This is a genomic window from Prevotella sp. E9-3 (genome assembly GCF_022024015.1).
Lineage (GTDB): Bacteria > Bacteroidota > Bacteroidia > Bacteroidales > Bacteroidaceae > Prevotella.
In genome coordinates, this window is sequence record NZ_CP091786.1 from 1,672,471 (window position 1) to 1,787,813 (window position 115,343).

The 115,343-nt window shown below is 42.1% G+C and carries 93 protein-coding genes and 2 pseudogenes (2 of these 95 only partly in view); 35 read left to right on the forward strand and 60 right to left on the reverse strand.

The genetic code is table 11. From position 1 onward, the window contains the following. The 4 genes and pseudogenes from L6475_RS06090 to L6475_RS06110 all read right to left on the reverse strand — a co-directional run. Window positions 1-1,562 carry the 5' portion of a bifunctional (p)ppGpp synthetase/guanosine-3',5'-bis(diphosphate) 3'-pyrophosphohydrolase gene (locus tag L6475_RS06090; RefSeq protein ID WP_237823606.1) on the reverse strand. The gene continues 730 nt to the left of window position 1, outside the view, so 1,562 of the gene's 2,292 nt are visible here — the first part of the coding sequence; its start codon is at window positions 1,560-1,562; its stop codon lies beyond the left edge, outside the window. 8 nt (window positions 1,563-1,570) lie between these two features. Then, window positions 1,571-2,845: an O-acetylhomoserine aminocarboxypropyltransferase/cysteine synthase family protein gene (locus tag L6475_RS06095; protein ID WP_237823609.1), complete on the reverse strand. Its 1,275-nt coding sequence runs from the start codon at window positions 2,843-2,845 to the stop codon at window positions 1,571-1,573. Window positions 2,846-2,965: 120 nt separating this feature from the next. Beyond that, window positions 2,966-4,015, reverse strand: coding sequence for a family 43 glycosylhydrolase (locus L6475_RS06100; protein WP_237823611.1), 1,050 nt, complete (start codon window positions 4,013-4,015; stop codon window positions 2,966-2,968). 713 nt (window positions 4,016-4,728) lie between these two features. Further along, window positions 4,729-5,064: pseudogene (locus L6475_RS06110) on the reverse strand (cell filamentation protein Fic); the annotation flags it as partial. A gap of 295 nt (window positions 5,065-5,359) precedes the next feature. Between L6475_RS06110 and L6475_RS06115 the strand changes: the two are divergent. Together L6475_RS06115 and L6475_RS06120 are read left to right on the forward strand one after the other, a co-directional pair. After that, entirely contained in the window at window positions 5,360-5,797 is a 438-nt protein-coding gene (locus L6475_RS06115) for a C13 family peptidase (protein WP_237823612.1), read from the forward strand. A 17-nt stretch (window positions 5,798-5,814) separates the two neighbouring features. Continuing rightward, window positions 5,815-7,362, forward strand: a complete 1,548-nt coding sequence (locus L6475_RS06120) for a CotH kinase family protein (protein ID WP_237823614.1) — start codon at window positions 5,815-5,817, stop codon at window positions 7,360-7,362. A gap of 112 nt (window positions 7,363-7,474) precedes the next feature. On the opposite strand, the gene L6475_RS14505 is transcribed toward L6475_RS06120, so the two are convergent. After that, on the reverse strand, window positions 7,475-8,032 hold the full coding sequence (locus tag L6475_RS14505) for a DapH/DapD/GlmU-related protein (RefSeq protein WP_305079895.1): 558 nt from the start codon (window positions 8,030-8,032) through the stop codon (window positions 7,475-7,477). Between the two features lie 409 nt (window positions 8,033-8,441). On the opposite strand from L6475_RS14505, the gene L6475_RS06130 reads away from it, so the two are divergent. Both L6475_RS06130 and rpiB read left to right on the forward strand, forming a co-directional pair. Then, window positions 8,442-8,729, forward strand: coding sequence for an Abi family protein (locus L6475_RS06130; RefSeq protein WP_237823616.1), 288 nt, complete (start codon window positions 8,442-8,444; stop codon window positions 8,727-8,729). A gap of 252 nt (window positions 8,730-8,981) precedes the next feature. Continuing rightward, a complete protein-coding gene (gene rpiB, locus L6475_RS06135; protein ID WP_237823618.1) occupies window positions 8,982-9,422 on the forward strand; it encodes a ribose 5-phosphate isomerase B in 441 nt (146 codons plus the stop codon). Between the two features lie 760 nt (window positions 9,423-10,182). On the opposite strand, the gene L6475_RS06140 is transcribed toward rpiB, so the two are convergent. The 9 genes from L6475_RS06140 to L6475_RS06180 form a co-directional block, all read right to left on the reverse strand. Further along, window positions 10,183-11,415 (reverse strand): nuclear transport factor 2 family protein, encoded by a 1,233-nt coding sequence (locus L6475_RS06140; protein ID WP_237823620.1) that lies wholly within the window; start codon window positions 11,413-11,415, stop codon window positions 10,183-10,185. Between the two features lie 24 nt (window positions 11,416-11,439). Continuing rightward, window positions 11,440-11,733, reverse strand: coding sequence for a helix-turn-helix domain-containing protein (locus L6475_RS06145; RefSeq protein WP_237823622.1), 294 nt, complete (start codon window positions 11,731-11,733; stop codon window positions 11,440-11,442). A gap of 10 nt (window positions 11,734-11,743) precedes the next feature. After that, window positions 11,744-13,363 (reverse strand): RNA-binding domain-containing protein, encoded by a 1,620-nt coding sequence (locus L6475_RS06150; RefSeq protein ID WP_237823625.1) that lies wholly within the window; start codon window positions 13,361-13,363, stop codon window positions 11,744-11,746. Between the two features lie 83 nt (window positions 13,364-13,446). Then, window positions 13,447-13,920 (reverse strand): hypothetical protein, encoded by a 474-nt coding sequence (locus tag L6475_RS06155; protein ID WP_237823629.1) that lies wholly within the window; start codon window positions 13,918-13,920, stop codon window positions 13,447-13,449. Between the two features lie 5 nt (window positions 13,921-13,925). After that, complete coding sequence (locus L6475_RS06160; protein ID WP_237823632.1) at window positions 13,926-14,978, reverse strand: DUF1848 domain-containing protein; 1,053 nt, start codon at window positions 14,976-14,978, stop codon at window positions 13,926-13,928. Further along, window positions 14,968-17,391, reverse strand: a complete 2,424-nt coding sequence (locus L6475_RS06165; protein WP_237823634.1) for a hypothetical protein — start codon at window positions 17,389-17,391, stop codon at window positions 14,968-14,970. Before L6475_RS06165 ends, L6475_RS06160 begins: the two co-directional genes overlap by 11 nt. 12 nt (window positions 17,392-17,403) lie before the next feature. Further along, window positions 17,404-18,435: an ATP-binding domain-containing protein gene (locus L6475_RS06170; RefSeq protein ID WP_103914999.1), complete on the reverse strand. Its 1,032-nt coding sequence runs from the start codon at window positions 18,433-18,435 to the stop codon at window positions 17,404-17,406. A gap of 12 nt (window positions 18,436-18,447) precedes the next feature. After that, window positions 18,448-20,559 carry an NERD domain-containing protein gene (locus L6475_RS06175; protein WP_237823637.1) on the reverse strand — a complete coding sequence of 704 codons (2,112 nt, stop codon included), beginning with the start codon at window positions 20,557-20,559 and terminating at the stop codon, window positions 18,448-18,450. A gap of 58 nt (window positions 20,560-20,617) precedes the next feature. Then, window positions 20,618-21,223 (reverse strand): hypothetical protein, encoded by a 606-nt coding sequence (locus L6475_RS06180; RefSeq protein WP_237823640.1) that lies wholly within the window; start codon window positions 21,221-21,223, stop codon window positions 20,618-20,620. 180 nt (window positions 21,224-21,403) lie between these two features. Between L6475_RS06180 and L6475_RS06185 the strand changes: the two genes are divergently transcribed. The 3 genes from L6475_RS06185 to trpS all read left to right on the forward strand — a co-directional run bounded on the left by L6475_RS06185 (window position 21,404) and on the right by trpS (window position 25,900). Beyond that, window positions 21,404-21,808: a hypothetical protein gene (locus L6475_RS06185; RefSeq protein WP_237823643.1), complete on the forward strand. Its 405-nt coding sequence runs from the start codon at window positions 21,404-21,406 to the stop codon at window positions 21,806-21,808. A gap of 591 nt (window positions 21,809-22,399) precedes the next feature. Beyond that, the gene (locus L6475_RS06190) at window positions 22,400-24,730 is read left to right on the forward strand and encodes a mechanosensitive ion channel family protein (RefSeq protein ID WP_237823646.1); all 2,331 of its coding nucleotides are present in this window, start codon (window positions 22,400-22,402) and stop codon (window positions 24,728-24,730) included. A gap of 78 nt (window positions 24,731-24,808) precedes the next feature. Beyond that, window positions 24,809-25,900 carry a tryptophan--tRNA ligase gene (gene trpS, locus L6475_RS06195; RefSeq protein ID WP_237823649.1) on the forward strand — a complete coding sequence of 364 codons (1,092 nt, stop codon included), beginning with the start codon at window positions 24,809-24,811 and terminating at the stop codon, window positions 25,898-25,900. Here the strand turns inward: trpS and L6475_RS06200 are convergent. From L6475_RS06200 to yidC, 13 genes are all read right to left on the reverse strand, one after another. Further along, window positions 25,863-26,624, reverse strand: a complete 762-nt coding sequence (locus L6475_RS06200) for an ATP-binding protein (RefSeq protein ID WP_237823651.1) — start codon at window positions 26,622-26,624, stop codon at window positions 25,863-25,865. The two genes, trpS and L6475_RS06200, sit on opposite strands and share 38 nt — an antisense overlap. Before the next feature lie 132 nt (window positions 26,625-26,756). Then, the gene (locus L6475_RS06205; RefSeq protein WP_237823653.1) at window positions 26,757-27,059 is read right to left on the reverse strand and encodes an STAS domain-containing protein; all 303 of its coding nucleotides are present in this window, start codon (window positions 27,057-27,059) and stop codon (window positions 26,757-26,759) included. Window positions 27,060-27,071: 12 nt separating this feature from the next. After that, a complete protein-coding gene (locus L6475_RS06210) occupies window positions 27,072-29,306 on the reverse strand; it encodes a SpoIIE family protein phosphatase (RefSeq protein WP_237823655.1) in 2,235 nt (744 codons plus the stop codon). 6 nt (window positions 29,307-29,312) lie between these two features. Then, on the reverse strand, window positions 29,313-30,374 hold the full coding sequence (locus L6475_RS06215; RefSeq protein WP_237823657.1) for a GTP pyrophosphokinase family protein: 1,062 nt from the start codon (window positions 30,372-30,374) through the stop codon (window positions 29,313-29,315). Between the two features lie 5 nt (window positions 30,375-30,379). Next, window positions 30,380-32,065 carry a mechanosensitive ion channel family protein gene (locus L6475_RS06220; RefSeq protein ID WP_237823659.1) on the reverse strand — a complete coding sequence of 562 codons (1,686 nt, stop codon included), beginning with the start codon at window positions 32,063-32,065 and terminating at the stop codon, window positions 30,380-30,382. 252 nt (window positions 32,066-32,317) lie between these two features. Further along, window positions 32,318-34,102: a 30S ribosomal protein S1 gene (rpsA, locus tag L6475_RS06225; protein ID WP_237823660.1), complete on the reverse strand. Its 1,785-nt coding sequence runs from the start codon at window positions 34,100-34,102 to the stop codon at window positions 32,318-32,320. A 394-nt stretch (window positions 34,103-34,496) separates the two neighbouring features. Beyond that, the gene (gene rlmH, locus L6475_RS06230) at window positions 34,497-34,967 is read right to left on the reverse strand and encodes a 23S rRNA (pseudouridine(1915)-N(3))-methyltransferase RlmH (protein WP_237823662.1); all 471 of its coding nucleotides are present in this window, start codon (window positions 34,965-34,967) and stop codon (window positions 34,497-34,499) included. Then, window positions 34,964-35,347, reverse strand: coding sequence for a DUF4491 family protein (locus L6475_RS06235; protein ID WP_237823666.1), 384 nt, complete (start codon window positions 35,345-35,347; stop codon window positions 34,964-34,966). The genes rlmH and L6475_RS06235 overlap by 4 nt, the downstream gene beginning before the upstream one ends. 44 nt (window positions 35,348-35,391) lie before the next feature. After that, window positions 35,392-36,594 carry an aminopeptidase C gene (locus L6475_RS06240; protein ID WP_237823669.1) on the reverse strand — a complete coding sequence of 401 codons (1,203 nt, stop codon included), beginning with the start codon at window positions 36,592-36,594 and terminating at the stop codon, window positions 35,392-35,394. Window positions 36,595-36,619: 25 nt separating this feature from the next. Then, complete coding sequence (locus tag L6475_RS06245) at window positions 36,620-38,029, reverse strand: aminopeptidase P family protein (RefSeq protein WP_237823672.1); 1,410 nt, start codon at window positions 38,027-38,029, stop codon at window positions 36,620-36,622. Between the two features lie 27 nt (window positions 38,030-38,056). Continuing rightward, window positions 38,057-40,285 (reverse strand): alpha/beta fold hydrolase, encoded by a 2,229-nt coding sequence (locus L6475_RS06250; protein ID WP_370641664.1) that lies wholly within the window; start codon window positions 40,283-40,285, stop codon window positions 38,057-38,059. A 30-nt stretch (window positions 40,286-40,315) separates the two neighbouring features. Beyond that, a complete protein-coding gene (locus tag L6475_RS06255; protein WP_237823675.1) occupies window positions 40,316-41,812 on the reverse strand; it encodes a DUF1846 domain-containing protein in 1,497 nt (498 codons plus the stop codon). A gap of 30 nt (window positions 41,813-41,842) precedes the next feature. After that, entirely contained in the window at window positions 41,843-43,726 is a 1,884-nt protein-coding gene (yidC, locus tag L6475_RS06260; RefSeq protein ID WP_237823677.1) for a membrane protein insertase YidC, read from the reverse strand. A gap of 131 nt (window positions 43,727-43,857) precedes the next feature. On the opposite strand from yidC, the gene L6475_RS06265 reads away from it, so the two are divergent. Beyond that, window positions 43,858-45,042, forward strand: a complete 1,185-nt coding sequence (locus L6475_RS06265; RefSeq protein ID WP_237823679.1) for a DUF3078 domain-containing protein — start codon at window positions 43,858-43,860, stop codon at window positions 45,040-45,042. 73 nt (window positions 45,043-45,115) lie between these two features. Here the strand turns inward: L6475_RS06265 and L6475_RS06270 are convergent, their stop codons facing one another. Beyond that, complete coding sequence (locus L6475_RS06270) at window positions 45,116-45,547, reverse strand: hypothetical protein (protein ID WP_237823681.1); 432 nt, start codon at window positions 45,545-45,547, stop codon at window positions 45,116-45,118. 143 nt (window positions 45,548-45,690) lie between these two features. On the opposite strand from L6475_RS06270, the gene L6475_RS06275 reads away from it, so the two are divergent. Further along, entirely contained in the window at window positions 45,691-47,400 is a 1,710-nt protein-coding gene (locus tag L6475_RS06275; protein ID WP_237823683.1) for a glycosyltransferase, read from the forward strand. Between the two features lie 48 nt (window positions 47,401-47,448). Then, on the forward strand, window positions 47,449-50,019 hold the full coding sequence (gene glgP / locus L6475_RS06280) for an alpha-glucan family phosphorylase (RefSeq protein WP_237823685.1): 2,571 nt from the start codon (window positions 47,449-47,451) through the stop codon (window positions 50,017-50,019). 137 nt (window positions 50,020-50,156) lie between these two features. Here glgP and galK read toward each other — a convergent pair whose 3' ends face one another. From galK to uvrB, 8 genes are all read right to left on the reverse strand, one after another. Further along, complete coding sequence (galK, locus tag L6475_RS06285) at window positions 50,157-51,320, reverse strand: galactokinase (protein WP_237824061.1); 1,164 nt, start codon at window positions 51,318-51,320, stop codon at window positions 50,157-50,159. A gap of 94 nt (window positions 51,321-51,414) precedes the next feature. Beyond that, the gene (locus L6475_RS06290) at window positions 51,415-52,692 is read right to left on the reverse strand and encodes an MFS transporter (protein ID WP_237823687.1); all 1,278 of its coding nucleotides are present in this window, start codon (window positions 52,690-52,692) and stop codon (window positions 51,415-51,417) included. Between the two features lie 56 nt (window positions 52,693-52,748). Then, window positions 52,749-53,840: an aldose epimerase family protein gene (locus L6475_RS06295; protein ID WP_237823689.1), complete on the reverse strand. Its 1,092-nt coding sequence runs from the start codon at window positions 53,838-53,840 to the stop codon at window positions 52,749-52,751. A gap of 95 nt (window positions 53,841-53,935) precedes the next feature. Further along, window positions 53,936-55,258 carry a folylpolyglutamate synthase/dihydrofolate synthase family protein gene (locus tag L6475_RS06300; RefSeq protein ID WP_237823692.1) on the reverse strand — a complete coding sequence of 441 codons (1,323 nt, stop codon included), beginning with the start codon at window positions 55,256-55,258 and terminating at the stop codon, window positions 53,936-53,938. Window positions 55,259-55,318: 60 nt separating this feature from the next. Beyond that, on the reverse strand, window positions 55,319-56,482 hold the full coding sequence (gene dnaJ, locus L6475_RS06305) for a molecular chaperone DnaJ (protein ID WP_237823695.1): 1,164 nt from the start codon (window positions 56,480-56,482) through the stop codon (window positions 55,319-55,321). A gap of 3 nt (window positions 56,483-56,485) precedes the next feature. Further along, window positions 56,486-57,076: a nucleotide exchange factor GrpE gene (locus L6475_RS06310; RefSeq protein ID WP_237823697.1), complete on the reverse strand. Its 591-nt coding sequence runs from the start codon at window positions 57,074-57,076 to the stop codon at window positions 56,486-56,488. 48 nt (window positions 57,077-57,124) lie between these two features. Then, a complete protein-coding gene (locus L6475_RS06315) occupies window positions 57,125-58,738 on the reverse strand; it encodes an ABC-F family ATP-binding cassette domain-containing protein (RefSeq protein WP_237823700.1) in 1,614 nt (537 codons plus the stop codon). 476 nt (window positions 58,739-59,214) lie between these two features. Continuing rightward, a complete protein-coding gene (uvrB, locus tag L6475_RS06320; RefSeq protein WP_237823703.1) occupies window positions 59,215-61,239 on the reverse strand; it encodes an excinuclease ABC subunit UvrB in 2,025 nt (674 codons plus the stop codon). Window positions 61,240-61,356: 117 nt separating this feature from the next. Here uvrB and L6475_RS06325 point away from each other — a divergent pair, with 117 nt between their 5' ends. The 9 genes from L6475_RS06325 to L6475_RS06365 all read left to right on the forward strand — a co-directional run bounded on the left by L6475_RS06325 (window position 61,357) and on the right by L6475_RS06365 (window position 68,216). After that, on the forward strand, window positions 61,357-62,184 hold the full coding sequence (locus L6475_RS06325; RefSeq protein ID WP_237823706.1) for an outer membrane protein assembly factor BamD: 828 nt from the start codon (window positions 61,357-61,359) through the stop codon (window positions 62,182-62,184). 74 nt (window positions 62,185-62,258) lie between these two features. Beyond that, entirely contained in the window at window positions 62,259-62,600 is a 342-nt protein-coding gene (locus L6475_RS06330) for a DNA-directed RNA polymerase subunit omega (protein ID WP_237823709.1), read from the forward strand. A 31-nt stretch (window positions 62,601-62,631) separates the two neighbouring features. Further along, window positions 62,632-62,988, forward strand: a complete 357-nt coding sequence (locus L6475_RS06335; protein WP_237823712.1) for a DUF4293 domain-containing protein — start codon at window positions 62,632-62,634, stop codon at window positions 62,986-62,988. A 66-nt stretch (window positions 62,989-63,054) separates the two neighbouring features. Next, the gene (gene yihA, locus L6475_RS06340) at window positions 63,055-63,660 is read left to right on the forward strand and encodes a ribosome biogenesis GTP-binding protein YihA/YsxC (RefSeq protein ID WP_237823715.1); all 606 of its coding nucleotides are present in this window, start codon (window positions 63,055-63,057) and stop codon (window positions 63,658-63,660) included. A 26-nt stretch (window positions 63,661-63,686) separates the two neighbouring features. After that, window positions 63,687-65,489, forward strand: coding sequence for a ribosomal protection-like ABC-F family protein (abc-f, locus tag L6475_RS06345; RefSeq protein ID WP_237823718.1), 1,803 nt, complete (start codon window positions 63,687-63,689; stop codon window positions 65,487-65,489). Window positions 65,490-65,521: 32 nt separating this feature from the next. Then, a complete protein-coding gene (gene recR / locus L6475_RS06350; protein WP_237823721.1) occupies window positions 65,522-66,136 on the forward strand; it encodes a recombination mediator RecR in 615 nt (204 codons plus the stop codon). Between the two features lie 21 nt (window positions 66,137-66,157). Next, the gene (locus tag L6475_RS06355; protein ID WP_237823724.1) at window positions 66,158-66,592 is read left to right on the forward strand and encodes a hypothetical protein; all 435 of its coding nucleotides are present in this window, start codon (window positions 66,158-66,160) and stop codon (window positions 66,590-66,592) included. Then, window positions 66,589-67,713 carry a glycosyltransferase family 2 protein gene (locus L6475_RS06360; RefSeq protein WP_237823727.1) on the forward strand — a complete coding sequence of 375 codons (1,125 nt, stop codon included), beginning with the start codon at window positions 66,589-66,591 and terminating at the stop codon, window positions 67,711-67,713. Before L6475_RS06355 ends, L6475_RS06360 begins: the two co-directional genes overlap by 4 nt. Further along, window positions 67,713-68,216, forward strand: a complete 504-nt coding sequence (locus L6475_RS06365; protein WP_237823730.1) for a GNAT family N-acetyltransferase — start codon at window positions 67,713-67,715, stop codon at window positions 68,214-68,216. Before L6475_RS06360 ends, L6475_RS06365 begins: the two co-directional genes overlap by 1 nt. 38 nt (window positions 68,217-68,254) lie before the next feature. Here the strand turns inward: L6475_RS06365 and L6475_RS06370 are convergent, their stop codons facing one another. Beyond that, complete coding sequence (locus tag L6475_RS06370) at window positions 68,255-70,663, reverse strand: TonB-dependent receptor (RefSeq protein ID WP_237823733.1); 2,409 nt, start codon at window positions 70,661-70,663, stop codon at window positions 68,255-68,257. Between the two features lie 157 nt (window positions 70,664-70,820). Between L6475_RS06370 and leuB the strand changes: the two genes are divergently transcribed. Further along, window positions 70,821-71,882: a 3-isopropylmalate dehydrogenase gene (leuB, locus tag L6475_RS06375; protein ID WP_237823736.1), complete on the forward strand. Its 1,062-nt coding sequence runs from the start codon at window positions 70,821-70,823 to the stop codon at window positions 71,880-71,882. Window positions 71,883-71,904: 22 nt separating this feature from the next. Here leuB and nth read toward each other — a convergent pair whose 3' ends face one another. From nth to purU, 11 genes are all read right to left on the reverse strand, one after another. Next, window positions 71,905-72,543, reverse strand: coding sequence for an endonuclease III (nth, locus tag L6475_RS06380; RefSeq protein ID WP_237823739.1), 639 nt, complete (start codon window positions 72,541-72,543; stop codon window positions 71,905-71,907). Between the two features lie 46 nt (window positions 72,544-72,589). Beyond that, window positions 72,590-74,554 (reverse strand): fructose-1,6-bisphosphatase, encoded by a 1,965-nt coding sequence (locus tag L6475_RS06385; RefSeq protein WP_237823740.1) that lies wholly within the window; start codon window positions 74,552-74,554, stop codon window positions 72,590-72,592. A gap of 24 nt (window positions 74,555-74,578) precedes the next feature. Beyond that, on the reverse strand, window positions 74,579-75,610 hold the full coding sequence (locus tag L6475_RS06390; RefSeq protein ID WP_237823743.1) for a glycosyltransferase: 1,032 nt from the start codon (window positions 75,608-75,610) through the stop codon (window positions 74,579-74,581). Between the two features lie 44 nt (window positions 75,611-75,654). Continuing rightward, the gene (lysA, locus tag L6475_RS06395) at window positions 75,655-76,815 is read right to left on the reverse strand and encodes a diaminopimelate decarboxylase (protein ID WP_237823745.1); all 1,161 of its coding nucleotides are present in this window, start codon (window positions 76,813-76,815) and stop codon (window positions 75,655-75,657) included. Between the two features lie 28 nt (window positions 76,816-76,843). Further along, window positions 76,844-78,163, reverse strand: a complete 1,320-nt coding sequence (locus L6475_RS06400) for an aspartate kinase (RefSeq protein WP_237823747.1) — start codon at window positions 78,161-78,163, stop codon at window positions 76,844-76,846. Between the two features lie 46 nt (window positions 78,164-78,209). Further along, window positions 78,210-78,911 (reverse strand): cell division ATP-binding protein FtsE, encoded by a 702-nt coding sequence (locus L6475_RS06405; RefSeq protein WP_237823749.1) that lies wholly within the window; start codon window positions 78,909-78,911, stop codon window positions 78,210-78,212. Window positions 78,912-78,926: 15 nt separating this feature from the next. Further along, a complete protein-coding gene (hisIE, locus tag L6475_RS06410; protein ID WP_237823751.1) occupies window positions 78,927-79,574 on the reverse strand; it encodes a bifunctional phosphoribosyl-AMP cyclohydrolase/phosphoribosyl-ATP diphosphatase HisIE in 648 nt (215 codons plus the stop codon). Between the two features lie 147 nt (window positions 79,575-79,721). Then, complete coding sequence (gene hisF, locus L6475_RS06415; RefSeq protein WP_237823753.1) at window positions 79,722-80,480, reverse strand: imidazole glycerol phosphate synthase subunit HisF; 759 nt, start codon at window positions 80,478-80,480, stop codon at window positions 79,722-79,724. Further along, window positions 80,459-81,190 (reverse strand): 1-(5-phosphoribosyl)-5-[(5-phosphoribosylamino)methylideneamino]imidazole-4-carboxamide isomerase, encoded by a 732-nt coding sequence (gene hisA, locus L6475_RS06420; RefSeq protein ID WP_237823756.1) that lies wholly within the window; start codon window positions 81,188-81,190, stop codon window positions 80,459-80,461. Before hisA ends, hisF begins: the two co-directional genes overlap by 22 nt. Further along, window positions 81,187-81,774 carry an imidazole glycerol phosphate synthase subunit HisH gene (hisH, locus tag L6475_RS06425; protein ID WP_237823758.1) on the reverse strand — a complete coding sequence of 196 codons (588 nt, stop codon included), beginning with the start codon at window positions 81,772-81,774 and terminating at the stop codon, window positions 81,187-81,189. Before hisH ends, hisA begins: the two co-directional genes overlap by 4 nt. Window positions 81,775-81,782: 8 nt before the next feature. Then, window positions 81,783-82,646, reverse strand: coding sequence for a formyltetrahydrofolate deformylase (gene purU, locus L6475_RS06430; protein ID WP_237823760.1), 864 nt, complete (start codon window positions 82,644-82,646; stop codon window positions 81,783-81,785). A gap of 152 nt (window positions 82,647-82,798) precedes the next feature. Here purU and L6475_RS06435 point away from each other — a divergent pair, with 152 nt between their 5' ends. From L6475_RS06435 to L6475_RS06450, 4 genes are all read left to right on the forward strand, one after another. Then, window positions 82,799-83,227, forward strand: coding sequence for an AraC family transcriptional regulator (locus tag L6475_RS06435; RefSeq protein ID WP_237823762.1), 429 nt, complete (start codon window positions 82,799-82,801; stop codon window positions 83,225-83,227). Between the two features lie 11 nt (window positions 83,228-83,238). Then, window positions 83,239-85,200: a dipeptidyl peptidase 3 gene (locus tag L6475_RS06440; protein WP_237823765.1), complete on the forward strand. Its 1,962-nt coding sequence runs from the start codon at window positions 83,239-83,241 to the stop codon at window positions 85,198-85,200. Window positions 85,201-85,233: 33 nt separating this feature from the next. Continuing rightward, on the forward strand, window positions 85,234-85,857 hold the full coding sequence (locus L6475_RS06445) for a DNA alkylation repair protein (protein WP_237823769.1): 624 nt from the start codon (window positions 85,234-85,236) through the stop codon (window positions 85,855-85,857). 300 nt (window positions 85,858-86,157) lie between these two features. After that, on the forward strand, window positions 86,158-87,000 hold the full coding sequence (locus L6475_RS06450) for a patatin family protein (protein WP_237823771.1): 843 nt from the start codon (window positions 86,158-86,160) through the stop codon (window positions 86,998-87,000). A gap of 51 nt (window positions 87,001-87,051) precedes the next feature. Here L6475_RS06450 and L6475_RS06455 read toward each other — a convergent pair whose 3' ends face one another. Then, the gene (locus tag L6475_RS06455; protein WP_305079896.1) at window positions 87,052-88,548 is read right to left on the reverse strand and encodes a UxaA family hydrolase; all 1,497 of its coding nucleotides are present in this window, start codon (window positions 88,546-88,548) and stop codon (window positions 87,052-87,054) included. A gap of 43 nt (window positions 88,549-88,591) precedes the next feature. Next, the gene (locus tag L6475_RS06460) at window positions 88,592-89,659 is read right to left on the reverse strand and encodes a substrate-binding domain-containing protein (protein ID WP_237823775.1); all 1,068 of its coding nucleotides are present in this window, start codon (window positions 89,657-89,659) and stop codon (window positions 88,592-88,594) included. A 202-nt stretch (window positions 89,660-89,861) separates the two neighbouring features. On the opposite strand from L6475_RS06460, the gene L6475_RS06465 reads away from it, so the two are divergent. The 5 genes from L6475_RS06465 (at window position 89,862) to L6475_RS06485 (ending at window position 96,180) form a co-directional block, all read left to right on the forward strand. Continuing rightward, window positions 89,862-90,884, forward strand: coding sequence for a sugar kinase (locus L6475_RS06465; RefSeq protein ID WP_237823776.1), 1,023 nt, complete (start codon window positions 89,862-89,864; stop codon window positions 90,882-90,884). A 146-nt stretch (window positions 90,885-91,030) separates the two neighbouring features. Further along, window positions 91,031-91,699 carry a bifunctional 4-hydroxy-2-oxoglutarate aldolase/2-dehydro-3-deoxy-phosphogluconate aldolase gene (locus tag L6475_RS06470; RefSeq protein ID WP_237823778.1) on the forward strand — a complete coding sequence of 223 codons (669 nt, stop codon included), beginning with the start codon at window positions 91,031-91,033 and terminating at the stop codon, window positions 91,697-91,699. 55 nt (window positions 91,700-91,754) lie between these two features. Next, complete coding sequence (locus L6475_RS06475) at window positions 91,755-94,862, forward strand: DUF5112 domain-containing protein (RefSeq protein WP_370641665.1); 3,108 nt, start codon at window positions 91,755-91,757, stop codon at window positions 94,860-94,862. After that, window positions 94,844-95,563, forward strand: a complete 720-nt coding sequence (locus L6475_RS06480) for a DUF5932 domain-containing protein (protein WP_237823783.1) — start codon at window positions 94,844-94,846, stop codon at window positions 95,561-95,563. The genes L6475_RS06475 and L6475_RS06480 overlap by 19 nt, the downstream gene beginning before the upstream one ends. 23 nt (window positions 95,564-95,586) lie before the next feature. Next, window positions 95,587-96,180 carry an AbgT family transporter gene (locus tag L6475_RS06485; protein WP_237823786.1) on the forward strand — a complete coding sequence of 198 codons (594 nt, stop codon included), beginning with the start codon at window positions 95,587-95,589 and terminating at the stop codon, window positions 96,178-96,180. Between the two features lie 158 nt (window positions 96,181-96,338). Here the strand turns inward: L6475_RS06485 and prmA are convergent, their stop codons facing one another. Next, window positions 96,339-97,232 carry a 50S ribosomal protein L11 methyltransferase gene (gene prmA, locus L6475_RS06490; RefSeq protein ID WP_237823789.1) on the reverse strand — a complete coding sequence of 298 codons (894 nt, stop codon included), beginning with the start codon at window positions 97,230-97,232 and terminating at the stop codon, window positions 96,339-96,341. 161 nt (window positions 97,233-97,393) lie between these two features. Here prmA and L6475_RS06495 point away from each other — a divergent pair, with 161 nt between their 5' ends. Both L6475_RS06495 and L6475_RS06500 read left to right on the forward strand, forming a co-directional pair. Continuing rightward, entirely contained in the window at window positions 97,394-98,356 is a 963-nt protein-coding gene (locus L6475_RS06495) for a hypothetical protein (protein WP_237823792.1), read from the forward strand. A gap of 39 nt (window positions 98,357-98,395) precedes the next feature. Next, a complete protein-coding gene (locus L6475_RS06500; RefSeq protein ID WP_370641666.1) occupies window positions 98,396-99,967 on the forward strand; it encodes an OmpP1/FadL family transporter in 1,572 nt (523 codons plus the stop codon). Between the two features lie 107 nt (window positions 99,968-100,074). Here the strand turns inward: L6475_RS06500 and L6475_RS06505 are convergent, their stop codons facing one another. Then, entirely contained in the window at window positions 100,075-100,548 is a 474-nt protein-coding gene (locus tag L6475_RS06505) for a cytidine deaminase (protein WP_237823796.1), read from the reverse strand. A gap of 79 nt (window positions 100,549-100,627) precedes the next feature. Here L6475_RS06505 and L6475_RS06510 point away from each other — a divergent pair, with 79 nt between their 5' ends. Continuing rightward, window positions 100,628-101,536: a glucosaminidase domain-containing protein gene (locus tag L6475_RS06510; RefSeq protein WP_237823798.1), complete on the forward strand. Its 909-nt coding sequence runs from the start codon at window positions 100,628-100,630 to the stop codon at window positions 101,534-101,536. A gap of 135 nt (window positions 101,537-101,671) precedes the next feature. On the opposite strand, the gene L6475_RS06515 is transcribed toward L6475_RS06510, so the two are convergent. From L6475_RS06515 to L6475_RS06525, 3 genes are all read right to left on the reverse strand, one after another. After that, window positions 101,672-103,009, reverse strand: a complete 1,338-nt coding sequence (locus tag L6475_RS06515) for an NADP-specific glutamate dehydrogenase (RefSeq protein WP_237823800.1) — start codon at window positions 103,007-103,009, stop codon at window positions 101,672-101,674. 145 nt (window positions 103,010-103,154) lie between these two features. Continuing rightward, entirely contained in the window at window positions 103,155-103,943 is a 789-nt protein-coding gene (locus L6475_RS06520) for an RNA methyltransferase (protein WP_237823802.1), read from the reverse strand. 9 nt (window positions 103,944-103,952) lie between these two features. Continuing rightward, complete coding sequence (locus tag L6475_RS06525) at window positions 103,953-105,596, reverse strand: glycoside hydrolase family 10 protein (RefSeq protein WP_237823804.1); 1,644 nt, start codon at window positions 105,594-105,596, stop codon at window positions 103,953-103,955. 131 nt (window positions 105,597-105,727) lie between these two features. Here L6475_RS06525 and L6475_RS06530 point away from each other — a divergent pair, with 131 nt between their 5' ends. From L6475_RS06530 to nadC, 3 genes are all read left to right on the forward strand, one after another. After that, window positions 105,728-107,194 (forward strand): carbon starvation protein A, encoded by a 1,467-nt coding sequence (locus L6475_RS06530; protein WP_237823806.1) that lies wholly within the window; start codon window positions 105,728-105,730, stop codon window positions 107,192-107,194. Window positions 107,195-107,240: 46 nt separating this feature from the next. After that, window positions 107,241-107,747: an outer membrane beta-barrel protein gene (locus tag L6475_RS06535; protein ID WP_237823808.1), complete on the forward strand. Its 507-nt coding sequence runs from the start codon at window positions 107,241-107,243 to the stop codon at window positions 107,745-107,747. 71 nt (window positions 107,748-107,818) lie between these two features. Beyond that, window positions 107,819-108,667: a carboxylating nicotinate-nucleotide diphosphorylase gene (gene nadC / locus L6475_RS06540; RefSeq protein ID WP_237823811.1), complete on the forward strand. Its 849-nt coding sequence runs from the start codon at window positions 107,819-107,821 to the stop codon at window positions 108,665-108,667. A gap of 411 nt (window positions 108,668-109,078) precedes the next feature. Here the strand turns inward: nadC and L6475_RS06545 are convergent, their stop codons facing one another. The 5 genes and pseudogenes from L6475_RS06545 to lon form a co-directional block, all read right to left on the reverse strand. Then, the gene (locus tag L6475_RS06545; RefSeq protein WP_237823815.1) at window positions 109,079-110,578 is read right to left on the reverse strand and encodes a HAMP domain-containing sensor histidine kinase; all 1,500 of its coding nucleotides are present in this window, start codon (window positions 110,576-110,578) and stop codon (window positions 109,079-109,081) included. Window positions 110,579-110,739: 161 nt separating this feature from the next. Continuing rightward, window positions 110,740-111,903: pseudogene (locus L6475_RS06550) on the reverse strand (DEAD/DEAH box helicase); the annotation flags it as partial. 38 nt (window positions 111,904-111,941) lie between these two features. Beyond that, the gene (locus tag L6475_RS06555) at window positions 111,942-113,072 is read right to left on the reverse strand and encodes an LptF/LptG family permease (protein ID WP_237824063.1); all 1,131 of its coding nucleotides are present in this window, start codon (window positions 113,070-113,072) and stop codon (window positions 111,942-111,944) included. Between the two features lie 87 nt (window positions 113,073-113,159). Then, on the reverse strand, window positions 113,160-114,302 hold the full coding sequence (gene tgt / locus L6475_RS06560) for a tRNA guanosine(34) transglycosylase Tgt (RefSeq protein WP_237823820.1): 1,143 nt from the start codon (window positions 114,300-114,302) through the stop codon (window positions 113,160-113,162). Window positions 114,303-114,341: 39 nt separating this feature from the next. Next, on the reverse strand, window positions 114,342-115,343 hold the 3' portion of the coding sequence (gene lon / locus L6475_RS06565) for an endopeptidase La (RefSeq protein WP_237823822.1). 1,476 nt of this gene lie beyond the right edge of the window; the window shows 1,002 of its 2,478 coding nt (coding positions 1,477-2,478); its start codon lies beyond the right edge, outside the window; its stop codon occupies window positions 114,342-114,344.

Consider the following 115,343-nt stretch of genomic DNA (forward strand, 5'->3'; position numbering starts at 1 on the left):
ACCATCATGGCCTCTTTCTGTTGTGTTTCTTTGAGGGCCAGTCTGATTTTTGCCTTAGCGCGTGGAGTTTTGACTATGTTTAGCCATTCCTGTTTGGGCCTTTGAGTTGACGAGGTCAGAATTTCTACCTGGTCGCCAGAGTGAAGTTCATAGCGGAAGGTAACCACCTTTCCGTTTTCACTTAATGCCGATCGGATGCGGGCACCTGTACAGGCACTTCCCACCTTTGAGTGGATATGATAGGCCATATCGAGCACAGTAGATCCTTTCTGGAAACGCATCAGATCGCCTTTGGGCGTAAACACATACACTTCTTCCTCCTCCAGTTCCATCTTGAACTGGTCCATGGCTTTTAGTCCGTCATCAGCATTTTCCAGCATCTGCCGAATACCTGCAAGCCACTCATCCATGCCGCCACCTTCAGCTTTCACGCCTTTATAGCGCCAGTGAGCTGCCACACCTCGTTCGGCAATCTCGTCCATGCGTTCAGTACGTATCTGAACCTCAACCCATTTCTGTTCAGGTCCTAATACGGTGATATGAAGAGATTCATAGCCGTTTGATTTAGGAACAGAAAGCCAGTCGCGCATGCGCTTGGGGTTAGAGGTGTACATGTCTGTGATGATGGCAAATGTTTGCCAGCAACACTGTTTCTCCATCTCTGGTGGGCAGTCGATGATAATACGTATGGCAAAGAGGTCGTACACTCCCTCAAATGCACACTTTTGTTTTTTCATCTTCTGCCAAATGCTATGAATGGATTTCGTTCTTCCTTTCATGTGGAACTTCAATCCGGCAGCTTTTAGCTTTTCTTCAATAGGGCCGATAAAGTTCTGTATGTAGGCATCGCGTACTTGCTTTGTGGCATTCAGCTTCTCCTTAATATGATAGTATGCATCGTGCTCAAGATACTTTAAGGAGAGGTCTTCAAGTTCGCTCTTCAGTTTGTAAAGACCCAGTTTGTGGGCTAATGGAGCGTAGAGGAATGCAGCTTCCTGACTAACTTCTGTTTTTGCTTCAAGATTTTCTGTGTCGCGTATCTGTCGCATCATGTTCACACGGTCGGCAATCATGATGAGAATGACGCGCATGTCCTCTGCCAGCGACAATAGAAGGTTTCGGAAATTCTCTCCTTGTGAACTTCCAAAAGCCGAACGGTCGCCGTCTGTTAAGGGGTTACGCTGGTAAAGTTCTTGAATACGGCTCAATCCTTGCAAGATGCGAGCAACAGAAGTACCATAGTCATGCTCTACATCTTCTATATTAATAAGATCCTGTTCAATGCTGGGGCGAAGCATGATAGCAATAACTGCTTCACGTTTCAGCCCTATCTCTTCTACAACAAGGATTGCAGTCTGAAGACTTGTGATGATTGGATTTAACCCGAAAACATCGCGACGCACAAAACCTTCATTAATAACCTTAACTAAATGGTGACGAAGTTTCTGTTCGTTTTCGTCTTCACCAGGAAGTGTCGGGCCATTTACAAGGGCTCTCAACTGGTCGTAAAGTTCCAGTGCCTGTTGCCGCTCCTCAGGGGTAAATATTGTTTTGTCTTCCAATTGCTATTTTATATGTTGTCTAATGCCTGCTTCAGGTCATCGATGATGTCTGTTACATCCTCAATACCTACTGACAGGCGAATAAGATCGGGTGCTACTCCTGCTTCGCGTAATTGCTCGTCGGAAAGCTGGCGATGGGTATGACTGGCAGGATGAAGAACACAAGTGCGCGCATCGGCCACATGAGTCACAATTGCTACCAATTTCAGGGAGTCCATGAAACGTACGGCTGTTTCGCGAGTGCCTTTCAATCCGAAGGCTAATACGCCACACGAACCGTTTGGCAAGTATTTCTGAGCCAGTGCATGACTTTCATCACTCTCAAGTCCACTATAGTGTACCCAGGCAACACGCTCGTCTTTACTCAGGAACTCGGCCACTTTTTGAGCATTCTCGCAATGGCGTTGCATACGCAGATGGAGCGTCTCCAATCCCAGGTTCAGAAGAAATGAGTTCTGAGGTGATGGAATGCTTCCTAAGTCGCGCATCAGTTGCGCCACCAGTTTCGTGATGTAAGCCATCTTTCCGAAGGCTTTTGTATAGGTCAATCCGTGATAAGACTCATCAGGAGTAGTAAGTCCAGGATATTTTTCATCCCAATTGAAGTTTCCGCTATCTACTACACAACCGCCAACTTGAGTGGCATGACCGTCCATGTATTTAGTAGTAGAGTGGGTCACGATGTCAGCTCCCCATTCAAATGGTCGGCAGTTGATGGGGGTGGGGAAGGTGTTGTCTATAACAAGGGGTACATTGTGACTGTGGGCAATACGAGCAAATTTCTCAATGTCGAGTACCTTACAGCCAGGGTTTGAGATGGTCTCACCAAACAGGAGTTTTGTATTTGGACGGAAAGCTTTGGAAATTTCCTCTTCCGAAGCCTCCGGGTTTACGAAGGTACATTCAATTCCTAATTTCTTTAGTGTTACACCAAACAGATTGTATGTACCGCCATAAATTTCATTTGATGCCACTACATGGTCGCCTGCTTCACAGATGTTAAACACGGCATAGAAGTTTGCAGCCTGTCCGCTTGAAGTGAGTACAGCACCTACACCACCTTCCAGTGCAGCAATCTTACTGGCTACTGCATCGTTGGTTGGATTTTGCAGACGGGTGTAGAAATAGCCTTCTTTCTTGAGGTCGAAGAGGTCGGCCATTTCCTCAGTGTTGTCATATTTAAAGGTAGTACTCTGATATATTGGTAATACACGAGGTTCACCGTTTTTGGGCTGCCATCCTGCTTGCACACAAAGTGTGTCTCTTTTCAACTTCTTTTCCATGTTAGTTAAATCAGATTTGAAATTCAGAGTGCAAAAGTAAGAAAAAACAAGGGAAATACAAAAGAAAAGGCGGCTTTTCTTTCGTATTTCCTTATGAAAGTGTTATAGGTTAAACAGAAGTTACTCGTTAATTTCCGGCCATTCGTCGTCTGTCCATCTGATAGTACGTTGGATAAGCATTGCTACTCCATTGTGCTTGGCACTATAGCCATGGCAGATAAAGATGTCTTCACCGTCGAACGAATAGGCTGCGCAATGTCCTGCTGCCTCCCATTCGTTTTTGTCTCCTTCCAGGAAGATGGTTCCTCCGCCATTCATCATCTCCTTGCCTTCACGGTCTAAGTACGGACCATCGATATTCTTACTTCTGCCTACAGCTACACGATAGTTGCTTTTAGTTCCACGACAGCAATAGTCCCACGATACGAAGAGGTAATAGTAACCATTATGCTTGAAAATGAACGGTGCTTCAATCGCATTCGTACCGGCAAATTTCGAAGTCGGGTTCTCTTCCTTCGGTTTATGATTGGGAGCATATCGACGAGCTATGGTGCGTATTCCTTTGTTTTTGTCGAGGTGCATGGTGGAGTCGAGTCTGGCTAACTGGATGCCATCCCAGAACGATCCCCACACCATCCAAGGGGTGTCGTTGTCATCAATAACAAAGTTCGGGTCAATGGCATTCCAGTTGTCTCCTGTGTGTTGACCGTTTTTCTCTTTTTTCCAATGGTGTGATGTGACAATACATCCCTCGTCTTTCCACATGCTTGAACGGAGTGATTGACTGCTTAGCAGGCCGATTGCCGAACCGTTTTTGCCAAATGTAGAGCAGCTATAGGCCAGCCACCATTTTCCATGCCAGTTGATAATGTCGGGTGCCCATACGTGGTTAGTGAATCCTGGAACAGAATCGGTTGTCCAACCTGGTATCACGGTCATTACCGGTGTTGGTAGTACTGTCCATACCTTTCTGTCTTTAGAGGTCATTTGTTGAATTCCCCTACCTGTAGAATAAATATAATAGGTGTCATTCTCCTTGGCCATCACTGGATCGTGAACCATTGGATTTTCTGTGGTAAAGGCCTCACGTTGAAAATTTCGACGCTGTCCCTGTGCGACTGTGGTACTCACAATTGTAATCAGCATCGATAGAAATAATGTTCTTTTCATTTTTATAAGTGTTGGTAGTTTAGTTATTCGACTGCAAATTTACAATTAATTCTGCAAATTCTTTCCTTTTTCTCTCGACTTTTCGAAACTTTGGAAGAATTCGCAGGATTTCTTTGTATAAAGGCAGTTCCGAGGATTGAGAAAATTTAGGGTTACGATATAGAGACCGTTCTTGCGTCCCGTTGGTAGCAAGCGGCAAAGCCGAGCGCTAAATTCAATGTTCTGCTATAAATTGCCTAAAAGAGCACCCGACTCAGAACCACCGCCTGTTTCGTGGCTCATCATCGAGTGTAAAGGTACCGCTCGGCTTTGCCGCTTGCCCAAGCAAGAACTTTATTTTGAAATAGCCAAATGCTATTTACAAATTCTAACGTCTGAATTTCAGGCAAGAATCCATAGATTACCTGCTGTTCTTATAACCGATTCATCCAACTCCAGCTTCTATCTCTCTCTGAGCATAGATCACAGCATCACGCTTTACCTCGTCCTCACCCTCAACGGTATCCAGCACCTTGTCCGCCAACCAAATAGTCAGCAGTTCTTTTTCCGTATGCTTTCAGCCTGCTTTGTGGCTTCTTATAGCCTACTCCAAGGCATACTCGTGAGTAAGGCTATAAGCAGCCCTAGAGTATGCCTACATCTTGGGTAGAGCTTGCCAAGTGCTTGCCAAATCCTATTCTTCCTGCTCATAGTAATATGAATAGACAATGCCTTTCCAAGTAGCTGTGCAGATGCTCTGCCAAACAAAACAAAGTATTCCCCTTAGCGATGGTTTTCGTACGAATCTTGCCAGCAAAGTCATATAGCCCACCAAACAGATAGGCATGAATCTGCTGCAGCGCCTTAATAGTGCCCACATCTTTTTCTGCCACCAGATCACTCTCCCACAGCGTGTAGGCCTTCTTCTGGCTCTGTCCGTCTATGGTGTTATCGCTGTAGGTGAACCAATCGAGGAAGTCCATTGCCTGTTGGTTTCGAATGGTCTTAGCAAGCTTATCGACACCCGTCTGGCTGATAACATCGGTCATACGTTTCTTTCCATCAGGAGCAGTCTTTGTCTTATAGCCTTGCTGCTCAGCGGTGTGACAGTGCCTGTCCCCATGACTATAACAAATTACCAAAAATTTGCATCATTATTCACTTATGAGCCCCTTCTTCCTTTTGTCATCTCAAGACAGAAAAACACACTTTTCTGGGGAAATGCTTGTATCATTCAAATAAAGCCTTTATCTTTGTGGCGGAATAATATTACAATGATAATAAAAAAGAATCTATTAACGATGCTGGCCGCCATCCTTTTTTGCGGCTTTACAGTGACATGGTTGAGCGCCTGCTCGAGTGGTGATGATGATAACAAATAAGACGCCTGTGGTATTGCCTGCAGGACAGGGCATGACCGCCGACCTGCTGAAAGAGACGCTGCAATCGATGGCGGATGCCCATCAGTTCCGTCAGATGCTCGTGTGCCTGGAGCCCTGCTATTCGGCTAACATGGGAAAAGCACTTGAGGGCATCCCCGGTGTGCTGGCCATCTGTTCGGCAGGACCTTATGAGCAGTCGTTTGCCGACTCGTGGAGCAACGAACTGGGAGTATGGATGTGTGACCGCTTCACCCGAAACCTCATCGGCCACGCCACCGAATATCCCAACGGCACCTATCGTGACCTCTACCTCTACTGTGCCCAGCACACCCTCGGTTCGCATGTAGGCATCTACAACTACACCTACTTCGGCAACCTCTACACCACCGGCCCGAAAGATTTTTTTGTCAAAAATAAGTGATGATGACCTATCACAATATGAAAGATGTTTTATTAACTATACTGCTGTGCTTATTTGCCATAGAAGTTCCTGCTGACAGCTGGGATGAAGGGAACTTTAAGCCCTATAATACCGATGTCGTGCTAGAGAAGACAAACCTGCCCATCCTGTTCATCAACACCCGCGACGAAGCCGGCCATACCACCGCCATCCATAAAGACTACCAAGTGGCAGTGCGTATGAAGATCATCAACAATGCTGACGGGGTGAACTACGGCGACACAGTGGCACATTCGGGGCAGACCACCGACTATGAGGGATGGGTAGGCATCAAGTACAGAGGTAGCAGCTCATTTTATGACTCCGACAAGAAACCTTATGGTTTCAGAACCTTGAAAACGGCTGACGTGAACGGAAAGAAAGAGAAAGTGAAACTGCTCGGTTTGCCAGAGGACAACAACTGGGTGTTGCTGGCGCCCTATCATGACCGCAGTCTGATCCGCGATCCGCTGGTGTATCAACTCTCACGGCCCTACTTCGAATTCACACCTAAGTGCAAATTCTGCGAGATCATCGTCGACGGCATCTACTATGGTGTCTATATTCTCTGCGAAAAACCCAGCAAGGGCGAGAACCGCTTGAACTTTACTGCTCCAGGCGACAGCGGCGACGAACTGACTGGCGACTATATGGTGGAGATAGACCGTGATAATGAGCCACATTTCGTATTGAAATACAAAATGTACGATCATGATATCTGCGCAAAGTACCACTTCCCTGAGTACGAGGAAATATCAAGTGAACAGATGGCCTATATCAAGCAGCGGTTTGACGAGTTGGAGGATGTGCTCAACAGCGACGGTTTTGCTGACAAGGAGAATGGCTACAGCAAGTATATCGACGTGGAAAACTTCATCAATTACCAGCTGATGACGGAGTTCTGCCAAAACCCTGACGGTTATCGTCTGAGTACCTATATCTATAAACGACGTGACTCTGTGGATCCGCGATTCAAGATAACCCCTTGGGACTACAACATGACCTTCGGCAATAATATCGCAGCAGGAGATTTCCTCTATGAGCAATGGGTATATGAGAAAGGACAGAAAGCGGGGCTGTTAGGCAAGCTGCCTGTGCCTTTCTGGTGGAAACGGCTAACAGAAGACGAAGCCTATTGGAAACGCATGAAGGAGCGATGGGCTGAATTACGAACCAGCACACTGAGCGACCAGCACGTCACTGAAATGATGGACTCTCTGGTCAACGAAGTAACGATTGGAGGTGCCTGTGAGCGCAATTATCAGGCATGGTCCATCTGGGACAAAGAGATTCCCCTGGCTCCCACCACTGCCACAAACTATGATGAGGAAATAGCCCTCATGCGTGAATGGACTAAGAAACAAGTGGCGTGGATTGACGAACAACTGGTTTTCGATCCTACGGGTATCATCTCTATTCAGAAAGTGCCATTCGTCAAGCGTAAAGACAATGATGACTGGTATGATCTTCAAGGTCGTAAGTTCGCCCCCAAACCCACCGCCCGAGGCATATACATACTCCAAGGCAAAAAGGAATTAATCAAATAGCAGGACGACATGGGGCAAGGCTCTGATCGATAAGATGGGAGCCAAGCAACTGAAAGGTCGTCGCCTGACAGTAGTCACTGGGACAGGTACTTGGGTATGATGCCAACAATGGTCAGAGGGTTTTGATGATTTTGGCGGGATTGCCACCGACTACTGCGTTGTCGGGGACATCCTTGGTGACTACGGCACCAGCGGCTACGACGGCATTGCGGCCTATGGTGACACCGGGACAGATGATGGCTCCGATGCATATCCACGCATTCTCCTTGATGGTCACCTGACCGAAATGAAACAGGTCGTGCCTGTCGTAGAGGTCGTGATCAACAGTGACTATCTTCACCTCGGGACCTATCAGCACATTGTCTTCTATCACTACCCTACCCGGCGAGAGGATGGTGGCTCCCTTGTTGATGGTCACATTCTTCCCGAAGGTCATCCGGCATCCGCAATCGCAATAGAAGGGTGACACAACGACGACACTATCGTCTAATGCACACTGAAACAATTCCTCCAGCAGTCCCTTGTAATCGGGTTCGGTGGGTTTTCTTGCCGAGATTTTGAGGCATAGTTCATGACTACGTATCATCTCTGCCTCTACGTTGCGCATACGAGGGTCGCTCTTGTGTCCTGTTCCCGTGGCATCTATGGTGTCAAACATATTATTATCCATGCTATTATCACAAAACTTATTAATTCTTGGGTACAAAAGTAATAAATTTGCCGTAAATTTGGTATTTTTGCAGGGAAAACCGTTTTACTTTTTCTCTTTATTAGTGATACGATAAATTTTAATTGTTACCATACACACCAACAGGACATCTACCGTTGCCTTGTTCCCTGACGATGGATCGGAAGTTGCGAAGTTCAGATACGCCAAAGACAAAGCGTCATAGTAACGGTTCGTTATGCCTGTAAACAGCCTTTCACAAGGCTTGTAAAAACACTTTTTAGGCGAAAATTGGTAGAAATGTCTCAAAAAACTAGGAAGTTAAAAGAAAAATGCCTAACTTTACAACGACAAATCCCGCCCGCTTCCCATAAGAACAGCGTACCCAGCGGGACATTTTTTGTATATAGACATGAGATATACCAAACAAGCAATGACGCTGGCACAGCAGATTCAGACACTGCAAGGCAGAGGTCTGATGATTGCTGATACCAATAAGGCAGAACAAGCTCTTGATGCTATCAGCTATTTCCGATTGGCAGACTACTGGTATCATCTGGAAGCTGATCATCATACTCATCAGTTCCTACCCGACAGTCATTTTGATGAAGTGCTGGCTTGTTACTATTCAGAGTTCGAGCGGCCTTTCACGTCCCACATAGCCAGTGATATTCAAGTTGCATTTTCACTTCGTTCCTAAACTCCTCGGTTTTCCTTGCATTGCCCTTTATTTACGCGTTTTCTGCGTTAATCTTCCAAAATCCGTCTTTCGTTACATACTTTTTTCGTAACTCTGGCTGACGCCGAAGTTCTTGGACGAGCCAAGCGAAATAAGTTTCGAGTCCTTCGTCTCGGAAATGAAAAGAAAAGCAAGCATTTCTTTTGCATTTCTCTCGACTTTTCGTAACTTTGCAATCCGAAATAATTTATACTATTAATACACTATTATACTATGGAGATAAAGACCATTGGACTGGCCAGCGATCATGCAGGCTTTGAACTTAAACAATTTGTGAAGCAATACCTTGATGAAAAAGGACTCGCTTATAAAGATTATGGTACATACACGGAGGATTCGTGCGACTACCCTGACTTCGGTCATGCATTGGCTCATGGAATGGAACAGGGTGAAGTATTTCCTGGTATTGCCATTTGCGGAAGTGGTGAAGGTATTAGCATGACTCTGAACAAACACCAAAGCATTCGGGCCGGACTTTGCTGGATTCCTGAGATTGCCCATCTGATTCGTCAGCATAATAATGCTAATGTTTTGGTGATGCCTGGACGTTTCATTGATCACGACATGGCTCGCAAAATTATGGACGAGTTCTTTACCACCGAGTTTGAGGGCGGTCGCCACCAGAAGCGTATCGATAAGATTCCAGTACAGTAGAAGAGTATAAATATGCGTTTCAGAGATGCATATTTATTACGTTAAGACGCGTGAGAATCGCGCGAAAATCACCAACTCCTACTTCGGACTTCTCTGTGCGAATTATGAGCAAGTTAAGACAAAATTGTAAAATATTAAATATCAATGATTTACAGATTTTGTGCTCAAAATGGCGTCTCTTTTTTCTAAATAACTCCTGAATATAGGCTGCAATAGAACTTCTATTATACTCAAATTGAATGAATCTTATGTTGTAACTGCAATTCAATTATGGTGTAATAGAAGTTCTATTGAAGTATAGAATTCATTCAATTGCAGTATAAGATTTATTCAGTTGCGTTATAGCGGCTGTTTTCTATTGCAATAAGTGATGTTTTTCGTTGTTCCGCCGTTCTAGTTTGCGATTTTTGTTTGTCTTAATTTTCGAAAAGCAAACTGAAAAAATATGCATTTTTGGGGTGGGGCTTACCACTCGATTTTTCGTAACTTTGTAAGAATTCTCGCCTTTTCTTTATATAAAGGCAGTCTGGGGGATTGAAAAAAAATGGGGTTACGATTTGGAGACCGTTCTTGCGTCCCGTTGGTAGCAAGCGACAAAGCCGAGCGCTCTATTCAATGTTCTGCTATAAATTGCCTAAAAGAGCACCCGACTCTGAGCCACCGCCTGTTTCGTGGCTCGTTGTCGGGTATAAAGGTATAACTTTATTTTGAAACAGCCAATAACTATTCACAAATAATAACGGGTACGTTTTCATTGGATTTACTCCCAATTTACCAAGTCGCGTGGCAATGTTATTTTCTTAGCCTCCCCACGCTCACCTGTTACGAAATAGTTTTTAGCAAGTGACTCATCGAATTCTTTCACGAATGCTGAGCGGATGCGGGCACACTTCTCGTTAATCGAATTGAGCAATGGATTTGTCACGTCTTCTATACTCTGAATCGTCCTTTTGTTCAACTCCATTGGCTTCAGTTTTTTATAGATGTCCAACATCTCCTCTCTGTAGTCTGTCAATCCCTTGAACAAAATACCTTCTGGATGCTTCAAGAACAGCAAATATACTGCTTTCACAAGCGGTTCCATCTTTACCTCAATGTCATTGTAATCTGGCAATAGGATTCGATAGTCTTTAGTTATAATCAGCCTACTGAGTTGAGCCTTTGTCTTAAACAAGCCTCTGAACGTCCATTCGTTGATGCCCTTGTTTCTTAACTTCTGCACTCTTACGTCCATGTCCTCCAGCAGCGTCAGACTCACAAATTCGTGATCCTCGTTGAGTGCTAAAATGCAGGGTATATGGTCGTTCTCCTTGCATTCTGCTATCAGTCCATTGTATTCCGAGTACATCACGAATCGGCACTTTTTGTCATCAAAGCTATGAATCTCCACTAAAACATCATACGATAGCCCGTCACAGGAGAACGACAATTGGCAACACGAATTCCTTAATTCATATTGCGTAGCCCATATTATAGGTTTATCACCCAGTTCTGTCTTTACGAAATTCTCTATGGCTGCCACAGCGGCTGCTTGCTCATGCTGCGATGTCTGGTGTACGACTCCAAAAGGCGAAGAGCCACCGAACTGTTTCGACCACCAGTATCCAGAAGGTGTTACCTCAATTTCCTTGATAAGACCATCCTCTATTTTCAAGCGATGCATCATATCTTGATACTCGCCATCGACAGTAATAATAGCAACAGAGCGGTCGCCACTTCCATCAACGTCTGCCCTATAACTTCGCTTTGAGTATTGAAGAGAATCGAAAACTTGGCTCATCAGTTTTAGGAAATTGACCTTTCCGTTAATGACTCTGTAAGGTACACCGCCTTTCCAAACCATATCCTCATCGAGATAGGGTTCAACGAAGCTCATATCCAGCCTGTTCCAACACAAACAGATTAGTTCTGCGGCCTGTCGGTATGAGGACAGCTTACCAGGATTCTTTTCCTGAGCAGCGTTTCTATTGATGATGTAATCGTAAAAATCCATAGCCCACCACTATTTATCACCAAATCATTCCACTTCTGCCTCTATCTCTTTCTGAGCATAGATTACAGCGTCATGTTTTACCTCGTCTTCACCATCAACGGTATCCAGTACCTTGTCTGCCAACCAGATAGTCAGTAGTTCTTTCTCGTCGATTTCCAGTAATCTGGCCATAATAGGTATATGACTCCGTTTGGCCTTTCTTTCTCCACGCTCTATCTTGCTATACATTGGCGTGTCTATATCCAGCGCAGCCGCAAGTTTCCGCTGCACCATCCCATGCTCTTCTCTGAGTTCTTTTATCTTCTTACCGAATATCATACGTTTCCTTTTAGTCTTTTCTAACTTTTCGATACTTCTGATTCTTACTTTTGGGTTTGTCGGGTTCAGTCATCTCTAAATATCCCATCTCCAACAATGTTCTGACATACGTGGTCATATTCTTAGAATTGTTGTAGTAGCCTATGTGGTCCATGATTTCCTTTGCCGTTCTTGGAATAGCACAAAACTGGATGATGTCCTTTTGAACACTTGGCAACTGCTTATAAGGAGTGCGAACTACACGTGCTCTATCTTCGGTTTCTTCGGCTCCATCATTGTCTCTTTTTGTAGCTTTATTATTTTCTATATACTTCGAAGACAGTGAGTTATCTCTGTCTTCTTTGTCTTTTTTATCTCTGTCTTCTCTGTCACTATATCTATCATTTTTAGCTTCGGTTTCTCCTACATTTCTACGCTCCACCGTCACCACGAACTCATTAAGGGTCTCGTCGTTCACGAACTTGATGTCTGGAGTAAATTTCAAGGCTCTGGTGATGCCGCTTCCTGCACCAGTGTATGGCAACAAGTTGATACCATGATTGAACAGCAACTTGTTCCTTGGCACAGATGCGCCATGCTTAATGCTTTCCATGCTAACACCCTCTGGCAATAGTCCTGGACTGTGAATCTCAATTCTGTTGTCGAAGATGAACACCCGCAATGGTGCTTCTATCACATACGAGCGATGAAGGATGCCGTTCGTGACAATCTCAGACAGGCTGGCGGTTGAGACCTCCAACTCGCCCTGACTGTTAAAATCCTTTTCCACTTGTTTCCTGCGAAGATTCCTGGTCAGGAATGAAATGATATAGTTGTACAGGTGTACGGCATTGCCGTCAGCATCATTACCACTCTTATCTCGGAACTCGGTGCCTCCGATGCTGTTTCCTATAAAACTGACACATCTCACGGTGAAGGCTGGCAACCAGCGTTGAGGGTAACTTCCCATCAGCATCAAGGCAGCCACTGTCAATGTGCCGTCCTCCATAACCAAACCATTGTTCTTCAAGATCCCCTCTGGTGTCTGACTTAGGACATTGGCAATCTCTTCAAGGCTTCTATGCCTCAATTCCGTTATTGACAACTGCTGCCGCTCAAAATCACTACGGAACCTGTTGAGCAAATAGTCACGCAAGGTGTTCTCATCCAAATCCTTGATACTGGTGCCATTCACAGGCATGCTGTCAGGATGCATTTGTCCGTTCTCCATCAGCATGGCTATCAGTTCCGCGTTGTCAAAAACCTTGCGTTTGTCAGCCCCTTGCTTCACCCATACAATTCCCTTGCTGTCACGATAAGGTTTGTTCTTTCCTTGTTTGACGGTAGCCACCACAATGATACCGCCCTGCATCTGAACATTCTCGATGTCAAGCAAAATTTGTGGAACGACACCTTCCGATGCCAGACTCCCCAACAAGTTCGTCGTCTCTTGCACCTCAACAAACGAGAGCGGATTGATGCGCCCCGTCTTGTCATCAATACCCACTACAATCATTCCGCCACGAGAATTGCTCTGTGCCACCATCTCGCAACTCACGTCATACTTGTTATCGCGAGTTACACGCTCCTTGAACTGTACTCGTGTCTGTTCTGCCGTATCCCTCAGCCTCAGTATGTCTTCTTTCGTCATATCTTGTATTCCTTTATTTCTGGTAACGTTTCTGATCTTTGTCACATTACGTTTTCAACTGTCCTACTTTTCCTTTTTTAGGGTTAATCTTTAAAAATCTTGTAAGAGTAAGGATTAGACAATTGTTGTAAATTCAAGTCCGTGATCCACCAACCATTCTCCTGAAACTCCTTGTTGAAATATTCTTGAAACGCTTTTCTTGCCATGACAAACGAATAAGCGTCGGTAACATGAGGTCTGCAATTTGCTTCTGTATAATGATGAACGTATTTTTCACCTATTGCTGCATATTCCCTCAAATTAAGGCAGTCACGCAAAGCATCTAATTGAAAAATAGTCATACTGCCAGGAATAGATGGAACAAAGTACTCACCTTCCCCTATTTTGATAGTATCACACTCCTTCTTCACGTTGCGAAACTTATCGTCGTCCAAGTCAGAAACAACCCTTATTGCCCATAAGTATGCTGCTACTGAAATAGCATCTATTTCATCCTCAACGCCAATGCAGCCATACATCTCGTCAACAGAAAAGAGTTCTAATTGCTTGTTCGCCATATTAATCATCCTATTATACTCTCACTTTCATCATTGTGCTTATCTTTATTCTTCAGCACCAGCTCTTTGCTAGTGTTGGCATAGCAATACACACAGAAGTGACGGCAAGTATTATACATACCAATGTCCTTACTAACCATGCACCCACAAACTTTCCGCTGACCTGTGTCTTTGACGTTCTTCGTTTTGTTGGGAATAGGTGGAATCTCGCCAAACATATCCTTTTCAGGCCACTTCAAAGTATGCAGGTAGTAGACCAACTCTTTGTCATCTGCAAAGATACGCTTCATCAACTCACCGTCGATGCAACGATTATGCTCAATCCCATATGCTTCCAAATCTATGTCTTCTGCACATGTCGCCATCTCAACATCCCAGCCCTCTTTATGCCATGCTTCGCGAATCTTCTTTAGGCCTTCAACTATTTCAATTCGTTGGGCATAATTGGCTTCAGCGTTTTCGACATTTTCTTTTGTAAAGAGCATTGTCTCCTTTACGAGGTTATTCTGAACTTTACGATATACCTTTACATCCACAAAGCTAAACACTAACTTGTCAGTATATCCCTTCAGTTTGTCACCAACATTCCATATTCTTGTCAACAACTCTCTCGGTCCTATGTTTGGTGTAATAATGACTGGATCAAATCGCCATATCACCTTTTCCTTGCCAATATAATTCGACAAAGTTTTAAATGTTTCCACACGTTTTTCAACAGAAGGAACATTCGGTTCTAATCCTTCTTGCTCATAGTCATTAAGTGTCACCTGAAAGTAATAATGTATTCCTCTCTTGTCTAGTTCTGGCAGATAAGGAATGATTGGAGCAGGATTCTTTGTCCAGAACACAATAACCTTGCAATTCTTGAACGATACATACATTGGCTGCTGGTTGAAGGGATTGTACCATACACAATAGCCTTTAGCCAAGCGGTTGAAAAACCACTTGGCATAAAAGGCTGGTATGTCTGTAGAGCGGCTGGCAGATATGATGACTGGTGCAGTTGCTTCTACCTTTTCGCCTTTGTCTGTTGTTATGTTATGCTTATCAGATACCATAGAAACTCAAAAGTTCTTTTTCTATTTGTTCCGCTAATTGTGTTGTAAAAACGTTATATAATGAGGTTCTCTTTGGTGAATCGCCTCTACCTTCTTTCTTGCAAAGATTTATAAAGAATCTAATATGTTCACGTCTGTCATCTTTATAGTTCATCCCTGTAAATTTCCAGTTCTGCTCAAGTCGTCTGAATACCTCTGGCAACAATTGGATCAAAGATGGTAGCTCGGGTAATGTTTCATTTGACATAGAATTAACAGACTGTCCTTTGAATGAAGCCTTTGGTTGATGGCTTTGACTATCAAATAGTGACTTTTCTTTGGGCGTTGTTTCTATATGATTCGTTTTCAACATCTTAACAATGTTTCTATATGTAGATGAAGATTTATCCAATATGTTATCTAAAATAAATAAAAAGGCATCGGCATCTTGTCTTTTTGCTTCAAGCTCTATCACTTTATTAATTTTCTCAATTGTTTCCTGTCTTTGAGCCCTGGCTTTGGGTAGTGATGATTCAATTATGGAATAAATACGTTCTCTAAATTCATCTTCAGAATACTTGGTATTATCATCTTCGAAATTGGCTGCCTTTAATGCTTTATACACTTTAGTTCCTTTTCCTAAAACATTATCTGCTATGCACATAAAAGCCTTGGGACTTTGCACAGCATCCTCTAGTTCCAGTGCTTGACTCACGGCACTAATAACCTGAGTTTGTTTCGATGGCTTTGTCTCTATCTTGCTAATATTTCCCATAATGGTTGACCCAATATTGCTTTCACGAATCTCGAAAGAATTGGCTTGTGTTGGAAATTCCGCATTTAAGATACTAACGCCAAACAACTGTTGATAAGCATTCAGAACAAAACTCTTATAATAGTCTCTATCTCCGTTTATTAGCGTAGAAGTAAACGTTTTGGGCAAAGAAGCAAAACCACGTGTTGCGCCATACAAGCCGAATGCCAGACGGTAGTTGTTAAATCCGCATTGTACGAGATATTCAGACAGTCGATCTATATTGTCACCCTTTTGGCAGAACGCCGCAAAGGAGTTTAATACATCATTGTCTATTGAATACAAGTCAAAAGCGGAACTCTCCTGCAGATGGCTTAACAGGGCATTAATATAATTAGCCCATTTGGAGTCATTCCATTTATCTCCTAATATCCGTTGGAGGATTTTACCTCCATTGTAGGCAATTGCCAAGGGTTCGTCAATCCCATTCTCGTTCTTTACAGCTTCATACTCATTGCCTATTTGAGAATTGAGCAAACTGTCATAGAATTCGGGTTTAACCGTTTTGTCGAGCACATTCACGCTGCCATCATGGCTAATTCGGACGAGTTCTTTGACTTCATTCTTCTGGCCTTCGGATATGCTCCTAAGTTCTATCTTCCTTACAACAGAATTCAAGCTGTCTATGGCAGTATTATATGATTCAGGAGAATAAAACTCCACACACCTCCACAAGTCGTTGGCATCGTATACTCTTCTCAAATGCAGTTTTGAGCAGAATTCCGTATAGATATCAAGTGATTCCAACAAAGCAATAACGTCTTGTTTCTCCAATTTCAAGGGGTTTCTACTAAGCCGCATATCTATGATATTGGCATTATAGAGGGCATCTTCATCAATGGAAGAATAAATGCGGTTAAAATCTTTGATGTCTTTTGTTAGGGATTCATCTTGCAAATCAGAAGGTGTATGCGTTGGTGAATTTACGATAGCAGAAAGTGTATTACGCATCCTTCTAGCCAGCGACTTCAATTCTGCCACATCCGAACTAACGGTCATGTTGGCCCCAATCAAATAGCAATAGACAAATCCTCTAATACGGTCTATCTTCCTGTCTTGTTCTATATTTGATATGTTAGCGTCTATCTCTGTTGGCAAATAAGAAGAATCCCATTCGAACTCATCACTGTCATTCTTTGTAAAGAGGTCTTTGACATTGTCAAAGAAACCTCTCTTCGTCTGAGGTTTGACAACAAGGTTTGCACTATAAAGTTTCTCGAACTTGTTTTCTATACTTTGAGCAGCCTTGGTTAATACGCCTTGCCGTTCCACATAACTATCGAAGTAAATCTTGGTATGAAAAGGATTCAGATATATCGTGGAAGCAGAAACATATACTTCAACTCCAGAATTGGTGCCTTGTTTCGTGATAATTCCGGAAGGATAATCATCACTATCAATTTCAATAACCATCGGATAATTCTCAATTTCTGAATCCTCCACATCATACCGAGGATATTTGGAATAGAGAAGAACCACATCGTCGAGGCTGTTGGCTTCGACAGAATAAAACCTCTTGTTGCCGAATCCTCTTCTTTGGTAGAATACCTTAGGAGAAATAGATTCAGTAGAGAATATATTGTTGAAATTCAACGTGCATGTTGGAATATATAACTTCATGATGCTAAAAAATTAGAGTTTAAGTTTAGGACCGGCTACAACAAGAGAGGTGTCGTACAAATCTCTTGGTACATCATCGAATAAACTTGAAAGATTGCCAGAGTGCAATATATATAAAGATTGGTATGTACGTGTAACTGCAACATAAAGCGGATTTCTGTTGTCGTCATCTTCAACTGTACAATCAGGTAAAAAAACATTTTCAAATTGAAGACCTTTAGAACTATGATAAGTCATCAATTTGGGATTGTCCGATGTAAAATCCAAATCCATATGTTTTCCAAATTTAGCTTCTACATTTAGACCATGTTCTTGAAAGTAGTTGTACGCCTCTTCAACTTCATCATTTTGCCTAAAAAGAATACCGACATCTTCCATGTGTTTGTTCTGAATCAATTCTATAATAGCGTCGTATTGTTTTTCGACAGTTGGATATTCAAGGATTTTAGGCTTTTCCGTGCCTTCTACTGTACAACGTTCTTCTAGTTCATCATTTTCAGAATTAATGTACTGGGCAACGCGTGCTATCTTTTTGGGAAGGCGATGATTAAAGACCAACTGCTCAACTGGGAATTTTGTGAAATACTGTATGTCTTCCATTGATACAGTTTTCTTATCTTGGATAAATGTATATAACTGTTGAGCAGAGTCGCCATATAGCAATAATGCTTTTCTTGCTTTCGACTTAAATAACTCAATATCCTCTTTCGAAAAGTCCTGCGCTTCATCAACAATAATATAGTCTGCGCTAGGGCATCCTGCACGATTTACCCAATGCCAATGATAATCTACATTACGTTGTGAAATCCCCACCTCTTTAATTCCGTCAGCCATATATTGCATTAGAGCTTTGGTAAATACAATATACATATATGATCCACGATGCTCATCTTGGATTTGTTTCGCTTTCCACAAAGCCAAAATGGATTTTCCACTCCCAGCACAGCCCTTAACAATATAAGAGTTGTCTGTTTTCTTATTGATTACCTTAACTTGATAGTCGTCAAGTTCTGAGTCTTTTACATAAAAACTTCTTTTTGCCATAGAATTGTAGTTTTATGTTATTATGTTATATGAATCAATTACTTTGGTTCCTTCATATGATTTCGGGCATAATGATGATTCTTCATTTTGCTTATATTTCTGAGGATGAATTATATGAGAATAACCTTTTAATAATGTATTGTCTGGAATAAAAATGTCTTTAGTATCCTTCTTACAAATAATACGATAACAAACTCTGCTCTCATCACCACTTTTTCTTGAGTGACTAACATTAAATGTTTGTTGCATAAAACATGCTTCCCTGCAATCGCGCCAATTGTTGCATGCTAATGGAAGAAGTGTTGCATAGTCTTTATGACACGATACGAATCTATTAAGACCTTGGGTCATGAGTTGCGGATAGAAAAGGTTTGAATGTTCATCTTTCGTCGTAACATCTAACATATAAATGAGGCCGTCTTCAGCTAAAAGTTTAGATAAGCTTTCGACTATTTTATAATAGCAATTTCCTTCAATGATTCTTCTTGATATAAGTTCGCATGCCATCTTGCTATTCAAGATAAAATGGCATTCAGGTACATTTGAAATTTGCAAATCATTTTTGTTTTGAATCGTTCTCTCTACACATGAAAGTGATATATTATGACGCACATTAGATGATGAAAGCTCAACTAATTCTTTCAAAGTAGTCAGTGCTTTACGATTACCATCTATTGCTATAATATTTGTTGTTTTATAATCTGTCAAATGTTTTGAGAGGGCGACCACTAACCCAATTAACTCTCCGCCTGTACCACATCCAAAGTCAAGGATGTTAATTTCTGGTTGTTGTTTCAAGACTTCCAGATATTGACGAGATTTGAACAAATCATCAAAAATACAAAAAGATTCTGCATAGCTCCGAGGAAAGTATGTTCCTAAATAAACTTTAATATCTTCAGAGTCCGTGTCTAAATTATATTCAAATTTTTTGTATTCTGGAGAATAGATGGCTCCGAGATTATTAAATAAAGCAAGATCAAGCCAGTGCGGAATAATTGTTTTAGATTTATGGAACTTAACGGAACCATTATCTGTGGCTGAATGATCCATTTTATCATAAACGATTTTAGACCGTTCGGTATTCTTTTGTAACTCATCTATCGTATCACCATCTTGCCAACAAATAACATCAGGGTTTATTGCTTTTACTTCATGATTAATAAATTTGCTGAGTTTTGAGCAATGAGTTCCTATCCCAGTTGACTCAACCTTAACCAAATACTTATTATGTATAGTAATGCCATATTTTGCAAGTTTCGACTGTAAAGAAATGCCTTCCCACACTGTAACAACAGCATCAGAGAGTTTTAAGACAGAAGATAGTATCTGTTTTACAAAACCTTTAAGGGCGGCGCTCTCTTCAGTTTGTATTTCTTGTTCATTGACTACATCTCCTTCTTGAAGATCTATATGCTCTTGTTTGTCATCTTGCGATATTTCTTTTTGTTTGATGGAATTGTGAGAATGTCCTTCGTATATTTTTATATCTTCAAAAACAGATAGTTGTTCTGGAGATGTTGTTGGTTTATCATAATTGGCATTGCTGAACTCAGCCAGATAGAAAGAGTTGAGGTTTAACAATTCGGCAAGATTCACAATACCCAAAGGATCAAAATCTGTATGGGGACAAGTAATATCGTCCAGTTTCTCTATAAAATGTTCGTTGTCAGTTATATGAAGCCAAGATTTTGTAGTGGCACAAAGCAGGTTTTCCAGCTTAATGGGCTGATTAAATATCACCAAAGTCGGTACATCTTTTATGTTCTTGCTATTCACTCCTAAAGCTTTGAGTTCTTTTTTGACAATTGAGTGATTTATTCTTGCTTGTTGCAATACTGTCTTTCGTGAACCACCTTTTATGATTTGTCCGTCGCATTTCCATTCACCATTTTCTGTGGCAACAATAGTTCCACCATAGTTTTTGAATTCGATAGCAATAATAGCGTCCTTCTTTATAAACAAAGCATCTAATTCACATCCTATGTTATAGTTACCAGCAAACACACAGAAATCATTCGAATTCTCATAGTGAGCCTTTAGCTTCTCACAAAGAAAACGGAACTGTTCTCTTTCTGCAGTATTGTCGAAATTGCCGACTCTAAATGCTAATAATCCTCCCATATAAGACCTTTTTCAATATTATTTGGTCGTTCTATTATTTGTATTGTATACAAATACTCTATCCCTTATTTTCTACTATATCACGGATCTCTTTCAATAGATTTCTAAATTGATCCCGTTCCTGCATTAAAAGATGATTAGAAAAAGTAAAATTCTCTATTTCTTTCTCCAATTTCAATATTTTCTCATCTTTACTGAAGAGATCTACAATAAGATTAATTTCTTTTTCTGATTTTACATTCTTAATCCTATTATACAATTCCCAAATTTGAGGGAGATGCAAATCCCAAGGGGCATCACACCAATACAAGTGAGAGCCATTATAATCTAAGCTCATTACTTGGTTTGCAAAGCTACCCCATGCATTAATATCTAGCGAATAGCCATTGTCTAAATTACTACCACATACGCATCCTTCTGTATTGATATACTCGACAAAATACCATGAGTACCAATTAGAAATGGCAATCTGACTTCTGTGATGAATTAAAATACACTGTTCGGCGTTACGCAATATATGTGGTGTTGTCGAACAACGTACTTCATTATTGTCAAAAATAGCGGCATACAGAGTCCCTTCATATCGTTCTCCAGAACCCGTATGAGTCTCTTTGTATCTGTTTACACAGAATGTTGAAAGTTCTACAAAATCTATTTTGTCCATATGTTACAGTTTTTAGATGTCTCTTTTCTGATTTGCCAAATTCTGACCACAAAGATACGAATTATTTCCCAATGATATGCATAAAAATCTGAAAAAGTTATCATCGCAAGCCTTGTGAAAGTCTTTTTATTTGGATAAATCGAGGTAATTGCCTACTTTTGCAAAAAATAATAGAAATCTATGGCTACACATGAACAAATTGAAGCACTGAAGATTGACGAGAACGTCTTCGAATTGGCTGAGGACACAGAGCTGGAGTATTTGGTTCATTTTGCAGCTCCATTTACGGGAGCGGACAAATGTGTTATCCCAAAGGGAACTGCTTTTGCGCCACATTCGCCCATGCGAGGTGATGCCTTATATATGCATTTTGTTGATGGAGATAGAGATGCGTTGTTCGCAAGGATGGAGGCCCATGTGAAAGACAAGTATGAAGATCTTTTCACCCGACTGCAAGGTTTCTCCTTCTTTATTACCGAAGAACAACTCAAAACACTACCACTCAAATTTCGCACAGGTAGTGCTGAACGACTTTTGGAAATAATGTGCCAGTTACGCTCCCCTGTTTATCCTATTTTTCCATAGAGGTAAATCGTCTGACTTTCTAGCAGAACTTCAGATGCAATTAATAGGGAGCCTGTCATCAATTGAACAGGCTCCCATTATCATCATTTGGTAACGCCTCCTTTGATGGTAATCCTACCCATGATAGGAACAATCCCATCTTTCTCCTTTCCCTTGTTCGCGTAGAAAAAAAACAGTCAGTTTGAATTGCGTCATTCTGCTTTTTCCGTACCCTCGGAATTAGAAAAGTTAAATTGTCTAATGCGGGTTAAACGGGTTCTTGCTTCTGGCAAGCGGCTTGGCCGAGTCCGATTTAGAGACCTAACTCTTGCGCCAATCCGCATCAAGTTGCATTTTCACTTCGTTCCTAAACCCCTCGGTTTTCCTCGCATTGCCCTTTATTTACGCGTTTTCTGCGTTAATCTTCCAAAATCCGTCTTTCGTTACAGACTTTTTTTGTAACTTTGGTTGACGCCGAAGTTCTTGGACGAGCCAAGCGAAATAAGTTTCGAGTCCTGCCTCTCGGAAATGAAAAGAAAAGCAAGCATTTCTTTTGCATTTCACTCGACTTTTCGTAACTTTGCAGGCCGAAAGAAATATTAACCAATTAACATGATGAAACGACTCCTTTTGCTGCTTGCTCTGGTTGGCATGATGTGCCCAAAGGCAATGGCAGTACTGAAAGAAGAGAATCTGGACGAGACGCTTGGCGTCCTCAGATTGGAACTGGTGAAACGATATAACGAGGTGAATGGGCAGATTGCTGAACGTCGCCTTCAGAATAAAGCCATTCTGAATGAACTGATGGAAATGATGCGTCGGTCTAACCAGAATGCACTGATGCTTTACTCTCAGAACACCAATTATGTGTTTGATATGACTTATGCCTGTCATGAGGCTACCGAACAATATCAGCAGTTTCAGCGACAGCAGTTGCCATTCAAACAGTTCCTTGAAAGTCATGATGCTGAAATAGCCAAGTTCGACAGCTTGATAGTGAGTTTGAAGCAGATGCCAGTACGTCTGCTCAGCCAACGGGCAAAGGTCGATCGTTCTGTATGTCTCACACTTGCCATTAATATTCGTTCTTCGCTGGAAGAGAATCGTGCTCAGACAGCTGACTATATACGCTATTATGAAATGAGCGAAAATCGTCTGCGCTATCTGAACGACTATGCACAGGACCGTTATAACGAGATACAGCGCAATATCTTTATGAACGGTAGTACAAACTACCTGTCGGTGCTGAAGAATCTGACGACGAAATGGAATGAGATGATTCAGGTGATGCGAGATAAGTACAACCAGACTCCTACATCGCAATGGAGCAGTACCATTATCTTTGGCTTGTTCCTGGTTATTTTCTTCTACTTTATTGTCGCTTCCATACTGAACCAGTTGGTCATCCGCTTTTTTGTACCTAAACGCCTTCGTTCTGAAGAGTTCTTGAAAAAGCGTAAATACATCATCATGGCCACAACAACCATTACCTTTGCGCTGATTTTAGCCTTAGGGCAAGGGTGGGGGCAGAACTTCTTTGAGATGGCTTCCGACCTGTTGATAGAATTCTCGTGGTTGTTGGGCGTAATTCTTATTTCTTTGTTGTTGCGCGTTAATGGGAAACAGATAGGCAGTGCCTTCCGTCTGTATGCACCGTTAATGGTGGTTAGCTTCCTGGTTATTGCTTTCCGTATTGTGCTTATTCCAAAAGAACTGGTCAACCTGTTTTTCCCGCCAGTACTGATGCTGGCCACATTGTGGCAATGGAGCGTGATGTTGCGCCATACGAAGAATGTGCCCCAACAGGATATGTTCTATTCTTATCTGTCGCTGGCTGTATTCATCGTTTCGATGGTATGTTCATGGATGGGCTATACACTCTTGGCAGTGCAGATACTTATTTGGTGGACCATGCAGTTGGCTTGTGTACTGACAATTACATGTATGTCAAGTTGGATGAAGCTCTATAGTGAGCGTAAGAAGTTTGACACTCGTCCCATCACAAAGTCTTGGCACTACAATTTCTTATATCATGTGATAACTCCAATCATGGGTGTCCTCTCATTGATGGTGAGTGTATATTGGGCTGCTGATGTGTTCAACCTGAGCGACCTTTGCTGGCGATTGTTCAACATGCATTTCGTTGATATGGAGAACCTGAAACTCTCTATTGTCAAATTGTCACTGGTCATCTGCCTTTGGTTCTTGTTCCGCTACATGGCCACTACACTTTTGGCATTTATGCGTATGCATTTTGAGAATAGTGATCTCTCAACTGCCGAATCGCGTGTGGTGATGAGCCGCAATATTGTACAGGTATTGGTGTGGGGCGTTTGGCTTATGCTGTCGTTGGGCATACTTCATATCTCCTTGACTTGGTTACTCGCTATTTCAGGTGGTCTCTCTACCGGTATCGGTTTTGCATCTAAGAACATCATTGAGAATATTTTCTACGGTGCATCCCTGATGACGGGCAGATTGAAAGTTGGCGACTGGATTGAAGTAGATGGAACTGTGGGTAAAGTGCAGCAGATCAGTTACACTTCGACTATTGTAGAATCGCTGGCAGGTGAGATTATTACTTTCCAGAACTCGCAATTGTTTGATAAGAACTATAAGAACCTGACACGCAACCGTGGCTATGTAGTAGTTCCTGTATTATTTGGCGTGGCTTATGGAACAGACTTGAAGCTTGTGCAGAAAGTTGTTGATGAGGCAGTGAATAGTCTTCACAACGAATGGATGGATCCCACTAAGGAATCGCATGCTATTGTAATTAATATGAATGATTCGAGCGTAGATTTCAAGATTGTGGTTTGGGCTGAGGTGGCTAAACGGGCTGCAGTGGCAAGTGATGTGTTGGCATGCATCTACGATACGCTGAATGCAAACGGTATTGAAATTCCGTTCCCACAGCGTGATATTCATATAATCCAGAATTAATATTGATACAACAGATTGAAAGGAGATAACAGTACGCTTGATTAAAAATTGAATTAGATAATAAAGTATAAAAAAGAAATGGGAAAAGTAATTCTGACGGGCGACCGTCCAACAGGTAAACTGCACTTGGGCCATTATGTAGGTTCATTGCGTCGTCGTGTGGAACTGCAGAATGCAGGCGATTACGATCGCATGTTCGTATTCATGGCCGATGTACAAGCATTGACTGATAATGCCGATAATCCTGAGAAACTGCGTCAGAGCATTGTGAACGTGGCGCTCGACTATCTTAGTGCAGGACTTGATCCAACAAAGTGTATCATCTTCATTCAGAGTCATATACCAGAACTGGCTGAACTGACCACCTACTTGATGAACCTGATAAGTGTGAGCCGAGTACAGCGTAATCCTACAGTAAAAACCGAGATTAAGATGCGTGGATTTGAGGGTGAGAGTATTCCCCTCGGATTTTTCTGCTATCCTGTAAGCCAGGCTGCCGATATCACCCTGTTCAAGGCTACTACTGTTCCTGCCGGTGAAGATCAGGAGCCCATGCTTGAGGTAACCCGCGAATTGGTGAACCGTTTTAACAATATCTATGCTCCTGTACTGGTTGAGCCACAGATTATGCTGCCCGAGAATCTTACAGCGCGTCGCCTGCCAGGTACCGATGGTAAAGAGAAAATGTCTAAGTCGTTGGGTAACTGCATTTATCTTTCAGACTCTAAGGATGAGGTTTGGCAGAAAGTACGCTCTATGTACACAGACCCCACTCACTTGAATGTGTCAGACCCCGGACATGTTGAGGGTAATGCTGTGTTCACCTATCTGGATGCTTTCTCTACTGATGAGGATTTCAAGAATTTCTGGCCTGAATACCAGAATCTTGACGAACTGAAAGAGCATTATCGCAGAGGGGGACTGGGCGATATGAAGTGTAAGAAATTCCTTAATGAAGTGCTGAACCAGTTCCTGGAACCCATGCGCTTGCGCCGACATGAACTGGAGCAGGATATTCCTGAAATATTCAATATCCTGCGTCGCGGTACAGAGCAAGCCCGTGAAGTGGCTGCCCAGACAATGGATGAGGTGCGTAAGGCTATGCGTATTGACTACTTCAACGATGAAGAGCTTATTCGTCAGCAGACTGAGCTCTTTCGCGCAAAGTAGCATTTTTCGGCATTTCGACAATAAAGCGTGCGCCTTCTGTGTAACTGGTGTCAATCCAGATATCACCACCGCATAGTTTGGTAATTGCTTTACAGATAGGGAGTCCTAGGCCATTGAGTTTGGGACTCCCTCCTATTTCTACGAAAGTATCGAAAATATGCTCCCTTAATTCAGGGGATATGCCGCAGCCCATATCAGTGACATTGAAATAGTAAATGATGAGTCTTAGGTTTGCATTTTCTTCTTTCAGAATCTTTTGTTCAAGATTCAGCTGGTCATTGCTCATTTGCATGAAAAAAGTAGCAACTAAATTCCCCTGCGACACCAGCATGATTGAGTCGTGTATTTCCTTGAACTTCGACATGTATTCATAGGCTTTCATGTTGTTGCCCATGCGATGATAGATAATTGTCATGCGTTCAGCCCGATTTTCAGGCGAAAGGTTCTCGCATTCTTGCAGCGCTTCATCGTTTTTACCAGCCATTACAAGGTTGTTGACCTCAACAATAGGTTCTATAGCTTCCAATCCTTCAGTATTTTTCAACGCTTGAAGTTCATTGTAAACACTATCAAAAAGTATCTTTTTATTCATTGAGAATGCAAACTGGCTGAGCCGATACAATGCTGCTCCTCTATGGAGAGGTGATACATTCGGTTCTTTCAAAATACGATAAGCATATTCCTGGGAAGCTTTGCTGTCCTTGTTATGATCGGCTATCTTCATAAGTTCCTGCAGGTCCTCGGCAGCACTCTCACCTGAATTTACAAAATTGTAGCCGATTACTGTGTCTAAAGTTGCAGTAATCGGCTACGTGTGGATAATCTCAGTTTATCCTACAAGTTAGTCCTTCAGGTTTTATTTGAATTCGAACAGATTGATGAAGCCTGTCATAGCAAATACAGACTTCAAGTCATCGTTTAGACCTGTCAGGAAAACTTTGCTTCCTTTAGGTTTCGCGTTTTTCAAAACGCCAAGGAACAAACGTAAGCCACTGGATGAAATATATTCCAAATGGGTGCAGTCAAGGATGATATCCTGACCTGAACATGCATTCAGGGGTTCTAAGTCCTTAGAAGTTTGCACACTTGCTGCCGTATCGAGACGGCCTTCAAAAACGGCTACCAAAGCGCCATCTTTTTCTAGAATTGTTGTCTTCATTTTGTTTGATGTTTATTTAAGTTTTTTTCTGAGTGTCAGTACATTCTTGCCTATTTTATACGTAGGATTATTGTCAACGGCTTCTTCGATGCGTTCGTAGTTGATACTATCCATCAACTGGCGGACAAGGTGAATGCCAAGACCACCGATTGGACGCTCTTCAAGACTGAGCGTGGTGTCTGTCTCCTGATGGGCAGTAGGGTCAAAAGGACTTCCGCTGTCAATAATCGTGAACTTAAGTCGCACATCGTTAGCCTGTGCCAGAATGTTGATGTCGCCAACCGTTCCTTTAGGATAGGCATAGCTCATCACATTAACAACAGCTTCCTCCATAGCAAGATTCATCTGCATGGTGGTAGCAGCATCAAAGCCAACAGCTTCACACACCTCTTCTATCCATTCTGAAAGTTGAGGAACTTGTTGAATGTCGTTTTGCAGCGTCAGACTGCGCTCAAGCCGTACGTCGAGCTGAGATTTTGTGTATTGAATAGCTAACATAGTCAAATCATCGCTTTGTTCAGCCTCGCCAACAAAACTGTGGACGGCTGAAGACATTTGTTCTATAAGTTTTTGAGGTGCATGAGTTTGTAAATCGCTAGATTCTTTCATGATTCGGCTTTCACCAAACTGTTCGTGAGCAGTGTTCTCGGCTTCTGTCAATCCATCTGTATAGAGGAAGATGGTGGACTGTGGACAGATGGGGAGTTCCTGCCCCTCGAATTTATATCCAGGAAGTGCTCCAACTGGAAGGTTGGAATGTACGGGGATTATACTGACGCTGTCACCTATAAGCAGAGGTGGACAGTGTCCGGCATTGCAATAGCGGAGTCTGCCTGTAGGAAGGTCCAATACACCAAGGAACATGGTGATAAACATGTTAGACTCATTCATTTGTGCCATCGAGTCATTGATGATTGTGACGATGCGATCGGGATTCGCTTCATGGGCAGAGACGGAACGGAATAGACTTCGTGTTACGGCCATCACCAGGGAGGCTGGTACTCCTTTTCCACTTACATCGCCAATGCAGAAGAATAGTTTCTCGTCACGGATAAAGAAGTCGTAGAGATCACCTCCCACTTCTTTTGCAGATACCAGTGAACCAAATATCTCTACATCATCGCGCTCAGGGTAGGGAGGAAAGGTCTTTGGCAACATGCCCTTTTGGATATCACTGGCAATGTGGAGTTCACTGCTGATACGTTCTTTTTCAGCATTTACTTTTTGTAGTCGTTTGGTGGCGTTGGCAGCTCCGAGAATGATAAAGCCCATTAGGCAAAGCCCGAGGAGCATTAAAAGGAATAAGTAGAAAACTACTTGGCGCAGACCTGAGAATATATCATTGTCTGAACAAACAACCGCCATTGACCAACCGGTTTCATCGTCCATCTGTGCATAGAACACATAATGCTTTTCACCATTAGCTTTATTCACTGTGGCCTGTCCGCTTTCGCCTGCAAGCATTTTCCTGTTAATCAGATTCACAATTGTGTCTTCCTCCTTTGAGGTGGCCTGTGCAATGGTTTGTCGCATCACAAGACTCTCTACAGGACAGGCCATTATCTGGCCGCTATGTGAAAGAAGCAGGTTGTAGCTGGATGGATAGAAGTGTTCGGCATTTATCAATTCTGATAACCAATTAAGTGATAAATCGGCAGTGAATACTGCTACTTTTTGTCCTGTATTATCGCAAATAGGAACACTGTAAGTAGCCATCATCATTTCACCGCCACCTTTGTCATAGTAAGGCTCACTCCAATGACAATGACCTGTTACCATGGGACTTGTGTACCATTCCATTGAATGATAGTCATATTCATCAGAACCTAATTGCTTACAGGTTGTGATGCCATCGTGCTGATAGGTATATGGAGAAAATTGTCGTCCTTTGCCCTTGTAGTAATATGGCTCAAATGCAATGGCACTTCCAACAATATACTCGTTGGAAGCTATCAGTTTCTGAGTGATGGCTAACATTGAGTCTGGGTGTGATAATTGCTGTTGAACAGTCCATGCCATGTTGTTGACAGCAACTTCCACCACGTTCATTACATTTTGTATCTCTAGCCTTTTTGCTCGCAGTTCACTCTCGGCACGATGTTGAACTTCACGGGTGATACCTTCTTTGGCAAACCAATACTGTACAGCACTGGTTCCCTCAACTAATACAGCTGCTGTGACAAGCAATGCTATATTAAATTTTGAGCGAAGTGACTCAGGTATATATTGTCTCAGTTTTTGTTTCATTTGCCGTTATTCTTGATCTTTTTGTAAAAATGTGAGCGTACGGGCTTGTTTCAATAATTCTTTTGCAAGAGAAGCATTGGCAGGATTTGGTCCGTTCAACCAATCGTATATCTGGCAGATTTCGTTCAGTTGGCCTCCATTTTTCAGTACATAAACATAGCAGAGATTCTGAATGCCGATATTCTCGGAAAGAATGTCCAAGTCAGTGGCTCCTAACTGTGCTGTAGCCAAGCGATAGGCATCGTCACTATATTCTTCAATGAGGCGGTTTACATCGCCAAGAGTTTCGAATCCTAATTTCTGAAGTACTCGTAAAAACGGCATCATTGGTACGGGGTAAAGTTCAGCCTGATTAATAGAAGCGATGCGCTGATTGAGGCGCGCAAATGGCTCCGTCTCCAGATAGCGCCGAAAGGTATCTGGACTTAGGTCAACTTCGTCAAGTTGTCCGGACACTTCTAATGCCTGCATCCTACGGCGATAATCTGTCAAAATGTTGCGCAAACGGCAGAATTCGTCATCGATAAGTTCTAACATACCTGCCAGACGGTTGAACTGACGACGATATTCCTGAGGAATCTTTACAGCACCTTTGTAGCAGGTGTCATGATCGAGAGTACTCCAAACATGCTGAAGCGCAGTACGCATTTGAATCTCGAATGAATAATTTCCTTCCTTACATATATAGTGTAGGGAATTATAACCGAAACTGTCTAGTCTGTGTAGTTTTCGCTTGTCAACAGAATTTTTCCAATCAACTTCAAAAGTCTCGCTAACAATGGCAGCAACCTTGTCCACATCAACGCTGTAAAACGTTACCACACGAAGTCCTACGATGTCAGTTATGTCTTTGATTGAACGGTACTTAGAACCTTTTAGTTCAATTTTACCTGCAAGCGATGATTCTGTCTTTACACGACAGTCTAAAGCTGTGACCTTAACGTGTTGCTCATCAAGTGCACGGCGCAGCTTTCCTTCAACTGTTTGTGCAAGTTGTTTGTAGTCCTCTAGTTGCTCATGGTATTGAGCCATGAGCATCTTGCCATGTATGTCAAGTTGATAATCCATAGGCTTTAAGACTTTTCAGTTGGTGGAATTTGTAGCTCCAAATCATTACGGTGAGCAAAGATATGGGGTGACATGATTTCTACTCCAGAAGAATGGAAACTGTCAAGGATATTCTGATGTAGTGTTGAGTAGATAGCCGATAGTTTTTCTGAGTGACGTGTATATGCGTTTATCTCGTACTCAACATAAAAATCATCTAAAGTGGTGACTAAAACGAAAGGTTGTGGTTTTTTCTCTAGTCCAGGTGTGGCTTCAGCAGCATTAAGTAGCAACTGGCGAATATGTTGCCACTGTTGGTCATAACCAATTGTAACTTTCGTATGTACCACAATTCCGTAATCATGGGCAGCTACCGTGTAGTTTGACGTCTGAGCCGACATAAGGTTGGAATTAGGTATAGTAATCACATCGTTCTTTCGTGTGCGAATACGAGTGACAAGTACTGTTTTCTCAATGACAAATCCTTCTATGTCGTTATATCGAATAAAGTCGCCAATGCGGAATGGACGCATATAGGTCATCACCATTCCAGCCATTACATTGCCAACGATGCTTGAAGAACCCAATGAAATGAGAACACCAATAAAAACTGATACTCCTTGAAATACCTCAGAATTGCTGTTGGGAAGTAATGGCCAAATCATTACGAACATGAACGAATAGAGTAGAAGACGTACGATAACATAAGTGGGTTGAGCCCAATCGGCATAGAAACCGTTTACTTTGAGGTTGCCGTTACTGATTTCACTGGTGATATAGCGTAATAGCTTTACTAAATAGCGGAAACAGACAACAATGACTATGATTTGGAACAGATTAGGAATATAACCGATAATTGATGAAAAAATACTCTTTACAGGATTCCAAATGTAGCCAAAGATGGTATAAGTGAAAGCTTCTGTTTCTGGAAAAACAGAGAACATCATGGGAATGCTGATAAACAGTTGTAAGAAGATAATAAGTGCCAACACCACCCGCATAAAGATGATGATGATGATGCCCACACGGTGTACGTTCAATAACTCGTATTCCTTGATACTGAGTGGCTTGGCTTGTTTTAGAAGCAGGCGCAGTAAGCGGAATTTCCAACGACGGAAAAGCCACATCGTTCCCTTAATAGCCAACCACTGTGCAAAGACAATGAGGAAAATAGAAAGCAATCCTAGTAATTTCTTCTGCAAACCATATTCTTCATGCAGATTCTGGATCTTCTGCTCAATAATGGTGATATATTCGTTTGCAAGTTCCTGTCGAGTGCAGGAAGCCCAGAGTCCGTCTTCGTCGCTGATGCTCATTAGTACATCACTTCCTATCATAATGTCGGTATAGAACTCGCCTTCGAAAATAGTACAGGAATCTGTAAAGAACGTCAAACGCTTGCCATGACTTACAATTTGCTTTTTGATACCCTTCACACGGTCTTCTGCAAGCATGCCTCCTTTGCGCGCATAGATAGTGAACAACGTGTCACCATCGATAACAAGTGGGGCACCGGGAGTGATATTGCGAAGCGAGTCGATTCTTGCTTTCATACGACTGCGGCGTAGCGAATCTGAACGCTGGGCTGCCCCGGTGCGTTCTAATTGTTCGCGTAGAACAATGTCGCGTAACTGCATTTCCTGCAATTGTGATTGTAATTGGCGTATGATTGAATCTGCGTTCTCTACCAATTGCTCCTGTTCTTGGGCCATTGTCTTTTGGACTATGACCATTGGTAATATAAGAAGAAATGCAAAGAGTATTCGTTTCATGTCTTAGACGATTTATAGTTTTGATTTTAAAATACGTCTTCTAATGATTGCTATTTGCAAAAGTAAGCATTTCTTTCGAAATCAACAAATAATTTCAAAAGAAAAGACTGCGTTCCAAAATATTGAAACGCAGTCTTGGATTATTCTAATAGAGTGGGGTAATCTTTGTCCACCAACTCCACTATAGTGCGATTACTCGCCCTTTTCCATCTGAGCTTTGAGTTGGGCAAGAACGTCAATGTCGCCAAGTGTTGTGCTGGCAGCAACATTCTCGATCTTAGCATTCTCTTCCTTCTTAGCACGGGGAGCAGCAGCCTTCTTGGCAGCACGCTTCTCGTCACGCTGAGCGTCTTCGAAGGTACGGCTATGAGAAAGGATAATACGCTTAGAATCCTTGTTGAACTCGATAACCTTGAAGGGCAGTTCCTCACCAGCCTGAGCCTGTGAACCGTCTTCCTTCACAAGGTGCTTTGGTGTTGCAAAGCCTTCAACATTCTCCTCGAGAGCTACAACAGCACCCTTTTCGAGCATCTCAGTAATCTTACCTGTGTGAACTGAGCCAACGGTGTACTTCTCTTCGAATACATCCCAAGGATTCTCCTCGAGCTGCTTGTGGCCGAGAGACAGACGACGGTTCTCCTTGTCGATGTCAAGTACTACAACGTCGATTGGTTCACCAACCTTAGTGAATTCAGAGGGGTGCTTAACCTTCTTGGTCCAGCTCAGGTCGCTGATGTGAATCAGACCGTCAACGCCTTCTTCTAGTTCTACAAATACACCGAAGTTGGTGAAGTTGCGAACCTTAGCGGTGTGCTTGCTGCCAACAGGATATTTAACCTCGATAGCCTCCCATGGATCTTCCTTCAGCTGCTTGATACCCAGAGACATCTTGCGCTCGTCGCGGTCGAGAGTCAGGATTACTGCCTCTACCTCGTCGCCAACCTTCAGGAATTCCTGAGCTGAACGCAAGTGCTGGCTCCATGACATCTCAGAAACGTGAATCAGACCCTCAACGCCAGGCTGTACCTCAACGAATGCACCGTAGTCGGCGATAACGACAACCTTACCCTTGATGTGGTCGCCAACTTTGAGATCAGCATCCAAAGCATCCCAAGGATGAGGAGTGAGCTGCTTCAGACCGAGGGCAATTCGCTTCTTCTCTTCATCGAAGTCGAGAATAACAACATTGATCTTCTGGTCGAGCTCGACAACCTTCTTGGGATCGTCAACGCGGCCCCAGCTCAAGTCTGTGATGTGGATCAGTCCGTCAACACCACCCAGGTCAACGAATACACCGTAGCTGGTTATGTTCTTAACGGTACCCTCCAGAATCTGTCCCTTTTCGAGCTTAGAGATAATCTCCTGCTTCTGAGCCTCGAGCTCCTGCTCGATGAGAGCTTTATGAGAAACGACAACGTTGCGGAACTCCTGATTGATTTTAACCACCTTGAACTCCATGGTCTTGCCAACGAACTGGTCGTAGTCACGGATGGGGTGAACGTCAATCTGTGAACCGGGAAGGAAGGCTTCGATGCCGAATACATCGACAATCATACCACCCTTGGTGCGGCACTTGATGTAGCCCTGGATGATAGCCTGGCTCTCAAGAGCCTCGTTAACGCGATCCCAAGACTTCGACATGCGAGCCTTCTTGTGAGAAAGCAACAACTGGCCTTTCTTGTCTTCAGCGCTCTCTACGTACACCTCAACGGTGTCGCCAACCTTTAAGTCGGGGTTGTAGCGGAACTCTGAAGCGGGGATGATACCATCGCTCTTGTAGCCAATGTTTACAACCACTTCTTTTTTGTCAACGCTGATTACAGTGCCGTCAACAACCTGATGGTCGGCTACTTTGTTCAGGGTCTCATCGTAAGCCTTGTCAAGCTCTTCTTTGCTCACGTTGGCTACGGTGCCGTTTTCAAACTCGTCCCAGTTAAAATCCTGCAACGGCTGAACGTTCTTTGTTAATTCTGACATAAAATATTAATATGTTTGTCTTCTCCAGGAAGACGTTGGCCTGAACAGACGTTTATCAGACCGTTTTAATTGGTTAAACATATATGGAAGCTAGCGCCTGTTCTAGTCTCCATCACCTTTTTATATAGTCTTTTAGAAAGAAAATATGTATAAAGTGAACAAAACGGGTGCAAAATTACTAATAATTTGACGTAAATAGTTATTTTTTCGGTGAATTTTAGTTTTGAACTTGTTGTTTTAGTTATAATTATAATATTTTAACCATTTGACAATCTCTATGAATGATAATTAGCTTCAGAATAATTATGCTTACTATAGTTAAATTACTGTACTATAGTTAATTAATGACTATGGCTTAGTAGGGTAATATCAATCAATTTTAAAATAGTAACTTTTACTCGTGGTGGTAGGGTTCGCCTTTGATGATGGTACAGGCACGGTATAATTGTTCAACAAAGATGGCTCTCACCATCTGGTGAGAAAAAGTGAGGCGGGAGAGTGACAATTGCTCGTTGGCGCGCTGGTAAACAGCTGGCGAGAAACCGTAGGGGCCACCAATGACAAAGACCAGACGACGGGCAGAGAGCTGTTTCTTTTCCAGCCAGGATGCAAGTTCAATGCTACGGGGTTCACGGCCATGCTCATCGAGCAGTACAACAGTATCGGAAGTTTGGATTTGTTTCAGTATAAGTTCGCCTTCGGCAGTCTTCTGCTGTTCTTCGGAAAGACTCTTGGTGTTTTTCAGTTCTGGGATAACGGTTATTGAAAAAGGCAAATAGTGAGTAATTCGCTCACGATAGTCATCAATGATCTTCGTAAACTCCTTACTCACTGTTTTTCCTACAAGTATTAACTCGGTCTTCATTCAGTTTGATTGTCGTCTTCTATTGCATAAATGCTGCGGCCATGATGTACAGGACAGAGCGTTTCGTTCTTGTCAATAGGCTTGTATTCGCTCTTGCGTTTGGGGTTCATAGGAAACCAACCTTTCTGTACGCGTTTGACTTGCGAGAAGAGTTCGCCGATAGTCCAAAGTGAAGATGCGCCAAAGACACCGATAAGTGCTGAGAGAAGAGGACTCTCTATAAAAAGAGCCGTAATGACTGATGCAATTCCGAGTACCAGAAACACCCACCAATAGCGGGTGCCTGTGTGGTACTCAACTTTGATCACCAATGGGTGGAAAAGACCGATGATGAGAAATGTGCTGACGGCAATGATAATGCCGGTAAAATATATTTCCATGTAATCTTGGTCCTATACGAAATCTTGAATAACAGAATAGTATTTTAAAGACCTAGTTTCTTACGGATATTCTTGGGAATAGCGTTTTTGTTGACAAGAAAGTCCATGGTGTTGGCAGCAATGTAGTTTTTGGTCATGTACCAGATTCCTTTGTATTCGCCGCTTTCACCCCATGAGTTCTTTACCATATAGTACTCTTTTCCGTTCTGATCCTTAGCAATACCGTAGATGAGCATGCCGTGGTCGTCGGTGAGTTGCCAGTTGTCGAAACGCTCCTGACGCATTTCCTGAGTAGGAATGATTTCAGGAACATTACAACCCAGTGAGTCAATTACATCACGCTTCTTGCTAGGAGCAAGTTTCAGCCAACGAGCCATGTCGCTGCCACGCAGGCTCTGAGTAGCCTTTTCATCGACAGCATAGGCTAGTCCATTACGTGTGAAACCATCTTCACTAACGTCGCCACCCCATGCAATGGTATAACCGTTGTTGACGGCATTGTCAATTACCTGCATCATCTCGTCCATAGGCAGATTGTATGACAGGGGGAAACGCCAGTTGTCCTGCACCTCAACAGCAAAGGATGAGTAGAAAGGATGATGGGTATAAGAAGTGATGCTCACATAGTCATCTAGATTCAGGCCAAGGCTTGCGCAGAATGACTTTGGAGTGTATTTCTTTCCTTCGTACTCGAATTCCTCAGGGCACTTGCCCAGGTAAGCATCAAGAATGCCCTGAAGACCAGCCTTCCACTGACCTGAAATCTTGCTAGCCGAGCTCTTAGAAATGGCTGCCACATAGGGCTCGAGCAGTGAGAAGAACTCATTGAAGTTGTTCAGCGAATCGCCATAAAGTGAGCCGGGGAAAGGCATTGCACCTTCGGGAACGATACCGTGCACCTTCAATGTGTGGAGCACGTCCTCGGCAGAACCGCCTTGAGCAAATTGGCAATCACCATGGAAACGTACTACCTGGATGGCACGCTCGAGATAAGTCTTGTTTGCCACGAAGCTCTCGCAGAGGTCGTAGGTCTTGCCTGTGGCTTTCAGTATCTCAGCCTCAAAGTACGAAATGGTGGAATAGTCCCAACAGGTTCCTGAACGATTCTGGTCCTTCACACTGGTGATGGGATTCTCCTTGATTGTTGTAAAAACAGGTTTGTTGCATGCGGCAGAATCTTTCTTTTCTTCTGCCTGAGCGCCCAAGGCCATTATGGTGAGAAGCGCGAGTGATAAGATTTTCTTCATTAAGATACTAAATATGTTAATTCGTTTATTTTGTTTCCGTATTGCTGGCCATGAATGCCTCCAATTCCTGTGGATGGTAGGGAATACGCTTGTCGCCCATGAAACGACATCCGTTTGCTGTGATGAGCAAATCGTCTTCGATACGTATGCCGCCAAAATCCTTATAGGTCTCAATCTTGTCAAAGTTCAGGAAGTCCTTGCAATGGCCTGAAGCTTTCCATTCGTCAATGAGGGCAGGGATGAAATAGATGCCAGGCTCGTCAGTAACTACGACGCCTTCCTCCAATCGGCGTCCCATACGCAGACAGTTGGTTCCGAACTGTTCCAGGTTTGGGCGGGTCTCTTCGTCAAAGCCTACATAAATCTGTCCAAGACCTTCCATATCGTGAACGTCCATACCCATCATGTGGCCCAGTCCATGGGGGAAGAACATGGCATGTGCACCTGCGCGAACAGCCTCTTCCGTATCGCCTTTCATCAGTCCGAGCTCTTTTAGACGGTTAGTCATCAGACGACATACATCGAAATGTACATCGGCATATTTTACACCAGGCTTGGCAATGTTGAGTACATGGTCGTGACATTCCTCAACGATACTGTAGATATCGAGCTGACGTTGCGTGAATGTGCCGTTGACAGGCATCGTTCGGGTGTTGTCAGAGCAGTAATCGTCCAGTTCACATCCTGCATCGCATAAGGCCAGTCGTCCAGTCTCCAGCAGATTGTCACTGGGATTTCCATGCATTATCTCGCCGTGTTGTGAGAAAATGGTGGCAAAGCTGACCCCTTGGGCCAAACTACGTGCAATACCATCCACCTGTCCGGCTACCATACGTTCGGTAACGCCTGGCTTGATAAGAAGTTGAGCAGTTGTGTGCATGGCATAACCAACGTTGCAAGCACGATCGATTGCTTCGATTTCCTGTTGCTCTTTTGTGGCACGCATCTTTACCACAGCCTTTATCAGTGACAGTGAGGCGGCCTCTTTTTGTTGGTTAGGATGAATGCCGAGGAGATCCATTATCTGAATCTTTGTATCGAAACGATAGGGAGGCAGAAAATGAATTATACGCTTTTGACGAAGAGCTTCGTTGCAGATGCTTTTCAACTCCTTCATCGGAGCAGTAGTGCTGACACCTACCTCAGCAGCCAAGTCGGCCACAGAGGGCGTGAAGCCCATCCATACGATATCCTCTACATCAATATCGTCACCAATCAGCATATCCTTATCAGCATCGATATCTATAATTCCAACCAGACCGTCACGGTGCTGACCGAAATAGTACAGGAAAGATGAATCCTGACGCATGGGCGAGTAGCTGTTGGCAGGATAATTTGCCGGGCTCTCGTTATTGCCGAAAAGAATGACGAGACCATTGCCCACCAGATGGCGCAGCTGTTGACGTCTTCTAATGAAAGTTTCTTTGTTGAACATATAACGGGTATAATAGAAAAATCAATTTTAATTCTTCAACCAACGATTGAGCCAATCAAAATAGGTTCGCTGCCAGAGAATGCCGTTTTGGGGTTTCAACACCCAGTGGTTCTCATCGGGGAAGATGAGCAACTCGGCCTCGATACCTCGCATGCGGGCTGCATTGAAAGCACTCATACCTTGTGTGGCGTTGATGCGATAGTCTTTCTCGCCATGGATAACGAGGATGGGTGTGTCCCACTTGTCAACAAAACGATGAGGAGAGTTCTCGTATGTCTTGCGGGCCCTAGCCGTTTGGTCTTTGTTCCAGTAGGCATCATCATACTCCCAGTTAGAGAACCAGTTCTCTTCTGTCTCTGTGTACATAGCCTCAAGGTTGAAAGCGCCATCATGGGCAATGAAACACTTGAAACGCTTGTTATGATGACCAGCCAGGTAATAGACAGAGAAACCGCCAAACGATGCACCTACTGCGCCCAGGCGATCCTTATCTACATAAGGAAGATTCTCGGTTGCAAAATCTATAGCTGAGAGATAGTCGTTCATGCATTGACCTGTCCAATCGCCAGAGATTTCTTCGAGCCATTCCTGTCCGAAACCTGGCAGACCACGACGGTTAGGAGCAACAACCACATATCCCTGAGAGGCCATGATGAAGAAGTTCCAGCGATAGCTCCAGAACTGAGAAACAGGACTCTGTGGACCACCTTCACAGAAAAGCAGGGTGGGGTACTTCTTGTTCTTGTCGAAATGAGGAGGCAGGATAACCCAAGTGAGCATCTCTTTACCATCAGTAGTTTTTACCCAATATTGTTCTACAGAGGGTTTGCCTAATTGGTCAAGAATCTCCTTGTTGACCTCGGTAATCTGAGCAATCTTTGTGTCGCTGATACTATCGCCTGGTGTAACTGTATATAGGTCGGCTGGAGCCACGTAAGAGTGACGCTCAGCCAGAATCTGCTTGTCATTCAGCATTTGCAGTGAACCAAAGTCGGCCCAATCATTACTCAACTGAGTAACCTCGCCTTGCAAGTTGGTGCGATAGAGATTTTCAGTGGCGTGCCATACTCCTATAAAATATATTGTGTGCGAATCTGGAGCCCAACAGAAATCGTCAACGCTGGAATCAAAACTCTCTGTAACGTAGGTCTTGATGTCATTGCAAGGTTCCTCTGACATTCTGCTGAGGTCGTAGACGCACAGACGGTTGCGGTCACTTTCGTAGCCGTCGCGTTCCATTGAGAGCCATGCTACGTAACGACCATCGGGCGAGAACTTTGGATTTATGTCGTAGCCAACATTGTTGTCCTTTAGGTTCGTGTTGATGAACTGATTCTTAAGTGACTTTGTTGGATTGCAAGTGTTATCGGGACTATCTACATAACCTCCATCGGGCACTACAGCAAACTCACAGCTGTTCTTGCAGAGGTTTTTGGTCTTGTTTATGTCCTTGCTATCTACATCATAGAGGAAAATATCCGAATCGGTGCTTATACTATAACTTATACCTGTCAGGCAGCGACAAGTAAATGCTATAAATTTGGAATCGGGACTCCATGTCAGCTGTTCGATGCCGCCAAAAGGTTCCATCGGGCATTCATAAGGCTCACCCTCCAGAATGTCAATAGCATCAGAAATGCCGTTTGCATTGACTTCTGCCAAAAAGGGATGCTGGATGCTTTCTACATAGTGGTCCCAATGACGGTACATCAGATCGGTGACCAGACGGCCTGTTGCTTTGGGTAGATCTTCGGGGTTCTTCTTGATGATTTCGTTGAAGTCTATGCTCTGCAGCAGGATTATCTTCTTACGGTCAGGTGAGAACTGGAATCCCTCAATTTTTCCTTCAGTATCTGACAACTGCTTGCGTGCAGAACCATTAAGGTTCATCTTCCACACTTCACCTCCCTTGAGGAAAGCAATCGTTTCGTTGTCTAACCACTGGGCATCAGTTTCGTTGTCTGCATCTTCGGTCAGTTGTTTCTGATCCGTACCATCGTAGTTCATCATCCAGAGCACCTGGTGACTTTTATTTTCCTCAACACTGTAATATCCCATCTGGAAAACAATATGCTGGCCATCGGGAGAAGCCTGATAGCCACCAATACGACTCATAGCCCAAAGTGCTTCGGGCGACATCTGGTCGTTTTCCAACTGGATGTTTTGTTTACTTATATTCACTGTCTCATTGTTTTGTTGTGAGCCGCAAGCTGATAAAAGCATTGCAGTAGCACCGATCAAAAATAACTTGTTCATAGTTGATGCGGATTAAAAGTTAAAAGGTTGTTATTTTTTTTTGATAGGGTCACAAGTCAAACCGCAACCAAGTTTCTTGAATATCTTTCGGTCAACTTCAGAAAGCATTACTGTTGAGTGTACCTGACAACCACGCAATTGGGGTAACTGCTCAAGAGCTTTACGGCATTTCTCAGCTAAGGCTGTATCCCACTGGCCGGAACGTTCATCGTGCTGAGATAGTACACTAAGGGCTACAAGTACCTCATCTGTATGAAGTCTTGGATTCTTGGCTCCAAGGTATTCAATCTTTGTTTTTTGGATAGGCTCAATCATACTTTGAGGAATCAGTTTCTCGTCGTGACTGATGTTGGCCAGATGTTTCATTGCATTAAGTAGGAGTGCTGCCGAACAACCCAAAAGGGGAGATGACTTAGATGTGATAATAGTGCCATCGCTAAGTTCAATTGCAGCCGATGTGTGTTCGGTGAGTTCCTGTTTTGCAGCTGCAGCTACAGTGACACGACGATAGGCTGTAGTAATTTTTGCCTGATTGAAGAGCATGAGAATTTTATTGACCTCGCGCTCACTGTCGATTCCCATGGCCAGTTTGTTGGTAGCATCGTAGTAACGACGGATAATCTCATCGCGTGATGCCTGACAGCAGACCTCATCGTCTGAGATACAGAATCCTACCATGTTAACTCCCATGTCTGTAGGCGACTTATAAGGATTTTCACCATATATGCCTTCAAAAAGTGCGTTTAATACGGGAAAAATCTCGATATCGCGATTGTAGTTAATGGCTGTTTTACCATATGCCTCAAGATGGAAGGGATCTATCATGTTCACATCATTTAGATCGGCAGTAGCAGCTTCATATGCTATATTTACAGGATGCTTTAAAGGTAGATTCCATACAGGAAATGTTTCAAACTTAGCATATCCGGCACGAATACCACGTTTGTTCTCGTTGTAAAGTTGACTGAGACATACAGCCATTTTTCCAGAACCGGGGCCTGGTGCTGTGATGACTACTAGCTCACGACTAGTTTCCACATAATCGTTCTTGCCAAATCCTTCATCACTAGCAATAAGCTGAACCTTGTGTGGATAACCATCAATTAAATAGTGTACGTAAGAACGTATACCAAGACGCTCAAGACGATGACGGAACTGATCGGCAGTGTGCTGACCGGTATAATGGGTAATAACTACAGATCCCACCATAAAGTCGCGGCTCATGAATTCATCGCGAAGGCGTAACACATCCTCATCGTATGTGATACCAAGATCGGCTCGTACTTTATTCTTCTCTATATCTTCAGCACTAACGACGATGACAATTTCCAATTGATCGCGCAACTGTGCTAGCATACGAAGCTTAGAGTCGGGCTTGAAACCAGGGAGTACGCGTGAGGCATGGTGGTCGTCGAAAAGTTTTCCGCCAAGTTCAAGGTATAGTTTTCCATCGAACTGAGCAATACGTTCTTTAATATGCTCTGACTGAATCTTGAGATATTTCTCGTTGTCAAATCCAATTTTCATAGTTATCCTAGTAATATATGTGTGGGATTTTTATTTCTTATATCCGTTTTGGCGTTGACGCTGTAGTTCTTCAGCCTGTTTCTGCATAGCTTCAAGACGTGCTGCCAGTCCACTCATTTTCTTGGGATTGTTTTTGTTCTCTTTGTATTTAGCTTCAAGAATAGCTAAAAGTTTAGCATCATCAGTGGTTTTGCGAAGTGTCCACATGATGGCAGCTGAGAAGAACAAAGAAACAAAATAATAGAAGTTTAGACCAGCAGAATAGTCGTTGAACATGAAGAAGAACATAAGTGGCATGAGGTACATCATCCACTGCATCATCTTCATCTGTTCAGCCTGCTGACCCACCATTTGATCGCGCTGTTGGCGCATGGTCATGTAGCTGTATAGAATATTTGCAACGCAGAAAAGAATACAGGTCAATGAAAGGTGATCACCAATACCCCAAATGTTGAAACTCCATTCAATGATGGGATCATAGGTCGAAAGATCGTCAATCCAAAGGAATGATTCACGGCGAAGTTGGATAGCGTTAGGAACAAAGTTGAACATGGCAATCCAAATAGGCATCTGAATCAGCATTGGTAAACATCCTGAAAGAGGAGATACACCATACTGGGCATATAGTTGCATCATAGCTTGCTGCTTCTGCATTTGATCTTCGGGTTTATCATACTGCTTTGTAGCTTCATCGAGTTTTGGCTTCAATACGCGCATCTTAGCACTAGACATATAGCTCTTCTTCACCATGGGGAATGTAATGGCTTTCAGTAGCAGAGTGATAAGGATGAGTACAATTCCCATATTGAAACCAAATGAGGTGAGCCAGTCGAATACATAAATAGTGAACCATCGGTTGATAATGCGGAATAGTGGCCATCCCAGATATACCAACTGTTCTAGATCGAGGTCTTTGTTGAAACGGCTTTGTTCTTCAACGTCTTTAATCAAGCGGAAATCATTAGGACCGATATACATTTCAAACTCTGATGCATGGACACCCTTGGGGTCGAATGTAGTGCAAAGTTTGGCTTCATAGTTCTTTAAATAGCCAGAACCTTTCTCTTGAGGTGTGCTATGGAGCGTGGCATTGGAAGCAAAGTCGTCTTTAGATATCAGTACAGCCGAGAAAAACTGATTTTTGAAAGCAACCCAATCAAGGGGCTCTTCAATCGTTTCACTATCCTCTGACGTTTCGCTGAGATAGTCGGTACTACCATCTTTTTTCTTGTAAGTGAGGGTAGCATATCGATTTTCAAACATGAAGCCTTTTTCTTGTTGACGGGCACGCGAAATCCATTCCACGTCAACTTGACCATAGTTGGGAGCAAATAGTCCGGCAAGTCCTTCTGTAGTGAAAGAGAAATGCAGCATATAGTCATCGCCCAATTCATAATTGAAACTGATGCTACCACCATTTTGAGCAGGAGCTGTCATGGTAACGGAACGATCAGTAATATTGGTTGGAGTGAAATAAAGGTCTTTTGTAATGATGTTTTCGTTCTTGCCAGCAAGCATGAAGTTCATCTGTTGGTCTTCGGCAGTGAAGAGCGTGACATCATTAGCTGAATCTTTGTCTTCAAATCCAAGAATGACAGCTTTTGTCAGTGTGCCACCTTTAGTAGAAAAGGTTAACTCCAACTTATCGTTTTTCAGTGTGATATTATTTGATTCACCACTTAGTGCTTGATAGAAAAGCGCAGTAGAGTCGGCTAAGATTGAGGCTTCGGCAGCATCTTTGCGTTCTTGTTCAGCCATTTCAGCTTTTACCTGTGCATCACGCTGAACTGCAGCAATACTGTCCTGCTGTTTGTGGTAGGCATCGATTTCTTCTTGTGTGGGCTGTGACCACCAAATGTAGCCAATGAATACAGCAGCCATCAAAACCATTCCTGTTAAAGTGTTCTTGTCCATTATTTTATATACTTATTTTGTACTTGGGGATATATATATGACAGTTTGTAAAATCAAAGGTGCAAATTTACTACTTTTTTTTTGCATACCAAGTATAATTTTGGAAATTTTGCTTATCTTTGCACTCGGTTATGAGAAAAGTTGTTTTATTTATAGCCGCTGTTATGACCATTGGTGTGGCAACGGCACAGGATCGTACAAATCAGTATGGTCAGTACTACCCATTGTTCGGTCCGCTTACTTTTTATCATTCAGTAGCTCAAAACCGTTTGAGTTTGACTCGCGCAGAGAGCGAAGAGGAACTTAGAGACGAAATATCAGCCTCTATGTTGCGTATATATCTTAATCGTCCTGATTTGGTACAGAATGCTGAGAGTGACATGAAAGAGTCAGGGCAGTTGCGGAATGACCTTGAGTCTCCTATTCAGCAGCAAGTGAGTATTGTTGAAGAGATGGAGCCAATGCCAGAGATGTTGCCTGAGGCAGATCCTGTTGAGGTGGCTGTTGAAAAACCTGTTTTTTGGAAATTTCGTGGCGATGGAAATGTTCAGCTGATGCAGAACTATGTTAGTGATAACTGGTATAAAGGCGGTGAGAGTAATCATGCGGCTGTTGGTTCTTTGACCCTTGAAGCCAATTACGATAACAAGTCTAAATGGAAGTGGGAGAATAAGTTGGAGATGAAACTCGGCTTTCAGACATCTCCTTCTGATACAGTGAACAAGTTTAAGACAAATGAAGACCTTTTACGTTATACTGGAAAAATTGGTCTTCAGGCTTTCAAGCGTTGGTACTATACCCTTCAAGTGCTTTCTTATACTCAGTTTACGAGAGGTTTGAAAGCTAATGATGAGCGAACTTACTCAGACTTTATGTCACCGTTCAACTTGAATGTAGGTATAGGTATGGACTATAAGGTGGATTTCTTCAAAGGGAAAATGTCCGGTACTGTCAATATGTCTCCCTTAGCGGTAAACTATCGTTATGTGGATCGTGCTGATTTGGCTCGTAGTTTTGGTGTGAAGGTAGATGAGGGACATACACACTCGTTGACTGATTTCGGTTCGCAGCTTACCGCTTCTATTGAATGGAAAATGAATGATGTGGTAACCTGGAAAACGCGATTATACTATTTTAGTTCGTTCCATCGTGCTGAAATGGAATGGGAGAATACTTTTACACTGCGAGTGTCGAAATATATTACGGCCAATGTATTTCTCTTCCCACGTTTCGACGATTCCAATCAGCAAGACGAAAAGTTGGGGTTCTGGCAGTTTAAGGAATATTCTTCTTTGGGATTCTCTTATAATTTCTGATGGTTGACTTTATTTCTTAGGAATTAAGCTCAATCTCAAAATATTAAAAAGATAAAGGTAAGACAGAGAAGTCTTACCTTTTTTTGAATTCCAATGTGTTTGGAATTTTCATCCATTTCCCTTTGTAAGGAACTTTTATAGCACTGCCTTTTTTCTGGGTAAGTCGGTAGGTGGAATCATTCAACTGAATGAGGGTAGCTACAAGGTCCTCACTACCGAAATCGTTAACCATTTGTAAGGTGGCTTTTTTGTCACAAATCTCAGCATCAAGTATCAACCAGTAGAATGAACTTGTTGATTTCCTTAAATATCCGGCTATTGGACCAAATAATTCATGGCCAGGAGCAATTAGCTGACGATTGTTGAGGTCCAAATGAATGAATATGTCGTACTCTTTGTTGTATATTTCCGTCTTGAATGTTGTGCTGTCACTTTGAGCATAGATATTAGAACCTATAAAAGCAAGTAAGATGGAAATAAATATGAAACGTATCCAGTTCGTCATAATGATTTATTAAATATGAATGTTTGAGAGGCAAAGATAGACAATCTGAATCAAAAAATGATATTAATTTTAAAAAATGTTTCATTGTTCTTGCATGTTTAAGAAATTTTTAAGTATCTTTGCCGCAACTTATAGATTTTAAAATGGATAAAAAAACGTTAAAACCCGACTATATCTTTGAATCTAGTTGGGAGGTTTGCAACAAAGTAGGAGGTATTTATACCGTATTATCTACTCGTGCAAAAACGCTTCAAGAAACTCTTAAAGACAAACTACTGTTTATTGGCCCAGATTTTTGGAAAAGGAATGATTCATCAGATTCTTCCGATAGTGAAAGTCCTTATTTTAAGGAAGACAAGTCTCTCTTTGCAGAATGGCAATGGGAAGCTAAAGAACAAGGATTGAAGGTTAGGGTAGGGCGCTGGGATATTCCTGGAGAGCCAATAGCCATTCTTGTTGATTTCATTCCATATTTCGAGAAGAAAAATGAAATCTATACCTGGCTATGGGAAAACTATCAGGTTGACTCTTTGCATGCTTATGGCGATTACGACGAAGCTTCAATGTTCTCGTATGCCGCAGCATTAGTAGTAGAAAGTTTCTATTATTGGTTAGAGAAGAACCAAGCTACTGACAGTTCAGACTTAAAGGTTGTTTATCATGCTAATGAATGGATGTGCGGATTAGGCGCACTATACATTAATAGTAAATTGCCACAAGTAGCTACCATATTTACTACTCATGCTACTAGTATTGGGCGTTCAATTGCTGGAAATCAAAAGCCGTTGTACGATTATCTGTTTGCTTATAATGGTGATCAGATGGCTGACGAATTGAACATGCAGTCAAAACATTCTATTGAAAAACAGACAGCTCATCATGTGGACTGTTTTACAACGGTAAGTGATATTACTGCTCGTGAGTGTGTTGAATTGTTGGATAAGCCAGTAGATGTGGTACTTCCAAATGGCTTCGATAATAGCTTCGTTCCCAAAGTACAGGCTTTCGGACGTAAACGTAAGCAGGCTCGTAGGAAAATGCTTGAAGTGGCTGGAGCCTTGTTGGGAGAACAGTTTGACGATGATACGCTAATCGTTTCTACATCTGGTCGTTATGAATTCCGCAATAAGGGAATCGATGTTTTTGTAGAAGCAATGAACCGTTTACTTCGCGATAGAGATTTAAAGAAGAAGGTCGTTGCTTTCATCGATGTTCCTGGATGGACCGATGAACCTCGTCAGGATTTGATTGAGCGTTTGAAGAGCGGTAAGACCTATGATTCGCCGTTAGAGGTGCCATTGGTGACTCATTGGCTGCACAATATGGGACATGATAATGTGCTGAATATGTTGAAGTATTATGATATGCACAATAGTCATGAAGATCATGTAAAGGTTATTTTCCTTCCTTGCTATCTTGATGGAAAAGATGGTGTTCTGAATCTTACCTATTATGATGTGGTATTAGGAAACGATTTGTGTATCTATCCTTCGTATTATGAGCCTTGGGGCTACACTCCATTGGAAGCGATAGCCTTTAAAGTTCCATGTATCACCACCGACTTAGCAGGCTTTGGCTTGTGGGTAAACAAGGAATTGGGTAAAAATGGCGAAATAGGAGATGGTGTAAAAGTGATTCATCGTACTGATTATAATTATTCTGAAGTAGCCGATGTCATTAAAGATACCGTTGCCTATTATTCCTCATTGTCTCCTGATGAAGTAGCAGCTTGTAGGAAGAATGCAGAGAAATTGTCAAAGAAAGCGCTTTGGAGTGAATTTATCAAGTACTACGAGCAGGCCTACGATATAGCTCTTCAGAAAGCTGAAAAGAGGAAGGCTTCATTATTATAATAAATAAGTAACAAAAATAATTCGATATTTCTATAAAAGAAAACTATTATGAAAATCAAAGCTGATTATGTAAACACACCGCAGTGGCGTGAGCTCACCGTTAAGAACTCACTTCCTGAGGAGTTGTATTGTCTTGATGAGATTGCTCACAATCTTTGGTGGGTATGGAACTATGAAGCACGTGATTTGTTCCGTGATCTGGATCCTGATCTCTATCACGAGGTGAAACACAATCCTGTGATGCTTCTTGAGCGTCTGAGTTTCTCACGCAAAGAAGCTATCTTGAAGGATAAGGCTCTCATGAAGCGCATTAAGAGCGTGTATGATCTTTTCCGTGCATATATGGATGTTGAGCCAGACAAGAACAGACCTTCTGTGGCTTACTTCTCTATGGAGTATGGTATTCACTCAGCCTTGAAAATCTATTCTGGCGGTTTGGGAATGCTGGCAGGTGACTATCTGAAAGAGGCAAGTGACTCTAATGTGGATATGTGTGCCGTAGGATTCCTCTATCGTTTCGGTTACTTTACCCAGAGTCTTTCGATGGATGGTCAGCAGATTGCCAAGTATGAAGCTCAGAATTTTTCATCTCTGCCCATTGAGCGCGTTCTCGATGAGAATGGCGTTCCTGTCGTAGTTGATGTGCCATATATGAATTATATGGTTCATGCATACATTTGGGTAGCAAATGTGGGCCGTATTAAATTGTACCTCCTCGATACCGACAACGAAATGAACTCAGAGTTTGACAAACCAATCACTCACAGCTTGTATGGCGGCGATTGGGAGAATCGTCTGAAGCAGGAAATCCTGTTGGGTATTGGTGGTGTACTCACTCTAAAAAAACTGGGCATCAAGAAAGATATCTATCATTGTAATGAGGGACACGCAGCACTTTGTAACTTGCAGCGTTTGTGCGATTACATTGATGAAGGCTTGTCATTCAACCAAGCTATGGAGTTGGTACGTGCAAGCGGTCTTTATACTGTTCACACACCTGTACCTGCTGGTCACGACTATTTTGATGAGGGCCTGTTTGGTAAGTATATGGGTGGTTACCCTCAGAAGTTAGGCATCACATGGGATGAATTCATTGGAATGGGCCGTACCAATCCTGATGATCATGGCGAAAAATTCTGTATGTCAACTTTCGCTTGCAACACTTGTCAGGAAGTGAATGGTGTGTCTAAGCTTCATGGATGGGTAAGCCAGCAAATGTTTGCGAATATATGGGCTGGATATTATCCTGAGGAGAACCACGTTGGATATGTAACAAACGGTGTACACTTCCCCACATGGGCTGCTACTGAATGGCGTAAAGTCTATGAGAAGTATTTTGATAAGAACTTTATGTCTGACCAGTCAAATCAGAGTATTTGGGAGGGTATCTATAATGTTTCTGATGAAGAAGTATGGGAAACCCGTATGGCTCTGAAGCAGAAGTTGTTCGACTATATCAAAGAACAATTCCGTGAAACCTGGTTGAAGAATCAGGGTGATCCTTCGCGTGTAGTTTCACTGCTCGAGAAGATGAACCCCAATGCCTTGGTGATAGGCTTCTGCCGTCGTTTCGCTACTTATAAGCGTGCTCACCTGTTGTTCACTGATGAAGCCCGTCTGTCTAAGATTGTGAACGATCCAGAGCATCCAGTAATCTTCCTCTTTGCCGGTAAGGCTCACCCTGCTGATGGTGCTGGTCAGGGACTGATTAAGAAGATTTACGAGATTTCGCAGCGTCCTGAATTCTTGGGCAAGATTATCTTCCTTGAAGATTATGACTTTCTGCTTGCTCGTCGTCTTGTTTCAGGTGTTGATATTTGGATGAATACACCTACACGTCCTTTGGAGGCTTCAGGTACATCTGGCGAGAAAGCCGAGATGAACGGTGTTGTGAACCTTTCTGTGAAAGATGGCTGGTGGCTTGAGGGCTATCGTGAGGGTGCCGGTTGGGCTCTCACTGAGAAGCGCACCTATCAGACTCAGGGCTATCAGGACCAGTTGGATGCTGCAACTATCTATGGTCTGCTCGAGAATGAAATTATTCCTCTTTACTATGATAAGGACAAGAAGGGTCTATCTAAGGGATGGATTAAGGTAATCAAGAATTCTATCGCTCAGATTGCTCCTCACTATACGATGAAGCGTCAGCTGGATGATTATTATTCTAAGTTCTACGAGAAGGAGGCTAAGCGCTTCAAGGAAATCTCTAAGAACGGTAATCAGTTGGCTAAGGATATTGCCCATTGGAAGGAGACTGTTGCAGAGCGTTGGGATGCCATCAACGTTGTGAAGGCTGAATGGACTTATCCTGCATCTGGAATCATGACTGGCCAAAAGTATATTCTTCGCTATGTGATTAACGAGCAGGGCTTGGAAGATGCTGTTGGTTTGGAGAAGATTAATGTTTATACCAATGCTGAAGGCGAGGAGCATATCTTCTCTATCGAACCACTGAAGGTCGTTGGTCATGAAGGAAACAACTATATCTTCGAGGCTGAAATGTTCCCACAGCAGGCTGGTTTGTATCGTAGTGCGGTTCGTATGTATCCTAAGAATAAGAACCTGCCACACCGTCAGGACTTCTGCTATGTGAAATGGTTGGAATTGCCCAACAACTAAAATATAGTTTATTCTTGAAAAAGCCTGCGAACAATTTGTTTGCAGGCTTTTTTTGATTGTGCTTGACAAACAAAAAGCCTGTCTATCAGACGATAAACAGGCTTTAATTATACTAATAATTATTTTATAGCGAAGTCTTAGCAGAGTTTACGTGAACCATCGCCAATGACAACGTCGTAAACTTTGGGCTCGTGACCATACTTGGCATTGAACTTCAGCTTGGCATCTTCAACAAACTTCTTGTAGAGGTCGTTGCGAACCAGGTTGATGGTGCAACCACCAAAGCCACCGCCCATAATACGTGAACCGGTAACGCCGTTCTCCTTAGCAATATCGTTTAGGAAGTCGAGCTCTTCACAAGAAACCTCATAGTCCTTAGAAAGACCTTCGTGAGTCTTGTACATCATCTCACCAACCTTCTCGTAGTCACCTTCGTTCAGTGCATCGCAAACAGCAAGTACGCGGTCCTTCTCACCGAGCACGAACTTAGCGCGCTTGTAATCCTCTTCACCAACTTCAGCCTTTACCTCTTCCAGCTGTTCCCAAGTGCAGTCGCGAAGTGTCTCGAACTTGCCTTCTGGATGCTTGGCCTGAATGTGCTTTACAACGTTCTCGCAGCTGTTGCGACGGTCGTTGTAGGGAGAACCTGCCAACTGGTGCTTAACAACAGAGTCGAGTAGTACCAGACGATAGCCATCGGGTTTGAATGGGAAGTACTCGAACTCACGGCTGCGACAGTCAAGGCGCATCAGGCATCCTGCCTTACCGAATACAGAAGCGAACTGGTCCATGATACCGCAGTTAACACCGCAGTAATTGTGCTCTGTAGCCTGACCAGCTAGCACCATATCCCACTGAGAAACTTTGTTTTCACCGAAGATGTCGTTCAGACCGCAAGCAAAACAACTCTCCATAGCAGCAGAAGAGGACATACCTGCTCCTAGGGGTACATCACCAGCAAAAGCAATGTTGAAACCCTTGACAGGAACACCCAGTTTCTTCATCTCCAAGGCAATGCCGAAGATGTAACGGGCCCAAGAAGCCTTAGGACCTTCGGGATCACTCAGTCTGAAGTCAACACGATCCTTCAAGTCAATGGCATAAGCCATAACTGTATCCTCAGTGCCATTTGCACGCATTTCAGCAGTTACGCCTTTGTCAACAGCACCGGGGAAAACGAATCCGCCGTTATAATCGGTGTGCTCACCAATCAGGTTGATACGGCCAGGAGATGTATATACGTTACCAGTCTTACCGTCAAAGTGCTTGATGAAGCGACTTCTTACAAATTCAATATCAATCATAGTTGTTTTAGTTTAATTGGGTTAATAAATAAGTATTCAAATATATAATAGTCAGAATTGGTCAGGCCCTATAGACCTGACCAATCGAATATTAATCAACCTTGATGTCCTTGTTGACATTCTTGCAGCCAATGGTGCTGTAGAACAGAATATAAGCCAGCATACCAATGACAAGCCAGTAGGAAGCGATATTACCTACGCTGCTGGCAATTTCCTGCTGGATGAGAGGCATTATGCCACCGCCTACAACCATTGTCATGAAGATACCTGATGCTGCTTCGGTATATTTTCCAAGTCCTTCAACAGAAAGGTTGAAGATGCCACCCCACATAACAGAGGTGCAGATACCGCAAGCTGCAATGAAGAATGCCTTCACGGGAATGTCGTGGCCATCGTAAACAACGGTGTTGCTCTCAGGCATGAAGATGGCAATCAGCAACAAAGCGATTGCTAAGCTTGATACAACAATCATCTGGAGTGATGTTGATACTTTGCCAGAAATTACACTAGATGTAGCACGACCAACCATCATCAGAATCCAATACATACCTGCAATTACACCGCCTACTGCAGCAGAACCTTCAAAACCAAGATCTGTTACATAGAACTGCAGGTGCATGGGGATACCAATCTCGATACCTACATAGAAGAAGATTGCGATAACACCCAGCAGTGTGTGGCGGAATGCCAATGGGCTGCGTTCGTATTTGGGCTGCTCCTTGCCAAGTGTAGGCTCGGGGATAGACACACGGCTGATGATTACAAAAGAGATGGCAAATACTGCCATGCCGATGAAGAGCAGAGGAGCTACGTTGCTCATGCTGGTCTCAGCAGTCACTGTACCTACGAGGATACCAGTGAGCATAGGAGTCAGTGTTGCTGTCAGTGAGTTCAGTGTACCACCAATCTGGATGAGCTGGTTACCCTTGTTGCCGCCACCACCAAGCAAGTTCAGCATGGGGTTTACAACGGTATTCAGCATACATACGCAGAAACCGCAGATGAAAGCACCCAACAGATAGATAATCAGATTCAGGGCTACGGGAATTTCCTGATATGTAAATACATAGGTTGAAGCGCCGGCAATGCTTGAAAGATACTGAAGAGCGAGGCCAATCAGACCTACTGCCAAAGCGATAAGTGCGGTTTTCTTATATCCGTACTTAATCAGCATCTTACCAGCAGGAATACCCATGAACAGGTAAGCTGCAAAGTTCATCATGTTACCCCAAGCTTTAGCAAATGGATAAGTGTATCCCCAAATGTTGCCAAATGGCGCACCCATGTTGGTTACGAAAGAAATCATCGCGAAGATGAAGCACATGGTGATAATAGCAATCAGTTTGCTATTGTTCTTTTCTTGTGTCATTTTTGTTTTTTAGTTATTTGATTGTGAATGTTGATAAATTACTGTTATACAGTTGATTATTTTTCTACGTTAAACTTATAGATAGTCTTCTGCTTGTACTGTTGTCCTGGACGCAGAATGACTGATGGGAAATAAGGACGATTAGGCGTGTCAGGGAAGTGCTGGCATTCGAAACAGATAGCTGAACGGCGTCCGAATGTTGCACCGTGATAACCTTTATACCCGTCGGCCCAGTTGTCGCTATATACCTGAACTCCAGGTTCGGTGGTGTAAACCTCCATTGTACGACCGCTATTGGGGTCTTTAATCTTGGCTGCAAAGCTCAATTCGCCCTCTTCTTGCTTGTTTAATACAAAACAGTGATCGTAGCCGGCACCATTTTTAATCTGTTCGTCATTAGCATCAATATCCTGTCCTACAGGCTTGGCTGTGCGGAAGTCGAACGGTGTACCTGCTACCTTACGAATTTCACCTGTGGGAATAGAGGTCTCGTCAATGGGGATATAGAAATCGGCATTGATTTCGCACTGAAGATCGTTGATTGTAGGTGTTGGATTGGCAGTTCCTGCAAGGCAGAAGAAGCCGTGGTGGGTAAAGTTTACAATTGTCTTTTTATTAGTCGTTGCAAGGTATTCAAGAACCAATTCGTTTTGGTCTGTAAACGTGAATTCTACTGTAACATCCACCTCGCCAGTGAATCCTTCTTCTCCGTAGCTTGACACACGGTGTAAGGCTAATGCGCGAGGACCCATTTGTTTGGCATCCCAAACGCGAGCATGGAAGCCAGTTGGACCGCCGTGAAGTGCATTAGGACCGTTATTGATTGCTAATTGATATTCCTTTCCGTTCAGTGTGAACTGGCCTTTGCATATACGGTTGCCATAGCGGCCGATAAGAGTAGAAAGGAAAGGTTCGGGAGAATTTATGACTGATTGTATATTGTCGTGTCCCTGAATAACGTTTGCTACATTTCCATTTTTATCGGGAACCATAATGGCGCAGATTGCTCCACCGTAGTTAGTGATTGCTACTTCGAATCCCTTGCGATTGCGAAGGATGTAAAGGTCGGTTTTCTTACCGTTGATTGTGGTTTGAAAGTCTTCGCGTTTCAAACCACACAAATTCGCATTTTCTGTGGTGTTCGTCATAATCTAATATGTTTTTAGTTATAGTAACTTCTGCAAAGGAACAAAAAAAAGCCGACATGTGCAAACATATCGGCTAAAAATAGTTGTTAAAAAAGCTAATTGCGAGATTTCAAGAATTCGGCTACGACATAGGTGCTACCGCCGATGAAGATGAAATCGTCAACCATTGAGGAATCAAGAGCTGCTTTGGCTGCTTCTTCTACGGTGGGATAGGCCTGTCCGTTAAGCCCAAACTGGTCTCCAAACACTTTCAGGGATGCCTCTGGCATGGCTCGTTTGTTATTAGCTTTTGTAAAATAATAGACAGCATCCTTTGGCAGCAGACTCATGATGCCGTAAACATCTTTGTCTTCTACTACGCCAAATACTATGCGCAATTGTTTGCATTTTATATTGGACAGCTGCTCACTCAAATATTTCCATCCTCCAGGATTATGACCGGTATCGCAAACGACGGTCGGGTTGCGATGGACTATTTGCCAGCGTCCTCTTAAGCCTGTTATTTTTGATACATTCCCCAGTGCAAGATTCATTTCGCTTTGTATCTTTTGGATATTGTCTGAATCGTAGCATGTGGCTAAATACCCCATATCCATGAGACGGTGGTTCACGCACATGACTGTATTCATGTTCTTTACCTGATATATACCGCTCAGCTCGCCCTTAAAGTCGGCCAGATGCACGGCGTGGTAAAGGATACCGCCATCTGGTAGTGGCTCTCCAGAGGTGATCTCGCGCTCATTCTCGTCTTCAGCAAAGTAGATAGGGGCGTTGGCTTCCTGCGCCAATGCTTCGAAAATCGGTCGGGTCTCAGGCTGATTTTCTCCAATGACAACAGGAACTCCCGGCTTTATGATACCGCCCTTTTCCATAGCTATCTGTTCAAGACTGGCTCCCAACAATTGAGTGTGGTCGAGCGATATATTTGTGATTACCGAGAGGATTGGGGTAATAATATTGGTACAATCGAGTCTTCCACCCAAGCCCACTTCAATGACGGCGATGTCAACGTCCATGTCTTTGAAATAATTAAAAGCCATAGCGGTGGTTATCTCAAAGAATGAAGGTTGCAGCGGTTCAAAGAAGCTTTTGTTCTTCTCAACGAACTCCACGACGTAGTCTTCAGTGATAGGTGCTCCGTTGACGCGGATACGCTCACTAAAGTCCAGTAGGTGTGGAGATGTGTACAGACCTACACGATAGCCGAAAGTCTGAAGAAGGGCTGCTATACTATGGCATACTGAACCCTTGCCGTTGGTTCCGGCCACATGGATAGAACGGAAACTCTTATGGGGATGTCCGAGATGCTCGTCTATTTTTATTGTGGTGTCGAGCCCTTCTTTGTAACCGTTAGCTCCCATCTGCTCGTAACTTGGAGTCTGAGAGAATAGATATTCAGTAACTTCTTTGTAGGTCATGAATTTGTATTGATTTGATGATTCAAGCTTTACTTAGGTGCAATGCTACAAGAATTCTATTTAGTTGAAATAATTCTTGAATCGCTGGAAGATTGACTCACGTGTTTGACGATCGCCTTTGAAATTGTCGCTCTCACGGAAACTCTCAAGGGCTTTCTTCTCTTCGTGTGACAGTGTCTTGGGTACGTAAACGCTAATGTTTACCACAAGGTCGCCACGCCCAGTTCCATAACCTTGCACGGCAGGAAGACCTTTACCCCGTAGGCGGAGTGTCTTTCCGGGCTGAGTGCCACTCTCCACTTTAACTTTCAGTTTTGAGCCGTCGATGGTGGGTATTTCCACTTCGCCTCCAAGTGCTGCTGTTGGGAAATCGAGCAGAAGATTGTAGATAAGGTCGTTTCCATCGCGAACGAAGGTGTCGTTGTCTTCTTCTTCGATGAACACCTGAATGTCGCCGCTGATTCCGTTGTTGGGACCTGTATTTCCCTTGCCAGGCACATTGATCACCATACCTTCGGCTACACCTGCGGGAATGTTGATCTCAACCACTTCTTCTCCCTTTACTACGCCTGTTCCGCCACACTCCTTACACTTGTTCTTAATCACCTCTCCATGACCATGACAAGTGGGGCAGACGCCCTGTGTCTGCATCATGCCGAAGATGCTTTGCGTGGTGTGGGTGATAACGCCTGAGCCATGACAGGTGGGGCAGGTTTCTTTGCCACTACCGTTTTCTGCACCAGAACCGTGACAATGGCTGCATTCGATATCTTTGCGTACTTTGAATTTCTTTGTGACGCCTTTATTGATTTCCTCCAACGTAAGGCGGACTTTCAGTCTGAGGTCGCCACCTCTCTGTTGTTGGGCTCTTGCTCTACCGCCTCCGCCTCCAAAACCTCCGAAGCCGTGACCACCGAAAATATCGCCGAACATCGAGAAGATGTCGTCCATATTCATGGATGCTCCGCTGAATCCTCCGAAGCCGCCTGCGCCGCCCATAGGTCCGTTGAATCCGAACTGGTCGTACTGCTGACGTTTCTGCTGATCGTGTAGCACGTCATAAGCCTCTGCCGCTTCTTTGAATTTCTCCTCGGCTTCTTTGTCGCCAGGATTGCGGTCGGGGTGGTATTTGATAGCTATTTTTCGGTAAGCCTTCTTAATCTCGTCTTCTGAGGCAGTCTTGCTGACGCCCAGGACCTCATAATAGTCTCGTTTCTGTGCCATTTCTTATTGTCCTACAGCCACTTTTGCGTGGCGAATCACTTTATCGTTCAGTTTGTATCCAGCAGCGAGGCAGTCTATTACCTTGCCTTTTTTGTCGTCGCCCATACCTGGAACCATTGCCACTGCCTCATGCAGGTCTGTGTCGAAGTCGGCGTCTGTGGTGTCAATCTTTGACACGCCGTTGCCTTCCATCACCTTCACCAACTTGTGATAAATCAGCTCCATGCCTTCGCGCAGCACGTTGGGGTCTTCTGTTTTCTGGCCGTTCTCAATGGCTCGTTCCATATCGTCAAGAATAGGGAGAAGGGTAGTGATAACTTTCTCTCCACCGTTCAGAATCAGTTCGGTGCGTTCCTTTAGTGTACGCTTGCGATAGTTGTCGAACTCAGCCACCTGACGGAGATATTTGTCTTTTAAGTCGGCTATCTGTTCCTCCAGCTTTTCTGTTTCCGTCTTCTCGGCATCTTCACTTTCGGTGCTTTCTGTGTTTTCTGCATTCTCAGTGTCAGAAACCTCTACATTTTCTGACTCAACTGCCATTTCGTCAGTAGTCAGCTCTTCATTCTGTTCGTTGATATTCTTCTCTTCTGTCATAATTGTCTTGTTTTGTCGTTTAGAATTTAATAAACAAAAACTATGCCATTATGAATACATGCTTGCTCTCTGTTCCTTAATCTGTTCGTCATAGATAAAGTCGTCGTATTGCATCAGCTTGTCAATCGTTCCCTTAGGAGTGAGTTCGATGATGCGGTCGGCAACCGTCTGTATGAATTCGTGGTCGTGAGAAGCAAAGAGAATATTGCCCTTGAACTGAACCAGATTGTTGTTGAAAGCCTGGATTGATTCCAAGTCGAGGTGGTTGGTAGGCGTGTCAAGAATCAGACAGTTGGCATTCTTCAGCTGCATACGGGCAATCATGCAACGCATTTTTTCGCCACCTGAGAGCACGTTCACATGTTTCAGCACGTCTTCTTCCTTGAACAGCATTCTGCCGAGGAACGACTTCATCATCACCTCATTTCCGGTTCCGTATTGTGAAAGCCAGTCCACAAGATTCATTTCCGACTGGAAGAATTCTGTGTTGTCGAGTGGCAGGTATGCAGTAGTAATGGTGACTCCCCACTTGTAGGTTCCTGCGTCCGGCTCGCGATTTCCGTTGATAATTTCGAATAGGGCAGTCATAGCCTTTGGATTGTGAGAGAGGAACACAGTTTTCTGTCCCTTTTCTATGGTGAAGTTCACATTGTCAAAGAGAACGGTTCCGTCTGCATCTACGGCTTTCAGTCCCTCTACCTCAAGAATCTGGTTTCCGGGCTCGCGTTCCATTTGGAAGATAATGCCGGGGTACTTGCGTGTTGAAGGCGTGATTTCCTCTACATTCAGCTTCTCCAGCATCTTCTTGCGTGAGGTGGTCTGCTTTGACTTTGCCACGTTGGCAGAGAATCGGCGAATGAATTCCTCCAACTGCTTGCGCTTCTCTTCAGCCTTCATCTTCTGGTTCTGAGCCTGACGGAGAGCCAGCTGACTTGATTCATACCAGAAAGAGTAGTTGCCTGAGAAGAGAGTTACTTTTCCGAAATCAATATCGACAGTCTGAGTTGAAACTGCGTCGAGGAAGTGACGGTCGTGAGAAACAACCAGTACGCACTGCTCCAATCCGCTCAGATATTCCTCCAGCCACTGTACAGTGTCCAGATCCAAGTCGTTGGTAGGCTCGTCGAGCAGCAGGTTGTCGGGGTGTCCGAAGAGGGCTTTCGCCAGCATCACGCGCACCTTCTCGTTGTTTGAAATGTTTGCCATCTGAGAATAGTGTATATCTTCCTTGATTCCCAGATTCTGCAACAGCTGAGCGGCTTCACTCTCTGCTTCCCATCCGTTCATCTCGGCAAAAGCCATTTCCAGTTCAGCAGCCTTGTTGCCATCCTCCTCGGTCATTTCTTCTTTGGCATATAGGGCCTCGCGTTCTTTCATGTTTTTCCACAATGGAGCGTGGCCCATGAGCACGGTGTCCATCACCGTAAATTCGTCGTATTTAAAGTGGTCCTGTTCAAGTACTGAGAGGCGCTCGCCTGGTCCCATCTCTATGGTGCCCTTGTTTGCTTCGAGTTCGCCGCTGATGGCGCGCAGTAAAGTAGATTTTCCTGCTCCGTTGGCACCGATTACACCGTAAATGTTGTTGTTTGTAAACTTCAGGTTCACATCCTTATAGAGAACCTTCTTTCCGAATTGAATCGCCAAATTCGTAACTGTTATCATTTCTTTCTCTTTACTTATATATAAAACTGGTGCAAAGTTACGAAAAATTCTTTATTCAACAAAATTATTACTGTACCTAATTTAATGAATGAATCTGATTCTGCTCCTTATTGTCATTTTGTTCCTTTTTCGGCCGAATTCTGACAGATGACAGATGACAGTTTTTTGAATTTGAGAAGAAAATAGTTTTAGTATTATATATATTATATATTTTATATATAATATATATAATACTAATCATTACTCACATCGATTTTCAAAAACTGTCATCTGTCATCTGTCATTTTTTTCAGTCCGAATCGTCTCTGTTAAAACTAACCTAACTGGGTGAAATGGTTACTCAAAAAATCGTAAAAGTACGTTCCGTGCGGCTAAAAAATGCGTTTGATTGGGCTTAACGTGACGTTTGTGCCTTAAAGGGGGAAAACATCCCCTTTGTGAAAAGGGTTTTCGGCCAGTTTTGAATTCGAAAAAATCTACTTCAATTCCAGTTCGTTCTGCAGGGCGATGATTTCGTCGCGATATTGGGCAGCTTGGAGGAAATCCAGTTGTTTGGCAGCTTCTTTCATCTTTCGGGTGGTTTCGGCAATAAGCTTCTCCATTTGAGGCCTGGTCATTTGCTTGATAATCGGGTCGGCAGCCACATTTCCTGTGTTCTTGGCGCCTGGTGTCGACAGCTGAAGCTCTCTGATGTCTGGACGGTCCTCGTGGCTCAAGTTGCTCTGGCTGATGTTCTTTACAATCTGTTTGGGCGTAATGTGGTTCACTTCGTTGTAATGCAGCTGCTTCATTCGCCTACGGTTGGTCTCGTCAATAGTGAGCTGCATGGATTGCGTGATGGTGTCTGCATACATGATAACGCGACCATTGACATTGCGGGCAGCGCGACCTGCCGTTTGCGTCAGACTTCGATGAGACCGCAGGAAACCCTCCTTGTCTGCATCGAGTATGGCCACCAATGAGACTTCCGGAAGGTCAAGGCCCTCACGCAGCAGATTGACGCCCACCAACACATCGTAGGCACCGGCACGCAGATCCTCCAGAATCTTCACACGGTCGAGTGTGGCAACGTCGCTATGAATATAGGCAGTTTTGATACCGTGGTTCAATAGGTACTCAGACAATTCTTCTGCCATGCGCTTGGTGAGTGTGGTGACAAGCGTGCGCTCGTTACGCTCTATGCGCTTCTCAATTTCTTCGAGCAAATCGTCTATTTGGTGTTCTGACGGACGTACCTCTATTTCTGGGTCAAGAAGTCCTGTGGGGCGTATAACCTGCTCTACCACAACGCCTTCGGCTTCGTTTAGCTCGAAATCGGCAGGGGTGGCAGAAACGTAAATTACTTGGTTTACTTCATTCTGAAACTCTTCGAAGGTGAGTGGACGGTTGTCGAAGGCGGCAGGCAGGCGGAAACCGTATTCCACCAGATTCGTTTTGCGGGCGCGGTCGCCACCATACATGGCAGAGATTTGCGGAACCGACACGTGGCTTTCGTCTATAACGAGCAGAAAATCGTCAGGAAAGAAGTCCAGTAGGCAGTAGGGCCGTTCGCCTGCTTCACGTCCGTCAAAATATCGGGAGTAGTTCTCAATGCCCGAACAGTGCCCCAGCTCCTTAATCATCTCTATATCATACTCTACACGCTCTTTAATTCGTTGAGCCTTAATTCCATCGCCAATTTCATTAAAGAAATCAATTTGCTTTGAAAGGTCGTCTTGAATGTCGTGAATGGCCTTGTTGGTCTGCTCTTGTGAGGTCATGAACAGATTGGCGGGGTAGAGCTTGTATTCGGTGAAACTGGCCTTACTCTGTAGTGTGACGGGGTCGAGCTCGCGAATTTCATCGATTTCATCGTCCCAGAACACAACTCTGAGTATTGTGTCGTTGTAGGCCATATAGATGTCAACAGTGTCGCCTTTGACGCGAAAATTTCCACGCTCCAGTGCAATGTCGTTTCGGGTGTATAGGGCCTGCACCAAGCGCCTTAAAAGCATGTTGCGGTCAAGTTTCTCTCCTTGGTGTATTTCGATGATGTTGCTCTCCATTGCAACAGGCGATCCCATACCGTAGATACATGAAACCGAAGATACAACGACTACGTCTCTTCTGCCTGATAACAAGTTAGATACCGCTCTCAGTCTCAGCCGGTCAATCTCTTCGTTGATGGCAAGGTCTTTCTCAATGTAAGTATCAGTATGAGGGAGGTAGGCTTCAGGCTGGTAGTAGTCGTAATAACTTACATAATACTCAACGGCGTTATCGGGAAAGAAACCTCTCATTTCATCGTACAACTGGGCAGCAAGCGTCTTGTTGTGCGAAAGGATGAGCGTAGGCTTGTTGACGTTTTGAATCACGTTGGCTATGGTAAACGTCTTACCACTGCCGGTAACTCCCAATAATACCTGCGAACGATCACCGCGTTTTACACCTTCGGTGAGTTGTCTGATAGCTTCAGGCTGGTCGCCAGTAGGCTTGTATTTTGATGTGAGTTTGAAGTTCATAGCTGCAAATTTACGCAAAACTAGTGAAAACTCTGTCGCGAGCGGTTAAAAAAACTATAAAAGAGTTTGTTTTTCGAGTAAAAATGCGTACTTTTGCATGCTAATTTATATATAAAGATGAAAATAAGACTTGTTCTCGTAGGTTTTATGGCTATGCTACTTAGTGGCTGCGCTGGCGAATTCAATAAAGTTTTTAAGTCTTCCGACTATGATTATCGCTATGAATATGCCAAGCAGTGCTTTGCCTTAGGAAAGTATAGTCGTGCTGAGAATCTTCTGATAGATATGATTAGCCTGAAGAAAGGCACCGACGAAGCTCAGGAATCTCTCTATATGCTGGCAATGTCGCAGTATATGAATTCAGACTATGAAGCTGCTTCTGAAACTTTCCGGAAGTTCTTTACCACTTATCCCAAGAGTCCTTATGCCGAGCGGGCTTCGTTCTATGTAGGACAGTCTCTTTATCGCGGAGCTCCAGAACCACGTCTTGACCAGACTCCTACAATTGGAGCCATCAACGCTTATCAGCAGTTTCTGGACTTTTTTCCTAATTCAAAACTGCGCCCAGAAGCTCAGGATCGCCTTTTAGAGTTGCAGGACAAATTGGTTCAGAAGGAATTGCTGTCTGCCCAGTTGTACTATAATCTTGGCGGATATTTCGGAAATGTGAATTCAAATACGGAGAGTAATTATATTTCCAGTATTATCACGGCTCAGAATGCACTGAAAACATATCCTTATTCCAAGTGGCGTGAGGATTTTGCACTTCTGATAATGAAAAGTAAGTTTCAGTTGGCCGAAAACTCATCAGCCGATAAACGACTTGAGCGCTATCGCGATGCAGAGGATGAGTGCTACGGCTTTTTGAACGAATATCCCGATTCCGAAAACAAGAGCATTGCCGAAAAGTATATTTCTAAATGCAAGAAGGTAATTGGTGATTGATTGGAAAAAAGCAAGGAATTTTGAAATTCTGATTAATTAATATTGATTTTAAGAACAAATAAACTTTATAAAAAATGGATTACAAAAAATCAAAAGCTCCGGTAAACACTGTTACTCACAACATTATGGACCTGTGTGAAGAAACAGGAAACATCTATGAAAGTGTTGCTATCATTGCAAAGCGTGCAAATCAGATTTCTGTACAGATTAAAGAAGATCTGTCTAAGAAACTGGCCGAGTTTGCATCTTACAACGATACTTTGGAAGAGGTGTTCGAGAATCGTGAGCAGATTGAAATTTCACGCTATTACGAAAAGCTCCCCAAGCCAACATTGTTAGCTACTCAGGAGTTTATTGAGCACAAGATTTACTATCGCGACCCCATGCGCGATTCGCAAACTCCTTCTGAGGCATAATTATTGATTCCTTAATCAGGCTTTTATAGCAATGATTCAGCGCAAGCAAACATTATTCCTTCTGGCAGCTTTTGTGCTACTCGTTGTCTGCATGTTCTTCCAGTCGGCTATGCTCATGGGATACCTGTGCGTAGTGGCTCTGGTGACTGTAGGCAATATATTTCTTTACAAGAAGCGCAAACTGCAGGCCAATTTGTGTACCATGGCCATTATGCTGTTGGTGTTTTGGTACATTCTCCTTGCTCTGTTGCAGAAAGAGAATGTCCAAGAGGTTTCACTTGAATGGCCTGCTGTGCTTCCGGCTGTAAGCATCTTCCTTCTGTTCCTGGCTCGAAAAGGCATATTGGCTGACGAGAAGCTGGTACGCTCGCTTGACAGAATCAGATAAGATGCAGGCTTCAGCCTTGATGTCAGCAGACTTCAGAAGGATCGGGATTATTTAATATTTAGAATTATGGAGGTCAAGTCAGCCGAGTTCGTCATTTCATCAGCATTGTTGTCGCAGTGTCCTGCCGACAACAAGCCTGAGTATGCCTTCATTGGCCGAAGCAATGTGGGAAAGTCAAGTCTTATTAATATGCTTTCCCGCAACAAGAAATTGGCCAAGACGTCGGCTACTCCCGGTAAGACGCTTCTTATTAACCACTTTATTATAAATAAGGAGTGGTATCTTGTGGATCTTCCCGGCTATGGTTTTGCTAAGCGTTCTAAAAAGGAAGTTGCCAAACTCGACCAGATGATACGCAGCTATATTCTTGGTCGCGAACAGCTGGTTAATGTCTTTGTTCTTGTTGACGTACGTCTGGAACCTCAGGCTATTGACTTGGAATTCATCAACTGGCTTGGACTTTCAAGTATTCCGTTTGCCATCGTTTTCACCAAGGCCGATAAATTGACTGCAGCCAAAGTTCGTGCTAATGTGGCTGCATACGAGCGCAAGATGCTTGAAACATGGGAAGAAATGCCTCCATATTTCGTGACTTCATCTGAAAAACGTGAAGGCCGCGATGAAGTGCTGTCATACATCGAACAGATTAATACCGGCCTTAAAGAAGGCTGATCACTATTTTTTCTCTTACTTGATTAGTGGCTAAGGAAATACCATACTTAGACGTTCAGAACCTTACAAAATCGTTTGGCTCGCTTGTATTATTTCGTGATATCAGTTTTTCTATAGCTGAAGGGCAGAAGGTTGGCCTTATTGCTAAGAATGGTACAGGCAAATCAACGCTTCTGTCATTGCTCACAGGTAAGGATGGTTATGATGAGGGGTCAATAATCTTTAAGCGTGATTTAAGAGTGGGAATGCTGGAACAGACGCCAAAGTTTGATCCAGAGGAAAGCGTACTCGATGCCTGCTTCAATCATGAAGGAAACCCAGAGAAGGTTCTGAAGGCTAAACAGATTCTTACTCAGTTAAAGATTCGTGACTTGAATCAGCCAATTGGACAACTCTCTGGCGGTCAGCAAAAGCGTGTAGCACTGGCCAATGTGCTCATTCTTGAACCAGATCTGTTTATCTTGGATGAGCCTACTAACCATCTTGACTTGGAGATGATTGAATGGCTGGAAGGATTTCTGAATCGTGGTCATAAGACCTTATTGATGGTTACACATGACCGCTACTTCTTGGATCGAGTATGTTCAGTGATTCTCGAACTTGACGATCAGACCATTTATACCTATCGTGGCAATTACTCTTACTATTTAGAGAAGCGCCAGGAGCGTATTGATAATCGTAGGGCCGAGATTGCCAGAGCCAACAATCTGTATCGCACTGAGCTGGAATGGATGAGACGCATGCCTCAGGCTCGAGGGCATAAGGCCAAATATCGCGAAGATGCCTTTTATGAGCTTGAGCGAGTGGCCAAAGCCAGAATAGAGGAACGGCAAGTACGCCTGAAGGCCAATAATGTATATATTGGCAGTAAAATCTTTGAATGTCAGTATATTACCAAGAGCTTTGAGACTCAAGGCGCTGGTTCAATCGTTATCACCAAAGATTTCTACTATAACTTTTCTCGCTTTGAGAAAATGGGAATCGTTGGTAATAATGGTGCTGGCAAATCAACGTTTATCAAGATGATTCTCGGTGAGATACAGCCTGACGAAGGACGGATAGTTGTTGGCGATACCGTCCGTTTCGGCTATTTCTCACAAGAAGGGTTGAAGTTTGACGAAAACCAGAAGGTGATCGATGTGGTTCGCGATATTGCCGAATATGTTGATTTGGGCTCTGGGCGTCATCTGTCAGCCAGTCAGTTTCTGCAGCATTTCCTTTTCACGCCTGAACAGCAGCATAATTATGTTTATAAACTATCGGGCGGCGAACGGCGAAAACTGTACCTCTGTACGGTATTGATGCGAAATCCGAACTTCCTTGTACTTGACGAGCCTACCAACGACCTTGATATTGTTACGCTTCAAATTCTGGAAGAGTATCTGCAGGATTTCCCTGGTTGTGTGATAGTGGTCAGTCACGATCGCTATTTCATGGATAAGGTGGTTGACCATTTGCTGGTGTTCAAAGGTCAGGGTGAGGTGAAAGACTTCCCCGGAAACTATACTCAATACCGTGAATGGCAGGCTTTGCAACCCGAAGAAAAAGCAGTCAGGGAATCTAAGAATGATAAACCGGCCAAGCCTATAAAGGAAGAGAAAGCGGATGAGCGTCCACGTAGAATGACTTTCAAGGAAAAACGCGAATTCGAACAGCTGGAGAAAGAAATAGCATCTCTAGAAGAGGAAAAGAAAACCATTGAGGATGCATTATGCAGCGGTACACTCTCCATCGATGAATTGACGGAAAAATCCAAACGCCTTCCTGTTCTTAACGATGAACTGGAGGAAAAGTCAATGCGTTGGTTAGAACTGTCTGAACTATCCTGACTATATTCGCAATATTATAAAAAGAACAATAAATGCAACAACAATACCCATCACGCTTGCTGGAACGCTCCGTTCAGGAGTTTGCCAAGCTTCCAGGTGTAGGTCGTAAAACGGCTTTGCGGTTGGTGCTGCATTTGTTGCGTCAGCAAGATTCCGTTGTCGAGCAGTTGGCCGATGCACTCACTACGATGAAGCACGAGGTTAAGTTCTGTCGTGTATGCCATAATATTAGCGATGAAGAGGTTTGCCCCATCTGTAGTGATGCGCGTCGTGATGGCTCGATAATCTGTGTGGTCGAGAACATTCAAGACGTTATGGCTATTGAGAATACTCTCCAGTTTAGTGGCCTTTACCATGTGTTAGGAGGTGTTATATCGCCAATGGATGGAATAGGGCCAAGTGATCTTGAATTAGATTCCCTTGTACAGCGTGTTGCTGAAGGCAATATTAAAGAGGTTGTATTAGCCCTAAGTCCCACGATGGAGGGCGATACTACCAACTTCTATATATTCCGCAAGCTGGCATCCTTTGACGTTAAGATTAGTATTATAGCCCGAGGTGTAGCTGTGGGCAATGAACTTGAATATACGGATGAGGTGACGCTGGGGCGTTCCATCCTTAACAGAACCCCATTTGAGGGGAAATAAAAAAAACAAGAAATAATAACTATGAACCAGATAATCAAACAATTAAAATTACTGTTTTACCTGATAGTGGGAGTCAGCCTGCTACTCATGGCTGTTGTTGAATTCCTCCTTCTTGATATATCAGGTGGATTGTTCGCTGATGACAAACAATTTGAGTTCGTTTATCAGTCTTTCATGATCTTACTGACCCTTGGAGGTATTTATGTAGTTCTTAGGCTTTTCAAATTTGAAGGAATAAAGAAAAGAATACAAGAGCACCAACTGACAGCCTATAGTCGCTGGAGTCTTATCCGTATGTTGGTTCTTGAGGGTATTGCCATACTTAATATTGGAGGCTATTTTCTCTTTGTGAATTCATCCTTTGTGTATCTATGGCTCATCATTATGCTTTCTTTTTCCTTCCTATATCCAACAAGGGAGCGTCTTATAAACGAAACGGGTATTGACGAAAAATGAAACTGAGTGTTATTATAGTCAATTATAACGTGCGCTATTATGTAGAACAATGCATCAATAGCGTTTTCAGGGCTACGAAAGGTATAGATACAGAAGTATTTGTATTCGACAACCATTCGAGGGATAATAGTATTGAGTTTCTTCGTAGGCGATTCGGAAAACGTATTCATCTGATAGAGAGCAACCATAATCTGGGGTTTGCTCGTGCCAACAATAAAGCCATCCAGCAGTCAACAGGCGAATATATCCTTTTATTGAATCCCGATACAATTGTGGGTGAGGATAGCATCAGTCAGGTTATCGACTTTATGGAATCTCATCCAAATGCAGGAGGAGTGGGAGTGATGATGCACAATCCTAATGGTACTATTGCCAAAGAATCTCGGCGCGGTATTCCTACACCCTTTGTTTCGCTGTTGAAAATGCTTGGTTTTTCCAAACGTTATTATATGAGTCATTTGTCATGGGATGTTCCTGGCAAGATAGAGGTAATAAGTGGTGCTTTCTGCATGACACGACGTTCAGTGCTTAACACGATTGGCCTTCTTGACAAAGACTTCTTTATGTATGGCGAAGATATAGATCTTTCTTACCGTATCATTGAAGGCGGATATGAAAATTGGTATGTGCCGGCTCATATTCTTCATTATAAAGGCGAGTCAACCCAAAAGTCGTCTTATCGGTATGTCCATGTATTCTATCAGGCCATGCTGATCTTCTTCCGTAAACATTTCGGGCATTTGTCGTTTATCATTTCTCTGCCCATCAAGACTGCTATTTATCTGCGTGCCTTTATGGCCCTCATCAATATGCAGTACACCCGAATGCAGCATTCATTGGGATTAGGGGTAAGGCACGATGCCAATATGCAATATAGTTTTGTAGGTTCTGCTCCTATGTTGGAAGAGTGTCGCCAACTGTCATTGCGAAAAGGACTGGATGCCTCTTTTTCTGATAGTTTAAGTCAGGTGGAACCCTGCAATATTTTGGTGTTTGATACCGATATGTTCAGTTATGAGAGTATTCTCGCTTATAGCCGTGACCATGCTGGACATTTCCAAATAGGTACTTTTAATCGTAAGAATCGAATTCTGATCACTCCAAACGAGATTATTAAATAATGAGCCGAGTTACACTTAGGGCAATGGAGCCTGAAGATTTGGACTTGTTGTATCGTATAGAAAACGATAACAGTCTTTGGAATGTGGGGATTACGAATGTTCCCTATTCCCGTTATATTCTTCGTGATTTTATTGCTTCTTCTACAGGTGATATCTATAAGGATGGGCAAGTTCGACTCATCATAGAGAATAGTGAGCGTGAGGTAGTTGGTATTGCTGATCTTGTGAATTTTGACGCCCGTAACTGTCGGGCTGAGGTGGGAATCGTCATTGAATGTCAGCACCGGCGTAAAGGTTATGCTGCCGAAGCTCTCTCTCTGATGGCTGATTATTCCCGCAAAGTGCTTCATCTTCACCAGCTTTATGCGATTGTCTCCAAGGATAACTTTGCCTCAATAGCTCTTTTCAGTAAGGCCGGATATCAGGTGACTGCCGAAATGAAGGATTGGCTCTATACCGGTAAGGAGTATATTTCTGCACAATTACTCCAAATGACTCTATAGTGATGGAGCTCTCTTGGGGGTAACAGTTTGTATTTTCTTCAGAATTCAACGATTACTTTACCGTTTATTTGTCGTCCGGTTAAGTAATTAGGTACCGCCCATTGGCGATTCATAACGTCTGTTACCCAATAGTAGGAGTTCACGTTTGAGATACCAAACAGATTCAGACAATCAAGCCCCACCCACACATTTTTCAACGTATAGGTAGTAGGATGATTGTTTTTATATGCCAAATAGCTCATTCCAATATCTGCGCGCTTATAGGCTGGAGCCCGGAAATTCTGACCTTCCAGACCTCTATGCGGAGCTCCAAAAGGAAGTCCGTCTGCATAAGCTAAGCGAAGTGTCATCTTCCAATTGTCTGTTCCTGGAAAGAAATCCGTGAAATGGAAATTAATTGCATAGCGCTGGTCTGTAGGCATTGATACCCAGGTGTTATTGAATTTCTGTTGGGTGCGCATCAATGAGAAAGTGATCCAAGAGTCGGTACCAGGGACAAACTCACCAAACAGTTTTAAATCAAGTCCTGTAGCATAACCTGAAGTAAGGTTTTCACCATAATAGGTCACTTTAACGTTCTGGACATTGTATGGAATGAGATTTGAGAGTGCTTTATAATATGCTTCAGCAGTAAATTTGAATGGACGGTCCATCATCTGGAAACGGTAGTCAAAAGCTGCTATGAATTGTAATGAACGTGGGCTTTTAATCTTTGAATTAAGTGTTGCCTCGGTCATGTTGTTTGTCAATAGAGTGGTGGTGTCACGCAGTTCTTTGTAGAATGGCGCTTGATAGTAAAGACCTGTGGCCAGTCGGAAAGTAACGTCATTGTTCCATGCGGGAACAATGGCTAAGGATGCGCGTGGAGACAGAGTCGTTTCACCGTTAAACGACCAGTGACTGAAACGAACGCCGTATGTTAAAGTATAGAATGTCTGCCTTTCGTCGTCATTGTCACTTTCTCCTGTATGCCATCGCCATGTGTCTTGAATGTATCCCTCATATCGTCGGCTCTTCATGTCATTTTTAGAGACCAGCGTGTATATGAGATCCAAACGGTTATCACTGTGAGGTACTGAATATCCACTTGAGTCACGCATCTCCCATTCACGATTCTGCTCTTTGATATGTTCCCATTTCATGGTGAGCCCGCTTTCAATTTCGTGTTGGCGTAGCTTCTTTTCAAACAATAGCTTAATGCTTTGGACGTTGGCGGTCAGATAGTTACGGGCATGCTCCATATATGTGCCAACACCTAAATTCTCTGATGATTGCGCATCATCCAGCCAATATTGGCCCTGAATATCGTAGCACTCCTGTTCCTTTGTATGGAAGGCTGACCACAGAAAACGAATATGAGTAGAGTCTCCTATATGGCGCGAAATGCTTGCGGTACCAAAGAGTGTGCGGAATATATCTTTTTCCTGTCCGTCAAAATAAACTTTAAACGATTTGGCAGCTTCCATCGTTCCAAAACTTGTTTCGCGATCTGTAGGCGAGAAATTGTAATGGTTTTCTGATATGTTGCCAATGAAATTGAATGTCCAACGTTTGTTGGGTTCGTAGATGATGTTGGTTTGATAGTCAAGAAAATTGGGTTTATATTCGCCCTTCGTATCAAGTGAGCCTAAAAGGTAGCGATTCGTTTTATATCGGAGTCCATGGCTCATACTGAATTTCTTGGTACTCATACCTACATAGGCAGATGCTCCAAGAAGTGAAGCCATGGCTGTGGCTTCAAAAGATTTGGGACGTTTATAAGTAATGTCGAGTGCAGACGACATCTTGTCACCATACTTGGCAGAAAAGCCTCCACTTGAAAAACCTACTTTTTCTACCATATCAGGATTGATGACAGAAAGTCCTTCCTGTTGTCCGCTACGAATCAGCAGTGGACGGTAAACTTCCACATTATTTATATATACAGAATTTTCATCAAACGAACCGCCGCGTACGTTATATTGCGATGATAATTCATTGTGTGTAGATACTCCGGCCTGCTGCTGTACTAACTCCTCAATAGCATTTCCACTGGCTGAAGGGACAGACTTGATGTCTTTTAAATCCAGTTGTTCAGTTTGAGAAGTCTGACGGCGCCTTTTATTTACTACGACTTCGCCAAGTTCGTCAAGAGGATCCAACGATAATTGTAATGTTTGTGTGGTACGTGGACGTCTCAATACGCGAGTACGTGTTTTGTATCCAACCATAGAGAAACGTATTACAACTGAATCTTCTGACTGTAGCTGAAGAGAGTATTCGCCTTTCAGGTTTGTCATTGTTACTTTCCCCTGTTCAGCACAGCTCACTGTTGCAAGTTCAAGGGCGTTGCCATCCTCGTCTTTAACCGTACCTTTAACAGTAAACAATTGTGCAATAGCCATGTTGCCTGTCAGAATCCAGACAAGCATAAGGAGAATGTAGCGATATAAAAACCTTTGTTTCATCCTTATTTAAACGTTTTTAAAGACCGTTTTATTTTGGAATGGGTCAAAATAATTCTATCGAATAGCTTTTTTACGAAAACAAAGCTCTATTTATTTACTTTTTTGTAACTTTGCAGCTGTTTTGGTAACAGATTGTTTGAAAAATATTAAGAAAACTATGAAATTAAAAATTGCCATACTTCCAGGTGACGGAATTGGACCTGAGATAATGACTCAAGGAGTTGCTGTGCTAAATGCTATAGCTGACCGTTTCGGGCATGAGTTTGAATACAACGAAGCTATTTGCGGTGCTCACGCTATTGATGCAGTAGGTGATCCGTATCCTGATGCAACGCATGAGATTTGCATGAATTCGGATGCTGTACTGTTTGCTGCAGTAGGCGACTTGCGTTTTGACAATAATCCTACGGCAAAAGTGCGTCCTGAACAGGGGTTGCTGGCAATGCGCAAGAAGTTAGGTCTTTTTGCGAATGTACGCCCTGTGGCAACGTTTGACTGCTTGCTGCATAAGTCTCCCTTGAAAGACGAACTGCTCCGTGGTGCTGATTTCGTAGTTTTGCGTGAACTCACCGGTGGAATGTATTTTGGCGAGAAATATCAAGATGATTTTAAAGCTTATGATACTGATATCTATACCCGTCCAGAAATAGAACGAATCCTTAAGTTGGCTTTCGAGATGGCTCAGAAGCGCAAGAAACATCTTACTGTTGTCGATAAAGCAAATGTTCTTGCTTCAAGTCGTTTATGGCGCCAGATTGCAAAGGAAATGGAACCCGATTATCCAGATGTGACAACAGACTATATGTTTATTGATAATGCATCAATGCGTGTACTCACTGAACCGACATTCTTTGATGTGATTGTTACAGAGAATACTTTTGGAGATATCCTTACTGACGAAACTTCTTGTATTACCGGTTCAATGGGGCTTCAACCTTCATCGTCGTTAGGTGAACATACTCCACTGTTCGAACCTGTTCATGGTTCATGGCCACAGGCTGCAAACAAGAATCTGGCAAACCCTGTAGCACAGATTCTATCAGCTGCAATGTTGCTTGAACATTTTGGTCTTAACGCCGAGGGAGCACTGATTCGTAAGGCTGTCGATGCTTCTTTGGAATCAAATGTCCGTACACCTGAAATTCAAGTTGAAGGTGGTGCTCATTATGGAACGAAAGAAGTAGGTCAGTGGATTGTTGATTATATCAGAAATGCTTGAATTTGAATTATAGCTTCAGGGCTTATTCAGATATAAGTTTAGGACAAATGGTATCAAATGGGCATTTCTCGCAATGAGGCTTCCTTGCTGTACAAACATAACGTCCGTGTAGTAGCAGCCAATGGTGAGCACGAGCGCGTAAATGCTCAGGTACATTTTTTACTAATTGTTGCTCAACTTTATAGGGAGTATTATCGCTTTTTGATACGAGTCCTAATCGGTGGCTCACTCTAAAAACATGAGTATCAACAGCCATAGTGGCTTGTCCAAATGCAACGGCTTGAATGACATTGGCTGTTTTTCTTCCTACACCAGGTAGGGTTAATAGTGCATCGAAAGAAGATGGAACATCACCACCATAGTCAGCTACTAAACGCCGTGAAAGTTCTGCAAGGTGTTGAGCTTTTGCATTTGGATAGGACACACTTTTAATATATTCATATATTTCATCTGAATCCACCTTACTCATAGCAAGAGCATCCGGAAAACGCCTAAACAGTTCAGGCGTAACCTGATTGATACGTTTATCTGTACATTGGGCACTTAGCACTACGGCTACAAGTAGTTGAAATACATTGCCGAATTCAAGTTCGGTGTTAACTTCAGGCATTTCCTTCTGGAAATGATCTAGTATCTTTTCATAGCGTTGTTTGCGAGTCATTTCAAGATTTCTTTATGGGATACTTTGTAAAGGAATTGTAAGCTTGTTAGTTTCTTCTTTCCTTAATTATGCCATGCCGGTAGGCATAGAGCAAAAGTTTCAAATCTTCTATCTGTTCACGGAGTTCGGCACCTTTGTCAGTATCAGCAACTAACATGCGGTGGGTTGACATCTCAACAATCTGTGTGGTAGATTTAATATCTTTTCCGCGTTCAATAGCATCTCGAGTGCTAGTAAAAGGTTCGTGCTGAACAAGTTGGAATCCACGGCTATGATAGACAAGTGTATAACCAGCAATACCAGTTTCAGAATGATAGGCTTCAGAAAAACCTCCATCAATAACCATTAGGCGTCCGCCTGCTTTGATGGGATTCTCACCTTTTGAAGCATGCACAGGAACGTGACCGTTTATAATGTGACGATTATCACCAACAATGCCAAATGCATCAAGAATACGGTCGCATACTTCTGCTGAATCGCGAAGAAGAAAATAGTAGCCTTTATCCTCTTTGTAAGTATCCTTGTCGCTGAGAAAATATCGTTCGAATGTTGCCATCTTTGATTTGTCGAATAGGGGAGAGTCTTTTCCACACCACAAATATAGAAAATAATCTTTGGCATATTGCTTGGTTTCGTCAGGCGTGTCGTTTTGAAATGCAGCGCGCACTAATTGACCAATAAAAGACATCAGTTCACGGCCGGCATATTTTTCTCCCATTATTTCTACATCTTTTAGTGTGCCATCGGCATTCAGAGGTATAGAAGCATGGAAAAGTAGGTTTTGATTGCAGATATTATACATGCAACCATGACTAAGTATTGTACGAATATGCTTTCTTAATTTCTCACTAATCCTGAATGAGTGATGCAGCTTTTTCATGAGAAGTGTTTCTTCTGGAGTAAGAGCTGAAGGATCTGCAGGATCTATAGTTGGGAAATTGCATGAATTCATAGGGTAACTTTTGCCATCGATGGTACATGTTCCTTTCTCAAAGTCAATATGTTCAAGCAAACAGCGGTCTTCCATTTTCCATTCTTTGCGACGATGAAAAATAGCAGCCTCTTGTTTGAACTGGATAATGGATATGGCTTTGTGCATCTTGGCAATGAGTTGCTTGTTTTTCTCGTCAATTTTCGAGTCTTTTAGAAGAATGGGGATAAATTCGGTACATGGATCATTTCCATAAGTGTCAAGAGCAAATGTAGCTAAAGGCACAAGATTAATGCCATACCCTTCCTCTAAAGTTACAAGATTAGCATAGCGAAGTGACAGACGAAGAACATTACAGATGCAAGCATCGTTACCAGCTGAAGCCCCCATCCATAATACATCGTGGTTTCCCCACTGAATATCCCAAGAGTGATATTGTCGCAAAGTGTCTAAGATAATATGTGCTCCTGGCCCTCGATCATAGATGTCACCAAGAATATGTAGCTGGTCAATAGCTAAACGATGAATTACTTTACATATAGCGATAATGAAATCATCAGCCCTACCGGTGGTTATAATGGTATCGACAATTACTGCTACGTAAGCTGCTTTATCTTGATCATCGCTGCGTTCGTGAAGCAGCTCTTCAATAATATATGAGAATTCTTCAGGTAAAGACTTGCGGACTTTCGAACGCGTATATTTTGAAGACATTTCTCTACATACCTTAACCAGTTGATGAATGGTGATGCGATACCAGTCGTCAATGTCTTGTTCTACCGCTCTTATTAGCTCGAGTTTTTGTTCCGGATAATATATTAGGGTGCATAGTTCTTTCTTCTCGCTATCACGGATAGTGTTGCCAAATATCTCGCCGACCTTTCGCTTGATGTTACCTGACGCATTCTTCAATATGTGAATGAATGCCTCATGCTCACCATGAATGTCTGCAAGAAAATGTTCCGTTCCTTTAGGTAAGTTAAGGATAGCTTCAAGATTGATGATTTCAGCAGCAGCATCTGCAACTGTTGGAAAAGTATTGGATAGCAGATTAAGGTAGCGTTCTTCGTTTGTGCTCATAGTTCAAGGATTGTAAGTAATTGGTTAAATTTCTAAATGTTTTGTTATTTGTTCGCGTATTTTGCGCGTAATAGAATTCTCTGTTGGCTGACATGGCATAAATCCTTCATCCAGTCCTGTCTGTTCTTGAACAACAGGAAGTATTGCTTGCAGGAAAACGTCTAATTTCTCAGCGCTTAGTTGTTGCATTAGTATATCATCTTCTACATCATCACGCCGTAAAGCTTGGTTAAGTTCGACAAGTGGTAGAAGTGATAGCTGATGCTGTTGAAACAATTCATAAATGTTGTTTATGATGTCAACCAATGGTATTGTACCCATCGGTTTAGGTTTTTTATAGAGCGTCGGTAAGTAAATGGGAGAACTTTCTATAGCAGGTATGTTGATACGTAGCACAAATAGTCCTTGTTGTACATATGATGCTATACCTTCCTGATGTGCATAGATTAGAAGATGATGCCAATTTACCGAGGATGATTCGAATGGTTTCACCCAACGCTCATCTTGCGTGATGGCTGCCTTAATGAGCGTTCGAAGAGCATTGCGAGTATTAGTGTCCATTAGCTCTAACACGTTAGAATCCATCACCTGACGATATATTATCTGATGACTATTTACCAAATTGTCTGTGGTCGTGGTTCGAGTGATGATAGGATTTGCAACAGTTTCTATGCGTGTGTTCCAATTCAGCTTACGTAGGTTTTCAGCTTCCATAGGACTTCTTGCAATAATTGTATATGCATGAGATACGAGTTGCTGGAGTTTTCTAAGATAGAGCGATTTAGTGGTTTTAGCACCATCTATTTCCCATGGCTGTAACTGTCCATGAGGCGTTAGTACAATACGAATACCTTGGAGACGCGCCCATAAGCAGGCGTTCGTTATATCCTCATTCAGACAGCCATGTTGATGAACAATAACTGGATGTTGTTCAGTACATAGCTGCCTGAGTGCTTTAGGATCATCTGTTTGAAGTGCTTCATCATTACCTACAAGCATACTTACATACTGTACGATTGAAGGTGATTTAGGAGGATAAATATGAAGCACTTTCATAAGAAATACTTTTATGAGTTAATTTAATACTTTGTCAAGACCTATTATAATAGTTCATCGCTAGTATATCCCATTGGCAACTGTCGGCAATTGTAGCCTGAAGCCATAATCTCACCATATGCTCCAGTAGAACGGATGGCCAGATAATCACCACGATGAGTTGTATTCAAATCTATTTGTTTGGCAAAGACATCTGTTGACTCACAAATGGGGCCTACGACATCGTACGTTTCATTAACATCATCGCTCGAGATGTTCTCAATCTTATGATATGCTTGATAAAGAGCAGGACGAATAAGGTCGGTAAAACCAGCGTCAACAATAGCGAACTGCTTTTGAGCGCCCTTCTTAATATATAAGGTACGCGTAATAAGTGAGCCACATTGTGCCACAACAGCACGGCCTAACTCAAAATGGAGTGTTTGACCAGGACGCAGTTTGAGCTTTTTGGCATAAGTGTCGAAATAGGCTTTGAAGTCGGGTATAGGAACTCTATTTGGATGCTGATAGTCAATACCAAGCCCACCGCCCACGTTGATATGTTCTACACGAATATGATGACTTTCCAATTGTGTCTGCAGTTCATTGATGCGATTACAAAGTGCCTGGAAATCACCCATGTCGAGAATTTGTGAGCCTATATGGAAATGTAGTCCCACAAACTTTACATGTTCCATCTGTGAAGCCAATTCGATAACTGTCTCCATGTCACGCATGGCAATGCCAAACTTGTTTTCTGCAAGGCCTGTAGTGATGTTGGCATGTGTATGAGCACCAACATTAGGATTCAGACGGAAAGCTATGCGAGCAACCTTACCTTTCTGACCGGCAAGTTCATTAATGATCTCCAACTCGGGAATACTTTCGACATTGAAGCAGAAAATATCATTATCGAGTCCAAGATTAATTTCCCAGTCGCTTTTACCTACGCCAGCATAAACGATCTTGTCGTTTGAGAAACCGGCTTTCAATGCTGCCTCAACTTCTCCGCCACTTACGCAGTCGGCACCAAGACCAGCTTCGCGGATATAGCGAAGAATTTTGGGGTTAGCATTAGCCTTAATGGCATAATGAACAATAAAGCCTTCATGCTTGCTGGCTTCATCATTGATGGCACGGAGTGTTGTGCGCAACAACTCCGTGTCATAATAATAGAAGGGGGTTCGCAATTTTGCAAACTTATTCAAAGGAAATACACCTTTCATCTGTGTTATGTTTGTGTTGTTTGTTTATTTAATTGTTGAATAGGGTGTCACTCAGCATTTGTAGAGCACGCTTCTTGTCTTCCTCACGAATCAGGAATGAGATGTTATAGTTAGAACCGCCATAGCTGATCATGCGAACAGGAATACTCTTCATTGCTTCGAGTACACGTGTTTCAAAGCCAATATTTGACCAATCAAGGTCGCCTACTACGCATATTATACACATTCCGGTATCTACTGTGACTGTACCGTACTTTTTCAATTCATCCACAATTTCGCCGAGATGGGCCGAGTTGTCGATAGACATTGAAACGCCAACTTCAGATGTACATACCATATCAATAGGAGTCTGATAGCTTTCAAAAATTTCGAAAACTTTACGTAAGAAGCCTGTGGCAAGAAGCATTCGACTTGACTTGATTTTGATGGCAATGATATTATCTTTAGCAGCCACAGCTTTGATCTTTCCATATTCGGTAGTGTTGCTGATGGTTGTTCCTTCTGCTTCAGGATCCATTGTGTTCAGTAAGCGGACAGGAATACCTGCATATTTAGCAGGTTGAACGCAAGTTGGATGCAGAATTTTTGCTCCAAAATAAGCTAACTCGGCAGCTTCCTCAAAGTGCAGCTGATGTACAGGTGATGTTTTATCAACTACGCGAGGGTCGTTGTTGTGCATACCGTCGATGTCTGTCCATATTTGAATTTCTTCGGCATTAATGGCTGCGCCAATGAGTGATGCTGTATAGTCACTACCTCCACGCTGCAGATTATCTATCTCACCATATGCATTACGGCAGATGAATCCTTGAGTGATGTACACCTGGTGTTGTCCTTCCTTTTCAAGAATAGCGGTAAGTTTCTCCTTAATATAAATAGGATCAGGTTCGGCATTCTTGTCGGTACGCATAAAGTCGAGTGCATTGAGTAATACCGCATCGATGCCTTGTTGGCGCATATAGTTGACAACCATATTGGTTGACATCATTTCGCCTTGAGCAACAATACTTTTTTCCTCGAAACTTGTAAAAAGTTCTTTGGTAAACGAACGCAGATATTGGAACTCCTCACGCAAAAAATCAGCAGTCTGCTGCTTAATTTCCTCTACCGTGTATAGTTCATCCAAATGACGCTGATATTTCTGCTCCAAGCGATTGATTACTTCATTTGCGCCATCTGCATTTTTCTTGTAAAGATAATCAGAAATCTCTACCAAAGAGTTCGTTGTGCCCGACATGGCCGAGAGGACCACGAATACAGGCTGTCCAGACTTGGTGACTAATTGAGTCACTTCTTGCATTCTTTGTGGCGAACCTACTGAAGTTCCGCCAAATTTCATTACTTTCATAGTCTATTATATTTTTATGTTATTTACTGATTCTATTTTTATAAAATTAGTCTTCCTCAGCAATTATCATGTTGTTGTAATCGCCAGTTACTTCTTCAACCTTTCCGTTTTGACATTTATAGACAATTCCAGGATATTTGTCGAGTAGTGGAATGTTATGAGTGGTCATGATAACAGCTGTTCCTGATTGTGAAATCTCACGAAGAAGTTCCATAATGTTTGTGGCAGTCTCTGGGTCGAGATTACCAGTTGGCTCGTCTGCCACAATCATCTTAGGACTGTTCAATAAGGCGCGTGCAATTGCCACACGCTGTTGCTCGCCTCCAGATAGTTCGTGAGGAAGACAGAGCATTTTGTCTTTCATGTCAACTAAGGTCAGTACCTCTTCAATACGGTCATCAACCTCACTCTTTTTCCATCCCGTAGCTCTAAGAACAAAACGTAGGTTCTTATATACAGTCCGGTCGGCCAGTAACTGAAAGTCTTGAAACACAATACCCATCTGTCTTCGTAATGTGGGAATATCTCTGCGCCTCAGCGTTTTCAGGTTCGTACCTAATACTGTGGCCTCGTCCGCTTCATCAACGTCAAGTTCAAAGTAGATAGTTTTGAGAAGAGATGATTTTCCTGAACCAACACGGCCAATAAGATAGACAAATTCACCTTCATCGACCTTGAAGTTAACATCTCTTAGAACTGTTGATCCGTCTTGCTGACAAATAGTAGCATTCTTATATTCTACTAACATATTGCTTCTTTTTATTTATTCCATAGTTCCTTCGGCCTTTGCTTTGCGACGTTGAGCATCCCATGAAGGATCGTGACGTCGGTGAAGTTCTTCGGCAAGGTCTTCAATGCGCAGTCCTTTGCTGGTGAGTAGTACGATGAGATGGTAGAGCATGTCAGAGGCTTCGTAAACGAGGTGCTCTTTGGTGCCGTTTGTTGCTTCAATTACGGTCTCAAGTGCTTCCTCACCAACTTTCTGTGCCATCTTGTTCACACCATCTTTGAACAATTTAGTAGTGTAGCTTCCCTCAGGCATTTGTTCATGACGCTTTTCGATAAAATCTTGTAGTTCTGAGAGAAAAGCGATATTATTGTCGTTATTATCTTCACCCCAACACGTATCGGTTCCTGTGTGGCATGTAGGTCCGTGAGGAATGGCTTTAACAAGGAGCGTGTCATTATCGCAATCAACCTTTATACTCACTAAATCAAGAAAATTGCCAGACGTTTCACCCTTGGTCCACAGACATTGACGGCTACGGCTCCAAAAAGTCACCTTTTTTGTGTCTAGTGTTTTTTGGAAGGCCTCTTCATTCATGTATCCCAGCATGAGTACATTTTTAGTATTTGCGTCTTGGATAATGGCAGGGACAAGACCGCCGCATTTGTTGAAATCTATGTTCATTTTCTTTATCTGTTACTTGTAAATGAATGATATGCTATTTAATAAGAATACTACAACTTCTGGCCATTACAATTAATACTTTAAGTATTTGATTAGAATACTCTCAGTATTTCATTGAAACAACCGGAGCGTTTGGCTAAAACGTTTTTAAACTCTAATGTCAACTCCTTCATTACGAAGATACATTTTCAGTTCAGGTATAGGAATCTCACCAAAGTGGAAAACACTGGCGGCAAGGGCTGCATCTGCATGACCGATTTTAAAAGCATCAAGAAAATGCTCTTTTTTTCCGGCTCCGCCACTGGCAATAATGGGTATAGAAAGCGAGTCGGCCAATTGGGCTAGTGCCTCGTTGGCATATCCGTTCTTTACGCCGTCATGATCCATACTTGTAAAAAGAATCTCACCTGCTCCTCGTTCTTGTGCCTCGTGTGCCCATTCGAATAGGCCACGTTCGGTTCGCTCACGCCCACCTTTCAGATAGCAATGCCAGCCATCTTCATCGAAGCGAGCGTCTATAGCGCAGACACATACCTGACTACCAAAGCGTTCTGAAATTTGTTCTATTAGTTCTGGATGACGAATCGCTGCGCTGTTTACACTTACTTTGTCTGCACCTGCATATAAAAGACGCTCAACATCTGATAATTCGTTGATACCTCCACCTACGGTGAAAGGGATATTGATTTCCTTTGCCACGCGGGTTACCATATCAGTAAATGTTTTACGTCCTTCAAATGATGCTGTGATATCTAAAAATACCAATTCGTCTGCCCCTGCCTTACTATATGCTTTGCCAAGTTCAACGGGATCACCTGCACTACGCAGGCCTACAAAATTCACACCTTTTACTGTTTCTCCGTTCTTAACGTCCAAACAAGGAATTATGCGTCGTGCCAGTGCCATAGTTCGCTTAAATTAATTCGTCCTTCATAAATGGCTTTTCCAAATACTACGGCAGGAATACCTGCTGCATCGAGTGACTCTATATCTGCCTGAGAACTTACGCCACCGCTGGCTATTAAGTGCAACTGGGGATAGGCTCGCATCACTTCTGTATAGAGCTGAATGGCCGGACCGCTAAGGGTTCCGTCTTTCGAAATTTCTGTGCAGAGCACATTCTTAACGCCCATCGAAATGTATTTCTCAAGAAAGGGTAGGAGGGCTTCGTTAGAATCCTCTTTCCATCCGTTGATACTGATGACCCCGTTTCGTACATCAGCTCCTAAAATAATTCGCTCAGGTCCATATTTATTTATCCATTCTTCAAGCAGATGAGGATAGGTTACCGCTACAGATCCAACCGTTACCATTGAAGCACCGGCACCAAAAGCTTTCGCCAAATCGTCCTCAGTTTTGATTCCACCACCAAAATCAACAATGAGATTCGTATTTGATGTGATTTCGGATAATACTCGATCGTTTACTATATGCTTTGACTTGGCACCATCCAAATCGACTACATGCAAGCGCTTGAACCCTAAATCTTCAAACTCCTTTGCTACATCTGCGGGAGAGTTCCTGTAAACGGTCTTCTGATCATAGTCGCCTTTGGTTAGGCGTACACACTGACCGTCTATTATATCAATTGCGGGTATAAGTTCTATTTGTTTCATAATGAAAGAAAGTTCTTTAGAATCTGTTCGCCCACACTACCACTCTTTTCTGGATGAAATTGAGTAGCATAGAAATTGTCTTTGTGTAAGGCAGCACTATAAGGATGAATATAGTCTGCTGTGGCAATGGTTTCTTCGCAAAGAGGTACATAATAACTGTGAACGAAGTAAACATAATTACCTTCTATACCTTTCATTAATGGCGACGTAGTGTTAAATAGTCGATTCCATCCCATGCAAGGAACTTTATCTTCATGACGAATGGGGCAGAATCGCTTCACCTCAGCATTGAATATACCTATACAGTCGACATCTCCTTCCTCAGAATGCTTGCAAAGAAGCTGTTGACCTACACAGATTCCCAATACAGGCTGCTTTAGTGAACAGATTACTTCGTCTAATTTGCGCGCCTTCAGATATTCCATAGCGCCACGTGCTTCACCTTGACCGGGAAATAATACACGGTCTGCTTTCTGTAGGGCTTCGGCATCATCTGTTAGTATTGGATCAATCCCCAATCGACTGAGGGCATTGACAACAGAATAGATATTGCCGGCATTGTATTTTACAATAGCTACGTTCATAACTATACTTAGCTGAAGATAATCGTTTTGTTCTTGTAAGTAAGAATCTTGCGCTGAATATGCTTTGCCACTGCATGTGAAAGCACAATCTTTTCCAAATCTTTTCCTTTGAGTACTAAGCTCTCAGGAGTGTCCTTATGTGTAATACGAGTGACGTCTTGTTCTATTATTGGGCCTGCATCCAACTCTGCTGTAACATAGTGACTGGTAGCACCAATAATCTTTACGCCTCTTTCCCATGCTTGATGATAAGGCTTAGCACCGATAAAGGCTGGAAGAAAAGAATGGTGAATATTGATAATGTGATGAGGGTAGGCTGCAATCATCTCGTCACTGATAATCTGCATGTAACGTGCTAAAACAATAAAGGAAATATCTTCATTCTTTAACAGCTCCATCTCAGCTCTCTCAACTTCAGCTTTGTTGGAATGGTCTTTCTTAATACTCCATACATAATAAGGAATACCAAACTGTTCGGCTACATAGCGAAGGTCTTCATGGTTGGATACAATACATGGTATGTCAACATCGAATTCGCCTGCTTTCCATCGTGCCAGCAAGTCATAAAGGCAATGACTCATCTTACTAACAAATATGGCCATTCGTGGACGCTTGTCGCTATAGTATAGACTGAATTTCATTTTGTAGCGCTGCGCGTAAAGCGTTGTAATATACTCGTAAAGCTTTTCGCGAGGAATAAGAAAACCCTCCAGTTCCCATTCGATACGCATGAAAAACATTCCGTCGAGTTTGTCGACATACTGGTCAAGATAGACAATGTTACCCTTATTGTCTGTGATAAATTTTGTCACTTCCGAAATGATCCCCTGTTGGTCAGGGCAGTGCAGAAGCAAGATAGCGGTTGGTTTCATTATATATACATTATTATATAAGTCCGTTTTGAGCTGCAAAGGTACATAAATTCATTTTAAATCGTAAACTTTTTTTTGAATAATCGTTCTTATTTTGCTGATTTTTTGCCGTTTTTCAGTACCTTTGCATTGTAATTCAATAAAAATACTAAATGACTGTTGATAAAATAGATATTCAAGAGGGTAGGGAGTCGTCTTACCGTCGTTTGGTGAGACCGCGCATGATGGACGAATTGAAAAAAGGTATTTTGCGGCAAATTGCAGTAAAAAGAAAATATAGGAACCCTAATTATAACGCTCGGAAATTGGCAGAAGATTTGCAGACGAATGTTCGTTATATTTCGGCTGTGGTGCGTGTGCAGTTTCATATGAATTACTCGTCATTTGTTAATAAGTATCGCGTAGAGGAAGCAAAGTCTATACTTGCGGATCAACGTTATTTTGATTTGAAATTGGAAGATGTCGGTGATATGGTAGGGTTCGCTCATCGTCAGTCTTTTTATGCTGCCTTTCAAAAATACACAGGTATGACTCCAAAAGCCTACCGTAATCATTATTTGGATAACGAAAATCAGATATAATATTTAAAGATATGACAATTGATAATTTTAGATATGTTGATGAGCGATTTGCTGATTTGCAAATGCTTCGCTATAGGCTTAATGGTTTTGAGAAACTTACGATTGATGAGAAAAAGTATATATACTGTCTAGCTAAGGCATCACTTTTTGGGCGAGATATAACATTTGATCAGTTTGGTGCCTATAATTTGCGCATTCGTAAAGTACTCGAGCTTATCTATACCGATGCTTCAATTGATCATGATACTGAGGAGTTCAGACAGCTGGAAATTTACTTGAAACGATTATGGTTTTCTAATGGTATTTATCATCATTATGGAAGCTTGAAATTCGTTCCAGGGTTTTCAAAGGGTTACTTTAGTAAATGTTTGTATTGCGTTGATCCTAAAAGACTTCCTTTGTCAGACAAACAAACTGTTAAAGCTTTACTTGAAGAGCTGATTCCTGTGATTTTTGATAAAGATTATCTGTCCAAACGGGTAAATAAAACGGATGGAGAAGATTTGGTTAAAACATCAGCATGTCACTTCTATGAAGGCGTAACTCAACAAGAGGCTGAAGATTTTTACAATACACAAAAAAGTTCATACATAAATGAGCCCGAGCCTCCTTCTTTCGGTTTGAATAGTACCTTGGTGAAATCGGAAGATGGAACTTTGTATGAAGATGTTTGGAGTATTAAAGGCCGTTATGGAAAAGCGCTTTCTCAGATTGTGTTTTGGTTGAATAATGCTAAGCAATATGCAAATTCTGATGAGCAAAAGAGTATTATTTCTAGTTTAGTTAGTTACTATGAAACAGGTGACTTACAATATTTCAATGACTATTGTAAGAAATGGGTGTCGTGTTTAGACGGAAAAGTCGATTTTATCAATGGCTTCATTGAAGTATATGGTGATCCTTTAGGATTAAAGGGTACTTGGGAAGGACTCGTAGAATATGTTGATGAGGAAGCTACTCGTCGTACTCAACTCATTAGCGATAATGCCCAGTGGTTTGAAGATAATTCACCAGTTGAGAGTCGTTTCCGTAAAAAGGTTGTTAAGGGCGTTTCTGCAAAAGTGATTTGTGCAGCTATGTTAGGTGGAGATGAATATCCATCAACGGCTATTGGCATAAATTTGCCTAATGCTGACTGGATACGTGCTGAATACGGCTCAAAGAGTATTACAATTTCTAATATCACAGATGCTTACACTAAAGCCGCTAAAGGAAATGGCTTTCGCGAGGAGTTTGTGATTGACAGCGATACATTAAGTATGATAGAGCATTATGCTGATACGCTGGACAATCTTCATACCGACCTACATGAATGTTTGGGGCATGGTAGTGGTCAATTGCTTCAAGGTGTAGATCCTGACGCTTTGAAAGCATATGGAAATACAATAGAGGAAGCACGTGCAGATTTGTTCGGATTATACTATATAGCTGATCAGAAAATGGTTGAGCTTGGACTCGTTCCGAATTCCGAAGCTTACAAAGCTCAGTACTACACCTATATGATGAATGGTTTAATCACTCAGTTAGTTAGAATTGAACGCGGTTGTAATATTGAAGAAGCCCATATGCTGAATCGGGCATTAATAGCTCATTGGTGTCTTGAAAATGGAACTGCGATGAGACTTGTAAAGAAAGCAGGGAATACTTATTTGGAGATAAGTGATTATTGCCAATTGAGAGAGTTGATTGCAAAACTATTAGCTGAGGTACAACGAATAAAAAGTGAAGGCGACTTTATGGCTGCTCGTCAGTTGGTGGAACAATATGCTGTTAAAGTTGATGCAGATCTACATGATGAAGTTTTGCATCGCTATGAAAAATTAAATTTAGCTCCATATAAAGGCTTCTTGAATCCGATGCTTCTACCGCAATATGACGCTAGGGGCGAAATAGTCGATATCGTTCCTTACTATGGTGAAAGTCTTGCTCAGCAAATGCTGCGTTATAGCTCCGAATATGGGACTTTGATATAAGTTAATGACACATTGACTAAAATGTGAGAAATAATGGATAAAGATATACACAAGGAAGTACAAGAAATTAAGCGTTCGTTTCGGCTGATTATGGATGGGGTTATGGCCTCATCTATGCGTAGTAAAGGTTTGCAATATAAATTAAATTGGGGTGCAACCCTTCCGCGATTGCGTGAGATGGCCAGTCAGATCGGTCCGAATTATTCACTGGCTATTGAGTTGTGGAAAGAAGATGTCCGTGAGTGTAAAATTTTGGCAACGATGCTGATGCCGCCAAAAGAAATGCTTCCGGAGGTAGTTGATATTTGGATGGAGCAGACAACTACGCTTGAAATAGCCGAACAGGCTGCATTTAATCTTTATCAGTATCTTGATTATGCTTCCATAAAAGCATATCAGTGGCTGTCGTCTCCTGACGTCTTAACTCAAGTATGTGGCTATCATGTGATTTCTCGCTTGTTTATGAGAAAATACGAGCCTAACGAACGTGATATTAACGAGTTTATAGATCAAGCTCTTGTCGCTTTGATGTCTTCTGAACCACCACTTCAAAAAGCCGCTATGCAAAGTGTTATTCGCTTTTCTCAATTAGGTCTTGTGTATAAGCGTATAGCGCAATCAGCATTGTCAAGAATAGGGCTCGATTTTCTGTCTTGATTTGCATAATAAAGGTTAAAAATAGAAAGAAAATACCTAAAACACTTTGCTGGTATTATAAATATTAGTACTTTTGCACGTGTGTTTTTCATGGTATTAGATTATTAAGGTTAATTTTGGAAATTAAATTGTCGTGAGACAAAAGATTTCCGCAAGTCCACTTGCAGTGTACTTTTTTATAATGCAAATGGACTATTAAAAGGGAAGCCTGTGAAGGTTTCCCTTTTTTATTAAAGGACTCATATTATAAAAAAATACTCTTATAGTATTAAAGACATAATAAATTGACGTTTATAAATAATGATTATAAAGCAAAATACAGGTTTAGTACTTGAAGGAGGTGGTATGCGTGGTGTCTTTACTAGTGGTGTACTTGATGCTATGATGAAGTATGAATGTTACTTCCCATATGTTGTTGCTGTTTCAGCTGGTGCCTGTAACGGACTTTCGTATTTAAGTCGCCAGCCGAGAAGAGCTCGCTATTCAAATATTGATATGTTGCAGAAGTATGACTACATCTCATTGAAGAGTTTGCTTATGCAAGGATCCATCTTCGATCCAAATATTCTTTATGAGCGTTTTCCTAATGAGATAGTTCCTTTCGATTATGACACTTATTGGCGAAACCCTGCAACATTTGAAGTTGTTGCAACTAATTGTCTTACTGGTAGGGCGGAATATCTTACTGAGAAGAAGGATGCACTTCGTCTTACGGCCATAATAAAAGCTTCTAGTTCTTTACCGTATGTAGCTCATGTTACTTATGTTGATGGAATCCCAATGTTGGACGGTGGAATCGTAGATTCTATTCCTATCCAACACTCAATAGAGACTGGCCATTCTGAAAACGTGGTCGTTCTTACCCGAAATCGTGGCTTTCGTTCGAATGAATTTGATTTGAAGGTTCCCAAATTTCGTTATGGTGAGTATCCACGATTACGAGTAGCGTTAAGTCATCATGTTGAAGCCTATAATTCGCAACTTGAAATGATTGAAAGGATGGAAGATTGGGGCGAAATTGTTGTTATACGCCCTCAGCGTCCAATGGAAGTAGATCGTATATGTCGTGATGTAGAAAAGTTAGAACGGCTATATGAAGAAGGATTTGCAGAAGGCGAACGCTTTTGCAAATCCTTGAAATAAAGTGTAGCAGTATATCGTGATAAACTTAATGATGATTGATATTACAAATACCTATAATGTAACTCCGTTCTTGAAAATAGCGATTTCTCTATAGTCATTTGTTTCATTCATAGTTGCTTCACCAGAGGCAAGTGACAATACTTTTTCAATAAATTCTGGCACTAATTCTTGCATAGTATGTCCTTCAATAAGTTGACCTGCAGAAAAATCCACCCAATTAGGTTTTCTACGAGCAAGGACCGGATTTGTTGCTATTTTCATTGTTGGTACAAATGTTCCAAAAGGTGTACCTCGGCCAGTTGTAAAAAGAATAATATGGCATCCGCATGACGCTAAAGCTGTTGCAGCCACAAGATCGTTACCTGGAGCAGATAATAAGTTGAGACCGTCAGTTGTTAATCTGTCACCATATTCAAGAACTCCACAGACTGGAGCGTGACCACATTTCTGTGTGCAACCTAAGGCTTTGTCTTCAAGCGTTGAAATTCCTCCCGCTTTATTGCCAGGTGAAGGATTCTCTCCAACAGGTTCACCATGAGAGAGGAAATAATCCTTGAAATTATTTATGAGAGATACTGTTTCCTCGAAAAGTTCAGGAGTCTTACATCGGTTCATGAGAATTGTCTCAGCTCCAAACATCTCTGGTACTTCAGTTAACACACTTGTACCTCCCTGGGCAACAAGCCAATCACTGAATTCTCCGACAAGAGGGTTAGCCGTTATGCCGCTAAAACCATCGCTGCCTCCACATTTCAATCCCACACGCAGCTTACTTACAGGAACATCTTGCCGTCTATCATTACTTGCTATCCCGTAAAGTTCACGAAGAATCTTCATAGCTGCTTCAACTTCATTACCTTCAACTTCCTGTGTGACAAGTAGTCGGATGCGGTTCTTGTCGTAATCTCCTAATGTCTCCATAAATTGCTTCGGTTGGTTATTCTCACAACCTAAGCCTAATACAAGTACAGCGCCAGCATTAGGGTGTAATACAATATTACGTAATATTTTTCGGGTATTTTCGTGATCTTCTGAAAGCTGAGAACAACCATAATTGTGATGCCATGCATAAATGTTATCAATATTATTGCATTGAGTCTCTTCACGTAGCTTCTGAACAATCTTCTCGGCTATTCCGTTTATACATCCGACTGTTGGAACTACCCAGATTTCATTCCTAATTCCAACTTCACCATTCTTGCGGACATATCCCTTAAATGTACGTTCTTCTTTTTTTATGTTAAGATGCTCATTGATGGGATTGTAGGTGTATTGAAGGGTTCCATCAAGATTGGTTCTAAGATTGTTCTCGTTAATCCATTCACCAGCTTTCATGTTTTTGATCGCATGTCCAATAGGATAACCGTATTTAATAATGTTTTCTCCTTTAGTAACATCGCGAATCAATATTTTGTGACCAGCAGGAATGTTCTCGTTTAATTTTATTAATTTTCCATCTACCTCAATAGTTTCTCCTTTGCTCTTATCAATAAGTGTTACAACTACTGAGTCTGATGGATTAATTTTTAAGAAGGTAGCTTGCATGATTTTGATGTAGTATAGTAATTGTTCAAAGATTTAGATGAAATATTTATCCAATTCCCATCCTTCGATAGAAATCAATATTTTCACGCGAAATGAGTTCGATAGGCATATAGTTGACTGCAGTCACCTCTTTTTTCATTACGATAGCATCAAACAGGGTACCTACACAAGCGTATCCTTGCATGAATGCATGTTGGGCGACAAGAAATGATATACTTCCTCTACGTACACATTCTGCGTTTTTAGGTACCATATCATATCCCATGATTTGAACATCACGTCGATTGCTCCTCAGCAAAAATTCTCCTACTATATGTGCCTTAGAATTAAATGTTATGCAATGGTGTACACGTGGATGTTTTTTAAAAAAAGATTCTAGCGCTTGATCATAGACTTCGGGTTGGTCCCAAGGTAAATCTATATCAATAATTTTAATATTTGGGAAGTGGTCCATCATGTAGTGACGGAAACCTGTTTCACGGTTCATTTGCTGTTTAGATCCCACCTGCCCGTCTTTGAGAAGTTTCATGAGCATGATTTCTTTTTCTTTAGATGCTATAAGCATCATCATTCGAGCAGCAAAGTACCCACTTTGGAAAGAGTCTTGACCAAAAAAGGCTAAGGGTTTTAAGTCTGGCATGTATGAGTCCAACAAAATAAAAGGAATCTGTAATTCGTGCAATTTTTCCGTAAACATGCCTGTGACTTCTAAAGAAGATGGTACAATGACAACGCCATCTGGTTGTTCTTTAAAACATTCGCGGGCAGTTTTCGTAAATGATGCTGGATTGAAACGGTCATAATAATTTATGTGAAGTGATATTCCAAAATCGCGCCTACTTATAGTCGCTGCTTGAGCACCTTCTTCAACCTCGTCCCAATAGGCTTCATTTTCGTGCATAGGAATGAGTAGTTGAAAGTTATAGCTTTTGTTGTAGGCTAAAGCTGAAGCATACATGTTCGGTTGATAGTCCATTTCTGCGAGAGCTTTTTCTACTTTTTCACGTGCTGCAGGAGATACGTTAGGACGCTCGTGTAATACTCTGTCAACGGTTCCAACACTTACTCCAGCACGTTCTGCTATATCTTTAATTCGAATTTTGTCTGATGCCATGTCTGTTGCTCCTATTTTTCGGCAAAATTACGAAAAGAAATCGATACAACCAAACATGAATGTGTAAAAAAAACATTCAATTCTTGCATGGTTCGAAAAAAAACAATAACTTTGCATTTGAAATTTTTGTAATCAAAACATGAAACTATTTTTACAGAAAGTAAACTTAAAACGCTAAATAGAAAACAACCCAAATAAAAAAATGGCAAAGATTGTTACACTTGGCGAACTGATGCTTCGCCTGTCGCCTCAGGGCAACGACCGTTTTGTACAGAGTGAGTCTTTTCGCATCATCCCTGGTGGAGGCGAAGCAAATGTTGCTATCTCGTTGGCTAATTATGGTCATGAAGCTTTTTTCGTGACAAAATTGCCTAAGCATGAGATTGGTCAAATAGCTGTAAATGCTATGCGCCGTTATGGAGTGGATATTCGTTATATAACCCGTGGCGGTGAACGTGTTGGTTTGTATTATGCAGAAACCGGAGCTTCAATGCGTCCTTCAAAAGTAATCTATGATCGTGCTCATAGTGCTATTGCTGAAGCAGATCCCAGTGATTTTGACTTTGATAAAATTATGGAAGGCGCACAATGGTTTCATTGGAGTGGAATAACACCGGCTATAAGCGATAAGGCTGCTGAATTAACACGATTGGCATGTGAGGCTGCAAAACGTCATGGTGTTACTGTTAGTGTAGACTTGAACTTCCGCAAAAAGCTTTGGACTAGTGAAAAAGCTATTAGTATCATGCGTCCTTTGATGAAATATGTTGATGTCTGTATCGGCAACGAAGAAGATGCTGAGCTTTGTCTCGGCTTTAAACCTGATGCAGATGTAGAAGGAGGACAAACTGATGCATCTGGTTATGAAGGAATCTTCAAGCAAATGAAGAATGAGTTTGGTTTCAAGTATGTGGTTTCTACTTTACGTGAAAGCTATAGCGCAACGTTCAATGGATGGAAAGCTCTAATATATGATGGTAAAGAGTTTTATCAGTCAAAACGTTATGAGATTAATCCCATTATTGACCGCGTGGGCGGTGGCGATTCTTTCTCTGGTGGACTTATCCATGGATTGTTAACGAAGCATACTCAAGGTGAAGCTCTTGAATTTGCAGTTGCTGCATCTGCTTTGAAGCATACTATTAATGGTGATTTTAACCTCGTTTCTGCTGATGAGGTCGAGGCACTGGCAGGTGGTAGTGCTAATGGTCGCGTACAGCGTTAAATTTTTATAAAACAGTTCGAATATAAAGTTCTTTCTTCTATCGTTGGCACTGAAAAGAAATTGAATAAATTAGGTGAAGAAGGAAGGGAACTTGTGGCAGTATTTGACTGTCGCTTATATTTAAAACGAGAAATTAAATTATAATTATGGCAAAGTTTGATAAGATAGCCGTATTGAATAAAATAGGTGACACAGGCATGGTACCTGTTTTCTATCATAAAGACCTGAATATTTGTAAAAATGTAGTAAAGGCTTGCTATGATGGTGGAGTACGTGCTTTTGAGTTTACTAATCGTGGGGATTTTGCACATGAGATTTTTGGCGAATTAGTAAAGTGGGCTGATAAGGAATGTCCTGAATTGGCTTTAGGTATAGGTAGTGTGGTGGATGCTCCAACAGCTGCACTTTATTTGCAACTTGGTGCCAATTTTGTTGTCGGACCATTATTTAATCCTGAGATTGCACCTGTATGTAATCGTCGTTTAGTACCATATTGCCCCGGTTGTATGACTGTAAGTGAAATAGGTAAAGCACAAGAGTTGGGGTGTGATTTAACAAAAGTATTTCCTGGCGATGTCGTTGGCCCGAATATGGTCAAAGGTTTAAAAGCTCCAATGCCTTGGTCAAAAATTATGGTAACTGGTGGAGTTGCCCCTGAAGAGGATAATCTTACAAAGTGGTTCAAAGCCGGTGTTTTTTGTGTAGGCATGGGATCTAAGCTTTTCCCTTCGGATATCGTTAATGCGGGGAATTGGCAGTATGTGACAGACAAGTGCAAGGAGGCACTTGGTTATGTGGCTAAGGCTCGTTCTTAAACTATTTATAATATTTTGTATCTTTTCAGCTTGTTCGTCGCCAGATAGGCAGGCGGTGGACAAGCTGAATTCTTTATCATATGCCTATCATTACCGTAACCTTGATTCTACTGAATACTATGCTCGAAGGGCGTATGATGCATCTTCGGACTATCATGATGGTACGTCAGAGGCCTTAAATAATTTAGCTTTCGTTAGTATTGCTCGAATGGATTATGAAAAAGCTCGTCGGCAGTTGGATTCAATTATTCTCATTACTGACAATCAGTTAGAACTTCTGATAGCTAATATCCAACAGATGAGACTTTGTCAGCGTTGTTCCAATAATCGTGAGTTCTACGATTACCGAGAGCATGCATTGAAAGCCTTGAGTCGCATTAATGAAGAACGCTCTTCACTTTCAGATTATCAGAAAGAAAGATTACTTTACGCAGAAAGTGAATTATGCATTGTTACCTCTACTTATTATTATTATATAGGATTGGAACAACAGTCGATTGAAGAGCTTCAGAAAATTGGAAGTGAACTAGAACGAGATACTGCTCAATGGTTGAATTTCTTATATAATGTTGGGGCTGGTGGCGTGATTACTGAAGGTGATGTGGATCAACAAGAGTTTGACTATTTATTTCGTTGTTTGTTGATATCCAAGAAGAATAAATATACTTACTTTTATGCTAATTCGTTAGAAGGTATAGCTGAAAAATTGGCAGATCTTCACGTCCTAATGCACTTGATAGATACAAGTAGTTCTACGCTTGATTATCTAAACGAGGATGAGGGAGATCTATACGATTTGTCTGTAACATTGGCACGTAAAGCTTTGGATCAATTTATCGAATATGGTGATATTTACCAGATAGCCGGCGCATACCGTACGTTAGCTACCTGTTATAGAGCTCGTGGCAACTATGAACTAGCTCTGACTAATTTAGAATTGGCACTTTCGGATTCATCAATTTATCAAGCTCCAGATTTGGTTGCAAGTATTCGTGAACAGCTAAGTGTTGCTTATGCTGCAATAGATGATAAACCAAATAGTGACTATAACCGTAATATATACCTCGATCTTCAGGAGCAAACGCGTCAAGATCGTTCTTTAGAAGCTCGTGCAGGTCAATTAGATAAGGCAATAGCCCAACTTAATATTCTACTAGTGTCTGTATTATTAGCCTTGATACTGCTCATTATTGCTTTTCGTGTGCTTTATGTGTTCTACCGACGAGCACAATTAAGGAAAGATCAATTAGATGAAATGAGTGAACTACGAGAGGATTTACTGGAGAAACTTGCTATTGCTCGACAAAAACATCTTGAAGGCGAAAGGAGGAATCTAGATCAACGTGCAAAAATATCATTGGTTAATAGTATTACTCCACTTATTGATCGAATGCTTCATGAGGTAAAACGTATTTCTGGTGATAGTACAGAACAATATCAATATGTAAAGGAATTGACTGATACTATCAATGAACAGAATAATGTTTTAACTCAATGGATTCAGTTGAAACAGGGGAAATTGAGCCTGCATATTGAAACTTTCAGTCTTCAGGAATTATTTGATATAATTGATAAAGGACGTAGAAGTTTTTCTCTGAAGGGTATTACATTACACGTTGCAAGTACAAACGTAAAGGTAAAAGCTGATAAGGTTCTTACTCTTTTTATGCTGAATACACTGGCTGATAATGCTAGAAAGTTTACTCCAGAGGGGGGGGAAGTTCGAGTTAATGCAGAAGAGACTAATGATTATATAGAGATCTCAGTTACTGATACTGGTAAAGGTATGGACGAAAATGAATTGGCACATGTTTTCGACCATAAAGTTACCGGTGGCCATGGTTTTGGTCTGCTAAACTGTCGAGGTATTATTGAAAAATATCGTAAGACAAGTAAGTTATTCTCCGTATGCACTCTTTCAGCAGAAAGTACCAAAGGTCATGGTAGTCGTTTCTTTTTTAGGTTACCTAAAGGAATCGTCAGATTGATTCTTCTTTTATTGCTGAATACGTTTACTATTGGTATAAATGCGGAAAGCCATTCTTCTGATATATTCCCTGACGATTTATTTCTGCAACGTGCAGCTATTTTTGCAGATTCATCTTATAACTGTAACATTAATGGTGAGTATGAGCGAACTTTAGTATTTGCCGATTCTTGTTGTATGGCTATGAACGCTTACTATCGTAGTCTTAATCAGGGTGATACTGATACACTTCAGCTGTTAGGTTCTATGACATCTCCAATTACTGAAGTCCGATGGTTGCATCACGATATTCAAGTCAATTATAATACCTTGCTCATTATGCGTAATGAAAGTGCTGTTGCAGCATTGGCTTTACATCATTGGGCTCTCTATCAATATAATAATCGCATTTACACGCTTCTGTTTAAAGAACTTTCAGCCGACCGGACTATTGATGACTATTGCCGGAGGATGCAACAATCTCAGACGGATCGAATGGTGGCTGTCATTTTATTAGTCATTATCGCATTAACATTGTTAGCCGCTATTGTCTTTCAATCAATTCAGGCTATGGGAAGAAAAGCTGCCCATAAGCAAGAACAAGAGAACGAGTTAGAGTTATTGCATGATGAACTTCGTCGTATTGAGTTGGAAAATGCTCGCTTACATGTCAGCAATCTTGTGTTGGATAATTGCCTTTCTACATTGAAGCATGAAACGATGTATTATCCAAGTAGAATACGTCAATTGGTTGAAACTGGTGACTCTCATGCAGTTTATGAAGTGGTAGAATATTATAGGGCCTTATATGGAATTCTCAGTGAGCAAGCTGATAGCCAGCTTAGAAATATGCGCTTACATCTTAAGCATTTAGACAACGGAGTGTTGGGCGATGAGAATTTATTGAATTATTTATTTGATATTTTACGCCGTCAGTCTCCACAAAAGCAGCTCAATGTTAAGTATGAAACAAAAGATAACCTATATGTTGAATGCAGAGTTGAACTAATAGGTGTGAAGACCGTCAGTTTTATGCCAACAGTTGAAAATATTCCATATATTATCTGCCGTCAAATAGTACGTGAGCATGGTGAGGCTACCGGTTGTCGTGGTTGTGGCATCACAGCAGAAACGATGGATAATGGAACAAGAATAATTATTATATTACCTAAACAAATATGCAAAACTTCAAAGTAATTATTGTTGAAGACGTACCTCTTGAACTTAAAGGTACAGAAGGTATTATTCGTAACGATATACCTGAGGCTAATATTATTGGAACAGCCGATTGTGAAGTGGCTTATTGGCGTCTTCTTAAGCAACAGATTCCAGATTTAGTCCTGCTAGATTTAGGATTAGGAGGATCAACGACTGTAGGAGTTGAGCTTTGTCGGCAAACAAAGGAGTTGTATCCTCAAGTTAAGATTCTCATATTTACTGGTGAGATATTAAATGAGAAATTATGGGTTGATGTGCTTGATGCAGGAGCTGATGGTATCATTCTTAAAACCGGAGAACTACTGACTCGCCACGATGTGAGTTCTGTGATGGATGGAAAACAACTAGTATTCAATGAGCCTATTCTTAGGAAAATAGTTGAGAGATTCAAAAATAGCGTAAATGGGCAATTGGCCAGGCAAGAGTCAATAGTTAATTATGAAATTGATGAATATGATGAACGCTTCTTGCGCCACTTAGCTCTTGGATATACAAAAGAACAAATAACTCAATTGCGTGGAATGCCTTTTGGAGTAAAAAGTCTTGAAAAGAGGCAGAACGAACTTGTTCAAAAATTATTTCCTGAAGGTAGTTCTGGAGTAAATGCTACACACTTAGTTGTACGTGCGCTTCAACTTCGGGTCATTGATGTTGATAACCTTGAACCAGACGAAGATTAGTCACATATTACATATATTAAGTGATGAAGAAATTAACTACACGTGTTGTTATTTTGCTGTCTATTGCAGAATTTGTGTTGGTTTTATTGTCTTGGCTTCTTAGTGCTCTAACGACATACAATATCCGCTCTCTATTATCCAGTGAGGGAATTCGTTGGTTTTTAGGGCAGTACATTGATATAATAGATTCACCAGTTCTTGCTAATTTATTGTTGCTTGGTATAGCTATAGGGATGTTGAAGCATTCAGGGATTGTCAGTAATGCTAAAGTTTACCGTTCGCACTTTGGTTGGAGATTGGTGTCTGCTGCTATGACCATATATGTGTTTTTGATACTAATGCTTACCGTCATGCCTCATGCTATTTTACTATCTCCAACAGGAAAATTGTTTCCTTCACCATTTAGCCGAGCACTTGTTCCAATACTGATTTTTGGCCTTTCTTTGGCATCGTCAATTTATGGGTTTTCTACAAACGCTTTTGCATCTTTAACAGATCTTATTCAATCTGCTGTATGTGGTATATCTTTGATTGCTCCATGGCTTTTATTGTATGTGTTTTTCATTCAATTTTATGAGTCCTTATGTTTTGTGTTTGTTTTAAACACTAATTTTTAGGTATTGTGTTGTTCGAAATAATGTGTTACTTTTGCACCCAGAAAACAATAGTGTTGAAATAGCAATAAAGTCTAAGTTATAAATAATTCATATAGTATTTGTTTAGTTATAAGTTATTGAGGGATGGCTGTGAAGTCATCCCTCAATCATTACGTTTATTAATATGCTTCCATTACAAAATGTAAACAAGCCCAATCTCCGTCATTTTGTTTACCTACGACCTTTAAATTCAATGACTCTGCAGTTTCAATAAGTTGAGGTACATCCTGCTGATAAAATCCACTAAGTAATAAATTACTATTAATATTCATCATCTTGGCAAACTCGCTCATGTCTTTAAGAAGAATATTACGATTAATGTTGGCCATCACTACATCGAATTTTTTGTCTATTCTTTTTAGTACAGATACATCGCCTAAATGTATCTCATAGAGACTGTCAACACTATTGATTACTGCATTATGACGAGCATTTTCGGTACTCCATTCGTCAATGTCATATCCCACACACTCTTTAGCACCAAGTTTAAGTGAAGCAATACTAAGTATTCCAGTTCCACAACCACAATCAAGTACTCTACACCCAGAAAGGTCTAATTCTTCAAGGTTAGCAACCATCATTCGTGTCGTCTCATGTGTTCCTGTTCCAAATGCCAGATGAGCATCAATCTCTATTAAAATTGGTGTTGGATAAAGTCTTTTATAAGAATCGGATACCGGAAGATGGCGTCCATCATGAATAATGATGGGGTGGAGACCGTCAATTATGATTGGTTGAAATCCTTGTTGTTCCCATTGTTCGTTCCAATCTTTATCATCAGCTTCATGAACTGTGTATTCTATTGTAACATCTTCGAAGGGAAATAATTCTATTTGTTCGTTTAAAGAATCTTTATTGAATAATTGTTGTTGAACATATCCTTTAAGGCCTAATGAAGTCTCTTCAAAAGTTTCGAAGCCAACTTCACCAGCTAATGCCGATAGGATATCTCTAGAATCATTGAATATGCTTTTGGGAGCATTTATAATGAATTCAACTTCAAAATATTTCATGCTTATACTGATTAAATTTTATAGATTCTGTTAATTATAAATGCAAAATTATAAAATTTAGGGAAATTCCTACTATGCTTTAGGGTTTTTCCGTAAATTTGCATAGAAATAAGGTTTATTTTTGCATTATGATTATTGTAATTAATAGATAATAAAGGCTTATGAAAAGGTATATTCTATTATTTGTTATGATGGGAACTACAATGCTTTCTTCTTTGGCTCAAGATGATATGTACTATGTTCCCAAGAAAAAGTCAACTTCTGCGAGTACTCTTCCTCGACAGGTATATTATTCTGGTTCGAATCGTAATGTTGACGAATACAATCGTATGGGAAGGAAACAAATGAATGGAAGCTCCTATCAAGTGATAGCTGGTGATTCAACTATGCAGGATGTCATTACTTTTACACCGGTTGAAGGTGTCTATCCAGATTCTGCAACGTCTGTTTCGACCGAGAATGATTTTCAGTTGACACGAAATATGGCTCGTTGGGATGGATACACACCTACCGATGCTTATTGGGAGGGGTATGACCGTGGTCGCAACGACCAATGGGCTATCAACACATGGCATTCCCCCTGGTACTATTCATCTTATTACTCTTGGTACGATCCCTGGTATTATGACCCATGGTATCCACATTGGTCTTGGCGAGCTGGTTGGTATTATGATCCATGGTACTATCGTCCTTACCATTATTATTCATGGGGGTGGGGAGGCTATTATGGCGGATATTACACTCCTGTTCGTCATCGTAACAGCGTCTATCATTCACGCACCTATTCAAATGGCGGATATGGTAGAATTTCTGCTCCGTCAAATAGTAATGTAGCAAGAAGTCGTACATCTGGTCGTTCTTATGTCGGAAATTCCAATGTTACTGGAAATCGTTCAGCAGGTAGCCGCTTGTCATCACCTGTAAGATCAAGTTCCTCAAGCACTTCTCCATACTCAGGGAATCGTTCATCTTCAAGTTCTGTTACAGGAAACCGATCGAGCTCTTACAGTAGTGGATCTACAGGTTCGTATGGTGGTAATCGTTCTTCCGGTTCTTTTTCAGGTGGTGGAAACCGCTCTGGTGGCAGTGTTGGTGGTAGCCGTGGAGGCGGACGTCGTAGATAAGTGTCTTTTTGATTGTTTTTTAACTCTAACAATATGATTATGAAGAAGATATTAAATATTGCTATTTTGGCTATGGCTACATATTCAATTATGGCTCAGGAAACCTATGAGAATGCTAAAATTGCTACTGAGGATTTGAATGGAACAGCTCGCTATGTTGGCATGGGTGGAGCTATGGATGCACTAGGTGCAGATATTTCAACGATATCGAGCAATCCTGCAGGATTGGGACTCTTTCGTAAATCTTCTGCTAATATTAGTGTAGGCATGAAAGGTCAGCAAGATGCCAGTAATTGGGGCGGTGGAAAATCATCTCATATAAGTTTTGATCAAATAGGTTTCGTATGGGCCAACCAGATTAGTTCTACCGACTTTGTAAATTTTGCTTTTAATTATCATATGAGCCGTGACTTCAACTATATATTGTCTGTTGCTGATCGCTTACCTGTTGACGATAATGGTGATCCCAACACATCTCAGAATCGCGTAACATATGAGAAGCAAATGGAAGGACTTCTTTATCCATGGAAATCCGGGGCAGGAAATATTCCTGATTTTGGCTATAATCCATCTTATATGTGCAATCAATTGGATCAGGCCTATATGGAACAAACTGATTTGGTATGGGATGGATCTTCAATGGGGTATTATGGTGCTACAGATTATCTTATGAATCGTGCGACGAAAGGTTATATCGGATCATATGATTTCGCTTTAAGTGGTAATGTTCAAGACATGTTCTATTGGGGCGTTACTTTAGGATTTAAAGATGTTCATTATAGCCATTATGGTGAGTATCGTGAGAATTATAAAACCTTTGGTAATTATTTCTTGAGGGTGGAAGATGATCGTAGTATAACAGGTACTGGATTTGATATGAAATTTGGTGTGATATTCCGTCCAATAGAAGAGTCTCCGTTCCGTTTTGGCGTTTCAATAGCTACACCAACCTGGTACGATTTGACGACAAGAAATAGCACTTCTATCGTTAGTTCAGAAAGTGAGCGTGTTCCTTGCGAGAATTTCGACCATAAGTTCAAACTGAACACTCCTTGGAAGTTCGGACTTTCTGCAGGTCATACTTTTGATAATTATCTTGCTCTTGGAATTGGGTACGAATATGCTGACTATTCTTCTCTTGATACCCGTTATGGTGATGATTATGATGATTACAATTATAGCGGTTCAACAAGTGATGCAGCAATGAATCGTCATACAGAGCGTACTCTTCGAGGTGTATCTACTTTGAAAGTTGGTGCTGAATATCGACCAATTCCTGAATTGGCTTTCCGTATGGGATATAATTATGTATCTCCGATGTATCAAAATAATGCCTTTAAAGATACTTCTGTAGAATCATCTGGAACTTCTGTAGGTACCACTACTGATTTCACAAATTGGGATTCTACTAACAGATTGTCGTTCGGTATTGGTTATCAAATGGGACATTGGAATTTGTCTGCCACCTATTTATATACTGTACAGAAAGGAACTTTTGAGCCTTTCTATTATGAGCCACTTGACAATCCAGATAACTATTTCGAGGCTAATAAAGTTAATTTGACATATAAACGGAATCATTTCCAACTAACCCTTGGATATACATTCTGAATTACACCTTTACTCAGAAGAGGTTAAGTTACTTATAAATGTCTGAAAATAGTATGGAAAATAGCTCATGTTTGGGGTAAATTCATACTATTTTCAGACATTTATAATTAGAATTCTTTGAAAGTTAGAGGAAGTAACTTTGAAACTCCTTCAATAACGAATATATGCTTTTGGCCGTAGAGTAATATTTTAACTGGGTGCTGGAAACGCGTTTCAGTTTCAACGAGCACTTGTCTGCAAACACCGCATGGAGATACTGGATCTTCGGTCAGTTTTCCTTCAGGCGATCGTGCTGCAACGGCTATAGCAACAACCGGCTCGTTTGGATATTGTGCACCTGCAGAGAAAATGGCTGAACGCTCGGCACAGATACCTGCAGGAAATACGGCATTCTCTTGGTTGCATCCTTCAACAATTGTACCATTTTCTAACAATAAGGCCGCACCTACACAAAAGTGAGAATGTGGGGCGTATGAACTATCTGTTTGGCGTATTGCGGTATCAACAAGTTGTTGTTCTTCTTTAGCCAATTCATTTTTCTTGCATACAATGATTTTAGATTTAAGAGTTAGTTCTTCCATAATCTTAGATATTTATGATGCAAAAATAGTAAAATGTCATTAGAAATCACTACTTTTGCAAGAAAAAATAAATAAATTAATGAGAAAAGTCTTTCTTTCCGTTGCACTTACACTTTCTTTGCTTGTTCACGGCCAAGCACGTTGGAACCAGCAGTACCAATCATATATTGACCAGTATAAAGATGTAGCCATCGAGCAAATGCATCGTTGGAACATTCCTGCCTCAATCACTTTGGCTCAGGGACTGTTTGAGTCTGGCGCAGGCCGAAGTGAATTGGCAACAAAAGGCAATAATCATTTTGGTATAAAGTGTCATGGGTGGACAGGAAGAACAGTCTATCATGATGATGATCGCAAGGGGGAATGCTTCCGGGCATACAAGTCTGCCTATGAATCGTACGATGATCACTCACGTTTCCTTGCCAGTAGTCAGCGCTATGCTTCGCTGTTCAAATTAAATAAGAGAGATTATAAAGGTTGGGCTCGAGGGCTTAAAGCTGCCGGTTATGCTACGAATCCTCAGTACGCCAATAAGCTTATAGAAATTATTCAATTGTACAAGCTGTATGAATATGATACAGCAAAGAAATACGATAAGACTTTAGCCAAACATACCAAAGACAATAGTGTGTATGGTGCTGCACTTCATCCCATCAAGCAATTCAATAAGAACTATTATGTAATTGCCCGACGCGGTGATACCTTCAAGTCTATTGCAAAAGAATTAGGTGTTTCTTATCGCAGACTCGCTCGTTTCAACGAAAGAGATAAGGATGATATTCTCGAACAGAATGATATTGTATGGCTGAAAAAGAAACGATCCAATGCTCCTAAAGAATACAAGAATCGAATGCACTACGTTAAGGAAGGCGAGTCAATGTATTCTATATCACAGTATTATGGAATTCGTTTGAAGTCTCTCTATAAGATGAATCATTTAAAGCCGGACTATCAAATTCAAGTTGGTGCGGCACTTAGAGTTAGATAAAGTAGTACTAACTAACTGGCGTTTCACTTCGTTTTTGATTAATAATAAATAGGAGTCTATGTGATTCACATAAACTCCTATTTTTTTTATATAGTATAAGCTATTAAGTCTCTTATACTATTTATTGCTTATTTCTTAAACAATACCCTGAGCCATCATAGCCTTGGCAACCTTCATGAAGCCGGCAACATTTGCACCCTTCACGTAGTTGATGTAACCGTCGGCCTGAGTACCGTACTTAACGCAGTTCTCATGAATGTCGTTCATGATGCGCTTCAGATAGTCGTCAACTTCCTTAGCAGTCCAGCTCAGACGCTCAGAGTTCTGAGACATCTCAAGACCAGATACTGATACACCACCTGCATTAGAAGCCTTACCGGGAGCATACAGAATCTTGGCATCCTGGAAAATCTTGATTGCTTCAGGGAGTGAAGGCATGTTTGCACCCTCAGCAACGGCAATCACACCATTGTTTACGAGAGCCTGAGCCTGCTCGCCATTGATTTCGTTCTGGGTAGCGCAGGGCAGGGCGATATCAGCCTTTTCATGCCAGGGACGCTCACCCTCATGATATACTGCGGTAGGATATTCCTCAACATACTCCTTGATACGGCCACGCTCAACATTCTTCAGTTCCATGATGAAGTCAAGTTTCTCACGTGTGATGCCGTCTGGATCATAGATATAACCATCTGAGTCTGACATAGTCATGGGGATAGCACCCAACTGCAAACACTTCTCTGCAGCATACTGTGCCACGTTTCCTGCACCAGAAATCAGGACCTTCTTGCCCTTCAGATCGATGCCGCGTGTAGCCAACATTGATGTCAGGAAGTAAACGGTACCATAACCGGTTGCCTCAGGACGGATAAGAGAACCACCGAACTGAATGCCTTTACCGGTGAGTACACCCTGGAACTGGTGAGTGAGCTTCTTGTACTGACCGAACATATAACCAACCTCACGACCACCTACACCGATATCACCAGCGGGAACGTCCTCATCAGGACCAATGTGACGATAAAGCTCGTTCATGAAAGCCTGGCAGAAACGCATTACTTCTGCATCGCTCTTTCCGCGAGGAGAGAAATCTGAACCACCTTTGGCACCACCCATAGGCAAGGTTGTCAGTGAGTTCTTGAAAGTCTGCTCGAAAGCCAAGAATTTCAGGATACCCAAATTTACTGACTTGTGATAGCGGATACCACCTTTGTACGGGCCAATGGCGTTATTGTGCTGAATGCGATATCCCATGTTTGTCTGAACGTTGCCCTTGTCGTCAGTCCATGTAACGCGGAATTCAATCACACGATCGGGAATACAAAGACGCTCAATCAGATTGTACTTTTCAAACTCGGGATGCTTGTTGTACTCTTCCTCGATAGTAGGAAGAACTTGGCTTACTGCCTGAATGTACTCAGGCTCATTGGGAAATCTCAACTTGAGATCTTCTACAACTTTTGCTGCATTCATAATCTTTTTTCCTTTTTAAAATTGAACTAATTTGCGGTTTTTGTCTGATTTCTGTTGCAAAGGTAAAGCAAAAATTCAAAATAGCAAACATTTTATCATTTTTTTTGCCTAAAAACTTACTTTTTGACACTTTGCTTGATATATATCAATTTCTTAGTTCCCAAAATGCTACTGCTGCAGCTGCAGCCACATTTAGTGAGTCAACATCGTGAGCCATGGGGATGCGAACTACGTAGTCGGCCTGGGTGATACTTTCATGGGGGAGACCGTCGCCTTCTGTCCCCATTATCACTGCAAGTCGTGGTTCTGCTTTTAATCTTGGGTCGTCAAGGGATATAGAGTCGTCGGACAGCGCCATCGCAACAGTGCTAAACCCTTCTTTTTTCAATTCGCTCAGTGATGTGTCTGTCCATGTCCATGGTACTAAGAATACCGTTCCCATTGATACACGAACGGAACGGCGGTTCAACGGATCACAGGAATCGTTGGTAAGTATTACTGCGTCTATGCCTAATGCAGCGGCTGAACGGAATATGGCCCCAATATTGGTGGTATCGCAAACTCCTTGAATAACCACTAATCGTCGAGCGTTCTTACAAACTTCTGCCACCGTTGGTAATTCTGGTCGCTTCATAGCACACAGCACTCCACGTGTCAAAGTGTATCCGGTAAGCTCGGCTAACAACGGACGACTTCCTGTATATATAGGTATATCAGGACAACGCTCTATGATAGAGGCCGCATCACCCTCTATATGCCGTTCTTCGCATAGCAGTGAAACGGGTTGGTAGCCTGCATTAAGAGCAACATTAATTACTTTTGGACTCTCTGCAATGAATAGTCCTCCATTTGTTTGTCGAAGTTGTGCTTCAGTGAGCTTGGAATAGCAAGCCACCTCTGTGTGGTTTAGCGAATTTAGGTGTATGATGTTCATGTTTTAAATCTATCGTTCATGTTTCAGGCTAAAATAGCCAATGCGATGATTCCTTCCTTTTCTGCCTAAAGAGCGTAGTTGATAAATGCCATCAGGCAAAGACGATATGTTAAGTGTCTTTCCACTATAGGGGCGTATTTCCAAGGTTTGCCCCAAGATGGTTTCAATTACTATGTAGTCGGCATCAAGGGTTGCTCCTTTAGATGGTAAGTCAATGATACCTGTTGTAATCTGAATGCTAAGCGGACTGAATGCTGATGATTGACGAAACTCTGGCGCATCTATCTGAAGAGCGTCACTTTCCAGTCCGTAACGATCTTGAGCAGTAACTGCATAGAAAAGCCCTGGTTGAACATGCAGTTCATTTTTCATCAAACGTGTAGCTACTAAGTTGCTGGCCTTGGTGATGTCAACAGGGTATTCTTTCGAGGCATATACATTATATAATAGGTACGTATCGCGCATACCATTATTTTCTGTGCCCCATTTTAGTATTCCGTCATTTAGTGTCAGTGACTGGGGACGTGAAGGTCGCTTGTTACTCATCCATGTCATGGGGGGAATTAGCGATGGGGTAGCATCGAATCTGCTTCCCAGCTCGTATATTCCTTTTACATTGTCAGTGAAGAATTTAGAACGGAAAAAGCAGTGACCGAGCCCAATTTGGCGTAGTACATTCAGTTGGCGTTCTACTACGTCTATTGTCCACCGTCCTTCTTTCGGATCAAGAAAATAAATTCCTAAGCCAGGCACTACAAAGCGTTGATAGCTATGTTCCTTCCAGTCGATGGCAAATGGAAAGAAGTTGTTGTCTCTGAAATACATCATAGGAAAGAGAGCGTCCATCACACCTTCTTTCAACCACATTTGTGCATCCTGGCAAACGGTAGTCCTTGCATTCCATCCATGGGAAGAATAGCGGAGTAAGTCGTCATGCTTTCCAATGGGGGAACACGATACCATTACCCATGGTTTGATGGCCTTCACGGTATGATAGATTTTCCTGACAATCGTAGTGATATTACTACGTCCCTTTTGGCGACTAACGCGTAGTTTCCAAGTCTCTGGATAGCGGATATAGTCTAAGTGAACACCATCCACATCATAGCGCTTCACAATTTCCCGACATATATTGGCAAGATAATCGGCCGTTTCTGTCTTTTCCGGATTCATATATCCTTCATCGCCTATCTTAGTCACTATTTTAGGGTGGGTCTTTCGCAATTGAGCACACCCGTATTTGTTCCATTTTCCAATGGGAATTGTAACCACCCATGCGTGGAGTTGCATTCCGCGACGGTGACATTCGTCGATAGCGAATTGCAGAGGGTCATAATTTGGCGCTTTTCCTGGCCTGCCTGTTATACACCCATCCCAAGGTTCTATTGTAGAAGGATAAATAGTGGTTCCTCGGACGCGCGTTTGAAGAAAAACCGTATTGATTCCGGCCCTTTTCAGTTTGTCAAGAGTTCTGCAAAGTTCCTCTTTCTGTAAAGAAGGAGAGTAGGAGTGTGGCCAGTCAATACCGCCAATAGTAGTAAGCCACATGGCACGTATTTCGTATTTTGGACACACCATTTCCTGAGCCTCTATCCGTTGGAAAATACCTGAAATACAAAGGCAAATTAAAAGCAAAGATATGATTCGTTTCATTAGCTGTATTTTTATGTGCAAAAATAACTAATTTATCCCGAAAATACGATATTTTTGACAATTGAGTTTTTATTTTACAATTAATTTATTACTTTTGCAGGTGATATAGCTTTATATACCAGAGAAAGATTATGATCACTTTTATTGTAAGTCTTATTTTACTCATTTTAGGCTATTTTGTCTATGGTAGAATAATAGAACGTATTTTTGCACCAGACAACAGGGTAACACCCGCTGTAAGAAAAGCTGATGGATTAGACTTCATAGTACTTCCATCATGGAAAATTTTTATGATTCAGTTCCTGAACATTGCAGGAACGGGTCCTATCTTTGGTGCCATTATGGGCGCTAAGTTTGGTCCTGTTTCCTATTTATGGATTGTGTTTGGTTGTATTTTTGCCGGTGCCACACACGACTATCTTTCAGGAATGCTTTCCATGCGTCATGACGGTGCTGGCCTGCCCGAGCTCATAGGAACTTATTTAGGTAAGGGCGCAAAGAAGTTAATGCTGGTATTTACCGTCCTCTTGCTCACTATGGTGGGGACTGTATTTGTCTATTCGCCTGCCGAGATTCTTCACAATATTGGTGGTTCGTTTATGATGTGGGTAATCATTATTTTTGGCTACTATGTTATTGCCACCATGATGCCTATCGACAAAATTATTGGAAAAGTATATCCATTGTTTGCTTTCTCACTCCTATTCATGGCTGCCGCATTGATGATTGTGCTGTTTTTAAAATGGCCTTCATTACCGGAACTATGGACAAATTTTGAGAATATGGGCTTTAATGCAAGCGAGAAGTGGACTGACCAGCTGTTTCCGTGCCTGTTTATCACAATTGCCTGCGGAGCCATTAGCGGTTTCCACGCCACTCAGAGTCCTTTGATGGCACGCTGCGTGAAGAGTGAAAAATTGGGACGTCCCATCTTCTATGGAGCCATGATTACAGAAGGAATGGTAGCTCTCATCTGGGCAACAGTTTCCATGTATTTCTTTTATGGTGAACCCTCGCCTGGTTATGACTTGATGAATATTGAGACGGGCTTTTCTACTTCAGCACCAGCTGTAGTTAATATCGTTTGCAACGACTGGCTTGGAGCGTTTGGAGGAATCCTCGCTATGTTGGGCGTTGTTGCAGCTCCTATCACTAGTGGCGACACCGCATTTCGTTCAGCCCGACTTATTGTTTCTGAGTGGCTGCACATCAAACAGCGTCCCATACCAAACCGTCTGATGGTGAGCATACCATTGTTCGTTTGCTCCATCGCCATGCTTATATGGCAGATAGAAAATCCCGATGGCTTCAATACCATTTGGCAGTATTTTGGATGGAGCAATCAGGCACTGTCTGTCTTTACACTTTGGACCCTCACTGTCTATTTGGTACGCCAGCATAAGTTTTTCTATATCACCTTGATCCCAGCGCTGTTCATGACCTCTGTGTGTACCACTTTCCTCTTTATTTCAAAACAGGCATTCCATCTACCAGAACTGTTGGCTTATACCTTAGGGGGCATCTGTACCATTGTGGCCATCATTTGGTTTACTCTTTGGTATCACCATCAAAAGAAAGAGCAGAAGATAGGGGAATAGCTTAATTAGAAACCGTTGTTTGTAATAATACCTCATTTTATTAGATATGAAAAAGAAACTATTCACGATGTTGATGGCACTGTTGTTCTCAGCTGCCAGCTTTGCTCAGTTTGAGCAGGGTAAATTATATGTTAACGCTGCATTGTCAGGCTTTGACCTGAACTATACAGGTGCTGAGAAGTGGAAGTGTGATTTGAACTTGAAGACAGGCTACCTGTTTGAAAACAACTGGATGGTGCTTGGGCAGTTCGACTATAATTATCGCAAGTACCAACCTAACACTCTTTCTTTAGGAGCAGGTGTTCGTTATTATGTAGAAGCCAACGGCCTTTACCTGGGTGCTGGTGCCAACTATATGCATCGTGGGGTAGATGATTGTTCTGTTGATGACTTTGTACCCAGCATTCATGTCGGATATGCTTACTTCCTGAGTCGTACAGTAACCATCGAGCCTGAGTTCTATTACAATCAAAGTCTTAAAGATCATAGCAACTATAGTGGCCCCGGTGTTCGCATCGGCTTAGGTATCTATCTCGATGATCTCCTGAAATAGTAATGTCTTACAAGAGAGTTATCTCTTTACTGATATTAGGCACTTATTAATAATTATAAAGAAAATAGAATATGCTTTCTGTAGAAGAATTAGTTGACAGACTAATAGATCTTTCGTTCGCTGAAGATATAGGCGATGGTGACCATACCACCTTGTGCTGCATCCCTGAAAATGCAATGGGAAAATCACATCTTCTTATCAAGGAAGATGGCATTCTTGCAGGTGTCGAAGTGGCTAAAGAGGTGTTCCATCGCTTTGACCCAGAAATGAAAGTTGAGGTATTGATGGGCGATGGCTCAAAAGTGAAAAAGGGTGATGTGGCGATGGTTGTAACTGGTCGCGTACGTTCACTACTTCAAACAGAGCGTTTGATGTTGAACATCATGCAGCGTATGAGTGGAATTGCCACAATGACTGCCCGCTATGTGGAACGGCTTAAAGGTACAAATACTCGAGTACTTGATACTCGTAAAACCACTCCAGGCATGCGTATGTTAGAGAAACAGGCCGTGAAAATAGGTGGTGGCTGTAATCATCGCATTGGTTTGTTCGATATGATCCTTCTCAAGGACAATCATGTTGACTTCGCTGGCGGCATTGTAAATGCTATCGACCGCTGTCATGCATACTTGGCTGAAAAGGGCCTCAACTTGAAAATCGAGATCGAAGTACGTTCTTTCGACGAACTCAATCAAGTATTGGAGCATGGTGGAGTAGATCGTATTATGCTTGACAACTTTTCTGTTGCCGACACGAAGAAGGCAGTAGAAATAATCAATCATCGTTACGAGACAGAATCTAGTGGCGGTATCACTTTCGACACTATTCGCGATTATGCAGAGCAGGGTGTTGATTTCATTTCTGTTGGTGCTCTGACTCATTCTGTCAAAGGACTCGACATGAGTTTTAAGGCTTGTTAGTTCAAAGTATTTTTCTCTAAATAGAGAGTGTAAAGTAAACTATGTCTTACTACTTTTATTGTAGCCTGACATAGTTTACTTTAGACTCTCAACTACCGTTCTATTGGATTGCAACTACCTTTCTATTGGATTGCAACTACCTTTCTATTGGATTGCAACTACCTTTCTATTGGATTGCAACTACCTTTCTATTGGATTGCAACTACCTTTCTATTGGATTGCAACTACCTTTCTCTTGAATTGCAACTACCGTTCTATTGCATTGTAACTACCGTTCTATTGTGTAGCAACTACTATTCTATTGCAATTACCGTCGAGACACCAAGTAGTTAAAATGAACCCCGAAAGTTAGAAAAATACTTTCGGGGTTCACTTCGAAATGACACATTCTCTATATTATATATACAAATGTTAATCGTGCAGACTAAGTATGAAACGGGTGCCCTTGGTGAATTCTGGATCTACAGTAATATCGCCGTTCATCTTCAGTGCCATTTGCTTGCAAATGGGGAGGCCGAGACCGTCACCTTCGGTAAGATCCCTAATTTCGAGGAATGGCTTAAATATGTCTTCCCGTTTTTCTTCGGGAATTACAATACCAGTGTTTTGAACAATAAATTGATGTGAATGGGCACCACGCTTTTTAAACTCAAGACGGATATGACCATCTTCTTGAGTGAAGTAAACTGCATTGCTGAGCAGATGCTGAAGAATATGGGTTACATACTCTCTATTTATCCTAACATTGGTCTTTGGTACATTCACTGTGAACTGGACATTTGGCTTTAGCTGTTTTCTTATCTGCTCGGCCAGCTCTTCACAGAAGGGTTGAATATTTAGCTCTTCGGTTTCTACCACTTCATCTACAGAGTTTTCAAGTTGTGAGAGTTGCTCAATATGGTTGGTGAAGTGGAGTAGGGCCTTTACCTCGGGCTGTTCGGTGTTAAGTTTTTGGAGTGTTGGATTCAGTTGGGCTGAAATGTTGTTGATAAACTTTACTTTCAGCTCATTATTAGCCTTCATGTTTTTAATGATTGCCTTCTGCTTTGATGTAAGGAAAATGTAACGTACCAAGACAATAGCACCAACGGCAAGGACTGCAGCAAGTATTCCGACAAGCAGAAGAAGTCCGAAAATGATTGCCTTTTGTGAGGCCAGAGAGTCATCCTTACTAGCAATGGTTTCCTCATGCTGACTAATCTTTTGATTAAGCTGGGCGGTAATGTCAGCAACCTTCAGTTCGTTAACAGAATCTTTCCAAGCTACGTAGCTGTTATATGACTGAGCAACCATGTTGGCGTTGTTGCTTTTACGGCCGTTGGCAATGAGCGTTTGATACACCTCGTCAACCTTGTTGTACTCCTTCTGAGCAGTCAACTTGGATGCCATTTCCTTGAATACGGCATTTCCTTGGGCATTCTGTCCGAAGGTGTAGTAATAGATGGCTTTGTTGTAAAGCAGGTCATTGTACAATTCGTCGCTGCCACTTGCTTTTGCCTGTTTCTCCATGGTCTCAAGCTGGTCAAGGGCGCTGGCATTCTTACGCAGTTTGATATACATCTGCATGCGTTCCTTGGTAGTAAGATAGCGAAGTGAGGCCCTTTGACTATCAGAAAGTTTGACTGAATAGATGGTTTGATCTATATTACGAAGTAATTCGAAAGCCTCTTTGTATAAACTTTCTTTATAGTATAAGGCTGTGGCCTTTACACCACACTCTACACTCTGCTGAATACTGCCTTTGGCGGCATAGTCTTGAAAAGCCCGGATATAGTTGGAACGGGCATTGGCCACTTGACCACTCTTTTCTGCAACTTCAGCATTTTGCTGGATTTTACTCTTCTCCTGAGCATGCAGAATGGTACTGCTAACACATAGAATTAGCAAAAGTAAAAACGTTGTTCTTTTCATAGTTGCTTTTGATTGTTGTTTCTTTTATTTCGTTTATTATTGTCAGTAGTATTGGAATGACGATGATGTCTGCCGGTTGGCATACCGCCTCCATGAGTGTTTCGCCCAGTTTTGGAGCGACGACCATGAGCATGGTTGTTTTTACGGCCACTTCGACCTATGTATGCTGGTCCCTCGCCCAGATCGTTGGGGAGTGGATTCTTTTCAATGTCCTTTTGTAGGAAATGTTCAATTTCCATGAATTTACTGATGTCCTTTTCGTTGACGAAAGTGATGGCAGCACCATCGCGGTCGGCTCGTGCCGTACGACCAATACGGTGAACATAGTCTTCAGCATCGTGAGGCACATCATAGTTGATAACCAAACGAATATCGTCGATATCTATGCCGCGTGCCACAATGTCGGTAGCCACAAGTACATCGATGAAGCCAGCCTTGAAACGGTACATCACTTCATCGCGTTCGGCCTGAGTGAGGTCAGAGTGCATTGGAGCACAGTTGATATTCATCTTCTTTAGTTCACGGGCAATTTCTTTCACGCGGTCTTTCTTGCCACAGAATATAATGATACGCTTTAAGGCCTCATCATTATTGTCGTGATTGAAAAATATATGATGAACGATGCCCAGTTTCTGAGTGTCGTAGCATACATAGGCTGACTGCTGAATTTTTTCTGCAGGACGGCTAACTGCTATTTTTACCTCAACAGGATTATGGAGTAGGGAAACTGCCAGTTCACGAATCTTGGTAGGCATTGTTGCAGAAAACATGATTTTCTGGCAGTCGGAAGGCAGCAAACTATTTATCTGCATGATATCGTCAGAGAATCCCATGTCGAGCATACGGTCGGCTTCGTCCAATACGAAGAATGATGTGCGTGAAAGGTCCAGATTCCCTACTTTCATATGGCTGAGTAAACGCCCTGGGGTGGCAATCACAACAGGAGCTCCACCACGAAGACTCTTTATTTCTTGATCAAATCGACCTCCATCATTTCCTCCATATACTGCAATAGAAGATATGTTGTCCATATAGTAGCTGAAGCCCTGCATGGCCTTGTCTATCTGTTGGGCAAGCTCGCGGGTTGGTGACATGATGACACAGTTGATAGCATCGTCGGGAAAGCCTCCATCATCAAGCATCGAGAGGATGGGTAGAAGATAGGCGGCTGTTTTGCCGGTACCTGTTTGTGCAATACCCAGCACGTCGGCACCTTCAAGAATTTCAGGAATACATTTCTCCTGTATAGGTGTCATATCCTCAAAATGCATGTCGTAGAGTGCATCAAGAATGTTGTCGTTTAAATATGTTTCTTCGAATGTCATTATTATTATGTTCTGATATATAGCTCTATGCTTATATATTAATTAGGTGACTGCCTATAACAGAAGTAGGCAATGACGGCAAAAATAAGATTAGGTACCCATGCTGCCAATAATGGTGGTGTTCCAGCATTGATAGCAAACGTGGCACTTATAGTTTGGAGCAGAATGTAGGTGAATGAAAGGGCCAGTCCGATACCTAAGTATAGTCCCATGCCACCCTTCCTTTTTCGTGAAGATAGTGATACGCCGATGATTGTAAGTATAAACGATGCAAACGAGGTCGCTATTCGCTTGTGATATTCTACTTCATATTGTACAACATTCAACGAACCACGGTCTTTCTGTTTTGTGATATATCGCAGAAGTTCAGGTGAAGTGAAGGTCTCTTGTTGCCCTCGGGAGAATACAAGATCCATGGGTTCCATCACAATGGTGGTATCTATCTCAGAACCTGTTTCAATATGTTCGCGTAGTCCTTTCAAGGTACGAATTTTATAGTTTATAGCTTTCCATTGATAGCGCATATCTGAGATAGTGTCATACTGAATGATATTGGCCGTCATGTGACTCACCAGTTTCTTTTTCTCAAACTTGTCAAGAGAAAAGCCATAGCCTCGTCTGTGAATGTCGTCATAAGTCTGAATGTATGCTATAACTCCAGGGGCAACTTGAAGCTGTACGTTCTGTGCCGTAGTATTCTTACGATTGTTTTTGTATAGCACCTCGAAATTCTGACGTATGATATTTCCATGTGGAATCACGTAGGCACCTAAATAGAAATTGACTAACGCTATGAGAGCTGCCGAAATCATATAGGGCCTCAGCAAACGATTGAAGCTGGTACCACTGGCAAGCATGGCAATAATTTCGGAATTGCCAGCCAATTTAGAAGTAAAGAAAATTACAGCAATAAAGACAAATAGTGGCGAGAAAAGATTTGAGAAATACGGAACGAAGTTTGCGTAGTAGTCAAAAATAATCGCCTTCCACGGTGCATGGTTCGTAACGAACTTCGTCATGTGTTCATTGAAGTCAAACACGATGGAAATTGAAATAATGAGCGCTATGGCATATATATAGGTTCCAATAAACTTCTTGATAATATACCAGTCAAGGATGCTGATACAATTAAGTATGTTCAGATTGGACCCACATAGTTTCCCGGATATTAACTTTCTGAGACTCAGCTTACCAAGTACCGATTTATTCAAATTATCTTTAATCCAATTCAAACTCATTATTCACACCAACTAAAATTACATCCTTTTGCCTAAGTTTTCAATAACGGAACGTTTCCAAATGGTAAAATCACCTGCTTCAATATGATGGCGGGCATCGGTAACCAACCTAAGATAGAAAGCAAGATTGTGGATAGAAGCAATTTGCATAGCCAACAGTTCCTGAGCCTTGAATAGATGGTGAAGGTAGGCTTTTGAATGTATGCGGTCTATTTCGCATCCATCAGGATCGATTGGCGAGAAGTCCTGCTCCCATTTCTTGTTACGCATGTTCATCGTACCATTATAAGTGAATAGCATCGCATTGCGTCCGTTGCGAGTTGGCATCACGCAGTCGAACATGTCAACGCCTCGTTCAATAGCTTCAAGAATGTTTTGCGGTGTACCGACACCCATCAAGTAACGAGGACGATCCTTTGGAAGAATCTCGTTGACTACTTCAATCATTTCATACATCACTTCAGTCGGCTCACCAACGGCAAGTCCGCCAATCGAAGCACCACCTCCATCTTTCAACTGTCCCAAAATATCGACTACATGCTTAGCAGCATCACGTCGCAACTCTTTAAATGTGCAACCTTGAACGATAGGGAAGAGGGTTTGGTTGTAGCCGTAAAGAGGTTCAGTTTCATTGAAACGCTTTACGCAGCGTTCTAACCAACGTTGAGTAAGTCCGAGAGACTTCTTGGCATATTCGTAATCGCTCTGACCAGGGGGACACTCGTCAAAAGCCATCATAATGTCAGCTCCGATAATGCGTTCAGTATCCATCACATTCTCTGGTGTAAAGATGTGTTTTGAACCATCGATATGACTACGGAACTCACATCCTTCCTCACGAAGTTTACGGATGCCTGTAAGTGAAAAAACTTGGAATCCACCTGAATCAGTCAGGATAGGACGATCCCAAGTGTTGAACTTATGCAGGCCACCGGCTTTCCTTAAGGTGTCAAGTCCTGGACGGAGGTAGAGATGATAGGTGTTTCCAAGAATAATCTGAGCATTCACTTGATCTCGTAGTTCAGAAAAATGAACACCCTTCACACTGCCGCAGGTACCAACAGGCATAAAAATAGGAGTCTTTATTTGTCCGTGGTCGGTGGTAATGATACCTGTACGTGCATCAGACGCATTATCACTATGTTGTACTTCAAACGTCATAATTAATCAAATTTCTTGCCCTATAGATCGGACGGACAATCAACACTTCTTGTTTTCTTCTTCAGGAATATCAAATGAGAGAGGATTATCCACGATTTCGTCTGTCAGGGCAAAGTTCCATACATCCTGCACATTCTCAACATAATGGAAGTTGACTCCCTTTAGGTAAATGCTCGGGATTTCCAAGATGTCTTTCTCATTCTCTTGACACATTACAATATCTGTGATTCCTGCACGTTTAGCTGCAAGAATCTTCTCTTTGATTCCACCCACAGGCAGAACTTTTCCGCGTAGGGTTATCTCACCCGTCATGGCTGTGTTCTTTCTCACCTTGCGCTGAGTAAGAGCCGATGCAATAGAGGTGGCAATGGTAATGCCTGCTGAAGGACCATCCTTTGGCGTTGCACCTTCTGGAACATGGATATGAATATTCCAGTTGTCAAAAATACGATAGTCAATATTAAGTACCTCGGCATGTGCCTTTACGTATTCGAGAGCCAACACAGCACTCTCCTTCATAACATCACCTAAATTTCCGGTAAGAGTCAACTTTGAGCCTTTACCCTTAGAAAGTGAAGTCTCAATGAAAAGAATTTCACCACCTACACTTGTCCAAGCAAGACCTGTGACAACACCTGCATATGTATTGCCTTGATAGATATCACGATAGAAAGGCGGTTTGCCAAGAAGACCCTCTAAACGTTCGGGCGTAATTTTCATATCGCCATTCTCGTCAAGCCCCATCTGACGATTGTATGCCAACTTGCGAAGAGCTTTGTTAACTTGCTTCTCAAGTTGACGAACACCACTCTCGCGTGTGTATTGTTCAATAATCTTTTCAATTGAGGCTTTATTGAACGTAGGTTTGGGTTTGATAGTATCTAAGCCTGTGTTCTTTAACTCACGAGGAATCAGATGACGTTTAGTAATTTCTATTTTCTCTTCTGTAATATAACCACTTACCTCAATAATTTCCATTCGGTCTAATAGCGGACGGGGAATAGAAGAGAGATTATTTGCAGTTGCTATGAATAATACCTT

What these genes read in the sequence shown, in the direction of transcription:
- L6475_RS06095 (WP_237823609.1), bottom strand. Translation starts at nt 2,845, where the DNA reads ATGGAAAAGAAGTTGAAAAGAGACACACTTTGTGTGCAAGCAGGATGG.
- L6475_RS06100 (WP_237823611.1), bottom strand. Translation starts at nt 4,015, where the DNA reads ATGAAAAGAACATTATTTCTATCGATGCTGATTACAATTGTGAGTACC.
- L6475_RS06115 (WP_237823612.1), top strand. Translation starts at nt 5,360, where the DNA reads ATGATGATAACAAATAAGACGCCTGTGGTATTGCCTGCAGGACAGGGC.
- L6475_RS06120 (WP_237823614.1), top strand. Translation starts at nt 5,815, where the DNA reads ATGAAAGATGTTTTATTAACTATACTGCTGTGCTTATTTGCCATAGAA.
- L6475_RS14505 (WP_305079895.1), bottom strand. Translation starts at nt 8,032, where the DNA reads ATGGATAATAATATGTTTGACACCATAGATGCCACGGGAACAGGACAC.
- L6475_RS06130 (WP_237823616.1), top strand. Translation starts at nt 8,442, where the DNA reads ATGAGATATACCAAACAAGCAATGACGCTGGCACAGCAGATTCAGACA.
- rpiB (WP_237823618.1), top strand. Translation starts at nt 8,982, where the DNA reads ATGGAGATAAAGACCATTGGACTGGCCAGCGATCATGCAGGCTTTGAA.
- L6475_RS06140 (WP_237823620.1), bottom strand. Translation starts at nt 11,415, where the DNA reads ATGGATTTTTACGATTACATCATCAATAGAAACGCTGCTCAGGAAAAG.
- L6475_RS06145 (WP_237823622.1), bottom strand. Translation starts at nt 11,733, where the DNA reads ATGATATTCGGTAAGAAGATAAAAGAACTCAGAGAAGAGCATGGGATG.
- L6475_RS06150 (WP_237823625.1), bottom strand. Translation starts at nt 13,363, where the DNA reads ATGACGAAAGAAGACATACTGAGGCTGAGGGATACGGCAGAACAGACA.
- L6475_RS06155 (WP_237823629.1), bottom strand. Translation starts at nt 13,920, where the DNA reads ATGGCGAACAAGCAATTAGAACTCTTTTCTGTTGACGAGATGTATGGC.
- L6475_RS06160 (WP_237823632.1), bottom strand. Translation starts at nt 14,978, where the DNA reads ATGGTATCTGATAAGCATAACATAACAACAGACAAAGGCGAAAAGGTA.
- L6475_RS06165 (WP_237823634.1), bottom strand. Translation starts at nt 17,391, where the DNA reads ATGAAGTTATATATTCCAACATGCACGTTGAATTTCAACAATATATTC.
- L6475_RS06170 (WP_103914999.1), bottom strand. Translation starts at nt 18,435, where the DNA reads ATGGCAAAAAGAAGTTTTTATGTAAAAGACTCAGAACTTGACGACTAT.
- L6475_RS06175 (WP_237823637.1), bottom strand. Translation starts at nt 20,559, where the DNA reads ATGGGAGGATTATTAGCATTTAGAGTCGGCAATTTCGACAATACTGCA.
- L6475_RS06180 (WP_237823640.1), bottom strand. Translation starts at nt 21,223, where the DNA reads ATGGACAAAATAGATTTTGTAGAACTTTCAACATTCTGTGTAAACAGA.
- L6475_RS06185 (WP_237823643.1), top strand. Translation starts at nt 21,404, where the DNA reads ATGGCTACACATGAACAAATTGAAGCACTGAAGATTGACGAGAACGTC.
- L6475_RS06190 (WP_237823646.1), top strand. Translation starts at nt 22,400, where the DNA reads ATGATGAAACGACTCCTTTTGCTGCTTGCTCTGGTTGGCATGATGTGC.
- trpS (WP_237823649.1), top strand. Translation starts at nt 24,809, where the DNA reads ATGGGAAAAGTAATTCTGACGGGCGACCGTCCAACAGGTAAACTGCAC.
- L6475_RS06200 (WP_237823651.1), bottom strand. Translation starts at nt 26,624, where the DNA reads ATGAAGATAGCCGATCATAACAAGGACAGCAAAGCTTCCCAGGAATAT.
- L6475_RS06205 (WP_237823653.1), bottom strand. Translation starts at nt 27,059, where the DNA reads ATGAAGACAACAATTCTAGAAAAAGATGGCGCTTTGGTAGCCGTTTTT.
- L6475_RS06210 (WP_237823655.1), bottom strand. Translation starts at nt 29,306, where the DNA reads ATGAAACAAAAACTGAGACAATATATACCTGAGTCACTTCGCTCAAAA.
- L6475_RS06215 (WP_237823657.1), bottom strand. Translation starts at nt 30,374, where the DNA reads ATGGATTATCAACTTGACATACATGGCAAGATGCTCATGGCTCAATAC.
- L6475_RS06220 (WP_237823659.1), bottom strand. Translation starts at nt 32,065, where the DNA reads ATGGCCCAAGAACAGGAGCAATTGGTAGAGAACGCAGATTCAATCATA.
- rpsA (WP_237823660.1), bottom strand. Translation starts at nt 34,102, where the DNA reads ATGTCAGAATTAACAAAGAACGTTCAGCCGTTGCAGGATTTTAACTGG.
- rlmH (WP_237823662.1), bottom strand. Translation starts at nt 34,967, where the DNA reads ATGAAGACCGAGTTAATACTTGTAGGAAAAACAGTGAGTAAGGAGTTT.
- L6475_RS06235 (WP_237823666.1), bottom strand. Translation starts at nt 35,347, where the DNA reads ATGGAAATATATTTTACCGGCATTATCATTGCCGTCAGCACATTTCTC.
- L6475_RS06240 (WP_237823669.1), bottom strand. Translation starts at nt 36,594, where the DNA reads ATGAAGAAAATCTTATCACTCGCGCTTCTCACCATAATGGCCTTGGGC.
- L6475_RS06245 (WP_237823672.1), bottom strand. Translation starts at nt 38,029, where the DNA reads ATGTTCAACAAAGAAACTTTCATTAGAAGACGTCAACAGCTGCGCCAT.
- L6475_RS06250 (WP_370641664.1), bottom strand. Translation starts at nt 40,285, where the DNA reads ATGAACAAGTTATTTTTGATCGGTGCTACTGCAATGCTTTTATCAGCT.
- L6475_RS06255 (WP_237823675.1), bottom strand. Translation starts at nt 41,812, where the DNA reads ATGAAAATTGGATTTGACAACGAGAAATATCTCAAGATTCAGTCAGAG.
- yidC (WP_237823677.1), bottom strand. Translation starts at nt 43,726, where the DNA reads ATGGACAAGAACACTTTAACAGGAATGGTTTTGATGGCTGCTGTATTC.
- L6475_RS06265 (WP_237823679.1), top strand. Translation starts at nt 43,858, where the DNA reads ATGAGAAAAGTTGTTTTATTTATAGCCGCTGTTATGACCATTGGTGTG.
- L6475_RS06270 (WP_237823681.1), bottom strand. Translation starts at nt 45,547, where the DNA reads ATGACGAACTGGATACGTTTCATATTTATTTCCATCTTACTTGCTTTT.
- L6475_RS06275 (WP_237823683.1), top strand. Translation starts at nt 45,691, where the DNA reads ATGGATAAAAAAACGTTAAAACCCGACTATATCTTTGAATCTAGTTGG.
- glgP (WP_237823685.1), top strand. Translation starts at nt 47,449, where the DNA reads ATGAAAATCAAAGCTGATTATGTAAACACACCGCAGTGGCGTGAGCTC.
- L6475_RS06290 (WP_237823687.1), bottom strand. Translation starts at nt 52,692, where the DNA reads ATGACACAAGAAAAGAACAATAGCAAACTGATTGCTATTATCACCATG.
- L6475_RS06295 (WP_237823689.1), bottom strand. Translation starts at nt 53,840, where the DNA reads ATGACGAACACCACAGAAAATGCGAATTTGTGTGGTTTGAAACGCGAA.
- L6475_RS06300 (WP_237823692.1), bottom strand. Translation starts at nt 55,258, where the DNA reads ATGACCTACAAAGAAGTTACTGAATATCTATTCTCTCAGACTCCAAGT.
- dnaJ (WP_237823695.1), bottom strand. Translation starts at nt 56,482, where the DNA reads ATGGCACAGAAACGAGACTATTATGAGGTCCTGGGCGTCAGCAAGACT.
- L6475_RS06310 (WP_237823697.1), bottom strand. Translation starts at nt 57,076, where the DNA reads ATGACAGAAGAGAAGAATATCAACGAACAGAATGAAGAGCTGACTACT.
- L6475_RS06315 (WP_237823700.1), bottom strand. Translation starts at nt 58,738, where the DNA reads ATGATAACAGTTACGAATTTGGCGATTCAATTCGGAAAGAAGGTTCTC.
- uvrB (WP_237823703.1), bottom strand. Translation starts at nt 61,239, where the DNA reads ATGAACTTCAAACTCACATCAAAATACAAGCCTACTGGCGACCAGCCT.
- L6475_RS06325 (WP_237823706.1), top strand. Translation starts at nt 61,357, where the DNA reads ATGAAAATAAGACTTGTTCTCGTAGGTTTTATGGCTATGCTACTTAGT.
- L6475_RS06330 (WP_237823709.1), top strand. Translation starts at nt 62,259, where the DNA reads ATGGATTACAAAAAATCAAAAGCTCCGGTAAACACTGTTACTCACAAC.
- L6475_RS06335 (WP_237823712.1), top strand. Translation starts at nt 62,632, where the DNA reads ATGATTCAGCGCAAGCAAACATTATTCCTTCTGGCAGCTTTTGTGCTA.
- yihA (WP_237823715.1), top strand. Translation starts at nt 63,055, where the DNA reads ATGGAGGTCAAGTCAGCCGAGTTCGTCATTTCATCAGCATTGTTGTCG.
- recR (WP_237823721.1), top strand. Translation starts at nt 65,522, where the DNA reads ATGCAACAACAATACCCATCACGCTTGCTGGAACGCTCCGTTCAGGAG.
- L6475_RS06355 (WP_237823724.1), top strand. Translation starts at nt 66,158, where the DNA reads ATGAACCAGATAATCAAACAATTAAAATTACTGTTTTACCTGATAGTG.
- L6475_RS06360 (WP_237823727.1), top strand. Translation starts at nt 66,589, where the DNA reads ATGAAACTGAGTGTTATTATAGTCAATTATAACGTGCGCTATTATGTA.
- L6475_RS06365 (WP_237823730.1), top strand. Translation starts at nt 67,713, where the DNA reads ATGAGCCGAGTTACACTTAGGGCAATGGAGCCTGAAGATTTGGACTTG.
- L6475_RS06370 (WP_237823733.1), bottom strand. Translation starts at nt 70,663, where the DNA reads ATGAAACAAAGGTTTTTATATCGCTACATTCTCCTTATGCTTGTCTGG.
- leuB (WP_237823736.1), top strand. Translation starts at nt 70,821, where the DNA reads ATGAAATTAAAAATTGCCATACTTCCAGGTGACGGAATTGGACCTGAG.
- nth (WP_237823739.1), bottom strand. Translation starts at nt 72,543, where the DNA reads ATGACTCGCAAACAACGCTATGAAAAGATACTAGATCATTTCCAGAAG.
- L6475_RS06385 (WP_237823740.1), bottom strand. Translation starts at nt 74,554, where the DNA reads ATGAGCACAAACGAAGAACGCTACCTTAATCTGCTATCCAATACTTTT.
- L6475_RS06390 (WP_237823743.1), bottom strand. Translation starts at nt 75,610, where the DNA reads ATGAAAGTGCTTCATATTTATCCTCCTAAATCACCTTCAATCGTACAG.
- lysA (WP_237823745.1), bottom strand. Translation starts at nt 76,815, where the DNA reads ATGAAAGGTGTATTTCCTTTGAATAAGTTTGCAAAATTGCGAACCCCC.
- L6475_RS06400 (WP_237823747.1), bottom strand. Translation starts at nt 78,163, where the DNA reads ATGAAAGTAATGAAATTTGGCGGAACTTCAGTAGGTTCGCCACAAAGA.
- L6475_RS06405 (WP_237823749.1), bottom strand. Translation starts at nt 78,911, where the DNA reads ATGTTAGTAGAATATAAGAATGCTACTATTTGTCAGCAAGACGGATCA.
- hisIE (WP_237823751.1), bottom strand. Translation starts at nt 79,574, where the DNA reads ATGAACATAGATTTCAACAAATGCGGCGGTCTTGTCCCTGCCATTATC.
- hisF (WP_237823753.1), bottom strand. Translation starts at nt 80,480, where the DNA reads ATGGCACTGGCACGACGCATAATTCCTTGTTTGGACGTTAAGAACGGA.
- hisA (WP_237823756.1), bottom strand. Translation starts at nt 81,190, where the DNA reads ATGAAACAAATAGAACTTATACCCGCAATTGATATAATAGACGGTCAG.
- hisH (WP_237823758.1), bottom strand. Translation starts at nt 81,774, where the DNA reads ATGAACGTAGCTATTGTAAAATACAATGCCGGCAATATCTATTCTGTT.
- purU (WP_237823760.1), bottom strand. Translation starts at nt 82,646, where the DNA reads ATGAAACCAACCGCTATCTTGCTTCTGCACTGCCCTGACCAACAGGGG.
- L6475_RS06435 (WP_237823762.1), top strand. Translation starts at nt 82,799, where the DNA reads ATGACTGTTGATAAAATAGATATTCAAGAGGGTAGGGAGTCGTCTTAC.
- L6475_RS06440 (WP_237823765.1), top strand. Translation starts at nt 83,239, where the DNA reads ATGACAATTGATAATTTTAGATATGTTGATGAGCGATTTGCTGATTTG.
- L6475_RS06445 (WP_237823769.1), top strand. Translation starts at nt 85,234, where the DNA reads ATGGATAAAGATATACACAAGGAAGTACAAGAAATTAAGCGTTCGTTT.
- L6475_RS06450 (WP_237823771.1), top strand. Translation starts at nt 86,158, where the DNA reads ATGATTATAAAGCAAAATACAGGTTTAGTACTTGAAGGAGGTGGTATG.
- L6475_RS06460 (WP_237823775.1), bottom strand. Translation starts at nt 89,659, where the DNA reads ATGGCATCAGACAAAATTCGAATTAAAGATATAGCAGAACGTGCTGGA.
- L6475_RS06465 (WP_237823776.1), top strand. Translation starts at nt 89,862, where the DNA reads ATGGCAAAGATTGTTACACTTGGCGAACTGATGCTTCGCCTGTCGCCT.
- L6475_RS06470 (WP_237823778.1), top strand. Translation starts at nt 91,031, where the DNA reads ATGGCAAAGTTTGATAAGATAGCCGTATTGAATAAAATAGGTGACACA.
- L6475_RS06480 (WP_237823783.1), top strand. Translation starts at nt 94,844, where the DNA reads ATGCAAAACTTCAAAGTAATTATTGTTGAAGACGTACCTCTTGAACTT.
- L6475_RS06485 (WP_237823786.1), top strand. Translation starts at nt 95,587, where the DNA reads ATGAAGAAATTAACTACACGTGTTGTTATTTTGCTGTCTATTGCAGAA.
- prmA (WP_237823789.1), bottom strand. Translation starts at nt 97,232, where the DNA reads ATGAAATATTTTGAAGTTGAATTCATTATAAATGCTCCCAAAAGCATA.
- L6475_RS06495 (WP_237823792.1), top strand. Translation starts at nt 97,394, where the DNA reads ATGAAAAGGTATATTCTATTATTTGTTATGATGGGAACTACAATGCTT.
- L6475_RS06500 (WP_370641666.1), top strand. Translation starts at nt 98,396, where the DNA reads ATGAAGAAGATATTAAATATTGCTATTTTGGCTATGGCTACATATTCA.
- L6475_RS06505 (WP_237823796.1), bottom strand. Translation starts at nt 100,548, where the DNA reads ATGGAAGAACTAACTCTTAAATCTAAAATCATTGTATGCAAGAAAAAT.
- L6475_RS06510 (WP_237823798.1), top strand. Translation starts at nt 100,628, where the DNA reads ATGAGAAAAGTCTTTCTTTCCGTTGCACTTACACTTTCTTTGCTTGTT.
- L6475_RS06515 (WP_237823800.1), bottom strand. Translation starts at nt 103,009, where the DNA reads ATGAATGCAGCAAAAGTTGTAGAAGATCTCAAGTTGAGATTTCCCAAT.
- L6475_RS06520 (WP_237823802.1), bottom strand. Translation starts at nt 103,943, where the DNA reads ATGAACATCATACACCTAAATTCGCTAAACCACACAGAGGTGGCTTGC.
- L6475_RS06525 (WP_237823804.1), bottom strand. Translation starts at nt 105,596, where the DNA reads ATGAAACGAATCATATCTTTGCTTTTAATTTGCCTTTGTATTTCAGGT.
- L6475_RS06530 (WP_237823806.1), top strand. Translation starts at nt 105,728, where the DNA reads ATGATCACTTTTATTGTAAGTCTTATTTTACTCATTTTAGGCTATTTT.
- L6475_RS06535 (WP_237823808.1), top strand. Translation starts at nt 107,241, where the DNA reads ATGAAAAAGAAACTATTCACGATGTTGATGGCACTGTTGTTCTCAGCT.
- nadC (WP_237823811.1), top strand. Translation starts at nt 107,819, where the DNA reads ATGCTTTCTGTAGAAGAATTAGTTGACAGACTAATAGATCTTTCGTTC.
- L6475_RS06545 (WP_237823815.1), bottom strand. Translation starts at nt 110,578, where the DNA reads ATGAAAAGAACAACGTTTTTACTTTTGCTAATTCTATGTGTTAGCAGT.
- tgt (WP_237823820.1), bottom strand. Translation starts at nt 114,302, where the DNA reads ATGACGTTTGAAGTACAACATAGTGATAATGCGTCTGATGCACGTACA.